General features: G+C 72.1%; 106 protein-coding genes, 1 tRNA gene, 1 other RNA gene and 1 pseudogene (2 of these 109 cut by a window edge). 57 read left to right on the forward strand and 52 right to left on the reverse strand.

All coding sequences use genetic code 11. The features are described from left to right. Positions 1 to 429 carry the end of a phenylacetate--CoA ligase family protein gene (locus BJK06_RS16080; RefSeq protein WP_258027653.1) on the forward strand. The gene continues 1,146 nt to the left of window position 1, outside the view, so the window shows 429 of its 1,575 coding nt (coding positions 1,147-1,575); the start codon falls outside the window, past its left edge; it ends in the stop codon at positions 427 to 429. 6 nt (positions 430 to 435) lie between these two features. Here BJK06_RS16080 and BJK06_RS16085 read toward each other — a convergent pair whose 3' ends face one another. The 5 genes from BJK06_RS16085 to BJK06_RS16105 all read right to left on the reverse strand — a co-directional run bounded on the left by BJK06_RS16085 (position 436) and on the right by BJK06_RS16105 (position 4,242). Next, positions 436 to 996 carry a hypothetical protein gene (locus BJK06_RS16085; protein ID WP_156794894.1) on the reverse strand — a complete coding sequence of 187 codons (561 nt, stop codon included), beginning with the start codon at positions 994 to 996 and terminating at the stop codon, positions 436 to 438. Then, on the reverse strand, positions 993 to 1,973 hold the full coding sequence (locus BJK06_RS16090; RefSeq protein WP_070418729.1) for an aldo/keto reductase: 981 nt from the start codon (positions 1,971 to 1,973) through the stop codon (positions 993 to 995). The genes BJK06_RS16085 and BJK06_RS16090 overlap by 4 nt, the downstream gene beginning before the upstream one ends. Before the next feature lie 35 nt (positions 1,974 to 2,008). After that, positions 2,009 to 2,536 (reverse strand): hypothetical protein, encoded by a 528-nt coding sequence (locus BJK06_RS16095; protein WP_070418730.1) that lies wholly within the window; start codon positions 2,534 to 2,536, stop codon positions 2,009 to 2,011. Positions 2,537 to 2,740: 204 nt separating this feature from the next. After that, entirely contained in the window at positions 2,741 to 3,598 is an 858-nt protein-coding gene (locus BJK06_RS16100; protein ID WP_070418731.1) for a hypothetical protein, read from the reverse strand. Then, on the reverse strand, positions 3,598 to 4,242 hold the full coding sequence (locus BJK06_RS16105; protein WP_070418732.1) for a SatD family protein: 645 nt from the start codon (positions 4,240 to 4,242) through the stop codon (positions 3,598 to 3,600). The genes BJK06_RS16100 and BJK06_RS16105 overlap by 1 nt, the downstream gene beginning before the upstream one ends. A gap of 86 nt (positions 4,243 to 4,328) precedes the next feature. Here BJK06_RS16105 and BJK06_RS16110 point away from each other — a divergent pair. Beyond that, positions 4,329 to 4,401, forward strand: a tRNA-Val gene (locus tag BJK06_RS16110). Here the strand turns inward: BJK06_RS16110 and BJK06_RS19190 are convergent. The 8 genes and pseudogenes from BJK06_RS19190 to BJK06_RS16145 form a co-directional block, all read right to left on the reverse strand. Continuing rightward, a complete protein-coding gene (locus BJK06_RS19190) occupies positions 4,361 to 4,780 on the reverse strand; it encodes a HipA domain-containing protein (protein WP_083295465.1) in 420 nt (139 codons plus the stop codon). The two genes, BJK06_RS16110 and BJK06_RS19190, sit on opposite strands and share 41 nt — an antisense overlap. A gap of 107 nt (positions 4,781 to 4,887) precedes the next feature. Further along, positions 4,888 to 5,634: pseudogene (locus BJK06_RS16115) on the reverse strand (HipA domain-containing protein); the annotation flags it as partial. Then, positions 5,631 to 6,275: a helix-turn-helix transcriptional regulator gene (locus BJK06_RS16120; protein WP_070418734.1), complete on the reverse strand. Its 645-nt coding sequence runs from the start codon at positions 6,273 to 6,275 to the stop codon at positions 5,631 to 5,633. The pseudogene BJK06_RS16115 and the gene BJK06_RS16120, both read right to left, overlap by 4 nt. Before the next feature lie 111 nt (positions 6,276 to 6,386). Then, positions 6,387 to 6,851 carry a hypothetical protein gene (locus BJK06_RS16125; protein WP_070418735.1) on the reverse strand — a complete coding sequence of 155 codons (465 nt, stop codon included), beginning with the start codon at positions 6,849 to 6,851 and terminating at the stop codon, positions 6,387 to 6,389. Positions 6,852 to 6,954: 103 nt separating this feature from the next. Next, positions 6,955 to 7,317, reverse strand: coding sequence for a hypothetical protein (locus tag BJK06_RS16130; protein WP_156794896.1), 363 nt, complete (start codon positions 7,315 to 7,317; stop codon positions 6,955 to 6,957). 131 nt (positions 7,318 to 7,448) lie between these two features. Continuing rightward, positions 7,449 to 8,492, reverse strand: a complete 1,044-nt coding sequence (gene mgrA / locus BJK06_RS16135; RefSeq protein ID WP_070419558.1) for an L-glyceraldehyde 3-phosphate reductase — start codon at positions 8,490 to 8,492, stop codon at positions 7,449 to 7,451. 35 nt (positions 8,493 to 8,527) lie between these two features. Next, positions 8,528 to 9,835: a glutathionylspermidine synthase family protein gene (locus BJK06_RS16140; RefSeq protein ID WP_070418737.1), complete on the reverse strand. Its 1,308-nt coding sequence runs from the start codon at positions 9,833 to 9,835 to the stop codon at positions 8,528 to 8,530. Then, a complete protein-coding gene (locus tag BJK06_RS16145) occupies positions 9,835 to 10,206 on the reverse strand; it encodes a tRNA-dihydrouridine synthase (protein WP_254789616.1) in 372 nt (123 codons plus the stop codon). Before BJK06_RS16145 ends, BJK06_RS16140 begins: the two co-directional genes overlap by 1 nt. Before the next feature lie 305 nt (positions 10,207 to 10,511). Between BJK06_RS16145 and BJK06_RS19195 the strand changes: the two genes are divergently transcribed. Continuing rightward, positions 10,512 to 10,736, forward strand: a complete 225-nt coding sequence (locus BJK06_RS19195) for a DUF1232 domain-containing protein (RefSeq protein WP_156794897.1) — start codon at positions 10,512 to 10,514, stop codon at positions 10,734 to 10,736. A gap of 25 nt (positions 10,737 to 10,761) precedes the next feature. On the opposite strand, the gene BJK06_RS16155 is transcribed toward BJK06_RS19195, so the two are convergent. From BJK06_RS16155 to BJK06_RS16165, 3 genes are all read right to left on the reverse strand, one after another. Beyond that, the gene (locus BJK06_RS16155; RefSeq protein WP_070419560.1) at positions 10,762 to 11,205 is read right to left on the reverse strand and encodes a VOC family protein; all 444 of its coding nucleotides are present in this window, start codon (positions 11,203 to 11,205) and stop codon (positions 10,762 to 10,764) included. Positions 11,206 to 11,449: 244 nt separating this feature from the next. Continuing rightward, on the reverse strand, positions 11,450 to 13,846 hold the full coding sequence (locus BJK06_RS16160) for an excinuclease ABC subunit UvrA (RefSeq protein WP_070418738.1): 2,397 nt from the start codon (positions 13,844 to 13,846) through the stop codon (positions 11,450 to 11,452). Positions 13,847 to 13,948: 102 nt separating this feature from the next. Then, positions 13,949 to 14,611 (reverse strand): hypothetical protein, encoded by a 663-nt coding sequence (locus tag BJK06_RS16165; protein ID WP_070418739.1) that lies wholly within the window; start codon positions 14,609 to 14,611, stop codon positions 13,949 to 13,951. A gap of 109 nt (positions 14,612 to 14,720) precedes the next feature. Here BJK06_RS16165 and BJK06_RS16170 point away from each other — a divergent pair, with 109 nt between their 5' ends. After that, positions 14,721 to 15,140, forward strand: coding sequence for a VOC family protein (locus BJK06_RS16170; protein WP_070418740.1), 420 nt, complete (start codon positions 14,721 to 14,723; stop codon positions 15,138 to 15,140). On the opposite strand, the gene BJK06_RS16175 is transcribed toward BJK06_RS16170, so the two are convergent. Beyond that, a complete protein-coding gene (locus BJK06_RS16175) occupies positions 15,121 to 16,068 on the reverse strand; it encodes an isoprenylcysteine carboxylmethyltransferase family protein (RefSeq protein WP_070418741.1) in 948 nt (315 codons plus the stop codon). The genes BJK06_RS16170 and BJK06_RS16175 overlap by 20 nt on opposite strands. A gap of 152 nt (positions 16,069 to 16,220) precedes the next feature. Here BJK06_RS16175 and BJK06_RS16180 point away from each other — a divergent pair, with 152 nt between their 5' ends. After that, positions 16,221 to 16,859: a DapH/DapD/GlmU-related protein gene (locus tag BJK06_RS16180; RefSeq protein ID WP_070418742.1), complete on the forward strand. Its 639-nt coding sequence runs from the start codon at positions 16,221 to 16,223 to the stop codon at positions 16,857 to 16,859. On the opposite strand, the gene BJK06_RS18735 is transcribed toward BJK06_RS16180, so the two are convergent. The 3 genes from BJK06_RS18735 to BJK06_RS16190 form a co-directional block, all read right to left on the reverse strand. Beyond that, positions 16,843 to 16,980 (reverse strand): hypothetical protein, encoded by a 138-nt coding sequence (locus BJK06_RS18735; RefSeq protein WP_156794898.1) that lies wholly within the window; start codon positions 16,978 to 16,980, stop codon positions 16,843 to 16,845. The two genes, BJK06_RS16180 and BJK06_RS18735, sit on opposite strands and share 17 nt — an antisense overlap. Before the next feature lie 88 nt (positions 16,981 to 17,068). Beyond that, entirely contained in the window at positions 17,069 to 17,968 is a 900-nt protein-coding gene (locus BJK06_RS16185) for an SDR family oxidoreductase (protein ID WP_070418743.1), read from the reverse strand. Positions 17,969 to 18,045: 77 nt separating this feature from the next. After that, positions 18,046 to 18,780: an alpha/beta fold hydrolase gene (locus BJK06_RS16190; RefSeq protein WP_070418744.1), complete on the reverse strand. Its 735-nt coding sequence runs from the start codon at positions 18,778 to 18,780 to the stop codon at positions 18,046 to 18,048. A 44-nt stretch (positions 18,781 to 18,824) separates the two neighbouring features. Here BJK06_RS16190 and BJK06_RS16195 point away from each other — a divergent pair, with 44 nt between their 5' ends. Beyond that, complete coding sequence (locus BJK06_RS16195; RefSeq protein ID WP_070418745.1) at positions 18,825 to 19,079, forward strand: Rho termination factor N-terminal domain-containing protein; 255 nt, start codon at positions 18,825 to 18,827, stop codon at positions 19,077 to 19,079. 40 nt (positions 19,080 to 19,119) lie between these two features. Then, complete coding sequence (locus tag BJK06_RS16200; RefSeq protein WP_070418746.1) at positions 19,120 to 19,338, forward strand: hypothetical protein; 219 nt, start codon at positions 19,120 to 19,122, stop codon at positions 19,336 to 19,338. A 3-nt stretch (positions 19,339 to 19,341) separates the two neighbouring features. Here the strand turns inward: BJK06_RS16200 and BJK06_RS16205 are convergent, their stop codons facing one another. From BJK06_RS16205 to BJK06_RS16220, 4 genes are read right to left on the reverse strand one after another with little or no spacing between them, the layout of a single operon-like run. Further along, positions 19,342 to 20,175 (reverse strand): family 16 glycosylhydrolase, encoded by an 834-nt coding sequence (locus BJK06_RS16205; RefSeq protein WP_217642531.1) that lies wholly within the window; start codon positions 20,173 to 20,175, stop codon positions 19,342 to 19,344. Positions 20,176 to 20,205: 30 nt separating this feature from the next. Further along, on the reverse strand, positions 20,206 to 21,516 hold the full coding sequence (locus BJK06_RS16210; protein ID WP_070418747.1) for a PP2C family protein-serine/threonine phosphatase: 1,311 nt from the start codon (positions 21,514 to 21,516) through the stop codon (positions 20,206 to 20,208). A 49-nt stretch (positions 21,517 to 21,565) separates the two neighbouring features. Then, positions 21,566 to 21,826, reverse strand: a complete 261-nt coding sequence (locus BJK06_RS16215) for a hypothetical protein (RefSeq protein WP_070418748.1) — start codon at positions 21,824 to 21,826, stop codon at positions 21,566 to 21,568. Between the two features lie 26 nt (positions 21,827 to 21,852). After that, complete coding sequence (locus BJK06_RS16220) at positions 21,853 to 22,833, reverse strand: HD domain-containing protein (protein ID WP_070418749.1); 981 nt, start codon at positions 22,831 to 22,833, stop codon at positions 21,853 to 21,855. A gap of 96 nt (positions 22,834 to 22,929) precedes the next feature. On the opposite strand from BJK06_RS16220, the gene BJK06_RS16225 reads away from it, so the two are divergent. Beyond that, complete coding sequence (locus BJK06_RS16225) at positions 22,930 to 23,889, forward strand: SDR family oxidoreductase (RefSeq protein ID WP_070418750.1); 960 nt, start codon at positions 22,930 to 22,932, stop codon at positions 23,887 to 23,889. A gap of 119 nt (positions 23,890 to 24,008) precedes the next feature. Here the strand turns inward: BJK06_RS16225 and BJK06_RS16230 are convergent, their stop codons facing one another. Then, entirely contained in the window at positions 24,009 to 25,235 is a 1,227-nt protein-coding gene (locus BJK06_RS16230) for a cobalamin-independent methionine synthase II family protein (protein ID WP_070418751.1), read from the reverse strand. Positions 25,236 to 25,293: 58 nt separating this feature from the next. On the opposite strand from BJK06_RS16230, the gene BJK06_RS16235 reads away from it, so the two are divergent. Together BJK06_RS16235 and BJK06_RS16240 are read left to right on the forward strand one after the other, a co-directional pair. Then, complete coding sequence (locus tag BJK06_RS16235) at positions 25,294 to 26,322, forward strand: transporter (RefSeq protein ID WP_070419562.1); 1,029 nt, start codon at positions 25,294 to 25,296, stop codon at positions 26,320 to 26,322. A gap of 133 nt (positions 26,323 to 26,455) precedes the next feature. Further along, positions 26,456 to 27,265: a DUF1684 domain-containing protein gene (locus BJK06_RS16240; protein WP_070418752.1), complete on the forward strand. Its 810-nt coding sequence runs from the start codon at positions 26,456 to 26,458 to the stop codon at positions 27,263 to 27,265. Between the two features lie 206 nt (positions 27,266 to 27,471). Here the strand turns inward: BJK06_RS16240 and BJK06_RS16245 are convergent, their stop codons facing one another. Together BJK06_RS16245 and BJK06_RS16250 are read right to left on the reverse strand one after the other, a co-directional pair. Then, positions 27,472 to 28,032 (reverse strand): histidine phosphatase family protein, encoded by a 561-nt coding sequence (locus BJK06_RS16245; protein WP_070419563.1) that lies wholly within the window; start codon positions 28,030 to 28,032, stop codon positions 27,472 to 27,474. 4 nt (positions 28,033 to 28,036) lie between these two features. After that, on the reverse strand, positions 28,037 to 28,753 hold the full coding sequence (locus tag BJK06_RS16250; RefSeq protein ID WP_083295328.1) for an MgtC/SapB family protein: 717 nt from the start codon (positions 28,751 to 28,753) through the stop codon (positions 28,037 to 28,039). Positions 28,754 to 28,850: 97 nt separating this feature from the next. On the opposite strand from BJK06_RS16250, the gene BJK06_RS16255 reads away from it, so the two are divergent. The 13 genes from BJK06_RS16255 (at position 28,851) to BJK06_RS16315 (ending at position 44,242) form a co-directional block, all read left to right on the forward strand. Next, positions 28,851 to 30,335, forward strand: a complete 1,485-nt coding sequence (locus tag BJK06_RS16255) for a reverse transcriptase family protein (RefSeq protein ID WP_083295329.1) — start codon at positions 28,851 to 28,853, stop codon at positions 30,333 to 30,335. A gap of 81 nt (positions 30,336 to 30,416) precedes the next feature. Next, positions 30,417 to 31,640, forward strand: a complete 1,224-nt coding sequence (locus BJK06_RS16260) for an acyl-CoA dehydrogenase family protein (protein WP_070418753.1) — start codon at positions 30,417 to 30,419, stop codon at positions 31,638 to 31,640. A gap of 141 nt (positions 31,641 to 31,781) precedes the next feature. After that, positions 31,782 to 32,549 (forward strand): LLM class flavin-dependent oxidoreductase, encoded by a 768-nt coding sequence (locus tag BJK06_RS16265; RefSeq protein ID WP_070418754.1) that lies wholly within the window; start codon positions 31,782 to 31,784, stop codon positions 32,547 to 32,549. Next, entirely contained in the window at positions 32,546 to 33,820 is a 1,275-nt protein-coding gene (locus BJK06_RS16270; protein ID WP_070418755.1) for an LLM class flavin-dependent oxidoreductase, read from the forward strand. The genes BJK06_RS16265 and BJK06_RS16270 overlap by 4 nt, the downstream gene beginning before the upstream one ends. Positions 33,821 to 33,943: 123 nt before the next feature. Continuing rightward, positions 33,944 to 34,321, forward strand: coding sequence for a carboxymuconolactone decarboxylase family protein (locus tag BJK06_RS16275; protein WP_070418756.1), 378 nt, complete (start codon positions 33,944 to 33,946; stop codon positions 34,319 to 34,321). Positions 34,322 to 34,352: 31 nt separating this feature from the next. Next, positions 34,353 to 35,543, forward strand: a complete 1,191-nt coding sequence (locus BJK06_RS16280) for an LLM class flavin-dependent oxidoreductase (protein ID WP_070418757.1) — start codon at positions 34,353 to 34,355, stop codon at positions 35,541 to 35,543. After that, positions 35,540 to 36,895, forward strand: coding sequence for an NtaA/DmoA family FMN-dependent monooxygenase (locus BJK06_RS16285; RefSeq protein ID WP_070418758.1), 1,356 nt, complete (start codon positions 35,540 to 35,542; stop codon positions 36,893 to 36,895). The genes BJK06_RS16280 and BJK06_RS16285 overlap by 4 nt, the downstream gene beginning before the upstream one ends. Then, a complete protein-coding gene (locus BJK06_RS16290; RefSeq protein WP_070418759.1) occupies positions 36,892 to 37,914 on the forward strand; it encodes an LLM class flavin-dependent oxidoreductase in 1,023 nt (340 codons plus the stop codon). Before BJK06_RS16285 ends, BJK06_RS16290 begins: the two co-directional genes overlap by 4 nt. Then, positions 37,911 to 38,960: an ABC transporter permease gene (locus BJK06_RS16295; RefSeq protein WP_070419566.1), complete on the forward strand. Its 1,050-nt coding sequence runs from the start codon at positions 37,911 to 37,913 to the stop codon at positions 38,958 to 38,960. Before BJK06_RS16290 ends, BJK06_RS16295 begins: the two co-directional genes overlap by 4 nt. Then, complete coding sequence (locus tag BJK06_RS16300; RefSeq protein WP_070418760.1) at positions 38,957 to 39,847, forward strand: ABC transporter permease; 891 nt, start codon at positions 38,957 to 38,959, stop codon at positions 39,845 to 39,847. Before BJK06_RS16295 ends, BJK06_RS16300 begins: the two co-directional genes overlap by 4 nt. Then, the gene (locus BJK06_RS16305; protein WP_070418761.1) at positions 39,844 to 41,490 is read left to right on the forward strand and encodes an ABC transporter ATP-binding protein; all 1,647 of its coding nucleotides are present in this window, start codon (positions 39,844 to 39,846) and stop codon (positions 41,488 to 41,490) included. The genes BJK06_RS16300 and BJK06_RS16305 overlap by 4 nt, the downstream gene beginning before the upstream one ends. Beyond that, positions 41,487 to 43,109 carry an ABC transporter substrate-binding protein gene (locus BJK06_RS16310; RefSeq protein WP_070418762.1) on the forward strand — a complete coding sequence of 541 codons (1,623 nt, stop codon included), beginning with the start codon at positions 41,487 to 41,489 and terminating at the stop codon, positions 43,107 to 43,109. Before BJK06_RS16305 ends, BJK06_RS16310 begins: the two co-directional genes overlap by 4 nt. After that, positions 43,106 to 44,242: an LLM class flavin-dependent oxidoreductase gene (locus tag BJK06_RS16315; protein WP_070418763.1), complete on the forward strand. Its 1,137-nt coding sequence runs from the start codon at positions 43,106 to 43,108 to the stop codon at positions 44,240 to 44,242. The genes BJK06_RS16310 and BJK06_RS16315 overlap by 4 nt, the downstream gene beginning before the upstream one ends. An 87-nt stretch (positions 44,243 to 44,329) precedes the next feature. Here BJK06_RS16315 and BJK06_RS16320 read toward each other — a convergent pair whose 3' ends face one another. From BJK06_RS16320 to BJK06_RS16330, 3 genes are read right to left on the reverse strand one after another with little or no spacing between them, the layout of a single operon-like run. After that, positions 44,330 to 45,343: a transporter substrate-binding domain-containing protein gene (locus BJK06_RS16320; protein WP_070418764.1), complete on the reverse strand. Its 1,014-nt coding sequence runs from the start codon at positions 45,341 to 45,343 to the stop codon at positions 44,330 to 44,332. 36 nt (positions 45,344 to 45,379) lie between these two features. Then, positions 45,380 to 46,153 carry an amino acid ABC transporter ATP-binding protein gene (locus tag BJK06_RS16325; protein WP_070418765.1) on the reverse strand — a complete coding sequence of 258 codons (774 nt, stop codon included), beginning with the start codon at positions 46,151 to 46,153 and terminating at the stop codon, positions 45,380 to 45,382. After that, positions 46,153 to 47,175 (reverse strand): amino acid ABC transporter permease, encoded by a 1,023-nt coding sequence (locus BJK06_RS16330; protein WP_070418766.1) that lies wholly within the window; start codon positions 47,173 to 47,175, stop codon positions 46,153 to 46,155. Before BJK06_RS16330 ends, BJK06_RS16325 begins: the two co-directional genes overlap by 1 nt. A 132-nt stretch (positions 47,176 to 47,307) precedes the next feature. On the opposite strand from BJK06_RS16330, the gene BJK06_RS16335 reads away from it, so the two are divergent. Both BJK06_RS16335 and BJK06_RS16340 read left to right on the forward strand, forming a co-directional pair. After that, entirely contained in the window at positions 47,308 to 47,559 is a 252-nt protein-coding gene (locus BJK06_RS16335; RefSeq protein WP_070418767.1) for a DUF4287 domain-containing protein, read from the forward strand. A gap of 46 nt (positions 47,560 to 47,605) precedes the next feature. After that, positions 47,606 to 48,577 carry a hypothetical protein gene (locus tag BJK06_RS16340; RefSeq protein ID WP_070418768.1) on the forward strand — a complete coding sequence of 324 codons (972 nt, stop codon included), beginning with the start codon at positions 47,606 to 47,608 and terminating at the stop codon, positions 48,575 to 48,577. Positions 48,578 to 48,825: 248 nt separating this feature from the next. On the opposite strand, the gene BJK06_RS16345 is transcribed toward BJK06_RS16340, so the two are convergent. After that, complete coding sequence (locus BJK06_RS16345; protein ID WP_070418769.1) at positions 48,826 to 49,398, reverse strand: GIY-YIG nuclease family protein; 573 nt, start codon at positions 49,396 to 49,398, stop codon at positions 48,826 to 48,828. A 54-nt stretch (positions 49,399 to 49,452) separates the two neighbouring features. Next, entirely contained in the window at positions 49,453 to 50,298 is an 846-nt protein-coding gene (locus BJK06_RS16350) for a siderophore-interacting protein (protein ID WP_070418770.1), read from the reverse strand. A 75-nt stretch (positions 50,299 to 50,373) separates the two neighbouring features. On the opposite strand from BJK06_RS16350, the gene BJK06_RS16355 reads away from it, so the two are divergent. Next, positions 50,374 to 51,093, forward strand: coding sequence for a heme oxygenase (biliverdin-producing) (locus BJK06_RS16355; protein WP_083295330.1), 720 nt, complete (start codon positions 50,374 to 50,376; stop codon positions 51,091 to 51,093). A 268-nt stretch (positions 51,094 to 51,361) separates the two neighbouring features. Here BJK06_RS16355 and BJK06_RS16360 read toward each other — a convergent pair whose 3' ends face one another. After that, positions 51,362 to 53,128: a BCCT family transporter gene (locus tag BJK06_RS16360; protein WP_258027654.1), complete on the reverse strand. Its 1,767-nt coding sequence runs from the start codon at positions 53,126 to 53,128 to the stop codon at positions 51,362 to 51,364. 177 nt (positions 53,129 to 53,305) lie between these two features. Here BJK06_RS16360 and BJK06_RS16365 point away from each other — a divergent pair, with 177 nt between their 5' ends. The 9 genes from BJK06_RS16365 (at position 53,306) to BJK06_RS16405 (ending at position 62,678) form a co-directional block, all read left to right on the forward strand. Further along, the gene (locus BJK06_RS16365) at positions 53,306 to 55,960 is read left to right on the forward strand and encodes a phosphoenolpyruvate carboxylase (RefSeq protein ID WP_070418771.1); all 2,655 of its coding nucleotides are present in this window, start codon (positions 53,306 to 53,308) and stop codon (positions 55,958 to 55,960) included. Between the two features lie 144 nt (positions 55,961 to 56,104). Beyond that, positions 56,105 to 57,325, forward strand: a complete 1,221-nt coding sequence (locus BJK06_RS16370; RefSeq protein ID WP_258027655.1) for a multidrug effflux MFS transporter — start codon at positions 56,105 to 56,107, stop codon at positions 57,323 to 57,325. 55 nt (positions 57,326 to 57,380) lie between these two features. Then, positions 57,381 to 57,719 carry an STAS domain-containing protein gene (locus tag BJK06_RS16375; protein ID WP_070418772.1) on the forward strand — a complete coding sequence of 113 codons (339 nt, stop codon included), beginning with the start codon at positions 57,381 to 57,383 and terminating at the stop codon, positions 57,717 to 57,719. Further along, a complete protein-coding gene (locus tag BJK06_RS16380; RefSeq protein ID WP_070418773.1) occupies positions 57,716 to 58,129 on the forward strand; it encodes an ATP-binding protein in 414 nt (137 codons plus the stop codon). The genes BJK06_RS16375 and BJK06_RS16380 overlap by 4 nt, the downstream gene beginning before the upstream one ends. Positions 58,130 to 58,245: 116 nt before the next feature. After that, a complete protein-coding gene (locus BJK06_RS16385; RefSeq protein WP_070418774.1) occupies positions 58,246 to 59,205 on the forward strand; it encodes a helix-turn-helix domain-containing protein in 960 nt (319 codons plus the stop codon). A 24-nt stretch (positions 59,206 to 59,229) separates the two neighbouring features. Then, complete coding sequence (locus tag BJK06_RS16390; protein ID WP_070418775.1) at positions 59,230 to 59,793, forward strand: alpha/beta hydrolase; 564 nt, start codon at positions 59,230 to 59,232, stop codon at positions 59,791 to 59,793. 106 nt (positions 59,794 to 59,899) lie between these two features. Continuing rightward, positions 59,900 to 60,991, forward strand: a complete 1,092-nt coding sequence (locus tag BJK06_RS16395; protein ID WP_070418776.1) for a hypothetical protein — start codon at positions 59,900 to 59,902, stop codon at positions 60,989 to 60,991. A gap of 104 nt (positions 60,992 to 61,095) precedes the next feature. Then, a complete protein-coding gene (locus BJK06_RS16400) occupies positions 61,096 to 61,941 on the forward strand; it encodes a Nif3-like dinuclear metal center hexameric protein (protein WP_070418777.1) in 846 nt (281 codons plus the stop codon). Positions 61,942 to 61,943: 2 nt separating this feature from the next. Further along, on the forward strand, positions 61,944 to 62,678 hold the full coding sequence (locus tag BJK06_RS16405; RefSeq protein ID WP_070418778.1) for a zinc ribbon domain-containing protein: 735 nt from the start codon (positions 61,944 to 61,946) through the stop codon (positions 62,676 to 62,678). 283 nt (positions 62,679 to 62,961) lie between these two features. On the opposite strand, the gene rnpB is transcribed toward BJK06_RS16405, so the two are convergent. The 3 genes from rnpB to map form a co-directional block, all read right to left on the reverse strand. Beyond that, positions 62,962 to 63,322: RNase P RNA component class A (rnpB, locus tag BJK06_RS16410), an RNA gene on the reverse strand. Between the two features lie 135 nt (positions 63,323 to 63,457). After that, a complete protein-coding gene (gene ppgK / locus BJK06_RS16415) occupies positions 63,458 to 64,207 on the reverse strand; it encodes a polyphosphate--glucose phosphotransferase (RefSeq protein ID WP_070418779.1) in 750 nt (249 codons plus the stop codon). Positions 64,208 to 64,229: 22 nt separating this feature from the next. Then, on the reverse strand, positions 64,230 to 65,093 hold the full coding sequence (gene map, locus BJK06_RS16420) for a type I methionyl aminopeptidase (RefSeq protein ID WP_070418780.1): 864 nt from the start codon (positions 65,091 to 65,093) through the stop codon (positions 64,230 to 64,232). Between the two features lie 158 nt (positions 65,094 to 65,251). Between map and BJK06_RS16425 the strand changes: the two genes are divergently transcribed. From BJK06_RS16425 to BJK06_RS16450, 6 genes are all read left to right on the forward strand, one after another. Continuing rightward, positions 65,252 to 65,431, forward strand: coding sequence for an SPOR domain-containing protein (locus BJK06_RS16425; RefSeq protein WP_070418781.1), 180 nt, complete (start codon positions 65,252 to 65,254; stop codon positions 65,429 to 65,431). A gap of 45 nt (positions 65,432 to 65,476) precedes the next feature. Beyond that, positions 65,477 to 66,814 (forward strand): type I glutamate--ammonia ligase, encoded by a 1,338-nt coding sequence (gene glnA / locus BJK06_RS16430; protein WP_070418782.1) that lies wholly within the window; start codon positions 65,477 to 65,479, stop codon positions 66,812 to 66,814. A gap of 22 nt (positions 66,815 to 66,836) precedes the next feature. Then, positions 66,837 to 69,809: a bifunctional [glutamine synthetase] adenylyltransferase/[glutamine synthetase]-adenylyl-L-tyrosine phosphorylase gene (locus BJK06_RS16435; protein WP_070418783.1), complete on the forward strand. Its 2,973-nt coding sequence runs from the start codon at positions 66,837 to 66,839 to the stop codon at positions 69,807 to 69,809. A 505-nt stretch (positions 69,810 to 70,314) separates the two neighbouring features. Then, entirely contained in the window at positions 70,315 to 71,913 is a 1,599-nt protein-coding gene (locus BJK06_RS16440) for a glycosyltransferase family 2 protein (RefSeq protein ID WP_070418784.1), read from the forward strand. Continuing rightward, a complete protein-coding gene (locus BJK06_RS16445) occupies positions 71,906 to 73,477 on the forward strand; it encodes a glycoside hydrolase family 26 protein (protein ID WP_070418785.1) in 1,572 nt (523 codons plus the stop codon). Before BJK06_RS16440 ends, BJK06_RS16445 begins: the two co-directional genes overlap by 8 nt. Further along, positions 73,474 to 74,892, forward strand: a complete 1,419-nt coding sequence (locus BJK06_RS16450; protein ID WP_070418786.1) for a UDP-glucose/GDP-mannose dehydrogenase family protein — start codon at positions 73,474 to 73,476, stop codon at positions 74,890 to 74,892. Before BJK06_RS16445 ends, BJK06_RS16450 begins: the two co-directional genes overlap by 4 nt. A 328-nt stretch (positions 74,893 to 75,220) precedes the next feature. On the opposite strand, the gene glnA (BJK06_RS16455) is transcribed toward BJK06_RS16450, so the two are convergent. Next, positions 75,221 to 76,645 carry a type I glutamate--ammonia ligase gene (gene glnA, locus BJK06_RS16455; RefSeq protein WP_070418787.1) on the reverse strand — a complete coding sequence of 475 codons (1,425 nt, stop codon included), beginning with the start codon at positions 76,643 to 76,645 and terminating at the stop codon, positions 75,221 to 75,223. A 141-nt stretch (positions 76,646 to 76,786) separates the two neighbouring features. Here glnA (BJK06_RS16455) and BJK06_RS16460 point away from each other — a divergent pair, with 141 nt between their 5' ends. Continuing rightward, the gene (locus BJK06_RS16460) at positions 76,787 to 77,254 is read left to right on the forward strand and encodes an RDD family protein (protein ID WP_070418788.1); all 468 of its coding nucleotides are present in this window, start codon (positions 76,787 to 76,789) and stop codon (positions 77,252 to 77,254) included. Between the two features lie 251 nt (positions 77,255 to 77,505). On the opposite strand, the gene BJK06_RS16465 is transcribed toward BJK06_RS16460, so the two are convergent. After that, positions 77,506 to 78,234 carry a DUF4191 family protein gene (locus BJK06_RS16465; RefSeq protein ID WP_070418789.1) on the reverse strand — a complete coding sequence of 243 codons (729 nt, stop codon included), beginning with the start codon at positions 78,232 to 78,234 and terminating at the stop codon, positions 77,506 to 77,508. A 126-nt stretch (positions 78,235 to 78,360) separates the two neighbouring features. Here BJK06_RS16465 and BJK06_RS16470 point away from each other — a divergent pair, with 126 nt between their 5' ends. Continuing rightward, a complete protein-coding gene (locus tag BJK06_RS16470; RefSeq protein ID WP_070418790.1) occupies positions 78,361 to 79,149 on the forward strand; it encodes a hypothetical protein in 789 nt (262 codons plus the stop codon). Positions 79,150 to 79,222: 73 nt separating this feature from the next. On the opposite strand, the gene sucB is transcribed toward BJK06_RS16470, so the two are convergent. The 3 genes from sucB to BJK06_RS16485 form a co-directional block, all read right to left on the reverse strand. Then, entirely contained in the window at positions 79,223 to 80,737 is a 1,515-nt protein-coding gene (sucB, locus tag BJK06_RS16475) for a 2-oxoglutarate dehydrogenase, E2 component, dihydrolipoamide succinyltransferase (RefSeq protein ID WP_070418791.1), read from the reverse strand. Between the two features lie 49 nt (positions 80,738 to 80,786). Beyond that, complete coding sequence (gene lpdA, locus BJK06_RS16480; protein WP_070418792.1) at positions 80,787 to 82,160, reverse strand: dihydrolipoyl dehydrogenase; 1,374 nt, start codon at positions 82,158 to 82,160, stop codon at positions 80,787 to 80,789. Between the two features lie 154 nt (positions 82,161 to 82,314). Beyond that, a complete protein-coding gene (locus BJK06_RS16485) occupies positions 82,315 to 83,793 on the reverse strand; it encodes a leucyl aminopeptidase (RefSeq protein WP_070418793.1) in 1,479 nt (492 codons plus the stop codon). 76 nt (positions 83,794 to 83,869) lie between these two features. On the opposite strand from BJK06_RS16485, the gene BJK06_RS16490 reads away from it, so the two are divergent. The 5 genes from BJK06_RS16490 to BJK06_RS16510 all read left to right on the forward strand — a co-directional run bounded on the left by BJK06_RS16490 (position 83,870) and on the right by BJK06_RS16510 (position 89,762). Further along, positions 83,870 to 84,802: a proteasome assembly chaperone family protein gene (locus BJK06_RS16490; RefSeq protein ID WP_070418794.1), complete on the forward strand. Its 933-nt coding sequence runs from the start codon at positions 83,870 to 83,872 to the stop codon at positions 84,800 to 84,802. Positions 84,803 to 84,947: 145 nt separating this feature from the next. Continuing rightward, entirely contained in the window at positions 84,948 to 86,267 is a 1,320-nt protein-coding gene (locus tag BJK06_RS16495; RefSeq protein WP_070418795.1) for a nitrate/nitrite transporter, read from the forward strand. Between the two features lie 192 nt (positions 86,268 to 86,459). Continuing rightward, a complete protein-coding gene (locus BJK06_RS16500; protein ID WP_070418796.1) occupies positions 86,460 to 87,728 on the forward strand; it encodes an RNA polymerase sigma factor in 1,269 nt (422 codons plus the stop codon). Between the two features lie 4 nt (positions 87,729 to 87,732). Continuing rightward, a complete protein-coding gene (locus BJK06_RS16505; protein WP_070418797.1) occupies positions 87,733 to 88,992 on the forward strand; it encodes a MurT ligase domain-containing protein in 1,260 nt (419 codons plus the stop codon). Continuing rightward, on the forward strand, positions 88,989 to 89,762 hold the full coding sequence (locus tag BJK06_RS16510; protein ID WP_070418798.1) for a type 1 glutamine amidotransferase: 774 nt from the start codon (positions 88,989 to 88,991) through the stop codon (positions 89,760 to 89,762). The genes BJK06_RS16505 and BJK06_RS16510 overlap by 4 nt, the downstream gene beginning before the upstream one ends. A 79-nt stretch (positions 89,763 to 89,841) precedes the next feature. Here the strand turns inward: BJK06_RS16510 and BJK06_RS16515 are convergent, their stop codons facing one another. Continuing rightward, entirely contained in the window at positions 89,842 to 90,066 is a 225-nt protein-coding gene (locus tag BJK06_RS16515; protein WP_070418799.1) for a hypothetical protein, read from the reverse strand. A gap of 167 nt (positions 90,067 to 90,233) precedes the next feature. Here BJK06_RS16515 and BJK06_RS16520 point away from each other — a divergent pair, with 167 nt between their 5' ends. After that, positions 90,234 to 92,351, forward strand: coding sequence for a type IIA DNA topoisomerase subunit B (locus BJK06_RS16520; RefSeq protein ID WP_070418800.1), 2,118 nt, complete (start codon positions 90,234 to 90,236; stop codon positions 92,349 to 92,351). 524 nt (positions 92,352 to 92,875) lie between these two features. On the opposite strand, the gene BJK06_RS16525 is transcribed toward BJK06_RS16520, so the two are convergent. Continuing rightward, positions 92,876 to 95,362, reverse strand: a complete 2,487-nt coding sequence (locus tag BJK06_RS16525; RefSeq protein WP_070418801.1) for a DNA topoisomerase (ATP-hydrolyzing) subunit A — start codon at positions 95,360 to 95,362, stop codon at positions 92,876 to 92,878. A 26-nt stretch (positions 95,363 to 95,388) separates the two neighbouring features. Here BJK06_RS16525 and BJK06_RS16530 point away from each other — a divergent pair, with 26 nt between their 5' ends. Continuing rightward, positions 95,389 to 96,540, forward strand: coding sequence for an alkaline phosphatase family protein (locus BJK06_RS16530; protein ID WP_070418802.1), 1,152 nt, complete (start codon positions 95,389 to 95,391; stop codon positions 96,538 to 96,540). A 24-nt stretch (positions 96,541 to 96,564) separates the two neighbouring features. Here BJK06_RS16530 and sepH read toward each other — a convergent pair whose 3' ends face one another. Continuing rightward, a complete protein-coding gene (gene sepH, locus BJK06_RS16535; RefSeq protein ID WP_070418803.1) occupies positions 96,565 to 97,590 on the reverse strand; it encodes a septation protein SepH in 1,026 nt (341 codons plus the stop codon). Between the two features lie 265 nt (positions 97,591 to 97,855). Here sepH and BJK06_RS16540 point away from each other — a divergent pair, with 265 nt between their 5' ends. After that, entirely contained in the window at positions 97,856 to 98,155 is a 300-nt protein-coding gene (locus BJK06_RS16540; RefSeq protein WP_031263038.1) for a DUF4193 domain-containing protein, read from the forward strand. A 139-nt stretch (positions 98,156 to 98,294) separates the two neighbouring features. On the opposite strand, the gene BJK06_RS16545 is transcribed toward BJK06_RS16540, so the two are convergent. Then, positions 98,295 to 98,726, reverse strand: a complete 432-nt coding sequence (locus tag BJK06_RS16545; protein WP_070418804.1) for a DUF3093 domain-containing protein — start codon at positions 98,724 to 98,726, stop codon at positions 98,295 to 98,297. A gap of 65 nt (positions 98,727 to 98,791) precedes the next feature. Between BJK06_RS16545 and dut the strand changes: the two genes are divergently transcribed. The 5 genes from dut to dxs all read left to right on the forward strand — a co-directional run bounded on the left by dut (position 98,792) and on the right by dxs (position 105,782). Continuing rightward, positions 98,792 to 99,283, forward strand: coding sequence for a dUTP diphosphatase (dut, locus tag BJK06_RS16550; protein ID WP_070418805.1), 492 nt, complete (start codon positions 98,792 to 98,794; stop codon positions 99,281 to 99,283). Beyond that, positions 99,280 to 100,002 carry a DUF3710 domain-containing protein gene (locus tag BJK06_RS16555; RefSeq protein WP_258027656.1) on the forward strand — a complete coding sequence of 241 codons (723 nt, stop codon included), beginning with the start codon at positions 99,280 to 99,282 and terminating at the stop codon, positions 100,000 to 100,002. The genes dut and BJK06_RS16555 overlap by 4 nt, the downstream gene beginning before the upstream one ends. Positions 100,003 to 100,027: 25 nt before the next feature. After that, entirely contained in the window at positions 100,028 to 100,780 is a 753-nt protein-coding gene (locus BJK06_RS16560) for a DUF3159 domain-containing protein (RefSeq protein ID WP_070418806.1), read from the forward strand. 129 nt (positions 100,781 to 100,909) lie between these two features. After that, entirely contained in the window at positions 100,910 to 103,726 is a 2,817-nt protein-coding gene (gene acnA / locus BJK06_RS16565; RefSeq protein WP_070418807.1) for an aconitate hydratase AcnA, read from the forward strand. 109 nt (positions 103,727 to 103,835) lie between these two features. Then, complete coding sequence (gene dxs / locus BJK06_RS16570) at positions 103,836 to 105,782, forward strand: 1-deoxy-D-xylulose-5-phosphate synthase (protein WP_070418808.1); 1,947 nt, start codon at positions 103,836 to 103,838, stop codon at positions 105,780 to 105,782. A gap of 143 nt (positions 105,783 to 105,925) precedes the next feature. On the opposite strand, the gene BJK06_RS16575 is transcribed toward dxs, so the two are convergent. From BJK06_RS16575 to BJK06_RS16595, 5 genes are all read right to left on the reverse strand, one after another. Next, positions 105,926 to 106,282 carry a hypothetical protein gene (locus BJK06_RS16575; RefSeq protein ID WP_070418809.1) on the reverse strand — a complete coding sequence of 119 codons (357 nt, stop codon included), beginning with the start codon at positions 106,280 to 106,282 and terminating at the stop codon, positions 105,926 to 105,928. 92 nt (positions 106,283 to 106,374) lie between these two features. Next, positions 106,375 to 108,513 (reverse strand): 3-hydroxyacyl-CoA dehydrogenase NAD-binding domain-containing protein, encoded by a 2,139-nt coding sequence (locus BJK06_RS16580; protein WP_070418810.1) that lies wholly within the window; start codon positions 108,511 to 108,513, stop codon positions 106,375 to 106,377. A gap of 2 nt (positions 108,514 to 108,515) precedes the next feature. After that, positions 108,516 to 109,727 carry a thiolase family protein gene (locus tag BJK06_RS16585; protein ID WP_070418811.1) on the reverse strand — a complete coding sequence of 404 codons (1,212 nt, stop codon included), beginning with the start codon at positions 109,725 to 109,727 and terminating at the stop codon, positions 108,516 to 108,518. Positions 109,728 to 109,853: 126 nt separating this feature from the next. Continuing rightward, positions 109,854 to 111,164, reverse strand: a complete 1,311-nt coding sequence (locus BJK06_RS16590; RefSeq protein ID WP_083295335.1) for an HRDC domain-containing protein — start codon at positions 111,162 to 111,164, stop codon at positions 109,854 to 109,856. Then, positions 111,157 to 111,741, reverse strand: coding sequence for a DUF3000 domain-containing protein (locus tag BJK06_RS16595; RefSeq protein ID WP_070418813.1), 585 nt, complete (start codon positions 111,739 to 111,741; stop codon positions 111,157 to 111,159). The genes BJK06_RS16590 and BJK06_RS16595 overlap by 8 nt, the downstream gene beginning before the upstream one ends. 23 nt (positions 111,742 to 111,764) lie before the next feature. Here BJK06_RS16595 and BJK06_RS16600 point away from each other — a divergent pair, with 23 nt between their 5' ends. Beyond that, a complete protein-coding gene (locus BJK06_RS16600; RefSeq protein WP_070418814.1) occupies positions 111,765 to 112,988 on the forward strand; it encodes an alpha/beta fold hydrolase in 1,224 nt (407 codons plus the stop codon). A 70-nt stretch (positions 112,989 to 113,058) separates the two neighbouring features. Here the strand turns inward: BJK06_RS16600 and BJK06_RS16605 are convergent, their stop codons facing one another. Together BJK06_RS16605 and BJK06_RS16610 are read right to left on the reverse strand one after the other, a co-directional pair. Then, positions 113,059 to 113,511 (reverse strand): SufE family protein, encoded by a 453-nt coding sequence (locus tag BJK06_RS16605; RefSeq protein ID WP_070418815.1) that lies wholly within the window; start codon positions 113,509 to 113,511, stop codon positions 113,059 to 113,061. Further along, positions 113,508 to 113,569, reverse strand: partial view of a sulfurtransferase gene (locus tag BJK06_RS16610; protein WP_070418816.1) — the 3' portion only. It continues 844 nt past the right edge of the window; 62 of the gene's 906 nt are visible here — the last part of the coding sequence; its start codon lies off the right edge, out of view — the gene reads right to left on this strand; its stop codon occupies positions 113,508 to 113,510. Before BJK06_RS16610 ends, BJK06_RS16605 begins: the two co-directional genes overlap by 4 nt.

Raw genomic sequence — 113,569 nt, forward strand, 5'->3', positions numbered from 1 at the left:
CGGTCCGACCTGTCCGTCGACTACAACGGGGCGGTCGTCGCGCCGGACGTCGTGCGCGACGTGGTCTACGGCGACCCGGCGCTGCTCGAGGCCGTCGAGAACCACCGGCTGATCAGCTACGAGGACGACCGAGGTGACCGGCAGCTGCACATCGCGTTCCAGCTCGCGTCCGGCGCATCGGGGTTCGACGCCGACGGTGCTCGAGGCGCGGTGGTCGCCGAGCTGCGGCGGTTGAACAAAGACTTCTCGAACGCGATCCGGACGGCGCCGCCGGGCACGCTGCCGACCGTGGCGTTCTACCCGTACCGCACCGGACCCTTCCGCGAGGACGGCCGCAAGCTCAAGAACGAGTACGTGTGGCAGCTGCCGGCCGGTTCGGTGGACGAGTGGGACCTCGACCTGGCGTGGACCGCCCCGACGGAGGCCTGACCCGGGTCAGCGGTACTGCGGCGGCCAGTCGAAGGGCGGCGGCAGGTGCGGGACCTCGCCGATCGTCGTGACGTCGAGCACGACCTCGCGGCGGTTCGTCAGCGCGATGGAGCGCGGGTCGCCGATGAACCTGCGGCCGTCGACCCACACCGTCAGCTCCCCTCGGAGCCCACCGACGTGCGCGGGGCCGAGCGAGACGCCCCACTCGTCGAAGAACTGCCCGAGCGTGAAGGTCTGCCGGGTGGGGGACTCGACGTGCAGGATGCCCGAGGTGTCGTGCGTGTGCAGCTGCGCGGCGAACCGTCGGGTGTCCGAGTGTCCGACGTTCGCCGGCACCGTCACGGGGACGTCGCCGTCGAGGATCGTCAGGTGGGTGTGGACGTGCTCGGCGAGTCGCTCGCCCCAGACGTTGCGCAGTCCGGCGTCGGCCGCGTGCTCGGCGAGGGCCGTCGGCGCGGGCCACGGGGGAGCGGACCGCGCAGTGCTGTCCGCCGGTGCCGTCCCGCCCGCGATGAGCGCCAGGACCGTGAGGGCCGCGAGCGCTGCGCCGACGGCCGCCGGCTTCACCACCGGTCGTGCACGGCGGCGCGGAACCACTCGTCGTACAGCTCGCGGACGGTCTCGTCGAGGCCCGGGACCTCGGGCAGCGAGCCCGCGCCGGCGTTCGACCGGGCCTGCTCCGGGTTGCGTGCGCCGGGGATCGCCGCGGTCACGCCGTCCTGGGCGATGATCCACGCGAGCGCCGCCTGCGGGACCGAGACACCATCGGGCAGCGATGCCGCGAAGGCCTGGGCAGCGCGCACCCCGTCCTCGAAGTCGACGCCGCTGAAGGTCTCGCCCTGGTCGAACGCCTCGCCGTGGCGGTTGTAGTTGCGGTGGTCGCCCTCAGCGAAGGACGTGTCCGCCGTGTACTTGCCGGACAGCAACCCCGATGCCAGCGGGACGCGCGCGAGGATGCCGACCCGCGCCTCCTGGGCCGCCGGCAGCACGCGGTCGAGCGGCTTGAGACGGAACGCGTTGAGGATGATCTGGACGGTGGCGACGCCGGGGCGGGCGATCGCGGTGAGCGCCTGGTCGGCGGTCTCGACGCTGACGCCGTAGGCAGCGACCGAGCCGTCGGCGACGAGCGCGTCGAGGGCGTCGTACACGGCGTCGTCGGCGACGACCTCGGTCGGCGGGCAGTGCAGCTGGACGAGGTCGAGGGTGTCCTGCCGCAGGTTCCGGCGCGAGCGGTCGACCCACTCGCGGAAGTTCGCGGCGACGTAGTTGGACGGGACCTGGTCGGCGCGACGGCCCATCTTCGTCGTGACAGTGAGCGGGACGTCGGGGTTGGCCGCCCGCCACGCGCCGATCAGTTGTTCGCTCCGGCCGTCGCCGTACACGTCGGCGGTGTCGAACAGCGTGACACCGGACTCGACGGATGCGTCCATGACGGCGTTCGCGTCGGCGTCGGAGACCGGGCCCCAGTCACCGCCGAACTGCCAGGTGCCGAGGCCGACGACGGACACGGGGCGGCCGGTACGGCCGAGGGTGCGACTCTGCATGACGGCGAGCGTACCCAGGACGGTGCCGGGCGGGATCAGGTGGGGGTGGCGACGCCGCGGCCGAGCAGTCGTTTGGCGGCCCGGGCGCGGGGGATCACCCAGAGTGCGCTCCACAGGCCGAGGCCGATCCAGAGCAGGATCAGCATCGTCGTGATGACCGGCCCGTGCTGGTCCCGCATCGACCACGTCATCAGGATCCAGATCGTCGAGAGCACGATCTTGCCCCAGCCGGCGACCTCTCGCTCGGCCTGGGCCTGCACGAGGGGGATCCACTCGGCGGCCGGCACGGTCGGGGGCACCTCGCCGTCGAGCACCCAGTTGCGGACGACGACGCTCCGGTCGTACCCGCCCTCGGCGCGCCAGGAGCGGAGCTGCAGGACGACGGCGATCGCGATGCCCACCGCTGCCGCCGGGACGCCGAGGCCGACGAGGAGCGCCGGGGTCGGTTCCGTCCACGACGACGCCACGAGGACGACGAGCACGACGGCGAAGGCGGCACCGGTCCCACCGGCACCGAGCAGCCGCAGGCGGCCGGCCTCGTCGAGGACTCCGACTCCGTTCACGCAGATGACGCTACCCGGCGAGGACCGGGATCTCCCGGGGCGGCCGCTGTGCATCCGGCCGGTGGCGTCGGCGGGGCGCTGGCGGCGTCGAACCACGGATCCGACATCGAACCGGGACCCGGCGGTTGTTCGGTGTCGGATTCGTGGTTCGACGGGGGAGCGCGGTGCCCGGGGACGCGGGTCGCGCGGGATGCGGCGCGAGCCTCAGCCCTGTGCGAGCAACCAGCACATGCCGGCCGCGGCGAACGCCATCGCCCAGCTCACCAGGCTTCCGATGAGGAAGTACTCGGCCTGGTACCCGGTCGTCTCGCGGCGGATCTCCGGGAAGCGGACGATGCCCTTGGCCGCGATCAGTGCCGCGACCACGGGGAAGGCCCCGACCAGCGAGAACCCGGCGAGCAGCAGGCGCTCGATCGGGCCGATCATGCGGCCGCCCTGCAGCAGGACCGTGCCCTCGCTGCCGTCGCCGTCCGCAGCGGTACGGGCGTCGCCACGGGGTCGTCGGGCGAACAGCCGCCACGCCGGCCCGCCCTCGACTGACTGGCTGACGGTGTCGGGGGAGAGCCCCGGCGGGAGGGCCTGGGCGACGACGACGTTGGCCGAGTCGACCAGGAACAGCGCCGCTCCGACGCCGCCGACGATCGCGGCGAGCGGGACGGCGGCGACGAACGCCGGCGCGGAACCGCGCTGCCACTCGACGACGAACCCCGAGGGATCGACGGACGGGACCGTCAGCAGCAGCACGGCGAGCGCGACCGCGAGCAGGACCGACGGCCACGAGCCCGAACGGCGCCACCAGACCCGTGGCGGCGTGGTCGACGGCCGGGCGTCGGTCGGCCGCACCGGCGTCGTCGTGGCGATCCACAGGGCGGCGAGCATGATCGCGGTGGCCACCGCCCCGACGGGGAGGCCGAGGCCCGGCACGGCGACGACGGCCATCCCGATCCACAGCAGCAGGACCACGATCACGGTCAGGACGCGGCGTGGTGCGGCGTCGGTGCCGGTCCGGGTGCGCACGACGTCGGCCGTCCCGATCAGGGCGAGGAGGACCCCGGCGAGCATCAGCGGCCCCCGTCCCCGAGGACCCGCAGGCCCTCGACCAGTGCGGCGACGCCCGACTTCTGCACGGACTGGGACACCGCCGACGGGGTGATGCCCTCGTCAGCAGCGATCTGCGCCTGGGTCCGGCCCTGGACCAGCCCGAGGGCGATCCGCCGTGCACGCGGGGTCAGGCGCGCGACGATGTGGTCGCGGCTCAGGAAGTAGGCGTTCACCAGTCGCTCCGTCGGTCCGTGGCGGTCCTCGGCGTCGTGGTACCAGGCCCGGAGGAACGCGGTCCGGCCGTCCTCGCGCCGGTGTGTCTCGTTGATGGCGTCGCGTGCGGACCACCACCCGGGGCCGTCCTGCAGGGGACCGACCGCACCCGTGCCGATCGTCTGCACCGTGCCGCGCCCGATCCCGAACCGGATCTGCACGGTCGGCGGCAGTGCGAGGATCGCGGTCGTGGTCGCGACGAGTGCGTCGGTCAGCGTGGCGTAGATCACCTGGAACTCGTCGCCGACGGTGGCGCGCAGCGGATCGACCGCCTCGACCGCTGGGGTACCGTCGAAGGCGCGCTCGACGTCGCGCTGGGCCGCTGCGCGGTCGTCGAGGGTGCGGGAGTCGACGAGGTCGACGATCACCGCGATCACGGGGTCGGAGTGCACGTGTTAAGGATACGACTTCACATCGCCGAAAGTAAGCCTGTGGCTGAACATCGGGCGGGGTGTCCGACGCCGTAGACTCGACGTGAGGGCCTTTAGCTCAGCTGGTAGAGCGCCACGTTTACACCGTGGATGTCGTCGGTTCGATCCCGGCAGGGCCCACCGTTCCCGACGTGGTGCGCGTCGCACGCGGACCCGCGATCTTCGCCGTCTGCTCGGCGACGAGTCCGCGCATCCGAGTGGCCTGGTCGTCGTCGAGGTCGTTCCAGGCGGTGTCGATCCGGTCGGCGACGTCGTCGTACACCCGTTGCACCTCGACGCGGGCGCGGTCGACGTCCAGGCCGGACTGATCGGCGAGCTTCGACCAGTGGTCGAGTGTCAGCTCCTGCGTGTACTGCGCGCCACCGATGCGCATCGCGAGCTGCTCGTCGTACCCGGGCCAGAGGCGCGTGGGCAGGGCGTCGTAGAGCGGCGCGAGTTCCACCCCCGCCGGTCGGAGCAGGACCGAGTAGTTCTTCGCGTGCGCGTCAGCGTTGCCGATCGCGGCGTTGAACGCGGCCTGCCGAGGAAGTCGTGCGCGGCCGTGCCCGACGCATCGTGCTGCAGCAGGAGCTGGAGGATCGGCTTCGCTCCGATGCGGTACTTGTCGGCACCGGACCTGGCGAGTGCCTGTGCGAGGTCCTCCATGTGGAGTCGCGCGGCGAAGCCGGACGGTTGCAGTGCCCGGTCGAAGCGCTCAACGAGGTACGCCTGCTCGCCGACCACGTCGAGCACGTCGGCTCGCGGGGCGACGATGCCGATGTCCGCTGCCAGGCGCTCGGCCGCGACCTCTGCCTGCTCGGCTCCCCGGTTGGCGGAGAACGCCGGCTTGATGATGTGCGTCGACGGGACCGACGCGTTCGGCCAGAACCAGGTACCGGCGACGTTCGCGAGCGCGAACTTCGGCTGCGTACCGGCGAGAGAGAACCGGGCCGGGTCGCTCCGCTCCCACCAGCGATCCGGATCGTCGTGCAGGCTGCTGATCCGGAACGCGATCGCGTCGTCGTCGGCCAGCAGCAGCGCGGTGGCCGTCGGCTGCGGCAACTCCGGTGCGGGGAGGAGCACCAGCCCGCCGGCGACGTCGCCGCCGACCTCTTCGAGGAGGTCGAACGTGCTCGTCGAGCGGGCTCCAGTGACGCGGCGCATCCAGTCGCGGGCTTCGGGCCGATCGGGCAGGAGGTTGTCGAGGAACCGGCCCGGTGCCCGGTCGGAGATCCTGCCGTCCCGGGGCAGGGACAGCGACACGGGTGTGTCCGGGGCGGCATCGTCGTAGCGGAGCGTGATCCGGCCGCTCCCGTCGACGGCGAACTCGCCGACGTACTGCCCTTCGAGCCAGGCGTGGAGCACCCGGTTCACGCGGAGTCCCGGACGGCTCCGGTGGGCAACGCCAGGGGGCGCACGTCGAGCGCGTTCACGACCCGGAGGACGGTGAGCATGGTGTCGACCGGTCGTCCGGCCTCGACGGCGGCGACGTCACCGGGTGTCGTGCCGGCACGGTCGGCCAGTTGTGCGCGGCTGAGGCCGTGGATCGCCCGTTCGTCGGCGACGACCCGCGCCAGGCGCTCGGGCGAGTTGAGGTACCGCCGCTGTGGTCGAGCGAGACGCTCGGCGACGACGTCGTCCTGGTGTTCCAGTGCCGCCCGGACCAGGAGTTCTCCGAGCGTGAAGCCCGTCGGGAGGTCCGCTCCGCGGAACCACGCACGGATGAGCGCTGCCGGTCGGTCGGAGGCGCGGAGTCGGCCGAGGTACGCGGCTATGCGTCGGCGGTCGGACCCGGTCACCTCACGGACGGTCTGGTCGCTCAGTGCACGGAGGAACAGGCGCCGCGTGCGCTCGCTCATCGGTCGGGTGCTGACGGCCGGCGTCGTGGCGACGCCCTCGTCGAGGACCCACGCGCGTCCGACCCGTCGAGCCGGGAGGCGGCCCTGCTGCGCGAGCGCGCGAGCGCGGCGCGGCGAGATGCCGTGCTGCGCCGCGTACTCGGAGATGGTGGTCACGGGTGCGAATCTACGCCGTGCGGAACAGGAAGTGCAATCGATGACGCTCGTCGATCGAAGCGGGTCCTTACGTGACCGCAAGCCCGGTGCGAGTCCGCTCGTGCCGCTCGTTCAGTCGAGGAGGCTCCACCAGTACCGGATCTTCCGGACGAGCCACACTATTGATGTGATCAACCCCGTGAGGATGAGTCCGGCCCATCCGATGGCAACAGCGCCGCCGATCGCGTTCACCACGACGTCCGGGGCATTGACCAGTCCTGCGATGATCAAGAGCACGAACAGGGTCGCGGTGATCACCGAGAACACGTTGAACAACGCCCACAGATCGATCCGCCGCACGTAGCGACGCGTCACTCGCTCGACCAGTCGAGCGCGCATGATGCGCATCATCGCCACGTGCTGCGGAAGCGCGTCACTGCCACGGATGACGCGGTCGATCCGCTCCAACTGGGTCAAGCGTGAACGCTCCTGGAACCCGAACAGAGTGGGCATCGCGGCGAGGAAGGCGACGAGCACACTGAGCAGTGTGATGACGTTCCCGGCGCTCTTCCCAGTGAGCCAAGCCAGCAGATCCATTGCGCCTCCCGAGCACAGCATCGTGGTCAGAGACGGGATCGACCATCTGACTGATCACACTTGGCGGTGATCCGCACGAGGCGGTGCGCCCGAGAGCCTCCCGTCAGCGCCCGTCCGCCGAGCGAGCCCGCTCATCGTCCTGACGCATGTGCTCGATCAAGGTCGCCGTTGCATCGCGCAGGTCGCGGAGCATCCGCCGGAGCCCGAGGATCACGAACACCGCGACGATCGACAGCACCCAGAACATGGTTCCCGGGATCCACGGCGCATCCTCCGGGTGTCCGTCCAGCAGCGCGGCGAGCGTGAGCCACGCCATGACCGCTCCGATCAGCCAGCACATGCCCGCACCGAACCAAACCCCGGCCCAGCCGACCCGGACCCCACGACGGTCGTCACGGATCCGCTCTTCGGGCGTCAACTGGCTGCGGAGGATCTTCACGCATCGAGACTGCCCGACGGCAGCCACGGGCTGCAACCGGGACCCGGGTGACGTGAGCAGCCAGCCTTCCGGAATGCAGACGCGACCGCCTGCGGGACGGGAGGCGCGGCGCGGCCCCGCACCGCGCCTCCCGTCCGCCACCTGGTGACGGTTCCCGCTCAGGAGACCTGACCGGCGCGCGCGCCGGCCCACAGGTCGACGTCCGCGATCCCGACGGAGTGCTCGTCGATGGTGCGGAGCTCCTCGTCGGTGAAGGACGTGTTCGCCAGGGCGGCGACGTTGTCCTCGACCTGGGACACGCGCGAGGCGCCGATGACGAGCGACGTGACCCGCTCGTCGCGGAGCGCCCAGGCCAGCGCGAGCTGCGCGAGGGACTGGCCGCGTGCGGCGGCGACGTCGTTCAGGGCACGGAGGTGGGCGACCACCTCCGGTGTGATGCTCGACGCGTCGAGGGACTTGCCGGCGGCGGCGCGGGAGTCCTCCGGGACGCCGTCGAGGTACTTGCCGGTCAGGAGCCCCTGCGCGAGCGCGGTGAAGCCGATGACGCCGAAGCCGAGTTCGCTCGCGGCGTCGAGCAGCCCCTCGGTCTCGATCCAGCGGTTCAGCATCGAGTACGAGGGCTGGTGGATGAGCAGGGGCGTGCCGAGGTCGCGCAGGATCGCGGCGGCCTGGCGGCTGCGCTCCGCGTCGTACGACGAGATGCCGACGTAGAGCGCCTTGCCCTGCTGGACCGCGGTGTGCAGGGCGCCCATCGTCTCCTCGAGCGGGGTGGACGCGTCGAGGCGGTGCGAGTAGAAGACATCCACGTAGTCGAGGCCCGTGCGCTGCAGCGACTGGTCGAGGGAGGCGAGGACGTACTTGCGGGAGCCGCCGCCCTGGCCGTAGGGACCGGGCCACATGTCCCAGCCGGCCTTCGTCGACACGATCATCTCGTCGCGGTACGGCCGGAAGTCCTCACGCATGAGGCGCCCGAAGTTGATCTCGGCGGCACCGTAGGGCGGCCCGTAGTTGTTCGCGAGGTCGTGGTGGGTGATGCCGAGGTCGAAGGCACGGCGACTCACGGCACGCTGCGTCTCGAAGGCGACGTCGTCGCCGAAGTTGTGCCAGTAGCCGAGCGAGAGCAGCGGCAGGTCGAGGCCGGAGTTCCCGGTACGGCGGTAGGGCATCGTGTCGTAGCGGTCGCTGCTGGCGGTATAGGTCATGCCGTCCATCGTGGCAGGACGCGCGGCCCCGTCGTTCAGGACGCGGTGATCACGTTCGGCGCGAAGCGGCACCAGTAGTCGGTGATGGGGCCGTCGGACTCGCGGATGCCGACGCCGTACGACTCGCCGTCCACCACCCAGGAGCCGAGGACCGGGTGGTTGTGGCCGCGTGACCCGGGGAAGTCCGGCAGCTCGTGGTACTGCTGCCACACCCGTTCGCCGCCGGTGCCGGCGCGGCGGTACTCCGAGCCGTTCGTCGTCACCGAGCCGTCCGCGCGGTGCACGGCGATGCCGTCGCCCTCGCGCCCGAACACCGGCTTCACGACGAAGTCCGTCATGCCGTTCGGGCCGTCGGCGAACGCCGGCAGCAGGTTCTCGTGGCCCGGGAACAGCCGCCAGAGCGCGACCAGCAGCAGCTTGTTCGACAGGAACATCTTCCACGCGGGCTCGTACCACCGGCCGAGGCGGCCGCGGTCGCTGACGAGGAACGCGCCGAACTCCTGGTCGCCCTCGGCGCGGTCGTCCCCGGAGACGAGGTCCTCCCACGGGTAGAGCTTGAACAGGTTCCGGATGACCGGGTACTGCGTGCCGTCCTCGTCGCCGGGCAGCGTGAAGACGCTCCGCGACGAGCCGACGGGCTCGGCGCTGCCCACGAACTGCCGGGCGACCGCGTGCCACCCGATGTCCTTCATCTCGATGCCGGTGTGCTCCCACCCGGCCTCGCCGGCGAGGTCCCGCATGTACGCGACGGTGTTCCAGTCCTCGCCGGCGGTATCGAGGTCGGAGTGGGCGACGAAGAGCCGACCGCCCTCCTCGGCGCGGAGCGATGCGTGGAGCAAGGTGCGCCAGCGGGCGACCATCGCCTCGTGGATGCCGTTCCACTGATCGGTGTCGGCGGGCAACGTCCCGTCGGCGATGCGGTCCTGCAGCCAGTGCCACTGCGTCACCGAGGCCTCGATGAGCCCCGTGGGGGTGTCGCCGTTGTACTCGAGCATCTTCGCGGGGGAGCCGTCGCCCGCGTACGCCAGGTCGAAGCGGGCGTACACGTCCGGTTCGCCCTGCTCGAGCGACCACGCGGCGAGGTCGAAGCCCTCGCGGGTGAGCCCGAGGGTGCCGAGTTCGCCGGAGGCGAGGTACCGGGCGGCCTCGAGGCACATGCGGTGCAGCTCCTCGGTCTGCCGTTCGAGCGCCTCGATCTCGGGCAGCGTGAACACGTACGCCGCGCCGTCGTTCCAGTACTCGACCGCGGTGCCGTCCTCGCGCACCGACCGTGAGTAGATGAGGCCGGTCTGCTGGATCCGTCGCTGCCAGTCCGGGCGCTCGGTGAACTCGACGCGCTCCATCAGCCGCCGAACCCGCCGTGCTCGCCGGACCCGCCGAAGCCGCCCTTCGTCACCGAGCTGCCGCGGGACGAGATGCCCGACTCCGCGGTCTTGCCCGACGGGAGGCTGGCGGTGCCGCCCGACACAGCGTCGCCGACGGCCGGGACCTTCGTCGCGCGGCTGCCGCTGAGCGGGAGGTAGTACCAGCCGGCGTGCCCGCCGTGGTTGTTGCAGTCGTCGTCCGGCAGGCGCTTCTGCGTCGAGTTGTCGCGGCAGATCTTCGCGTAGTCGCTGTCGACCCCGGACCCCTCCCCGCAGCCGGTCAACGACGCGGCGAGGGCTGCGACGACCCCGATCGAGACGACACGGGACGCGCGACGACGAACACTCACGAACGGGAACAGTACCGGGGCGGGCGGCACCGTTTCGGCTCGACACCGCCTTCGCAGCGCGACCTGTCCGTTCACTCAGCTCCCGCGACACCGCGTCCGCCATGCTCGGGACATGGAGTGGTGGTCGGTCGTCGTCGCGATCGTGGGCGGGTTCGTCATCGTGTGGGGCGTCGTGGTGATCGCCCTGGTGGTCGCCGCACGTCGATCGGGCGACGGCCTCCGGCTGGTCGAGGCGCTCCGGCTCGTGCCCGACGTCGTCCGGCTGGTCCGGCGGCTCGTCGCCGACCCGACGGTGCCGCGGGGGGGTGCGCATCGCCCTGGTCGCACTCCTCGGGTACCTGCTGCTGCCGATCGACCTCGTGCCTGACTTCGTGCCGGTGATCGGGTACCTCGACGACGCGATCGTCGTCGCACTCGTGTTCCGGTTCGTCACGCGGCGGGCCGGTGCGGCGGCATTGGACCGGCACTGGCCGGGTACGCCGGAGGGGTTGCGTGCCGTGCGCGTCGCGGTGGGGCTGTCGGGGTCGTGACCGGCGCCCGGCTGCACCTCCCGGGTCAGCCCGCCGTCACCCGCAGGTCCTGCGCGAGCATCACGATGATCCCGCTCGGCCCGCGCACGTACGCCAGTCGGTACACGCCCTGGTAGTCCGCAACCCCGCGCAGGGGTCCGTACCCGTGTCGCGCGACCACCGCGAGGGCTGCGTCGATGTCCTCGACGGCGAACGCGACGCGGTGCATCCCGATCTCGTTCGGCAGCGTCGGCTCGGTCTCGATCGCCGTCGGGTGCAGGTACTCGAAGAACTCGAGCCGGCCGTGCCCGTCGGGCGTCTGCAGCATCGCGATCCGCGCGTGGTTGCCGTCGAGTCCCACCGCGGTGTCGGCCCAGTCTCCGCGCACCTCGTCGCGACCGACGACCTCGAGCCCGAGGTCCGTGAAGAAGACGATCGCCTCGTCGAGGTCGCGGACGGCGATGCCGACGTTCTCCAGCGAGATGCTCACACCGCGCACACTACCGAGCAACGGTCCGGCGCGTCGCGACCGCGGCCCCCACGACCGCGGTCGCGGACGACCGGACTCCCCACACACCGCTCAGCATGCTCCGGTCGCCCAGTGGGTGCATCCTCCGGAGGGATGAAAAGCTGATGGCCACTCAGCGAGCGCTGCGGCTCTCGGCCCACACCGGGTCGGACTGGAGGCACGGTTCGGGCCCGCACCGCGCCTCCAGGCCGTCACCCGGTCGCGTTCACCGCCCCAGCTGCGCGCGCAGGTAGGGAGCGGTCCGACTCGTGGCGGACGCCGCGACCGCGGCCGGCGTGCCGGCGGCGACCACCTGCCCGCCCGCGTCCCCGCCGGCGGGACCCATGTCGATGACGTGGTCGGCCGCCGCGACGACGTCCATGCTGTGCTCGACGACCACGACCGTGTTGCCGGCGTCCGTGAGCCGCGACAGCTGCTCGGACAGCAGCTCGACGTCGGCCGGGTGGAGGCCGGTGGTCGGCTCGTCGAGCAGGTAGAGCGTGTGGCCGGACCGGGCGCGCTGCAGTTCGGTGGCGAGCTTGATGCGCTGCGCTTCGCCGCCGGACAGCTCCGGGGCGGGCTGGCCGAGTCGGAGGTAGCCGAGACCGACCTGGCGCAGCGTCTCGAGCCCGCGCGCCGCGGCCGGGAGGCCGGCGAGGAACGGTGCCGCCTCGTCGACGGTCATGCCGAGCACGTCGGCGATGCTCGCGCCGTCCCACCGGACCTCGAGCGTCTCGGCGTTGTACCGGGCACCGTGGCACTCCGGGCACGGCGCCCAGCTGCCGGGCAGGAAGAGCAGCTCGACGGAGACGGACCCCTCGCCCTGGCACACCTCGCACCGGCCGCCCGCGACGTTGAACGAGAACCGTCCGGCGCCCCAGCCGCGCTCCCGTGCGGCATCGGTGGCGGCGAAGGCCTGGCGGACGGCGTCGAACAGGCCCGTGTAGGTGGCGAGGTTCGACCGGGGCGTGCGGCCGATCGGCTTCTGGTCGACCTGGACGACCCGGGTCACGAGCGGGTGCGAGGCGCCCTCGGTGGCCAGGACGCCACCGACGAGCGAGGACTTCCCGGAGCCGCTCACCCCCGTGACCGCGGTGAGGACCCCGAGCGGGACGTCGACGTCGAGACCGTGCAGGTTGTGCAGCGTCACGTCGTGGAGCGCCAGGGTGGCGACCGGCTCCCGCGGTGTGCGCACGGCAGGTGGGCCGGCCGGGTGGAGGAACCGCCGCGTCACCGACCCCTCGACGTGCTGGAGGCCGTCGACGGGACCGCTGTACAGGACGGTGCCGCCACCGGAGCCCGCGCCCGGCCCGACGTCGACGATCCAGTCGGCGCGGCGGACGATGCTCATGTCGTGCTCGACCACGAAGACGCTGTTGCCGCCGGCGCGCAGGTCGTCGAGCACCTGCACGAGGGACTCGGCGTCGGCGGGGTGCAGGCCGGCGCTCGGCTCGTCGAGGACGTACACGACACCGAACAACCCGGAGCGGAGCTGCGTCGCGATCCGGAGCCGCTGCGTCTCACCGGGGGAGAGCGTCGGCGTCGACCGGTCGAGCGCGAGGTACCCGAGCCCGAGGCCGAGGAGGACGTCGAGGCGCGTGACGAGGTCGCCCGCGATCGCGACGGCCACCTCGGTGTGCTCGCCCGAGGACGCACGGGAGGTCGCCGCCGAGGCGTCCGTGATCGCGGCGATCGGCCGGAGCGCGTCGGCGAGCGCCGTGATCGGCAGCGCGTTGAGGTCGGCGATGCTGTGCCCGCCGACCGTCACGGCGAGGGCCGCCCGGGTGAGCCCGGTGCCGCCGCACAGGCCGCACGGTCCGGACTCGACGTACTGCAGGGCCTTGGTGCGCTGGGTCTCGCTCTGGGAGTCCGCGAGGGTGTGCAGCACGAACTGCCGGGCGCTCCAGAACCGACCGCGGTAGGGCTTGGCGACCCGGTCGCGCTTCGGGTGCACCTCGACCACCGGCTGCTCCTCGGTGAAGAGCAGCCAGTCGCGGTCGGCGCGGGGGAGGTCCCGCCACGGCCGGTCGATGTCGTAGCCGAGCACCGCCGTCACGTCGCGGAGGTTCTTGCCCTGCCAGGCACCGGGCCACGCGGTGATCGCGCCGTCGCGGATGCTGAGCGAGTCGTCGTGGACCGCGGACGCCTCGGTGACCTCGTGCGCGGTGCCGAGTCCGTGGCAGCGGGGACAGGCCCCGGCGGCGGTGTTCGGCGAGAACGAGTCGGACTCGAGCCGGTCGGCTCCCGGCGGGTAGGTGCCGGCGCGGGAGAAGAGCATGCGCATCGAGTTCGACAGGGTCGTCAGCGTGCCCACGGTGGAGCGGGCACTCGGGGCACCGCGGCGCTGCTGCAGGGCGACGGCCGGGGGGAGTCCCGAGATCGACTCCACGTGCGGGGTGGACCCCTGCGCGATGAGCCGCCGGGCGTACGGGGCGACGGACTCGAGGAACCGGCGCTGCGCCTCGGCGAACACGGTGCCGAACGCGAGGCTCGACTTGCCGGAGCCGGAGACGCCGGTGAAGGCGATGATGCGGTCGCGGGGGATGTCGACGTCCACGTCCTGCAGGTTGTGCTCGCGGGCGCCGCGGACGCGGATGAACTCGTCGGGGCGGGGGTCGGGCATCCTCACGATGCTAGGCCGAGGCGGCTGGGTGCTCGGGTGCTCGGGTGCTGGTGGTGCGCGGGGACCGACCGGTGCGGGTGGTGTGAGGGGACCGTCCGGAGGTCATCCCGACCGTCGTCGATCCGCCGCCGCCAGTGCCCGGCGCATCCGCTCCGCGTCGCCGGCCGCCCACCCGCCGGAACTCGCCAGCGGCAACTCCGTCATGTGCCGACGCAGGTGCTCCGGGTAGTCCCGCACGACCCGGTCGGGGTCGTCCCGCACCGTGGCGTACAGCGCGAACAGGTCGGCGACGACCAGCCGGCCGTCCGAGCCGCGCATCACGTTCGCCGGGTTGTCGTCGAGCGGACCCCACCACGGCTGCTCCCGGGCGCCACGCGCGTGCACGGCGTCGATGTGCTCGGCGAGCGCCGCCACGTCCGGCTCACGGGCACCGATCGACCGGTGGAAGGCCGCCCCCTCGGCCGCGGACACCGGCGCGAGGTACTCCATCACCGTGAGGTCGGACCCGCCCTCGAGCACGCGGTGGTCGACCAGCACGGGGACCTGACGGGTGTGCGCCGCCACACGGTAGAGCATCGCCGAGTACGGCCCGGCGGGGTCGAACGGGCTGACCCGCGCCGCGAGCCGACCGGAGGGGGAACGGAACGCGCACGCCCAGTCCCCGGTGCCGCACGGCGTCCACCCGAGGCCCTCGAGTGTCCGGACCACCTCGGTCCACGGCATCTCGGCGGTGAGGTGCTCGTCGTACGCGTCGTCGCTGTCCACCGCCCCATCCTGCACGACCCGCCCACGGGCTTCCGCACGCGCCGACGGTCTGGGACGATCGACGCGACACGGACGACGGCGCCCGTGCACCATCCGCGAGGAGTCCACCATGACCGTCCGACTCAACCCGTACATCGGCCTCCGCGACCAGGCCCGTGACGCGCTCGACTTCTACCACGGCGTCTTCGGCGGCGAACTCACCGTCAACACCTTCGGCGAGGCCGGGATGGCACAGGACCCCGCCGACGCCGACAAGGTCATGCACGGCCAGCTCGAGGGCGAGAACGGTCTGCTGCTCATGGCCTCCGACGCACCGACCGGCATGGAGGGCCCCGACGTCAGCAACATCTCGGTGTCCCTGAGCGGTGACGACGAAGCAGCCCTCACGCGCTACTGGAACGGGCTCGCCGACGGGGCGAAGACGATCATCGAACCCCTCACGAAGGCCCCGTGGGGCGACACGTTCGGCATGGTCACCGACCGCTTCGGCGTGACCTGGCTCGTCAACATCAGCGGCGCGGCGGGCTGATCGCGTCCGCCGGGGCGCTCGCCGGGACCGGCCACCGGGGGACCCAGCACCGGACGCGTGCGGCGTAGCGCCGGAAGTCGTCGCCGAACCGGTGGTCGAGGTCGGCCTCTTCGAGCGGGCGGACGACGCAGTTCCAGACGATCGACCCGGCGAGCGCGTACACGACGACCATCCACGAGGTGAGCAGGAGCCCGACGGCGACGCCCTGGGCGATCCCGGCGAGCGCCATCGGGTTGCGCACCGATCGGTACGGACCGGCGATCACGAGCCGGTTCGGCATCGCGGACGGCAGCGGGGTCCCGGCGCCCTGCGTCGACATCGCCGCTGCGGACGCGATGCCGAGCGCACTTGCGGCGACGAGTGCGACGGCTCCGGTGACGACAGCGGTGGTCACGACGCCGTCGGGCAGCGTCGGGTGGAGCCGCCAGCGGTGCTCGGCGGCGGCGATGACGAGCGGCAGGACCCCGAGGAAGAGCCCCCAGAAGACGGTGATCTGCAGGACGGTGCCGAGGACGTGGCGGCGGCGACCCGCGTCGGGGTCGGCGGTGCGGAACCGCAGCGGGCCGGTCGTCAGCCACTCGGTCGGGACCCGGCCGAGCACGACGAGCGCCAGGGCGAGGGCGGACCCGACGGTCGCGCCGATCATCACGAGCACACCGGCACCGGCCTCGGTCGTCGCGGTGGCCCAGACGGCCAGGGCGGCCATGACCAGCGCGGTCCACCCGGTCGTGACCACCGCGGCGGCGCGACTGCCGGCCGCCGCGAGCGCCGATGCCACGACGAAGAGCGGGACGTCGAACACCGCGACGACGACGGGGTCGAGCGAGCCGAGGGTCGCCGACCGGACCCCGGGGAGGGTGCACACCGCGATCCACCAGAGGGCCCCCGCGACCGACTGGACCGCGAAGTACCGTCGGCCCCAGGACATGCGAGCACGGTAGCAGTGCGGGATCCCGGCAACGGACACCGCAAGAATCGCGCAACGCCCCGGTCCCCGCGTTGTCGACCGTGCTCGAGCCGACCTACCGTTCCGGCTGTGTGCGAGGACGCACACGTCCCCCTGCGAGACCTGGAGGCGGCATGTCCGCACGCACCGCATCTCCGTCCACGTTCGGCTCACGGCTGCGCGACGACGTCGTCCACGCCCGCGAGTACACGCTGTTCACGCTGCTGCTCGGGTCGCCGTTCCTGCCGCGTGCGGTACGCCGGTTGATCGCGTCCGCCGCGGGCGCCGACCTCGCGTCGAGCCCCGGTCCGCTGTTCTCACTGACGGGGGACCCGAAGAACCTCGTGGTCGGCCGGGGCGTGTACTTCAACCGGAACGTCACGGTCGAGGCCGTCGCGCCGGTCCGGATCGGCGACCACACCGCGATCGGGATGCAGGTGCTCGTGATGACGAGCCACCACGAGATCGGCGACGACGGGGCGTGGAGCGAGACCGCCTCGGGCCGGTCGGTCGACATCGGCGAGCGGGTCTGGATCGGTGGGCGTGCCGTCGTGCTGCCCGGGACGGTCATCGAGGACGACGTGGTGATCGCGGCCGGGGCGGTCGTCCGGGGGCGGCTCACCTCCCACGGGGTCTACGCGGGGGTGCCGGCGCGGCGAATCCGCGAACTCGGCCTCCCGGGCGCCGCCCCCGCCCCCGCACCTGCGGCCGCAGCGGCGACGCCCGCGGTCCCGGCCGCAGGCGTCGCTCCGGCGGTCAGTCCTGCCGGTTGATCTGGCCCAGCCAGCGCCCGAACGACGGCTTGCGCTCGTCGTGCAGGACGGAGACCGTCGTCGCCGGCGTGCAGCTCCGCTGGACGTCGACGGCCGTGCTCTCGTGGAGGTCGTGGCTCATGGTGTGCTCCTTCGCGTTCGGTGGTGGATGAGACACCCGGGACGCGCGTTCCATTCCCGGGTGCGTGCAGCCCGTGGGCCGTGCCCGGTCAGGGCGTCACCATGCCGCCGTTCACGTTGAGGGTCTCGCCGGCGACGTAGCTCGACTCGTGCGAGGCGAGGAACACGTAGGCGGGCGCGAGCTCGGCCGGCTGCGCGGCGCGGCCCATCGGCGACTCGCTCGACCCGAACTCGGGCAGCGACTCCGGATCGACGCCGCCGCTCGGCTGCAGGACGGTCCAGGTGGGTCCGGGAGCCACGATGTTCACCCGGATCCCACGCTCGACGAGTGCCTGCGACAGCCCCTTCGAGAGGTTGTTGATCGCGCCCTTCGACGCCGCGTAGTCGAGCCGGTCCGGAGCGGGCGCGTACGCCTCCATCGACGCCGTCGTGGTGATCGTCGACCCCGGCTGCAGGTGGGGGAGTGCAGCGCGGACCAGGCGGAACAGCCCGAACACGTTGACGTCGAACGTCGCCTCGAACTGCTCGTCGGTGAGGTCCTCGACCTCGGGCTGCCAGCGCTGCTTGCCGGCCACGCTCACGAGCGCGTCGAGGCCGCCGAGTCCCGCGACGGCCTGCTCCACCAGCGTGGTCGCGTACGACCGGTCGCGCAGGTCACCTGGTACCGCGACGGCGGTCCGGCCCGCGGCGCGGATCTGCTCGATGACGTGGTCCGCGTCGGACTGCTCCTCCGGGAGGTACGCGAGCGCGACGTCGGCACCCTCGCGTGCGAACGCGATGGCGACGGCGCCACCGATACCGGAGTCCGCGCCGGTGATCAGCGCCTTCCGACCGGCGAGCCGGCCGGTTCCCCGGTAGGTCTCCTCACCGAGGTCCGGTACCGGCCGCATGCGGCTCTGGAGGCCCGGCTCGGCTTGCGTCTGCGGCTCCGGCTGGACGTCGGGGTAGCGGGTGCGCGGGTCGGCTGGCTCGTACTGGTCGCGGGGCATGGTGCGGGTCCTCTCATCGGTTCCCTCCCACAGAACCGGACGGCATCTGGACCGCCGCCCAGGAGTGCGGTGTCCGGTCAGTGCCGCGCGCGACGGCGGGGTGCGACACCGTCGCTCTTGTCGGCCGCGTGGAACGCCTCGACGAGCTGCGCGACGAGGTCCGGCTGCTCGACGACGAGGCCGTGCGTCGCCCTCGGGACCACCGCGAGTTCGCCGTCCGGCAGTGCCTCGAGCATCTGGGCGAGGTGGTCGAGCCGCACCTCGTCGTCGTCCCCGCACAGGATGAGGACCGGGACGTCGAGGCCGCGGAGCTGCGCCACCGTCACCGCGGGTTCCGCCGTGTGCAGCACCCGCGACTTGACGGTGACGACCTCCCAGTGCTCCGGAGGGTCGGGGGACACCTCGGCGTAGGCGTCCGCCATGAACCGGGGCGGGTCACCGTCGAGGACGCCCTCGTGCCAGCCGTCGACGGAGAAGGGTGCACCGCCGAACACGAGCGACCGCACCAGGTCCGGGTGGGCGAGCGCGAGGTGCAGCCCGACGATCGCGCCGTCGCTCCACCCGACGAGGTGCACGGGACCGGCGCCGAGGGACCGCACGGTGCCGGCGAGTTCCTCGGCCATGTCCGCGAAGTGCCACGGGCCGTCGACGTCGGGAGAGCGACCGTGCCCGGCTCGGTCGACGAGCACGACACGGGCGCCACCGAACGCCTCGGCCAGCGCCGACATCGACCGGGAATCGGTGCCACCGGGGTGGAGCAGCACGATCGGGGTGCCCGGACCACCCGGGTCGGAGGTCCAGGGTTCGGTCATGCCGGAGTCTCCCACGTCGAGGACCCGGGCGTACGGTGTGCGCCATGCCGAACCAACTCAAGAAGCCGGACATGTACGAGGAGCTCCGCAAGGAGGGCAACTCGAAGGAGAAGGCCGCCCGCATCAGCAACGCCGCCGCGGCGCGGGGCGAGCACGCCGTGGCGAAGAGGGGCGGCGAGTCCGGGTCCTACGACGACTGGACCGTGGCGGACCTCAAGCGACGCGCGAAGGAGCTCGGCATCACCGGGTACTCGTCGAAGCGGAAGGCCGAGCTCGTCGAGGCGCTCCGGGAGCACTGACGGTACCGGGAGCACTGACGGCATCTGGCACCATGGAGTCGTGAACGAGACGGGCATGCCGCGCTTCCGACGGATCTGGTCGACGGTGCAGGTGGGCGTGCTCGCCGTGGCCATCGTGTTCTGCGTCGTGATGCTCGTGATCGGACAGGGCAAGCTCGATCGCGTGTACGCCGTGGCCGCGGTGTTCTTCGGTCTCGCCCTCATCGGGCACAGCACGTACCTGTGGCTGGTCGCGCGGAACGGCCGCGGCCGCCCCTGAGCCTCAGGCGTTCGCGAAGACGCGCACCCAGTCCACCGTCATCTGCTGCGGGAAGCGCGTCGACGCGTCGGGTGACCCGGGCCACGAGCCGCCGACGGCCACGTTGAGGACGACGAAGAACGGCTTGTCGAACACCCACGGGTCCGCCCCGACGTCGGCACGGGTCAGCGTCCGGTACGCCGTGCCGTCGACCGACCACGTGATCGAGTCCGGACGCCAGTCGACGCCGAACACGTGGAAGTCGTCGGCGAACGGAGCCCCCGTGGGGTTCGTGGACGCCGCCGAGATGCCCTGCGCGCCGGAGTACCCCGGACCGTGCACCGTGCCGTGGACCACGGTCGGTTCGTACCCGACGTTCTCCATCACGTCGATCTCGCCGCAGGCCGGCCACCCGACCGACCCGATGTCCGCGCCGAGCATCCAGAACGCGGGCCAGATCCCCTGCCCCCGGGGGATCCGGATGCGCGCCTCGATCCGGCCGTACTGCGCCGTCGAGGTGCCCTCGGTCTTCAGTCGTGCCGAGGTGAACGAACCGTCGGCCTCACGCCGAGCGGTGATCACGAGGTTGCCGGCACCGTCGAGCGCCGCGTTCCGCCGGGAGTCCGTGTAGGTCTGCAGTTCCCCGTTGCCCCACCCGCCCGCGCCGAGGTCGTACCGCCAGACGGCGCTGTTCGGCGCACTGCCTGCTGGCCCGTCGAACTCGTCCGCGGCGAGCAGGGTGCCCGCTGCCGCCACGGCCGGTGTGGAGCGGCTCGCGATGCTCGTGCCGACGATCGCGGCGGTGGTCCCGGCGATGCCGGCGGTCATGAACCGGCGACGGTCGATGCGGTCGTCCACGTCGTCCTCCTCAGGTGTGCGCGTGGGTGGTCAGGGTCGGTAGGCGATGCAGAGCACCGTGACGTCGTCGGGGTGCTCGCCGCGGTGGGCGAGCTCGGTGATCCCGTCGACGAGCTGCTGGGGGTGCGAGCGTTCGGCGACCCAGGCCTCGAAGCGGTCGAGCGCGTCGAGGTCCCCGCCGAAGAGGTCGAGCACCCCGTCGCTGACGCTCACGACGACGTCGCCGGGCTCGAGGTCGGTCGTCTCGCTCGACCACGAGGTCCCGACGCCGATCGGCAGGTGCCCGGACCGCAGCGACCGGACCGTGCCGTCGGCACGCCGGAGCAGGCTCAACCCGTGGCCGGCGTCGACCCAGCGGGCGTGGCCGTCGCGGTCGATCCGCACGTGGAAGCACGTCGTGAACTGTGCGCTCTCGACGTCGGACGTCCCGGTCGCCAGGCCGGCGGCCGCTCGACGGACCGCCGTGGCCGCGTCCGGTTCGTCGACGGTGCTGCGCACGAGGGACCGGACCGCGGCGGCGATCATGCCGGCGCCGACGCCCTTGCCCATCACGTCGCCGAGCGTGAAGGCCGCGCCGTCCGGTGTCGGGAACCAGTCGTAGAAGTCGCCGCCGACGGTCCGTGCCGGGATGCACACCCCGAGTGCGTGGAGTTCCGGTGGGAGTCCCTCCGTGGACGCGGGCAGCAGGGACTGCTGGACGAGGGCGGCCCGGTCGATCTCACCCTCGGCCACGCGACGACGACGCTGTGCGGTGCTGAGCCGGACGTCCGCCTGCCGGGCGAGCTCGTTGGTCACGGCCGCCGTCGCGCCGTACACGACGACCGCGAAGGCGAGCCGGACGAGTTCGCTCGGACGCGGTTCGGTGGGTTCCAGCACGTACGGCAGCAGCAGCGTGGCGCAGGTCCCGAGCAGCGGGTACAGCACGTGGCGCCGACCTGGGCTCGCCGCCATCCAGATCACCGGCAGGACGACGACGGCGAGGAACACCGAACGGGTGTCGCCCGTGCCGTACCGGAGCAGCCCGATCGCGATGAAGTCGATCGCCGGGACGACCAGCTCGGCGCGGGCGGCGCCCGGCCAGCGCGCCATGACAGCTGCCGCCAGCAGTCCGCCGAGGGCGAGTGCCACGCCGGTCCACATCCGCGGCGCGTCGGTGACCGGGAGCCAGGGCGTGAGTGTGCTGGTCACCGCGGCGGCCACCACGAGGGCGGCGACGACGGACTGCTTCGCCAGGGGCGCCCACGAGGCGCGGAGCCCGACGAGCGCGATGGGCCCGGTGTCCTCCCGTGCGGTCACGGTCCAGGTCCTGGGGGTCGCGGTCGAGCCGGCCGTGCTGGTCATCGGGTCGAGTCAAGCCCCTCCGGCCCGGCGGGGCAAGCCCGTGCCCGGGTCACCCGAAGTGGAAGGCGAACGGCGCGAGCAACCCCGCGACCCAGACGAGCACCATCACGAGGGCGCCGATCGCGATGAACCGTCGGCGGCGTCGGAGCCTCGGACTCGGTTCGTCGCCCCACATCTGTGCGCGGACGAGGACCCGGTTCGCCTGCTCGACGACCTTGCGCACCTCGGGGTCGTCGAGTTCCAGCACGCCGTCGCGGGCGTGCTGGGTGATGACGGTCGCCTCGTCGACGGTGAGGTCGTCCTTGCGCATGCGCCCATCGTGGCAGGCGGCCCGCGTCAGCGCACCCCGTCGCGCGTCACGGCCACCCGGAGCGGCAGGCCCGCGGCGAGCGCCGCGACACGCGGATCGCGCAGGGGACGCCCTCCGACCGTCGGCAGGTCGAGGTAGCCACGGCTGACCGTGTGCCGGAGCGCACCGGTGGGCACGGGTCCGTCGCCGGTGCGCATGCGCCACGCCTGCGGTCGGCGACGGAGGAGGTCTGCGTCGGAGGCGGTGTCGGGGTCGGCGACGAGGCGCGCCCAGACCTCGTCCTCGGTGCTCCGGGCGAGCTCGGTCGGAGACAGCGCACCGCGGTCGAGCAGCCGCCCGACGAGGTCGCGGAGCACGGTCACGGGCACGAGGTTCGCCGCGGAGCGCTGCGCGAGTGCCTCGCGGATGGCCAGGTCGGCCAGCTCGAGGGCGTCGTCCGGATCCGCGTCGACCGTCCCGCCGACGAGCCGCAGGCGACCGAGCAGCACGTGCGGCGGCGTCTGCGTCCGTCCGTGCGCCTGGCCGCTCCGGAGGAACGAGTCCAGGTGGTCGAGCTTCAGTCCGCCCGGGACCGACGTCAGCACCGACGGCACGCGGCCCTCGTCGACCGCGATGACCTGGTCGGCGTCGATACCCGGGACCTCGTCCGCGAGGCGCCGGATCGCGGTTCGTCCGAGGGAGTGGTGCTCGAGGCCGCCCAGACCCTCCAACGTGTGGCTGAACGGCAGGTGCCCGACGTCGTGCAGGAGTGCGGTCGTGCGGGCGAGGTGGTCGTCCGGGGCGAAGGCGGTGACGAGCGCGAGCACCCCGAGGGAGTGTTCGAGCCGCGAGTACGACTGGGTCGTCGTGAGCGCGGCACCGCCGGCGTGGGCGATGAACGCGAGCCGTCGCACCGTCCAGGTCTCGAGCAGTCGTCGTTCGAGCGGGGTGAGCCGCACCTCCACCCGCCAGAGCGGATCGAACCAGACCCCGTCGATCCCGAGCGTGTCCACCGCGTCCCCGTGCACCGTTCCCCCTCGTCGCCTGCCCCTCGACGCTACCGGACCCGCCGTGCAGCACGCGCCCTGTGCGGGGACGGAGCCGCCACCGCGTAGCAAGGACCCATGGCACATCGGTTCCGCGGGAAGATCGTCGTCGTCACCGGAGCATCGAGCGGGATCGGCAGGGCCGCCGCGCACGAGTTCGCACGGCAGGGCGCGACGCTCGTGCTGGCCGCCCGCAGCCACGACTCGCTCGAGGCCGCCGCCGCCGAGTGCCGGGCGCTCGGGGCCGAGGCAGTCGCGATCCCCACAGACGTCGCCGACGAGCACGCCGTCCGCGACCTCGTCGCGACCACCACGACCCGCTTCGGACGGATCGACGTCTTCGTGGGGAACGCCGCCCTGTTCGTCTACGGCCTCTTCGAGCAGACACCGACCGAGGCCTTCAAGCGCGTCGTCGACACGAACCTGTACGGCCACCTGCACGCGATCACCGCCCTGCTCCCGCACTGGAAGCAGCGGGGCGAGGGCACCTACGTCCTCGTCGGCTCGATCCAGTCGCTGCTGTCCGCGCCGTACCAGTCCGCCTACGTGACGAGCAAACACGCGGCCCTCGGCCTGGTCGACGTCCTCGGCGACGAGTTCGCCGGCACGGGCATCCGCTTCGCCGCGCTCCTGCCGTCGACCATCGACACGCCGATCTACCAGAACGGCGCCAACTACACCGGCAAGATCTCGCACCCGTTGCCGCCGACGGTGTCCGTCGAGCGTGCCGGCCGCGCGGTCGTCCGGACGGCACTGCACCCCAAGCGCTACCGGTTCGTCGGCCGGATCCAGGCGTCGCTCGTGCCGCTGCAGTACGTGTTCCCCGGGCTGTTCCACAAGATCACCAAGCCGATGGTGCATACGTTCGCGCTCCGCGGCAGGGGAGCGCCGACCGACGGCAACCTCTGGACCCCGGCCGACGCCGGCAACGCGACGAACGGCGGCTGGGTCGCGAAGCGCCGCCGCGTCACGCGCCCGCTCCTCGTCCTCGGGGCAGTCGCGACGGTCGCGGGGCTCGCCCTGGGCCGACGCCGCTGACGGACGGGAGGCGCGGGGCGGGCCCGCACCGCGCCTCCAGGCCGTCCCGTGCGAGCGTCCGCACACCGTGACGGGCCGTGCGGGCCGCACCGAGCGCGGAACCTCGCACGCTGCGACGGCTAGAAGAGCGTCGCGCTCGCCCGGCGCGCGCCCTCGCCGAGGGACTCGAGCTTCGCGGCGGCGATCTGCGGGTGGATGCGGCCGCCGAGGCCGCAGTCGGTGCCGGCGATGACGCGCTCCCGGCCGACGACCGAGGCGAACCGCTCGATGCGCTGCGCGACGAGGTCCGGGTGCTCGACGACGTTCGTGGCGTGGCCGACCACGCCGGGCACGATGACCTTGCCGTCCGGCAGCGCGACGCCCTGCCAGACCGTCCACTCGTGCTCGTGGCGAGCGTTGGCGGCCTCGAACGAGTACGCGCCGGCATCGATGTCGAGCATGAGGTCGACGATGTGCCGGAGCTCGATGTCGGTGGTGTGCGGGCCGTGCCACGAGCCCCAGCAGAGGTGGAAGCGCACCCGCGAGGTGTCGAGGCCGCGCAGCGCGTGGTTGAGCGCCTCGACGCGGATGCGGGTGAAGGCGCGGTAGTCCTCGATGCTCGGCTCCGGGTTGATCTGGTCCCAGTTCTCGGCGATCGAGGGGTCGTCGATCTGCAGGACGAGGCCGGCGTCGAGGATGATCCGGTACTCCTCGCGCAGGGCGTCGGCCCAGGCCCAGATGTGCTCCTCGTCGGTGGCGTAGTACTCGTTCGCGACCCGGGCGGCGGACCCGGGGGAGAGCGCCGTGATGAAACCGTTCGCGGCGCCGGCCGCCTCGACGGCGTGCCGGAGGTTGGCGGCGTCCGTCCGGGCTGCCTCGTGCCCGGTGTACGCGATCGGGCCGGTCGTCGTCGGGAACGCGGTGGCGTTCTTGCCCGTGCCGATGCCCGAGCCCGGGTCGGTGTAGGCCTCGCGGAAGATCGTCCAGTCGCGGCGGTCGGGGAAGCTCGTGAGCCGGACGTGTCCGGGCTCGGAGCGGACCGGCTCCTGCGTGAAGATGTCCTCCTCGGTCAGGCTGAGGCCGCTGACGCGCTGGAACGAGTACCCCCACCAGGCGCCGTAGTCGACGCTGTTCGACATCGCCTTGCCGAACTCGCCGTCGCCGGGCTGCGTGATGCCGAGCGCGGTCTGGCGGGCGACGACGTCGTCGACCGCGGCGCTCGTGAGCGCACGGACCTCGTCGGTGGTCTCCAGCGTGAAGCCGTCGGCGGCGAGGGGCCGGGCGGCGTTCGCGGCGATGAGCTCCGGCGTGCGGGGCAACGAGCCGGCGGTGGTGGCCTGGACGTGGTCGGTGTTCTCGAAGGACATGCTGCCCAATCTGGCACGGGGGCCCCGGGAGCGGTCCGACTCGGGAGAATGGGACACCGTGCCCCGTCCCACCACCCGCATCCCGCTCAACACCCTCGCCGTCCCGTTCGGCCTCGCCGGCTTCGCCGAGACCTGGTCGTACGCCACCCCCGTCCTCGACCTGCCGGCCGTCCTCCCGCAGGTCTTCTGGGGCATCGCCGCCGTCGCCTGGACCTGGCTGCTCGCCGCGCACGCCGTCCGCGGGGTCCGGGTGCGCGCGCACGACCGGCTCGTCGATCAACTGCGGCACCCCGCGCAGGGTCCCCTCGCGGCACTGGTCCCGGCGACCGCGATGCTGCTCGGGGTCGACCTCGCGCACGGCTGGCCGGTCGGCGGGAGGGTGCTCGTCCTCGTCGCCGTGGCGGTCGCCGCCGGGTTCGCCGCCTGGCTCCTCGCGACCTGGTTCGAGGGCCGGCTCGCCCTCGAGTCGGTGCACGGCGGCTACCTCCTGCCGACCGTCGCAGCGGCGCTCGTCGGCTCGGTCGCCACGCACGAGGTCGGGCTCACCTGGCTCTCCTGGGCCTGCTTCGGCGTCGGCGTGTTCTTCTGGGTCGTGATGACCGGGCTGCTGCTCATCCGGCTGTCCTTCCGCCCCGCGCTGCCCGCACCGCTCGTGCCGACGATGGCGATCCTCGTGGCACCGCCGTCGGTCGCCACGGTCGCGGTGTTCGCGCTGACGGACGACGTGCTCACGGTCCCGGTGCAGGCGATCACCGGGCTCGGCGTGCTGCTCGTCGCGGTGCAGGTCGCCCTGCTGCCGCGGTACGTGCGGCTGCCCTTCTCGCTCGGGTTCTGGTCGTTCGTGTTCCCGGCGGCGGCGGTCGCGACGGCCGCGATCGAGTGGCTGCGGGTGCTCGACGTGCGGTGGGCGTGGATCCCCACCGCGGGGGTGCTCGCCCTGCTCTCGGTGCTGGTCGCGGTCGTCGGGTCGCGGTCGATCGCGCTGGCCGTGCGGCACCTGCTGCCCCAGGCGGAGGGCGTCCTGCAGGCCGCCGACGACGAGGACGCCGAGCCGGGCCCGGTGACGGGCGCGAGCCGGACGGTCTGAACGCGACCACGGTTCGGGAGGCGCGGTGCGCGTCCGACGCGCACCGCGCCTCCCGAGCCGGTCGCGCGCACCGCGTGACGTCCGGAGACGACGTGCGTCGCCACCCGGCCGTGACACGACGTACCGTCGTGGCATGACCACGACGACGCCGACCGCAGCCGACTTCCGCTCCATGTGGGCCGCGTGGCACGACGCCCACGAGGCGGCCCGGGCGAGTGCGCACGGCTTCCTCGCGATCACGAGCATCCGGTGGCTGACGGGCACGCCGGAGCGCTTCGACGACGCGCCCGGGGAGTGGTCGACCTCGGAGGCGGGACCGGTCGTCACCCTCGACGACGGCGAGTCGATCGAGGTCGACGGCGTCGCGGTGACGGGCACGCACCGGTTCGGTCCGCTGCCCGAGCGGTCGAGCACGACCATCGCGTGGCAGGACGGCGACGAGCGGGTCGTCATCGAGGTCGCCCGGCGTGGCGGCAGTGACGTCCTCCGACCGCGGCACCCCTCGAACCCGACGCGGACCGGGTACACCGGGACGCCGTCGTACTCGCCGGACCCGTCGTTCGCGGTCGCGGCGCACTTCGAGCCGTTCGACACGCCGCGCTCGGTGACCGTCGGGTCGGTCGTCGACGGGCTGCAGCACGTGTACGAGGCGCCGGGCGTGCTGACGTTCGACCTCGACGGGCCGCGGTCGCTCCTGGCGTTCAACGGGTACGGCGACGGGCTCCTGGTGCTGTTCACCGACCGGACGAGCGGCGTGACCACGTACGCGGCCAACCGGAGCCTGGACGTCCCGGCGCCGGACGCGTCGGGCGCGACGACGATCGACTTCAACCGGGCGACGAACCTGCCGTGCGCCTACACGCCGCACGCGACGTGCCCGTTGCCGCCGGCGGAGAACCGGCTCGACGTCGCGGTGGAGGCGGGGGAGCAGCTGCCGGCGTGAGGCGCGCGGGGCGGCGCGGCGGCGCGGCGGGCGCGGCGGGCGCGGGGTGAAAGGCGCGCGGTGTTCGACACCGCACCACCGGATCGACGCGCGGAACGTCGCACCATGCACGTGCATCGGATGCGCGGGCATCGTCCGACACTCCACCAGGTGATCGACGGGTGCGATGTCGCAGCATGCACACGCACCCGCGGGCGACGCCCGGCTCAGGGCACCCCGACGCGAGCCCAACCACTCGTCGCCCGCCACGCGCCCGGGTCGAACGAGAACACGCTGCCCATCCCCGGCTGGTCGAGCGCCCGGGTGACCGGCACGCCCCGCAGGTCGGCGAGCAGCAGCGCCCCGACCGCACCGTGCGAAACGATCGTGACGTCGCCGGCGTCGGTCAGCGCCCGCACGGCACGGACGATGCGGTCCTGGGCGTCGACGGCGCGCTCCCACCCGCGCACCGAGTCCTCCGGCGTGGCGAATAACGCGTCGACGACCCCGTCGAACTCCGCGGGCGGCAGGTAGCCCGTCGCGCTCCGGTCGATCTCGCCGAGCGCGGGGTCCGTCGAGTGCACGAGCCCCACCGCCTCCGCGAGGATCGCCGCCGTGTCGACCGCCTTCTGCTCGGTGCTCGACACGATCCGCTGGACCCCGGGTCGCCAGGCGACGGCCGCGGCTCCGGCAGCGCGGGCACGCCCGTCGGGGGAGAGCCCCCACGACTCGATCGGCCTCGCGGGGTCGACGACCACCTCGGCGTGGGTCAGGAAGAACGAGGGCACGGCGTCACTCCAGGTCGTCGGCGGCCGACGGGTCGACGACCCGGACACCGTCGACCTCGCCGATCCGGGCGATGAGCAGGGACCCCTCGGCCCGGCCGGCGACGTCGATCCGGACCGCGGTGGCGTCGACCCGGTCGGTGTCCTGCCGCACGAGCCGGGCGACCCGCCACCCGCCGGCCGTCGCGAGGGCGAGCACGTCCGGCAGCACCCCGCGGCCGGCGTCGTAGACCACGTCGAGCGTCATCGACTGCTCGGCGGAGCGGGACAGCGCGCGGACGATCGCGGTGTAGCCGAACACGACGACGAAGTGCAGGGCGGTGACGACGAGTGCGAGCAGCCAGAGGCCGGCGCCCGCGGCCATGCCGATCGCCGCGGTCTCCCACACCGCGGCGGCCGTGGTGAGGCCCCGGACGGCTCCGCGTCGGGTGAGGATCAGCCCGGCGCCGAGGAACCCGACACCGGAGACGATCTGCGCCGCGACGCGCGAGGGGTCGAGCACGACGTGGTCCGGCACGAGGACGTCGCTGAACCCGTACTTGCTCACGAGCAGCATGAGGGCCGACGCGGTCCCGACGATCGCCTGCGTGCGGATGCCGGCGCTCTTCGACCGGAGCTGCCGCTCGAGGCCGATGAGCGACGCGAGGGCGAACGCGAGCAGGACCTCGCCGATCTGGACCCACCCCTGTCCGGCGAGGGGCTCCGTGAGCTGTTGGATCGTCACGCCGACCGACGATACGCCGGCACCCGGCGGACGGGAGGCGCGGTGCGGGCCCGACCCGCGCCTCCCGTCCGTCAGGGGGTCGCCGTAGGGTGAGCGCGTGGAGTTCCCGGGGGAGGCGGCCGACGCGCGTGACGCGTCGACCTCTCCGGGGTCACCCCGGGGCACGCAGGACCAGCAGGACGACACGCCCCGAGCGGGACGGCGCGCTCCGCGCGCGACGCCGCACGGAGGCACCGACGGGTCCCCCGGGAACCCCACGCCACTGACCGTCGTCGCCGGTGCCCTCGCCGACGCGTTCCTGACCGCGGAGCACTGGGGACCGGACGACCTGACCGCCGCCGGCTGGGCGGTGGTCGGCGTCGAGCGCGCCTACGTCGGGCTCGCGGTCGCAGCGGCCCTCGCCGCACACCCGCGACCACCGGTCGACGCACCGCGACAGCTCGCGGCGGTGCTCGAGGCGTCGCCGCGCCTCGCCGAGCTGCACCGCGCACGCGAGGCGCGCCGACCGGTCCGGGTCGTCGCGCGCCGGGCGACCGCGGTCCGGGCGCGTCCGGAGACCGCGAGCCGACTGCTGGTCGACACGCTGCCCGAGCTCGCGCGCGAGCTCGACCTCACCGTCGGGCGGCTGCTCTGGCTCGCGGACACCCGCTCGTGGAACCGGCGACCGGGGCCGTCGAGCCCGCTCCACCACCACCGCTGCGAGTGGATCCGTCGACCCGGACGCACGCCGCGGCTGCTCGAGAAGCCGATGGACATGCTCCGCCGGACGCAGCGGACGATCCTCGACGAGCTCCTCACCGCGCTGCCGGTGCACGACGCGGCGCACGGCTTCGTCGGCGGTCGGAGCGTCGTGACCGGAGCCGCGGCGCACACCGGGCGGCAGATCGTCGTCACGGCAGACCTGACGTCCTTCTTCGCGAGCGTCACCGCGCCCACCGTGTACGGGGTCTTCCGCGCGGCGGGCTTCGCGGAGCCGCTCGCACACGTCCTCACCGGGGTGTGCACGCACCGGGTGCCGGTGCACGTCCTCAGCGCGATGCCGGACGGCGGCAGCCCCGAGGAACGGCAGGCGCTGCGCGCGATGCTCCGCGAAGCCCACCTGCCGCAGGGCGCGCCGACCTCACCGGCGCTGGCGAACACCGCGCTCCGGCACCTGGACGCACGGCTCGCGGGGTGGGCGGCCTCGGTCGGCGCGGTCTACACCCGGTACGCCGACGACCTGACGTTCAGCGGCGACGAGCGGCTCGCGGCACGACCGGACGCGTTCCTCCGCGGGGTCGACCGGATCGTCACGGAGCAGGGACTCCGGCTGAACCCGTCGAAGACCCGGGCGCGGCGACGGGGCACACGGCAGTCGGTCACCGGGGTCGTCGTCAACGACCGGACGTCACCGGGTCGGCGGGAGGTCGACCGCCTGCACGCGATCCTGCACAACGCCGCCGAGCACGGTCCGGAGTCGCAGAACCGTGCTGGACACCCCGACTTCCGGGCGCACCTGCTCGGGCGGATCGGGTGGGTCGAGCAGGTCCACCCCGGACGCGCACGGCGCCTGCACGAGGAGTTCGCCCGCATCACGTGGTGATCCCGGGCCGTCTCCGTGCGGGTGTGACGCCGGGTTGCAGCGGGCACGGGCACGACGCCCGACCGCCGGTAGCGTGCCGCCATGTGCCCGAGTGAGATCCCGGCCGACGCCCGCTACGAGGAACTGATCGCGCCGCTGCGACCGGTGATCGAGCGGATCGCCCTCGACGCCCGGCAGCGGGAACGCGAGGAACGGCTCGCCACCGACCAGCTCGGGTGGCTCGTCGACGCCGGGTTCGCGCGCTGGCGCACCCCCGTCGCGTGGAGCGGGGTCGGGGCCCGGCTGTCGGACGTGTTCCGGGCGGTCGCCGAGATCGCCGAGGTCGACCCGAACCTCGCGCACGTGTGGCGGAACCACTTCTCGTTCATCGAGGACCGGGTGCACGCCGAGGGGAGTGCCTCCGACCGGGCGATCGTCGAACGACTCGGTGGCAGGGAGTTCGTCGGCGGTGGGTGGAGCGAGACGCCGAACCCGGCCGGAGCGGACATCAGCACGCGGCTCACCCCGGACCCGGACGGCGGCTGGCGCGTCACCGGCCGGAAGTTCTACTCGACGGGGAGCATCTACGCCCGGTGGATCACGGTGCTGGCGCTCGACGACGCCGGAGCACGGTTCGTCGCGCTCGTGGACGCCCGCGACCCGGGCGTGCGGATCGGCGACGACTGGGACGGGTTCGGCCAGCGGATCACCGGCAGCGGGAGCGTGACGTACACCGACGTGCGCGTGCCCGACGAGCGGGTCCTGCCGTACGCGACGCGCTACCCGTACCAGGAGCAGTACTACCAGACGGTGATGCACGCGATCCTCGTCGGCATCGGGCGTGCGGCCCTCCGCGAGGGGATCGAGGCGCTGCGCTCCCGGCAGCGCGGGCACCACAACGGCACGACCACGGACCCGACCGCCGACCCCGAGCTGCTCAGCACGATCGGCACCGTCGCGGCCCGGGTGTACGCCGCCGACGCCGCGTTCACCGCGAGCCTCGGACCTGTGGACGCCGCCGTCGACCGCCACACCGGACTCCGGGCCGCCGGGGCGGACCCCTCGACGGACCCGGTGCTGCGCGACGCGCTCGAGCGGAGCTGGATGGCGGTCGCCCAGGCGCAGACGGTGGTCACCGACGCCGTGCTCGACGCGACGACGCTCGTGTTCGACGCCCTCGGGTCGAGCGGCACGTTCCGCTCCCTGGGGCTCGACCGGCACTGGCGGAACGCCCGGACCCTGGCGTCGCACAACCCGCGCGTGCACAAGCGGCGCATCGTCGGGGACCTGCTCGTGAACGGCGCCAGCCCGCTCGACCGCGTGTAACCCGCCGTCACGAGGCGCAACCGGACGACACCTGCACCCGCCGGGTCCGCGCTGCCCCGTACGGTCGTCGGCAACGGCCCGCCACGGACGCTGGGGAGGCGACGGTGGCGGGCCGCTCTGCACGCGTACGGAGGGACCACCGTGACCGAGACACCCGCACCGACCATCGTCGCCGTACCGGACGCCGACCTCGCCGCCGCCGTCGCCCGACCCGGTGGGATCGCCCGGCTCGCCGACCGGATCCGGGCCTCGGGCGCCGCGGTCGTCGCGATCGGCACCGACCGGTTCGACGCCGAACGCGGTCGTGGCCACCGGCTCGACCCGACCACCGCGGCGCTCGCCCTCGGCCGTGCACTGCCCACGCACGGGCTGCTCGTCGCCGCGGCCCCGACCCGGGAGCACCCGTACAACGTCGCCCGCCGGGTGCTCTCCCTCGACCACGTCCTGGACGCCCGGGTCGGACTCGTCGTCGGAGCGCGGGACCACGGCCTGCCGGCGACGGGGGAGCAGCACGACCCGGCCGAGTTTGCCGAGGTGGTGCGCGGCCTCTGGCGGACGTGGCCGCTCGACAGCATCGTCGGCGACCGCGAGGCCGGCCGGTTCGCCGACACGACCCGGATCCTCCCGCTCGACCACGACGGCGGGCCGGACGGGTACCGGGTCCGGGGGCCGTTGACGACGCCGTCGAGCCGGCAGGGCGAACCCGTCCTCGCGGTCTGGCACGACGTCGCACACGAGGGTGCCGACCTGGTGCTCGGCGGGGCCGCGCGCCCGCTCGTCCCGTTGCCGGGCGGGGCCGGTGCGTCCGAGCCGAGCCGCGCCTCCCGGACCCCGACCGGCCCCGGTGCCGACCGGCGGACGCTGCGTGACCTGCTCGGTCTGCCGGTCCCCGCGCCGGTCGGCGCATGAGCGCCGACGCCGACGCCGGGCTCGTCCTCGGCGTCAACCTGCAGGGCTTCGGCCAGCGACCGGCGGCCTGGCGGACCCAGGACGTCGAGCCGACCGACCTGCTCACCGCCGGGTTCTGGGAGGACCTCGGCCGGACCGCCGAACGCGGGCTGCTGGACATGGTGTTCTTCGCGGACCACCCCGCGCTCGGCGACCCCAACGTCCGCGCGTACGGGCTGCTCGAGCCGTTCGTGGCGCTCGGGGCGATCGCCGACGCGACCACGCACCTCGGACTCGTCGGGACGGCGTCGACGACCTACAACGACCCGGTCGACCTCGCCGAGCGGCTCCTGTCCCTCGACACGGTCTCCGGCGGCCGCGTGGCGTGGAACGCCGTGACGACCTACGACCGGTCGGTGTCGGCGAACTTCGGCGTCGCGACGAACCCGGAGCGACCCGAGCGGTACGCCCGTGCCGGCGAGGTCGTCGACCTCGTGCAGGCGCTCTGGCGGTCCGCCGCCACCGGGGTGCCCGTCGACCACCACGGCGAGTTCACCGAGTTCGCGGGAGCGATCACCGTCCCGCCGTCGGCGCAGGGACACCCAGTGGTGTTCCAGGCCGGGGGATCGCCGCACGGACGAGACCTCGCCGCGCGCGTCGCCGAGGGCGTGTTCGCCGTCGAGCTGACGCCCGAGCCCGCCCGGGAGCACTACCGCGCCGTCAAGCAGGCGGCCCGGACGTACGGCCGGCGGGCGGCGGACGTGGCGATCGTCCCGGGGCTGTCGCTCGTGCTCGGCAGCACCGAGGCCGAGGCGCAGCGGCGGTTCGACGAGCTCGAGGCCCTCGCCCCGGACGGCTACTCCCTGCGGGCGCTCGGGACGCACCTCGACGCCGACCTCACCGACCTCGACCCGGACGCGCCGGTCCCCGCGGCGATCCTCGACCGCGAGGTGGACCCCGTCACCTACGGCCCCTCGCTCGGGTACCACGAGACCGTCGTGCGCTGGGTCCGCGCGCACAACACGTCCCTGCGGGAGGTCCTGCGCGGCTTCGGCGGGTACGGCGCCCGGATCGTCGTCGGCACCCCGGAGCAGGCCGCCGACACCATCGAGGAGTGGTACCGGACCGGGGCCGCCGACGGCTTCAACCTGATGATCGACGAGTACCCGCGCGGCCTCGAGACCGTGGTCGACGAGCTCGTGCCGATCCTGCAGCGGCGCGGTGTGTTTCACCGCGAGTACGAGGACGTCACGTTGCGCGGGCGGCTCGGTGCGCGGGCGCGCGGGCTGTAGGGCGCCCGTCGCGTGACGCCGTGTGACGTGGCGACCGGGCTCGCCGCGTCACACGGGGCAACGCCCGGTCACGCTCCGCAACACCCGTCGTGCCCGGGCCCGGTCGGTCATAGCGTCGCCACCATGACCGACTACCTCGACCGCGAGCACGACAAGACCTTCACGAAGGTCTACAAGCAGCAGACCCCGGACATCCTCTCGGCCTTCGTGCAGTTCGACGAGTCGGTGTTCCGGGCCGAGGGTCGCGAGATCCCGCTGAAGTACCGGGAGCTCATCGCACTGGCGGTCGGCATCACCACGCAGTGCGTCTACTGCATCGACGGCCACAGCCAGCGCGCGGTCACGGCCGGCGCGAACGAGGCCGAGCTCGCCGAGGCCGCCTGGGTCGCCACGGCCATCCGCGCCGGCGGCGGGTTCGCCCACGGCCGCCTCGGCTTCAAGTTCGGCGCCGACGCCGCGGCTCCCTCCGACTCCGCGACCTCCGCGTCGCACCAGCACTGACCACCGACCACAACCGACGGAAGCGCACCCCATGCCCGACCGCATCACCCTCGTCACCGCCCTGCAGGGCGCCGGCTGGCACCCCGCCGCCTGGCGTACCGCCGGCCCCGCGGCGCAGCGCCTCACCAGCCTCCGGCACTGGCGCGACGTCGTCGTGGAGCAGGACCGCCTCGGCGTCGACGCCGTCACGATCGAGGACTCCTTCACCGCCGGTCCGGTGGACGCGGCGGGCGACCTCGACACGAGCACGGTCGTCGGCCGCCTCGACGCCCTCCTCGTCGCGAACGCGGTCGCCCCCGCGACCCGCGCGCTCGGTCTGGTACCGACCGTCTCGGTGACGCACACCGAACCGTTCCACGTCGCCACGGGCCTCCAGACCCTCGACCACGTCTCGCAGGGGCGAGCCGGGTGGCGGATCCAGGTGAGTCCGACGCCCCGCGAAGCAGCGCTCTTCGGGCGCCGTCCCGGCGGCGACGAGGCGGCGACCCTCTTCGACGAGGCGCGCGAGGTCGCCGAGGTCGTCTCGCGACTCTGGGACAGCTGGGACGACGACGCGATCATCCGTGACGTGGCCACCGGCCGGTTCATCGACCGCGACCGCATCCACAACGCCGCGTTCGCGGGGGCCTTCGTCTCGGTCCACGGCGCGTCGATCGTGCCGCGGTCGCCGCAGGGCCGTCCGCCGGTCTTCTCGCTGGCGCACCGCGCCGACGCGGCCGCGTTCGCGGTGGACGCTGCGGACGTCGTGCTGGTGACGCCCGGCTACGAGGGACGGGAGGCGCGGGACCTGTTGGACGAGGTCCGTCACCTCGAGCAGGCGGCCGGCTCGGACGTCCGTCGTCCGGTCCTCGCCGACCTCGCGGTGCTCATCGGGTCGTCGTCGGCCGCCGCCGCCGACGCGCTGGCCTCGCTCGACACGGCTGCCGGTGCCCCGTACGCGTCGACGTCCGACACGTCCGTGCTGGCGACGACCGTGCCCGAGCTCGTGACGCTCATCGGGGACCTGCGGGACCTCGGGTTCGCCGGTGTCCGACTCCGCCCGCTGCGCATCCCGCTCGACTCCACGGCGATCGCCCGCGAGCTCGTCCCCGCGCTCGTCACGGCCGGCCTCCGAGCCGACGTGGCCTCGCGTCCCACCGCCGACCTGCGCACGCGGCTCGGCATCGCCCCGGCGGTCAGCCGGTACGCGTCCGCATCCGCCCCCGTGGAGGTCTCAGCATGAGCGCCAAGCGTCAGGTCCACCTCGCCGCCCACTTCCCGGGCGTCAACAACACCACGATCTGGAGCGACGACCGGGCCGAGAGCCAGATCGCGTTCTCGTCGTTCGAGCACTTCGCCCGGAACGCCGAGCGCGGGCTGTTCGACTACCTGTTCCTCGCCGAGGGCCTGCGGCTCCGCGAGCAGAAGGGCCGCATCCACGACCTCGACGTCGTCGGGCGCCCGAACACGCTCGCGGTCCTCGCCGCCCTCGCCGGGGTCACCGACCACATCGGGCTCGTCGGCACGCTGCAGACCACGTTCAACGAGCCGCTCGAGCTCGCGAAGCAGCTCGCGACGCTCGACCACCTCACCGACGGACGCGCCGGCTGGAACGTCGTGACCAGCTCGGACGCGTTCCACGGCGCGAACTTCCGTCGTGGCGGGTTCCTGGACCACGCCGACCGGTACACGCGGGCGGCGGAGTTCATCGAGCTGTCCCGCGAGCTCTGGGACTCGTGGGAGTCCGACGCCGTCGTGGCCTCGGCCGTGTTCGCCGACCGCTCCCGGATCCGCGACGTCGACCACCACGGGCCGCAGTTCGACGTGACCGGGACGTTCCCGGTGCCCCGGAGCCCGCAGGGGCACCCGGTGGTCGTGCAGGCCGGCGACTCCGACGAGGGGCGCGACCTCGCCGCGGCGCACGCCGAGGTGATCTTCTCGCTGCACACCGAGTTCGACGACGCGAAGTCCTACTACGACGACATCACGGCGCGCCTCGAGCGCGTCGGCCGCTCGAAGGACGAGCTGCACATCCTGCCCGCGTCGACCTTCGTCCTCGGAGACACCGCCGCGGACGCCGCCGAGCGGGCCCGGGCGATCCAGCGTGCCCAGGTCAGCCCGGCAACGGCGATCGCGTTCCTCGAGCAGGTGTGGAACCGCGACCTGTCCGGGTACGACGTGGACGGCCCGCTGCCCGACGTCGAGCCGGACCTCGAGGGCGCCGCGATCACCCGCGGCCGCGCACGGCACACCCGCGACGTGCCGGCACTCGTGCGGTCGTGGCGCGACCGCGCCGAGGCCGAGCACCTGTCCATCCGTGAGCTCGTCATCGCGGTGTCGACGCGCGGCGGGTTCGTCGGGACGCCCTCGCACATCGCGGCCGAGATCGACCGCTACGTCCAGGAACGTGCGACGGACGGCTTCGTCGTGGTCCCGCACACCAACCCGTACGGCCTCGACGAGTTCGTCGACACGGTCGTCCCGCTGCTGCAGGAGCGCGGCGTCTACCGGGAGTCCTACACCGAGGGCGCGACGCTCCGCGAGACGCTCGGTCTGCCCGGGACCATCCGGGACCGCCGGGGGGTGCTCGCGTGACGGTGCGCAGCCTGTCGATCCTCGTGCCGGGGAACTTCGCGGACGACGCACCCGTCGACGGCCTCGAGGCAACGCTCGACCTCTTCGCCACGGCGGAGCGGCTCGGCGTCGACGGCGCCTGGGTCCGGCACCGTCACCTCGAGCACGGCATCGGGTCGGCGGCGGTGTTCCTCGCCGCGGCCTCGCAGCGCACGAGCGCGATCGAGCTCGGGGTCGCCGTCGTGCCGATCGGGTGGGAGAGCCCGTTCCGCCTGGCCGAGGACTTCTCGCTCGCCGACGTCCTGTCGCACGGGCGGGTCCAGGTCGGGCTGTCGACGAGCGCCCCGCACGAGGACATCCTCGGCGACCTGGTGTTCGACGGCGACTGGCGCTCCTTCGACCGCGGCTACGGACGGGTCACCCGCTTCGTCGACAACCTGCGCGGGGACTTCCTCGGCGGGGACGACACCGTCATCCAGAGCCCCGGCAACGTCCAGCGCCCGCGGCTGCAGCCGTACGCACCGGGGCTCGTCGACCGGGTCTGGTACGGCGGGGGATCGCTCCGGTCGGCCGCCTTCGCGGGCAGCGCCGGGCTCAACCTGCTCATCGGGAACCTCACCTCGGGCGAGGGCACGGACGACTACGGCACCGCCCAGCGGAACCAGCTCGCCGCCTACCGCGCCGCGCTCCCGTCCGGCCGGACACCCCGCGTCGCCTGGGGACGATGCGTCGTCCCGACGGACTCGGCCGACCGCGTCTCGCGCGAGCGCTACCGGACCTGGTACGAGTCGCGCCTCGACCGGCAGAGGGCACCGCAGGGTCCCCGGCGCACGCTGTTCTCGGCGGACCTGGTGGGACCGGCCGAGCAGATCGTCGAGCAGCTCGTCCGGGACGCCACGCTCGCCGAGGTCGACGAGTTCCGCGTCGAGCTGCCGTACGAGTTCGCCGGCGACGAGTACGAGCAGATCGTGTCGGACGTCGTGTCGAGGGTCGCGCCGGCCCTCGGTTGGGCACCAGCGCGGACGGTGGTGGCGGCGTGACCCGGTACGTGCTCTCGCGCATCGGGCAGGCGGTGCTCGTGCTCTGGGCGGCGTGGACGATCTCCTTCTTCGTCCTCTACGTCCTGCCGAGCGACCCCGCCCGGATCATGCTCGGTCCGGACGCCACCGACGTGACGCAGGCGCAGCTCGACGCGCTCCGCCACCAGTACGGACTCGACCAGCCCGTGCTCGTGCAGTACTTCCAGCACCTCGGTTCGCTGCTCACGGGCGACCTCGGCCGCTCGATCGGCGTCGGACGACCCGTCACCGAGGTCATCGGCGAGGCCGTCGGTCCCACCGCGCAGATCGCCGTCGTCGGCCTGCTGCTCGCGATCGTGTTCGGCGGCGGGCTCGCAGTCCTCGCCACGTGGACCCGCAACCGCGCCCTCGGGCAGTTCCTGCTGCAGCTGCCGCCGGTCGGTGTCGCCGTCCCGGGCTTCTGGTTCGCCCTGCTGCTCGTGCAGTGGTTCTCGTTCGGCCTGCACGTGTTCCCGGCGTTCGGCGGCGAGGGACCGTCGTCGGTCGTCCTCCCCGCGATCACCCTGGCGCTGCCGACCGGCGCGACGATCGCCCAGCTGCTGTCGAAGTCCCTGGTCGCGACGCTCCGTGAGCCGTACGTCGACACCGCGTACGCCAAGGGCGCCGGACGCTGGCGGGCGCAGCTCCGGCACGCGCTGAAGAACGCCGCGCTGCCGGCCCTCACCGTGACCGGCCTCATCGTCGGACAGTTGTTCTCCGGCACCGTCGTCACCGAGACGGTGTTCTCCCGCCCGGGCCTCGGCCGCGTCACCGCGACCGCCGTGCAGGGGCAGGACATCCCCGTCGTCCAGGGCATCGTGCTCGTCGCCGCGGCGATCTTCGTCGTCGCGAACCTCGTCGTCGACCTCGTGTACCCGCTCCTCGACCCGCGTGTCGTCCTGGCCGGGAGCCGCCGGAAGCTCCGGGGGCAGGACGGCCCGACACCGGGCGGCGGCACGGGCTACGCGGCGGGTCCCGGCGCCACCACGGCCCCCACCGCCCCGACACCCCAGGGAGTCCCCGCATGACCGAGACCACGCAGCTCGCGATCGGCCGTCCCGCGTCGCTCGTCTCCGACCGCGTCCCCGGCGGCGCGACCGCACTCCGAGGCGTCGTCGCCCGGCCGACCCTCACGCTCGCCGTGCTCTGGCTCGCCCTGGTCGTCCTCGCCGCGCTGCTCCCCGGCGCCCTGACCCACCTCGACCCGCTCGCCGCGGAACCCGCCGTGAAGCTCACCGCGCCCGACGCCGCACACTGGTTCGGCACCGACCAGCTCGGCCGCGACTTCTACGCCCGCGTCGTGCACGGCACGGCGCTCACCCTGCAGGCGGCGATCCTCGCGATCCTCATCGGGCTCGTCGGCGGCTCGGTGGTCGGGCTCCTCGCCGGGTTCGTCGGCGGGGTGGTCGACACCGTGCTCATGCGCGTCGCGGACGTCCTGCTCGCCATCCCGAGCCTGCTGCTGTCGCTGACGATCGTGACCGTCCTGGGCTTCGGCACCGTGAACGTCGCGGTGGCGGTCGGCGTCGCGAGCATCGCCACCATCGCCCGGATCATGCGCTCCGAGGTCGTCCGGGTCCGCACCGCCCCGTACGTCGAGGCGGCCACGGCGAACGGGAACCGCTGGTGGCGGGTGCTGCTCGTGCACGTGCTGCCGAACGCGGCCGGCCCCGTACTCGTCCTCGCTGCGCTCGAGTTCGGCACCGCGATCCTCGCCGTCTCCAGCCTGAGCTTCCTCGGCTACGGCGCCCAGCCGCCGGCACCGGAGTGGGGCTCGCTCGTCTCGACCGGCCGCGACTTCATCGCCACCTCGTGGTGGCTGACGACCATCCCCGGTCTCGTCATCGCGGTCACGGTCCTCGCCGGCAACCGCGTCGCCCGGGCACTCGACACCGAACGGCGGGCCGTCCGATGAGCCTCCTCAGCATCCGCGACCTCACGGTCGCGTACGGCCACGGCCGGCACGCGCGGACGGCGCTGCACGGCGTCTCCCTCGACGTCGGTCGCGGCGAGCGCGTCGCCATCGTCGGCGAGTCCGGTTCGGGCAAGTCGACGACGGCGCACGCGGTCCTGCGGCTCCTGCCCGCAGCGGCCGAGCTGACGGGAGGCACGGTGCGGCTCTCCGGGACCGCCGCCGGTTCCGCGGACCTCGACCTGGTCACCGCGTCCGACGCCGAGGTCCGTCGTGTCCGCGGCGTCCGGATCGGCTTCGTGCCGCAGGACCCGACCGTCTCGCTCAATCCCGTCACGCGCATCGGTCGGCAGGTCGCCGAGGTGCTCGAGATCCACGGGATCGCGACCGGGGCCGACGCCCGCCAGCGCGCCGTGGAGGAGCTCCGTCGCGCCGGGATCGACCGTCCGGAACTGCGCGCGGAGCAGTACCCGCACGAACTCTCCGGCGGCATGCGGCAGCGGGTGCTCATCGCCATCGCACTGATCGGCGACCCGGAGCTCCTCGTCGCCGACGAGCCCACGAGCGCCCTCGACGTCACCGTGCAGCGGACGATCCTCGACCACCTCGACCGACTCGTCGCCGAGCGGGGGACGAGCGTCCTCTTCATCACGCACGACCTCGGGGTCGCCGCGGACCGGGCGGACCGGATCGTCGTGATGTCCGAGGGGCGGATCGTCGAGCAGGGCACCCCCGCCGAGGTGCTCGGCGCTCCCCGCGAGGCGTACACCCGCGCGCTCATCGCCGCGGCGCCCAGTCTCGACGACGTGACCGTGTCCGTGGGGGCCGACCCGCGCCTCCCGTCCGGCAGTGACGACCCGCTCGTCGTCGCGACGGGCCTGCGGAAGTCCTTCGCCCGCGTGGCCGCCGTCGACGGCGTCGACGTGACCGTCCCGCGCGGCCGCACCCTCGCGCTGGTGGGGGAGTCCGGGTCCGGGAAGTCGACCACGGCGCGCCTCGTGCTCGGTCTCGAGCGCGCCGACGCGGGCACCGTCCGGTTCGACGGCGACGACGTGACCGCTGCCCGCGGTGCGGCGCTGCGGGCGTACCGGCGCCGCGCGCAGATCGTGCAGCAGAACCCGTACGCGGCCCTGCACCCGCGGCTGTCGGTCGGGTCGATCATCGCCGACCCGCTCGCGGCGTTCGGGATCGGCACCCGGCGGTCGCGTTCGGCCCGTGCGGCGGAGCTGCTCGACCTCGTGGCACTGCCGGCATCGACGGCGGGGCGACGGCCGTCGGAGCTGTCGGGCGGCCAGCGGCAGCGCGTCGCCATCGCCCGGGCGCTCGCGCTCGACCCGTCGTTCGTCGTCCTGGACGAACCGGTCTCGGCGCTCGACGTGTCCGTCCAGACGCAGATCCTCGACTTGCTCGCGTCGCTGCAGGAGACGCTCGGCGTCTCGTACCTGTTCATCTCGCACGACCTCGCCGTCGTCCGCCGCATCGCCCACGAGGTGTCCGTCCTCCGGGGCGGGCGCGTGGTCGAGCACGGCGCTGTCGCCGAGGTCCTCCACCACCCGCAGCACGAGTACACCCGTGCCCTGCTCGACGCGATCCCCGGACGATCCCGGCGCGTCGCACCCCTCACCCCTTCCGAAGGAGTCTCATGACCATCCACCGCACCCCGATCCGTCTGGTGGTCGCGATCGCGGCCGGCACCGCGGCGGCCCTGGTGATGGCCGGCTGCTCGTCGGGCGGCACCGCGTCGTCGTCCTCGTCGAAGCCCGTCGACGGCGGCTCGCTGACCTACGCGATCGCCAACGACCCGATCACGCTCAACCCGACCGGGACCGGCGCCGGTAACGACACCCTCGCCATCACCCGGCAGCTCGTCGACTCGCTGCTCTGGCAGGACCCGTCGGACGGCTCGCTGAAGCCCTGGCTGGCGACGAAGTACTCGGCGAACGCCGACGCGACCGCGTTCACGTTCGACCTGCGCTCCGGTGTGACGTTCTCCGACGGGTCGGCCTTCGACGCCACCGCCGTGAAGGACACCTTCGACGACATCGCGAAGGCCGGGGCGTCCAGCACCGCCGCCGCGTACTTCTCGGGGTACCGGGAGACGAAGGTCGTCGACGACGACACCGTCGAGGTCGACTTCACGACGCCGAACGCCGCGTTCCCGAACGCCACCGCGTCGGTCGCGCTCGGCATCGTCGCGCCGAAGACCACCGAGACGCCGTTCGACGACCGGGCCGACGGCACGGCCGTCATCGGGACGGGGCCGTTCACGCTGTCGTCGTACACGAAGAACACCTCCACCGTCCTGACGAAGCGCAAGGACTACGACTGGGGCCCGGCCGCGCGGTCGAACACCGGCGCGGCGCACCTGTCGAAGGTGACGTTCCAGGTCGTCCCGGAGGCGAGCGTCCGCACCGGCAGCCTGCAGTCCGGCCAGCTCGACGCGATCAGCAGCGTGCAGCCGAGCGACGTCGACACGCTCAAGTCGCAGTACGAGCTCGTGACCCGCGCCAACCCCGGGCAGGTGTTCGGGCTCACGTTCAACCAGAAGCGCCCGCTCGTGTCCGACCTCGTCGTCCGCAGGGCGATCGCGCAGGCCGTCGACCCGAAGACCGTCCGGGACACGTCCCTGAACGACCTGTTCGAGGTCGCGACGTCGGTGCTCGGCTCGACCACCCCCGGGTACACCGACACCTCCTCGGCGATCTCGTACGACCCGGCCGCGGCCGAGCAGGCGCTCGACGAGGCCGGGTGGAAGACCGGCTCCGACGGCATCCGCGCGAAGGACGGCCAGGAGCTGCGGCTCAAGCTCATCTGGATCACGAACTTCGGACCGAACCAGACCTCGCTCGAACTCATCCAGCAGGAGCTGCGGAAGGTCGGCGTCGGCCTGACCCTCGAGAGCGGCACAGTCCCGCAGTACCTCGCCAACACCACGAGCGGGGACTGGGACCTGGCGTGGGACAACAGCTCCCGCGCCGACGGCGACGTCCTCCGCTCGAAGTTCTCGAGCGACGGCGCCCAGTCGATCGGCGCCGCCGACGGCACGCTCGACGCCCTGTTCACGAAGGAGCTCTCGCAGTCGTCCGCCACCGAGCGTGCGGCCACGTTCGCGGCGATCCAGGAACGGATCGCGTCGCAGGTGGACTTCGTCCCCGTGCACGAGCTCACCAGCATCATCGCCACCACGAAGGACGTGCACGGCATCGCGTTCGGCGCGGACACCCGCCTCGACCAGCTCACCGGCGCCTGGACGGACGCAGCATGACCGCCGTCCCCTTGTCCGTCCTCGACCTCGTCCCGGTCAGCGCCGGGTCCACCGCCGCGCAGGCGCTGCACCGCACGATCGACCTCGCGCAGCACGCCGAGCGTGCCGGGTACGCCCGGTACTGGCTCGCCGAGCACCACCTCAACCCGGGTGTCGCCGGCAGCGCACCGAACATCGTGATCGGGGCCGTGGCCGCCGCGACCTCGACGATCCGCGTCGGCAGCGCGGCGACGCTGGTCGGCAACGTCCGCGGACTGCAGATCGCCGAGACCTTCGGCACGCTCGCCGCGTTGTACGGGCCGCGGATCGACCTCGGTCTCGGCCGGTCCGGTGCCCCCGCACCCGGTGCCCCGAAGCCGCCGTCGCTCGCCCCGCACGAGGACGAGGTCGTCGACGGGCTGCTCATCCCGGCACCGTTCGACTTCCGGATCGCCCCGCGCAGCCGGTTCGCGCTGCAGGGCGAGCTGCTCGGTCGCGTGCCGGGCGACGTCGACCGGTTCGAGGGCGAACTCGAGCTGATCCGGGCGCTGTTCGACGGGACCTGGTCGCACGACGGCGCGGTCGTCGAGGCGCCACCCGCCGCCGGCACCCCCGTCGAGCTCTGGATCCACGGCTCCACCGGGGGTGCGAGCGCACGGGCCGCCGGCGCGCTCGGCCTGCCCTACGGCGCGAACTACCACACGTCGCCGGGCACGGTCCTGGCGTCGGTCGAGGCGTACCGCGACGCGTTCCGCCCCGGCGTGCTCGACGCGCCGCACGTCATCGTGTCGGCGGACGTCGTCGTCGGCCGGGACACCGACGAGGCGTCCGGACTCGCCCTCGGCTACGGCCAGTGGGTGCACTCCATCCGCTCCGGTGTCGGGGCGATCGAGTACCCGACGCCCGAGTGGGCCCGGGAGCACCCGTTGGACGACGCTGCGGCGGCATCGGTCGCGGACCGCATCGCCACGCGGTTCGTCGGCGATGCCGGCACGGTCGCGGACCAGCTCGAGACGCTGCGCCGCGCCACCGGGGCGGACGAGCTCCTCGTCACGACGATCACGCACGACCACGACGCACGGGTGCGCTCCTACGAGCTGCTCGCGGCCGAGTGGGCGCGGCGTGCCGAGCAGGCGGTGCCGGCCGCGGTCTGAGACGTGGCCGGACGACGGACGGGAGGCGCGGTGCCAGCTGGCACCGCGCCTCCCGTCCGTCGTGTGCGCGCGTCCCGCGCGTGAGGGTCAGCTGGCGTCGAGCGGCAGGCCCTCCGGGTTGAGCTCGGACCGCTTCACGGCCTCGTTCGACAGGTTGTAGGCCGTGAGCCACTTGGCGTACGTGCCGTCGTCGATGAGCTCGTTGATGGCCTCCTGGACCGGCTTCGCGAGCCCGTCGCCCTTCTTCGTCGTCGCCGCGATGAGCCCCTGCAGGTCGGCGCCGGCACCCGAGTACGTGCCCGCGGTCGTCGTCGCCTTCGCCGTCCCCGCGTTCTGCTTCTTCTGGTAGGCGATCGTCGGGTTCGGGCCGAGGTAGCCGTCGACCTTGCCGGACTGCACGGCGAGGAGCTTCGCGTTCGCGTCCGGGTAGTACTTCACCGTGATGGTCTTGCCCTGCTTCGCGAGGTCGGCCTTCCACCCGAGCAGGATCTTCTCCTGGTTCGTGCCGGAGTCGGTGGCGATCGTCTTGCCGGCGAGCACGGACGGATCACCGTCGAACCGCAGGGAGCTGCCCTCCTTCACCTGCAGCGCGAGGTTGTCCTGGCGGTACGAGGCGAAGTCGTACTTCTCCTTGCGCTGCTCCGTCACGGTGATGTTCGACAGGCCGACGTCGACCGACCCGCCGTCGATGCCGACGAACAGGTTGTCCCACGTGGCGTTCTTCACCTGGGGCTCGAGGCCGAGCTTCGCCGCGACGAGACGGCCGAGGTCGGGCTCGGAGCCGGTCAGCGTCTTCTGGTCGTCGCCGGTGAAGGCGAGGGGCGGGTACCCGGAAGGCAGGGCCCCGATGCCGATGACGAGCTTGCCGGACTGCTTGACGTCGGCGGGGAGCTCGTCGTGGAGCTTCGAGTCCTCCTGCACGGAGACCTTCGTCTCGGTCGCGGCGCCGTTCGACGCGGCGCCGATCGTGACGGTGCCGTCGTCCGAGCCGGTGCCGGCGCTGGCGTTCGCGGCGCAGCCGGCGAGGGCGACGACGACGCCGGTGGCGAGGACGAGGGCGCCGGCGCGGTGCCGCCAGCGGGAGGGGGTGATCGGGGACATGGTTCTCCAGGGGTCGGGTCGGAACGGGTGGGGAGTTCAGCGGACGCGGGACAGGAAGTCGCGCGTGCGGGGGTGCTGCGGGTCGTCGATGAGCTGCGCGGGCGGGCCCTGCTCGACGATGCGGCCGTGGTCGAGGAAGACGACGTGGTCGGCGACCTCGCGGGCGAAGGCGACCTCGTGCGTGACGATGACGAGCGTCGTGCCGGACTCGGCGAGGTCCGTGATCACGCCGAGCACCTCGCCGACCAGTTCGGGGTCGAGGGCCGAGGTCGGTTCGTCCAGCAGGACCACCGAGGGCTCGAGCGCCAGCGCCCGGGCGATCGCCACGCGCTGCTGCTGCCCGCCGGAGAGCTGGCGCGGGCGGGTGGCACCGCGGTCGCCCAGGCCGACGCGTTCGAGCAGCGTCTGGGCCCGGGCCCTCGCGGTGGCGGCGGGGACCCCGGAGGCGATCGGTCCCTCGGCCACGTTCTCGAGCGCGGTGAGGTGCGGGAACAGGTTGAAGTGCTGGAACACGAACCCGATCCGCGAGCGCTGCCGCAGGATCAGGCGCTCGGGCAGCTCCTTGTAGCGCGGGACCCCGTCGCGGCCGGTCCGCACCCGGACGCCGATGGTCTCGCCGCCGACGGTGACGACACCGCGGTCGAGGGGTTCGAGGTGGTTGATCGCCCGCAGCAGCGTGGACTTGCCGGACCCGGACGGGCCGAGGATCACGGTGACGCTCCCGGACGGCAGCGACAGGTCGACGCCGTCGATGACCACGTTCTCGCCGAAGGCCTTCACGGCGCCGTGGATGCCGATGGTGGCGCTCATCAGATGGCCTTCCCGTCGTTCTGGCCGCGCCAGGAACCGCGGCGCACCGCGGACCGGAGCCGCTGGAACGGCGTCGGCGGGAGCGCGCGGACGGAGCCGCGGGCCGTCCAGCGCTCGACGTAGTACTGGACGATCGACACCGCACTCGTGAGCGCGAGGTACCAGATCGTCGCCACGACGAGCAGCGGGATGATGTCCGTCGGGTACGTGCTCGACAGGTTCTGGACCACGCCGAACAGGTCGAGGAGCGAGACGTAGAACAGCAGCGAGGACGCCTTGAGCAGACCGACGATCTGGTTCACGAAGGCCGGCACGATCGAGCGGAGCGCCTGCGGCAGGATCACCCGCACGAACTGGCGGCGGCGGGGGAGCCCGAGGGCCTGCGCGGCCTCGTGCTGGCCGTGGTCGACGGCGAGCACACCGGCGCGGACGATCTCCGACGCGTAGGCGATCTCGCTGAGGCTCAGCCCGATGACGCCGATCGCCAGGTCGCCGAGGACGTTCGCGGTCGGGACCTCGAACTGCGGTCCGAACGGGACGCCGATGCCGATGGTCGGGTACAGCGACCCGAGGTTGTAGAGGAAGACGAGCACCAGGATGAGCGGCACCGAACGGAACAGCCACACGTAGCCCCACGCGAGCCCGGACAGCACCGGGTTGCGCGAGAGCCGGCCGATCGCCACGACGATGCCGCCGGCGAAGCTGATCACCGCGCTCAGTGCCGTCGCGACGAGGGTGAGCTGCAGGCCGGTCAGGATCGCCGGGCTGAACAGCCACCTGCTGACCGCCGGCCAGCCCCACTGCTCGTTGGTGAAGAGCGTCTCGACGAAGTTCAGGAGGACCACGAGGACGACCGCCGCGGCGATCCACCGCAGCGGGTGGCGCAGCGGGACGACGGGGCGGTCGAGCGCTGCGCGGCCGGCGGCGTCGATGGTCGCGTCGGTCGGGCTTCCGGCCGTGCTTCCGGTCGGAGTTCCGGCGGGGCTTCCGGTCGGGCGCTCCGTGTCGGTGGTCTGGGTCATGTCGCGACCGTAGGAGGTGCGCCGAGGCGCGACAACGCCGCGCGAAACACATCGGCACGGGAGGGAACCCGGCGTCACACGCGGGGATCGGATGACGCTCTGTGACGCGGGACGGCGGCTATCGTGACCCCCATGACCGCACACCGCGTGACCGCACCGGAGCCCCTGGCCGACGGCAGCAAGCCGAAGGGGCCGGCGTCGTACTTCCCGAGCATCGAGAAGACCTACGGGCGTCCGGTGCAGGAGTGGCTGGACCTCGTCGCGGACCGGCTCGACGGCCAGAAGCACATGGAGGTCGTCGCCTGGCTCAAGACCGAGCACGGCATCGGACACGGGCACGCGAACGCCCTCGTCGGCTACGTGCGGAACGCCCTCGCCGACTGATCCCCTCGCCGTGGCGGTTGTCGGTGGTGCTGCCTAGCGTGACAGCGTGGCCGAACCCGTCGACGCGTGGTGGCGCCGCCGACAGTGGTCGCGCGGCGTGGCGGTTCCGTACGCCGTGGGGGAGTTCCGTGCCGAGTGGTCCTCCCACCCGGTGCTCGTCCGGCAGTACCACCCGGAGTGGAACCACGGCGTCGTCCTCAGCCAGGTGCCACCAGCTGCCGAGGTCCTGCTGACGTGGGAGTGCGACGTCGGGCACGTCTTCGTCGCGACCCCGGGTGAGCAGCGCTCCCGTCCGGGGCGGGAACGACGCCGGTCGGTCTGGTGCCCCGAGTGCGCCGTCCAGGCCCAGCCCCAGCGCTGGCCCGTGCTGCCCTCCGACTGGCCGTCCGCGGTGCCGGTCCCGCAGCGGGTCGTCCGCGTCACCGGTCGGCAGACGCTGCCCGCAGCCCCGGCTCGAGGGACCCCGGCCGGTGCTGTGGCGTCGACGCGGTCCCGTGCTCGTCGCCCGGAACCCGGTGCACCCCGCCGACCCCGGCCCCCGGCCGCCCCGCGGTCGATCTGCCCGAAGACGCCGCGGCTGCCCTCGGGGGAGTCGTTCACGAGCGTGTGCGCCCCGGCGACGGCCTCCGCGGTCGAGGCCGAACTCCGGGCCGCCCTCGCCGAGCGGTTCGCCTTCACGTTCGACCACTCCGCGATCCGCCTCGACCGACCGTTCTTCGACCACGTCGAGGTCTGGCCGGACATCATCCTGCCGGAGCTCCGCGTCGCGATCGAGTACGACTCCACCGGACGCCACGGCCTCGAGCACGTCGGACCCCGGCAGGAGACGGACCGCCGGAAGGACCGTGCCGTGCGCGGTGTCGGGTGGGAGGTCGTCCGCATCCGGACCGGGCGGTTGCAGGCGCTGGGGCCGTACGACCTCGAGGTCTCCGGGATCTCCGGCCGGACGATCGCCCGCCTGGCCGACACGCTGCGCGAGGTCCGCGGCGCCCTCTTCGTCGACGCGTACGCGCGCTGACGCGCTGGCGACCGGGCGTCGGCGCCGCACAACCGAAGTGCGCCGGAACCGCGGTTCCCCGCGGTTCGGCGTGCCTTGTGTTGTGCGCAGCACCCGCCCGCCGCCGGCCGCGCCGCGTCGAACCACGGAAACGACGTCGAACCGCGTGCGACGGCTGGTGCGACGTCGCTTTCGTGGTTCGACGCGCGCGGGCGCCCGCTGGCGGCGTGCGCTCGCCCGCCGCGCCTCACCCGCGCAGCGCCAGCGCCTCACCCGCGCAGCGCCAGCGCCTCGCTCCGCCACCGGGCGTGCAGCTCCCACGGGTCGCTCACGCCCGCGGCCACGACCGCGACGTGCTCGAGCAACTCCGGCGTCACCCGGAACCATTCCGTGCCGGGGTACCGCGACCCGGCGAACTGCGCGTGCCGCCGCCGCTCGAGCGTCCGGTCGCCGCGCTCGAACCCGAGGAGGTCCTGGTGCGGGATCGCCGCGAGCCGCTGCCGCGGGTTCGCCGTCGTCCCGATCTTGATCCGGTCGCCGAAGTCGTCCCGCATCCGCAGGTAGTACACGACGTCGACCCGCGGGGGAGCGAGGTCCCCGTCCGGCACGTCGCCCCAGCGCCACTCGCACGTCGCACACACCGCACCCGACGGAAAGCGCACGCCGACCCGCGACCCGCACACCGGGCACGGGCCGGGCAGCACGTCCTCGACGCCGACGTGCTCGGCGGCGGCGTCGACCACGAGGGCGACGTGTCCGGCGCACAGCGGCACCGCGGGCACCGCCGACCCGGCGACCGCACCGGCGTCGCAACCGGGCGCGCAGCACGAGAGGGCGACCATGTCGGGAACGCTAGCCCGACCCACCGACGCCAGCCGCGCCTCCAGGCCGGAGCGCTACTCGGTGAAGATGACGCCGATCGGTTCGCGCTTCTCCTCCTGGAACCGGTCCTCGGCGCGCCCGAGCGCCCAGTACGCGGACAGCGACATCTCGGACTTCTCGAGTCCCCAGTCGTCCTGCAGCAGTCGACGGATCGCCTTCATCGCTGTCCGCTCGCCGTGCGCGAACACCTGCACCGGCCTGGAGGCGCGCTCCAGCGAGCGAGCCGCCTCCAGCAGCAGCGTGCCCGGCTCGGCGCCGGTGGCGTCGCGGTGCAGCCACCGCAGGTCGACCCCGGCCGGGTGCGCGACGTCCTGCTCGTCGGCCGGACCCGCCACCTCGACGAGGGCGACGCCCGTGGCGGTGTCAGCCATGCCCTCGAGGGCGGCGGAGATCGCGGGGAGCGCACTGTCGTCGCCGAGCAGCACGTGGGTGACGGCGGGGTCGGTGGACGGGGTGTACCCGCCGCCGGGACCGGAGAGCGCGAGGAGGTCGCCGGGCTGCGCCGAGGCGGCCCAGGGACCCGCGAGGCCCTCGTCGCCGTGCACGACGAAGTCGACGGCGATGGTCTTCGCCTCGTGGTCGACGGCGCGCACGGTGTAGGTGCGGCGCGCCGGCCGGTCGTGCTTCGGGAGCGACTCGCGCAGCGACTCGAGGTCGTACGGCGGCGTGAGCCCGAGCGACGGCTTCGCGAGCAGGAGCTTGACGTACTTGTCCGTGGTGGCGAGCCGCTCCGGGTCCGCTGCCGCGACGAACTCGTCGAAGGCGGGACCGCCGAGGTGGACGCGGACCATGTGCGGCGAGAGACGCTCCGTGCGGTCGACGACGAAGACGTGCTGGGGGCGTTTGGGTTTCGAGCTCATCGGTGCGAGCTTCCTCTCTCGACTTCTGGGTGCGCTGTGCTTGACGTACCGCTCAGTAAGGTTAGCCTTACCTCCATGGACACCGTCATCCCGTTCTCCGAGCTGCTGCGTCGGCGCACGCGTCGCTCGCAGGGGTCGTCGGGTGGCGACGGGTTCATGCAGGACCTGCTCGCCGGGCGGTGCGACGTCGGCGAGTACGCGGCCCTGCTCGGACAGTACGCGTTCGTGTACGACGCCCTCGAGCGCGCGGCCGAGCGGATGGCGGACCACCCCGTGGCTGCCCCCTTCGTCACGTCGCAGTTGACGCGGATGCCGGCGATCCGGGCGGACCTCGAGTACCTCATCGGTCCGGACTGGTCCGAGCTCGTGTGCCCGCTGCCCGAGACCACCGCGTACGTCCGACGACTGAACGAGGTCGCGGCGACGTGGCCCGGCGGGTTGGTCGCCCACCACTACACGCGGTCCCTCGGCGACCTGTCCGGCGGGCGACTCATCGGGCGGCTGCTCGCGGAGCAGTTCGGCTTCGAGACGAACGGCGTCCTGTTCTACATCTTCGACCAGGTCGCCGACCCGAGCGCGTTCGAGCAGACCTACCGGGCGCAGCTCGACGCGGCTCCGTGGTCGGCCGAGGAACGCGAACGCGTGATCGCCGAGGTCGAGCTGGCGCACCGGCTCGACAGCGGGCTGCTCGCGGGACTCGACGCGACGCGGGGGCCGGTGCTCGGCCGTCCCGCGGCGTGGTCCGACGACGACGGGCCGCACGGCGCGGGCGACGACGTGGCCGTGATCGCGTGACCGAGCCGAGTTGACCCGAGCGGCCACGTGCCGCCCACCAGACCCGCCGGGATCGCGGAGCGCGTCGCTTCGCAGGGGTGCTTCCGCCACGCGCCGCGATCCCGGCGTTCCCTTCGTTCGTGCCGCGTGGCGCGGCCCGCACGCCGTCCGCGTCGCGCCGCGCCGCGGGCGTTTGGTGAGCAGAAACTGTCGGGTGCGGGCAGCCCAGGCGACCATTTCTGCTCACGAAGCGCCGCCCGCGCCGCCGCCCGCCGCCCGCGCCCCCGCCTCAGTGCCGCATGCGGCGCGCGAGCTTCTGGATCGGGCCGGTCTTCGGCGCGCGCTCCGCGGGCTCGACGACTTCCTGCTGGTAGAAGTCCGCGAGGTCCGCCATCAGCGCCCGACGCTCCGCCCGCGCGTACGCCCGACGCTCCCGCGTGAAGGCGATCACCGTCGACCAGCACATCAGCACCATCACGACGCTGAACGGGAGCGCCGTCGTGATCGCCGCGGTCTTCAGCGCGTCCAGCCCGCCCGCGAGCAGGAGCGCCACCGCGACGAGGGCCGTGACCCCGGCGAAGAACACCCGGATCCAGTTCTTCGGCTCGATCTGCCCGCCGGTCGCGATCATGCCCATCACGAGCGCACCCGAGTCCGCCGAGGTCACGAAGAACACCCCGATCAGGATGATCGCCCCGATCACGAGCACCGATCCGGCGGGCATCCCACCGAGCAGCTGGAACAGGACCTGCTCGACGGACACGCTGCCGTCCGCCCCGACGAGGTCGCCGGTGCCGTGCAGCTGGTCGTACAGCGCGGTCCCGCCCATGATCGCGAACCAGAGGAAGGTCAGCAGCGTCGGGACGAACAGCACGCCGAGCACGAACTGCCGGACGGTCCGTCCGCGGGAGATCCGCGCGATGAAGATGCCGACGAACGGCGCCCACGACATCCACCAGCCCCAGTAGAACGTCGTCCACGCGCCCTGCCACTCCTGCCCTGCCTGACCCGCGAAGGCACTCGTGTCGAACGCCAGCCCGACGAACCCCTGCACGTACTGCCCGATCGACTGCACGAACTCGCCGAGCAGGAACTGCGTCGGCCCGACGAACAGGACGAAGACGAGCAGCACGGCCGCCAGCACGAGGTTGATGTTCGACAGGATCTTCATGCCCTTGCCGACACCGCTCAGCAGCGACCCGACGGCGATCAGCGTGACGACGACGATCAACCCGATCTGCAGGCCCCGGGTGTTCTCCGCCGCGCCGGTGTACTCGAGCCCCGACCCGATCTGGAGCACGCCGAGCCCGAGCGACGTCGCGACGCCGAACAGCGTGCCGATCAGCGCGAGGACGTCGATGAGGTTGCCCCACCCGCCCACCACGCGCTTGCCGAGCAGCGGCTCGAGCGCCCAGCGGATCGACACCGGTCGCGACCGCCGGTGGATCGCGTACGCCAGGGCGAGCCCGACCACGACGTAGATCGCCCACGCGTGCAGGCCCCAGTGCAGGAACGTCTGCGTGAGCGCCTGCTGCGCGAGGGCGTCGTCGTCGCCCGTCACCCCCGGCCGTGGTGAGGCGAAGTGACTGAGCGGCTCGGCGACGCCGTAGAACACGAGCCCGATGCCCATGCCCGCGGCGAACAGCAGCGACAGCCACGAGAGCGTCGAGAACTCCGGCGCCTCGTCGTCCTGGCCGAGCACGATGTCGCCGAACCGGCTGAACCCGATCCAGATCGCGAAGACGACGAAGGCGGCCGCGGCGATCACGTAGTACCAGCCGAAGTCCCGCACGATCCACCCCTGGACGGCCGAGAAGACGTCCTCGGTGGCACGCGGCGCGGCGAGCGCGACGGCGACGAACGCGAGCACGATTCCCGCGGCCGGCCAGAAGACCCAGCGCTCGACGGGCGGCTTCCGGACCGCCGTGTCGGTCGGTGGGCCAGGAGGCGCGACTCCCGTCCCCACGTCGTCCTGCGTCCGCCCCGTGGCGGGTTCGCGGTCTGCCGGCTCGGCCGTCTCGTCCATGGCGTCCCTCCACCCACGGATGCTGAGCATCCCTGGCCCGATTCTACGAACGCTCGCCGTGGTCCGTCCGGGTGCGATGGGAACGGGCGAGGCCGCGCACCCGCCCGCCGCGGTCCGTCCGGACGGTTGTCGTCACCGGTCCCGACGGGCCGATACGCTGCTGGGATACCGGGACGACCTTCCCGGCCGAGACCCGGAGAGGACCACATGACGATCGACGGTCAGACGCGCCACGGACGCGCGCGGGACGACGTCAGTGGCGCGGTCGACAGCGACCTGCGCTCCGACGTGCGGTACCTCGGCAAGCTGCTCGGACGCGTCCTGCGGGAGACCGGCGGCGAGGACCTCCTGCACGACGTTGAGAGCCTCCGCGCCGCGGTCATCGACGCGTACGAGGGCGGCGAGGCCGAGGGCGCCGCGCGTGCCGAGGCCATCGTCGCGGACCTGTCCGCCGAGCGGGCCGAGGCCGTGGCCCAGGCGTTCACCACGTACTTCCACCTCACGAACCTCGCCGAGGAGCACCACCGCGTCCGCGTGCTCCGGCACCGCGGCGACGACGGCGGACTCGCGGGGGACTCCTTCCCGGCGACGTACGCCTCGCTCGTCGAGCAGGTCGGTGACGAGGCCGCTGCGGCCCGGCTGCGCGAACTCCGGTTCCACCCGGTCCTCACGGCGCACCCGACCGAGGCCCGCCGACGCGCGGTGACCACGGCCGTGCGGCGCATCACCGACCTCATCGACGAGCGCGACCGGACGACGAACGCCACGGCCCTCGCCGAGAACGAGCGCCGGCTGCTCGAGGAGATCACGACCCTCCTGCGCACCTCGCCGCTCCGCACGACCCGCCCGACCCCGCTCGACGAGGTCCGTACGGCGATGAGCGTGTTCGACCAGACGCTGTTCGAGATCGTCCCGCAGGTCTACCGCCTGCTCGACGACCGGCTGCTCGGTGACGACGCCGGCCGCGTGCCGGTCACCGCACCGGCCTTCGTGCGCTTCGGTACCTGGATCGGCGGCGACCGCGACGGCAACCCGCACGTCACCGCGGTTGTCACCCGCCAGGCGGCGGAGATCGCGGCCGAGCACATCCTGCTCGGGCTCTCCCGTGCCGCCACCCGCATCGGCAGCACCCTGACCCTCGACGCGAGCGAGACCCCGGCGGACGCCGGTCTCACCGCGCTCGTCGCCGCGCAGGAGTCCCTCGACCCCGGGATCGCCGAGCGCATCGGGGTCCGTGCGCCGAACGAGACGCACCGTCGGGCGCTGCTGTTCGTCGCCGCCCGCATCGACGCCACGCGCCGGGGCGAGGCCGAGCTCGCCTACCCCGGGCCGGACGCGCTCCTGGCCGACCTCCGCACCATCCAGACCTCGCTCGTCGCGGCCGGGGCCACCCGTCCCGCGAACGGCGAGCTGCAGAACCTCGTCTGGCAGGTCGAGACCTTCGGGTTCCACCTCGCCGAGCTCGAGGTCCGGCAGCACTCGCAGGTGCACCGGAACGCCCTCGCAGAGATCCGCGCCGGTGGGGAGCTGAGCGAGACCACGGAAGAGGTCCTCGCCGTGTTCCGCACGATCGCCGCGCTGCAGGCCCGCTACGGCGTCCGCGCCGCCAGCCGCTACATCGTGTCGTTCACGCAGTCGGCAGCCGACCTTGCGAACGTCCACGAGCTCGCGGTCGCCGCACTCGGGTCGCCCGAGGCCGCCCCGGTGCTCGACGTCATCCCGCTGTTCGAGACCTTCGCGGACCTGCACGCCAGTGTCGACATCCTCGACGAGGCCGTCCGCACCGAGCCGTTCCAGCGTCGCCTCGCAGCGACCGGTCGCCGCCTCGAGGTCATGCTCGGCTACTCCGACTCCTCCAAGGACGTCGGTCCGGTGTCGGCGAACCTCGCGCTCTACGACGCACAGGCCCGGATCGCCGACTGGGCGAAGCACAACGACGTCGAGCTCACGCTGTTCCACGGCCGCGGCGGCTCGCTCGGCCGCGGTGGTGGCCCGGCGAACGAGGCCGTCCTGGCGCAGCCCCGCGGTTCCATCGACGGACGCCTCAAGCTCACCGAGCAGGGCGAGGTCATCTTCGCCCAGTACGGCGACAAGGACATCGCCGCGCGGCACCTCGAGCAGATGGCCTCGGCAACGCTGTTCGCGTCCTCGCCGTCGAACGAGGACCGCACGGCCGTCGCCGCCATGCGCTTCGCCGACCTCGCGCAGCAGCTCGACGACGTCTCGCGCGAGGCGTTCTACGGCCTCGTGAAGGCGGACGGCTTCGCGCCGTGGTTCGCGCGCGTGACCCCGATGGAGGAGATCGGTCTGCTCCCGCTCGGCTCCCGTCCGGCCCGCCGCGGTCTGAGCGTCGAGTCGCTCGAGGACCTCCGGGCGATCCCGTGGGTGTTCTCGTGGACGCAGGCGCGCATCAACCTCGCCGGGTGGTACGGCCTCGGTTCCGCGCTCGAGGCCGTCGGCGACGTGGAGCTCCTCCGCACCGCGTACGCCGAGTGGCCCCTCTTCGGCGCGATGATCAAGAACGTCGAGATGTCGCTCGCGAAGACCGACGAGCACATCGCCCGCCGGTACCTCGAGCTCGCGGACCGCGACGACCTCGCCGCGAAGGTCCTCGACGAGATGCTCCGCACGCGCGAGTGGGTGCTGCGCGTCTCGGGCGGGAGCGACGTCCTCGAGGACCGTCCCGTCCTCGCACGCGCCGTCCGGCTCCGCAGCCCGTACGTCGACGCGCTCTCGCACCTGCAGCTCCGGGCGCTCCGCGCGATCCGCACCTCGGGCAGCACGGACCCGACGGACGGTGACCACCGGCTGCTCCTCCTCACCGTGAACGGCATCGCGGCCGGCCTGCAGAACACGGGCTGATCCGCGCGGACCGGCCGTCGGTCGTCGACGCGACCGTCTCGGGCCCAGGAGGCGCGGTGCCAGCTGGCACCGTCCCTCCAGGCCGTCCCGGTGCAGGTTCGCACCCCTTGTCGAATCGATTCGGGGGCGCGTAGCGTGGCCGACGTGACGACGGAGCGCGCAGGAACGACCAGCCGGACGACCGCCCTCCCACCGATCCTGCCGCTCGCCCTGATCGTCGGCGTCTCGCCGTTCGCGACCGACATGTACATCCCGGCCCTGCCGGCGATCGCACGCGACCTCGGTACGACGCCCGGTGCCGTGCAGCTGTCCCTGACGGCGTTCCTCGTCGCGTTCGCCGTCGGGCAGCTGCTCGCCGGACCGGTGAGCGACGGCATCGGGCGGCGTCCGCTGATGCTCGTCGGCACGGCGGTCTTCGCCGTCGCCTCCGTCGGGTGCGCGATCGCGCCGGACGTCGTGACGCTCGTCGTGGCGCGGGTGTTCCAGGGGCTGGCGGGTGCGGCCGGGGCGGTCGCCGGGCGGGCGATGGTCTCGGACGTGGTCGACGGGCCGCGGATGGCGAAGGTGTTCGGGACCCTCGCGGCCATCAACGCGATCGGCCCCGTCGTCGCCCCGCTGGCCGGGGGAGCGGTGCTGACGATCGGCACCTGGCGACTCATGTTCGTCGTCCTCGCGGTGCTCGGTGCCGCGTTCTTCGTCGCCGTGGTCGTCCGGTTCCTCGAGACCCTGCCGCGGGCGTTCCGCGGAGGGGTGGGCCTCGGTGCGAACTGGGGACGCATCCGCGAGCTCATGGGCATCCCGCGGTTCCGTGCGTACGTGCTGACCGGGGTGCTCTCGACCATCGGGTTCTTCGCGTACATCGCCACGAGCTCGTTCGTGTTCCAGACCGGCTTCGGGTTCTCCGAGGGGATGTACACCCTCGTGTTCGCCACGAACGCCTCGATGATGATCGTCACGACGCTCGTGTTCCGCCGCGTGGTGGGTCGGTTCTCGGAGGACGCGCTGCTGTCGTTCGGCCTGGCGCTCGGGACCCTCGGCGCGACGGGCGTCCTCGTGTCCGCGCTGCTCGGGGCCGGCGCGGTGCCGGTCTGGGTCTCGCTCGCCGTCGTGACCGCGGCGTGGGGGTTCGTCCTGCCGGCGGCGATGACCCGCACGCAGCACGTCGGTGCTGCGCACCCGGGGACCGCAGCGGCACTGCAGGGCGGGCTGACGTTCGGGCTCGGCGGCCTCGGCACGCCGCTCGCGGGAGCGCTCGGCGGGACGGCCGTCGCGATGGGGTCGGTGATGGCGGTGCTCATGGCGGCCGCCGTGGTCGTGCAGCTGCTGGCGACGCGACGGACCGGACGCGCCTCGAGGGGTTCGTGACCCGGACCCGGTAGGTTGCAGGGTGCACCCCGCACCGATCCCAGGAGGCACCGACATGGACATCGTCGTACACGAAGCGGACGCCGGCGCCGCCGTGCTCGAGTGCAGCGGCCGACTCAACATGGTGTCGGCCCCGACGTTCCGCGAGACCGTCGCGAAGGTCGTCGGCGACGGACGGCCCCGCGTGGTCGTCGAGCTGTCCGGGGTGGAGTTCATGGACTCCTCCGGTCTCGGCGCGCTCGTCGGGTCGCTCAAGGCCGCGCGACAGGCCGGCGGGGACCTCCGCATCGCGGCGCCGTCCGACCAGGTCGAGATGGTGCTGAAGCTCTCCAACATGGACAAGATCCTCCGCACGTACCCGGACGGGGACGCCGCGGTGACCGACTGGGCATGAACGCCGCGGTGGGTGGGCACAGCCTCGACCTGGCGTGCCCGCCGGACGACGTCACGGCGGTGCACGCGTTCCTCGCGACGGTGTGGGACACCGAGCCCACCGTCTCGGCCGAGGACCGGATGGCCCTCGAGCTCGCGCTGGTCGAACTCACCTCGAACGTGATCGAGCACGGGGCGGCCGGTCGCGGCGTCTCGTGCTCGCTCCACCTCGACGTCGGTTCGGACGCGGTCGAGGCGCAGCTGACCGACGACGGTGTGCCGGTGCCGGTCGACCCGTCCGCCGCGCAGCTGCCCGACGCGCTGGCCGAGAGCGGGCGGGGCCTGGCGCTCGTGCAGATGGTGGTCGACGACCTGCGCTACGAACGGGTCGCGGACCGGAACCTGTGGACGGTCCGGCGCGGGCGCCACTGAGTGCCGCTCGTGTCTGACGGACCGGTTCGTCCGCTTCGCGCAGCCCGTGGGCCGGTATCCGCAATGCGTGCGCATACATCCCGTGGGCTCCGCGCCGCCGTGTCACGATCCAGTCGATGAACGTCGAGCCCGACCCCAGGATCAGCTTCGAGACGTCCGGGGCCGACCTCGAGGCGGCGATCCAGATGTACGAGGACGCGTACGAGAGCGTGGGCTTCCAGGCGGAGCGCACGGAACGCCCGTTCAGCTACCGCTTCCGGGTCACGGGCGACGAGACGATGTCCTTCCGCTCCACGCGGTTCGACGCCCGGATGCAGGGCGAGCTCGAGTCCGGCGACGAGTACGTCGTGATGTGGCTCGCCGACGGTGGGGGCACCGTCGACGTCGGGCGGCAAGAGGTCGCCTTCACGCCCGGCACGCCGATGATGTTCCCGACCGGTCGACCGTTCGCCTTCGACCTGCAGGACCTCCGGCAGAGCCTGGTCCAGTTCGATCGCACGTTCCTCGAGGGCGTGGCGGCCGAGGAGCACGGCACGCAGCCGGCCCCGCTCGTGTTCGACCACACCCAGCCGCCGCGGCGCGAGGACCTCCGCGGGTGGAACGCCCAGGTCCGCCGGGCCGCCGAGACCGTGCTCGGCGAGGCGCCGGTGTCGCAGCTGGTCCTCGCGGAGACCGCCCGGGACACCGCCCTCGCGCTCCTCCGCACCTTCCCGCACACCGTGCTCGCGCCGGACATCACCCTGCCGCAGGGCGCCACGGGCCGGGTCCGCGAGGCCGTCGAGTACATGCACGCGTTCGCCCACACCCCGATCAGCACGACCGACGTCGCCGAGCACGTCGGGCTCAGTGTGCGCGGGCTCCAGCAGGCGTTCCAGCGGCAGGTCGGTACGGCGCCCAACGCGATGCTGCGCGGCATCCGGCTCGACCGCGTCCGCGAGGAACTCCGCCGCTCGTCGCCCGGTGACGTCACGGTCGCCGCGATCGCCGTGCGGTGGGGTTTCGCCCACCTCGGCCGGTTCTCCGGGGCGTACGCCTCGCGCTTCGGCGAGTACCCGCGCGACACGCTGCACGCCTGATCCGCCCCCCACTACGCTTCGAGGGTGCGCAGACCTCGACCGTGGGTGATCGTCCCCGGGATCTGGAACTCCGACCCCGACCACTGGCAGTCGCTGTGGCAGGACGACCGGTCGGCCGACGACCCCGGCGCGGTCGTCCGGATCGCACCGGCGTCGTGGAGCGAGCCCGACCCGGACGACTGGTCCCGCGCGATCACCAGCGCCGTGGCCGCCGTCGACGAACCGCCGGTGCTCATCGCGCACAGCCTGGGCGTCCTCGCCGTCGCCGCGTGGCTCGGGCAGCGGGGACACGCCGCGGTCGCGGGTGCCTTCCTCGTGGCGCCGCCGGACCCGCTCGCGCCGGGGTTCCCCGCCGCAGCGGCCGGGTTCGTCGAGCCGGTGGCCCAGGCAGCCCCTGCGGTCCCGACGCGTCTGGTGGTCAGCGACGACGACCCGTACTGCACGCTCGACCGGGCCCTGGGGTTCGCGGACGTCCTCGGTGCCGGAGTCGTCCGGGTCGGCGCGCTCGGCCACGTGAACGTCGCCAGCGGTGTCGGTGCCTGGCCGGCCGGCCGTGCACTCGTGGACGACCTCGAGCGCACGTTCTGACACCGTCCGCGACACGCCGTTCACCTTCGAGGCGATATGGCAGGGACTCCGGCGACACACCGGGGATGTCCGCCGAGATGAGCGTTGCGATATTTATCCTTCGATCATGGAAACGCAGTCCGGTGCACGCACCCCCCTCGTCGACCCGTTCGGTCGCGAGCTCGAGGAGTGGCTCCGTGACGCCCCGGCGACGCGCGCCCCGTACCTGTCGGACCTCGTGGTCCCGCCGGTCACCGGGCCCGTGCAGCGTCCGGACGCAGCGTCGGACGCCCCCGTCGAGCCCGCCACGACCAGCGGCGCCGCGGCCGTCGTCGACGCCGCTGTGCCGGCCGACGACTCCGCCTTCCGTCGCCCCCGCGACCGTGCTCGGCACGCCGCGGTCTGCGCGCCGTCCTTCCCCGAACCGCCGGAGCGCCTCGCCCTCCGCATCGAGGACCTCGCCGTCGAGGTGTCCTCGGCCAGCGGGCGCACCACGATCGAGCGCATCGTGATCCTCGAGGACGAGGTCCGTCGTCGTGACGAGGACCTCGCTCGCCTCGCCGCGTGGGAGGCCACCGTCGCCGGACAGCGTGACCCCGAGGTCGAGGCCGCTCGGGCGTTCGCCCACTCCGTCTTCGCGGACCTGCTGGCCGATGCCGCGCTCGAGGCCGATCGTCGTGACCGTGCCGCGGCGCGGCGTGCGGCGACGGGCAGCGTGCCGGTCGCCGGCGTGCCCGCGTCGGCCGCCGTCCCGGCACCCGCCGTCGTCACCGCGGTCGTCACCCCGATGGGCTCCGCACCCGCTCCCGCACTCGTGGACGCGACCGAGGTCGTGGACGCGATCGACGCCCCCGAGGCGACCACGCCGGGACGCGACGAGCCCGCTCGACCGGTGCTGTCCCTCCCGGTCGTCTCACCGGTGTCCGCGAACACGCGACCCACGCCGCTGGTCCAGCCCGCGACCGGGCCGACCGTGATCGACCGTGCCGCGTTCGCCGCCGCGCTGACGGCGCACTCCGGCGCGACGGCGAGCACGCCCGTCGTGCTCCCGGAGGCCGTCGTCCCGACGACCGCCGAGACCGCCGACCACGCGCCCGCCGCGCACACGCCCGCTGGGCACCCCGCCCACGCAGCCGACGTCGCGTCCGAGGACCGTGCCTCCGCCGGGTGGTGGACGCGTTTCGTCGCCGTCATCATGCGCGCGTTCGGTCGCCGCTGATCCACCGGGCAGCCGCGCGTCGCCCGTCGTCCACAGTGCTGCTCGGTCCCGTCGTCGTCCACAGGGCGCCCGGACCGACCCGGGCGGCTCGGTAGACTGACGGGATGCCGACGCTCCGCGAACTCCAGGCCGTGATCGAAGACCTGTGGCCCGCCACCGGCGCCGAGTCCTGGGACTCCGTCGGGCTCGTGGCGGGGGACCCCGACCAGACGGTCGAGCACGTGCACCTCGCAGTCGACGCCGTCCCGGCCACCGCCCGCGAGACGGTCGAGCTCGGCGCTGACCTGCTGCTCACCCACCACCCGCTGCTGCTCCGAGGCGTCACCACGATCGCCGAGTCGACCTACAAGGGCAGCGTGCTCGCCACCCTCGTGCGCGGCGGGGCAGCCCTCGTCGCCGCGCACACCAACGCCGACGTCGTGACGACGGGTACCTCGGCCGTGCTCGCCGACCGGCTCGGCCTGACCGACCAGCGCCCGCTCGAGCCCGGTGCGGACCCGTCGACGGGGATCGGCCGCGTCGGGGTGCTCGCCGAACCGACCACGCTCGGCGCGCTCGCCCGGGCGCTGGTGGACCTCCTGCCCGGCACCGCGACCGGCGTCCGGGTCTCGGGGGAGTTCGACCGGCCCGTCCGTTCCGTCGCGCTCTGCGCCGGCGCCGGTGACGCGTACCTCGGCCACCCCGACGTGCTCGGTGCCGACGTCTACGTCACGAGCGACCTCCGGCACCACCCGGCGTCCGAGTTCCGCGAGCAGGCGATGCTCGTCGGCGGACCCGCCCTCATCGACACCTCGCACTGGGCCACCGAGTGGCTCTGGCTCGACGTCGCCGCCGAGCAACTCCGCCGCACCGCGGGCGTCCGCGTCACCGTGAGCGACCTCCGCACCGACCCGTGGGACTTCGCCGTCCTGCCGGCCGCCGAACCCACCACCGACACACAAGGAGTCTGACCATGAAGGCAGCACCCGAGGACCAGGTCATCCTCCTCGACGTCCAGCGTCTCGACAACGACGTCACCCGGATCGCGCACCGCATCACGTCGCTGCAGAAGGGCGATCGGCTCACCGAGCTCGGCACCACGGCGGCGGGGCTGCGCGCCCAGCTCGCGGCGGCCACCGGCGAGGTCGAGGACGCCGAGCGCGAACTCGCCCGCCTCGAGTCCGACACCGCCACGGCGCAGGCCCGCGTGGAGCGTGACACCACGATGCTCCAGAACGTCTCCAGCGCGAAGGACGCCGCTGGTCTCCAGAGCGAGCTCGAGTCGCTGCAGCGCCGCATCGGGGACCTCGAGACGGCCGAACTCGAGGTCATGGAGAACCTCGACGGCTTCCGTGCCCGCGTGGGCGACATCGAGGCGCAGCTCGCCGACGTCGAGGCCGCACGTGCCGGGCTGGTGGCCGAGCGCGACGCCGAGATCGCCCGGCTCGAGTCCGACCGCGAATCGGCCACGCAGAGCCGTGCCGCCGTCGCCGCGAAGGTGCCAGCGGACCTCCTCGCGCTGTACGACCGGCAGCGGGCACGGTACGGCTTCGGCGCCTCGCTGCTGCAGGGCGGGGTGTCCACGGCGTCCGGCGTGACGCTCACGAACTCCGACCTGCAGACCATCCGGCGGGCAGCGCCCGACGAGGTCGTGCTCTGCCCCGACAGCGACGCGATCCTGGTGCGGACGGCGGAGTCCGGGCTCTAGGCGCGACCAGACGACGGACGGGAGGCGCGGTGCCGGCTGGCACCGCGCCTCCCGTCCGTCGCGTGCGTGCGTGCGCTGGCGGGGGCGGGCCGGCCGCACCGCGCGACCCGGTGCGGGCCGGGCGCACGGTGCGGCGCACACGACCTGGTGCGGTGTTGGCCACGCCGTGGCGCGCTGCAGCGGCGCACCGAGTGTGCAACCCGGCACGGGTTCGCGCTCCGCGCACCGTGCGCCCGCTCACGGTGCCGCGGTCGGCGCCCGCGGCGCCCAGGGGCGTGGGGTGCGAATGGGCCGGCCGTACGCCGGGTTCTGTCCCGCCGCTCGCGCGGCGGTGACGGCCATCTCTCTCGGACCGACGTTGCCGTCGGCCTCCAGCGGTCTACCCGAGGACTCGGCGAGCAGCCTCAGCGTCCTCTGTCTGACCTTGCTCCGGGCGAGGTTTACCGAGCGGATCCGGTCACCCGGACCCCTGGTGGTCTCTTACACCACCGTTTCACCCTTACCGACGTCGCCGCCGGCGGTCTGCTTTCTGTGGCACTGTCTCGCGGATTGCTCCGGGTGGGTGTTACCCACCGCCCTGCTCTGTGGAGCCCGGACGTTCCTCGGCACTCCCGGGGGAGTGACGCGACCGTCTCACCGACCCATTCGCGAGCACGAGTCTACCGGGCACGGGCCACGTCGAACCACGGAACCGACATCGAACCAGCGGCGAGGGCCGGTTCGATGTCGGATTCGTGGTTCGATCCGCGGCGAGGCCGCGGCGCCGGCGCGACGGCGCGTCAGGCGCTCCGCGCGGCCAGGGTCGCGGCGCCGATGATGCCCGCGTTGTTCCGGAGCGTCGCCGGGATGATGTCCGCCTGCAGGTCGAGCAGCGGCAGGAACTCCTCGTACTGCTTCGACACCCCGCCGCCGACGACGAAGAGCTCCGGGGAGAGCAGGGCCTCGAGCGTGGAGTAGTACTTCTGCAGCCGCTTCGCCCAGTGCTTCCACGACAGGTCGTCGCGCTCCTTCGCGGCGAACGAGGCGCGGGACTCGGCGTCGTGCCCGTCGATCTCGAGGTGCCCGAGCTCCGAGTTCACGATGAGCACGCCGTCGTTGATGAGCGCCGTGCCGATGCCGGTGCCGAGCGTCGTGACGACGACCAGGCCGTCCTTGCCCTTCGCCGCACCGAACTGCTGCTCGGCGAACCCGGCGGCGTCGGCGTCGTTGACGAAGTGGATGGAGCGGCCGAGCTCCTTCTCGAAGAGCGCCTCGGCCTCGAATCCGATCCACTTCTTCGACACGTTCGCCGCGGACATGGTCTTGCCGTCGCGGACGATCGCCGGGAAGCAGACCCCGACGGGCACGTCCGACGCCGGAGCGAGCTCGTCGAGGATGGATGCGGCCACGGCGACGATGTCGTGCGGCTTCCCGCCCTCCGGCGTGGCCTTCTTGATCCGGTCGGTGGTGAGTTCGCCGGTGGAGACGTCGACGATCGCGCCCTTGATGCCCGTACCGCCGATGTCGACGCCGACTGCGAGGGAGGTCATGAGGAGCCTTTCGGTGTGGAGGTCAGGAGACCGTGAGGAGTTCCGCGCCGCGCTCGGTGACGACGAGGGTGTGTTCGAACTGTGCGGTCCACGACTTGTCCCGGGTGGAGACGGTCCAGTCGTCGGCCCAGATGTCGGCGTCGATGCCGCCGAGCGTGAGCATCGGCTCGATCGTGAAGACCATGCCGGGCACCATGACGTCGTCGAAGCGCGGAGCGTCGTAGTGGGGGATGATCAGCCCGGAGTGGAACGCCCGCCCGACGCCGTGGCCGGTGTAGTCGCGGACGACGCCGTAGCCGAAGCGCTTCGCGTACGCCTCGATGGCACGGCCGATGACGTTCACCTGCCGACCCGGGGCGACGGCCTTGATCCCACGCTCGAGGGCGAGTCGCGTGCGGGTCACGAGGTCCTCGACCTCTTGCGACGCCTGCCCGACGATGAAGGTGCGGTTCGTGTCGCCGTGCATCCCGTCCTTGTAGGCGGTGATGTCGATGTTGACGAGGTCGCCCTCCTGCAGGACGGTGTCGTCGGGGATGCCGTGGCAGATGACCTCGTTGAGGCTCGAGCAGAGGGACTTCGGGTAGCCGCGGTAGCCGAGCGTCGAGGGGTAGGCGCCGTGCGCGACGACGAACTCGTGGCCGATCCGGTCGAGCCCGTCCGTCGTGACACCGGGGCGGATCGCCGCGCCGACGGCGTCGATGGCCTGGGAGGCGATGCGCCCGGCGGTCCGGATCCGCTCGACCTCGTCCGGGGTGTACGTGTCGCCGAGTCCGTGCTCGTGCGGCTCGGCCTTGCCGACGTACTCCGGACGCTCGATCTCCTTCGGGACGGACCGCAACGGGGAGATGCGGCCGGCGGTCAGGTGTCCGTGTTCGTCCCGGGGCATGCGGACCACTCTAGCCGGGGCCGCGTGTCGCGCGGACGCGGCCGCCTGGAGGCGCGGTGCCGGCCCGACGGACGCCAGCCGCGCCTCCAGGCGGTCACCCAGCGCGCGGGGCGCGGCGCGCCCGCACCGCCGCCGCCCCACCTGGGTACGGTGGCGGCATGAGTGACGAACGCATCGAGTCCCAGTGGTGGTTCAACGAGAAGACGCACGCCGTCGAGCAGGGCCCGCAGTCGCCGCAGCGCGACCGGATCGGCCCGTTCGCCTCGCGTGAGGAAGCGCAACACGCCCTGGACCGGATCAAGGCGAACAACGAGCGTTGGGACGACGAAGACCAATAGGCTGAGACTCCCAGCTGGACCAGCTGCACCACGGAAAGGGCGTCAATGGACAAGCAGACGGACTTCGTGCTCCGCACCATCGAGGAGCGGGGCATCAAGTTCATCCGACTCTGGTTCACGGACGTCATCGGGACCCTGAAGTCCGTGGCGATCGCCCCGGCCGAGGTCGAGGGCGCGTTCGCCGAGGGCATCGGGTTCGACGGCTCCGCGATCGAGGGCCTCACGCGCTCGTACGAGGCGGACGTCCTGGCCCACCCGGACCCGTCGACGTTCCAGATCCTCCCGTGGCGCGGCGAGATCGACCCGACCGCGCGGATGTTCTGCGACATCACGACGCCGGACGGTCAGCCCGCCGTCGCCGACCCGCGCAACGTGCTCAAGCGCACGCTGGCGAAGGCGAGCGAGCGCGGCTTCACGTTCTACACGCACCCCGAGATCGAGTTCTACCTGCTGAAGAGCCGCGACTGGAAGGACGGCGGCCCGCAGCCCGTCGACCGTGCCGGCTACTTCGACAACGTCCCCGGCGGCAGCGCGCACGACTTCCGTCGCCGGTCCGTCCGGATGCTCGAGGACCTCGGCATCTCGGTGGAGTTCTCCCACCACGAGGCCGGCCCCGGCCAGAACGAGATCGACCTCCGCTACGCCGATGCACTGACGATGGCGGACAACATCATGACGTTCCGCACCGTCGTGAAAGAGGTCGCGATCGAGCAGGGCGTCTACGCGACGTTCATGCCGAAGCCGATCTCCGGCCAGCCGGGCTCGGGCATGCACACGCACGTGTCGCTGTTCGAGGGCGACCAGAACGCCTTCTACGAGGCGGGTGGCCAGTACCAGCTGTCCGACACGGCGAAGCACTTCATCGCCGGTGTCCTCAAGCACGCGCCGGAGATCACCGCGGTCACGAACCAGTTCGTGAACTCGTACAAGCGCCTCTGGGGCGGTGACGAGGCCCCGTCGTTCGTGACCTGGGGCCACAACAACCGCTCGGCCCTCGTGCGCGTCCCGCTGTACAAGCCGAACAAGGGCCAGTCCGCCCGCATCGAGTACCGCGGCATCGACTCGGCGGCGAACCCGTACCTCGCGTACTCGCTGCTGCTGGCCGCGGGGCTCAAGGGCATCGACGAGGGCTACGAGCTGCCGCCGGAGGCCGAGGACAACGTCTGGAGCCTGTCCGACTCCGAGCGCCGTGCCCTCGGGTACAGCCAGCTGCCGGCGAGCCTCGACCACGCGCTGAGCCTCATGGAGGACTCGGAGCTCGTGGCGGAGACGCTCGGCGAGCAGGTCTTCAACTTCGTGCTGCTGAACAAGCGCCAGGAGTGGAAGGCCTACCGCGACCAGGTCACGCCGTTCGAGCTCGACACGAACCTCGGCGCGCTCTGACGGCACCGGGGACACGCACCACATGACCGGTCGGACGACGACGTCGCGTTCCGAGTTGGCCCGCCTGGGCTTCGCGGAGCTGTCGGAGAGCCTGGAACGCATCGCCGACCTGGAGGCGCGGTCCGGCCCCGACCTGCAGGTTCCGGTGAGCGGGTCCCCGGCACTGTGGGAGTCCACCGCCGATCCCGACGGCGCACTCCGCGCGCTCGAGCGGCTGCTCGAGCGCGCGCCGGACGAACTGCGTCCGGTCCTCGCGGACGACGCCGCCACCGAACGGCTCGTGCGGCTCCTCGGGGCGTCGGTCGGGCTCGGTGAGTTCCTGCACCGCCGTCCGGCGGAGATCGACCTGCTCCTGGCGCCCGTGACGGCGCCGTGGTCGCAGCAGGAGTACACCGACTCGTTGCTCGCCGCGATCGACGGTGCCACGGGCGAGGACGCCCGGCTCCGGCTCCGGGTGCGCTACCGCCGGCACCTGGCCCAGATCGCGCTGTTCGACGTCCTGAACGCCGCGCCGACCGAGGCCTTCCCCGCCGTCGCGGCCGGTCTGGCCGACCTCGCCGGTGCCGCGCTCGAGGCCGCGGTGGACGTCGCCCGGCGCGAGGTCCCGTTCCCCGCGGCCGACGTCGAGGCGACGCCGCTCGCCGTCATCGCGATGGGCAAGGCCGGCGCCCGCGAACTCAACTACGTCAGCGACGTCGACGTCATCTTCGTGACCGAGCCGACCCGCGACGACGAGGCCGGTACGGGCGTGGGGACCGACCGTGCCGTGCTCATCGCCACGCGGCTGGCGATCGCGGCCACGCACGCCATCACCGACCTCGCGGCCGAACCGGCGCTGTGGGAGGTCGACGCGAACCTCCGGCCGGAGGGCAAGGACGGCGCACTCGTCCGGACGCTCGACTCCCACGTGGCGTACTACGAGCGCTGGGCGAAGGAGTGGGAGTTCCAGGCCCTGCTCAAGGCGCGGCCGATCGCCGGGTCGGCCGACCTGGGGGAGCGCTACGCCACCGCGGTCGCCGGCTTCGTGTGGACGTCCGCGCAACGACCGGGGTTCGTCGAGTCCGTGCAGCGCATGCGGCAGCGGGTCACCGACAACATCCCCGACGACGAGGTCGACCGGCAGCTCAAGCTCGGGCCGGGCGGTCTGCGCGACGTCGAGTTCACCGTGCAGCTGCTGCAGCTCGTGCACGGCCGCGACGACGAGACCGTGCGGGTCCGGTCCACGCTCGAGGCGATGGACGCGCTCACCGACGCCGGCTACGTCGGCCGTGCCGAGGCCGCCCGCTTCGGGCCGGACTACGCCCTGCTCCGCCTGCTCGAACACCGCATCCAGCTCCGCCGCCTGCAGCGCACCCACCTCATGCCCTCCGACGAGGACGAGCTCCGGGTCCTCGCACGGTCGAGCGGTCTCGCACGGTCCGCTGCCGCGCTCGAGACACGGTGGCGTGCCGTGAAGCTCGAGGTCCGCGGCCTGCACGAGCGCCTGTTCTACCGACCGCTCCTCTCCGCGGTGGCCGCGAGCGACGGCGACATCGTGCTCACCAGCGACCAGGCGGTCGACCGGCTCGGTGCCATCGGCTTCGCGGACCCCGCCGGGGCACTCGGCCACATCCGGGCCCTGACGCAGGGCACGAGCCGCCGGGCGGCGATCCAGCGGAACCTCCTGCCGGTGCTCCTGCGCTGGATGGCCGAGGGACCGGCACCGGACCGAGCGCTCCTGGCCTTCCGCCGGCTGAGCGACACCCTGGGGGAGTCGAGCTGGTTCCTCCGCATGCTCCGGGACTCCTCCGGCGCGGCGCACTCGCTCACCACCGTGCTCTCGGAGTCGGCGTTCCTGTCCGGGCTGCTCGAACGCTTCCCCGAGGCGGTGGCCTGGCTCGACGAACCGGAGGCGCTGCTGCGCCCCCGGCCGATCGAGTCGCTGCTCGCCGAGGTCACGGCGACGACGGCACGGCACGGGGACGACGTGGACGGCGCGGCCGCCCTGGTCCGGTCCGCCCGCCGGCGTGAGACGCTCCGGCTCGGCATGGCCGCCGTCCTCGGACACCTCGACGTCGATGCCCTCGGCCCGGCGTTGAGCGACGTCACGGAATCGACCCTGGCCGGTGCCCTCACGCTCGCGCGACGGGACGCCCCGGCAGGCCTGGAGTTCGGCGTCATCGCGATGGGGCGGTACGGCGGCCGTGAGCTCGGCTTCGGTTCGGACGCCGACGTCCTCTACGTGTACCGGGCGACCGAGGACGTCCCGTCCGAGCAGGCCTCGCGAGCGGCGCAGACCATCGTGCGGGAGCTCGCCCGCTTGACCGACGACGCGATCCACCCTCTCGACCTCGACATCGACCTCCGCCCCGAGGGCAAGAACGGCCCCGTGGTGCGCACGCTCGACTCCTACGGCGCGTACTACGCCCGCTGGTCGCTCACGTGGGAGGCCCAGGCGTTGCTCCGGGCCCGCGGGGCGGTCGGGGACGCGCAGCTCCTGCGTGACTTCGAGCACCTCGCCGACCGCACGCGCTACCCGGAGCACATCGACGACCAGCAGGTGCGCGAGGTCCGGCGCATCAAGGCCCGCGTCGAGTCCGAACGCCTCCCGCGCGGTGCGGATCCCGCCCGGCACCTCAAGCTCGGCCGCGGTTCCCTGAGCGACGTGGAGTGGTTCGTCCAGCTCCTCCAGCTGCAGCACGCGCTGACGATCCCCGGCCTCCGGACGACGTCCACGCTCGAGGCGCTCGACGCCGCCCGCGACGCCGGACTCGTCGCCCCCGACGACGCCGAGCGTCTCGGTGCCGCCTGGCGCTTCGCCTCGCGGACGCGGAGCGCGCTCGTGCTCTGGTCGGGCAAGACCACCGACGTGCTGCCCGTCGACCGGGTGCAGCTCGAGGGCATCGCACGCCTGATGGAGTACCCGCCGGGGTCCGCCTCGGAACTCGAGGAGGACTACCTCGGGGTCACCCGCCGGGCACGTCAGGTCTTCGAGCGCGAGTTCTACGGCGCCTGATGCCCGTCGCGACACGCCCGGACCGACGTGTTTCGCAGCGAGTTGACACGTCCTCGGAAGTGAATTCCCCGTAACGTGCAGCGTCCCCCGTTCGACATCTGCCTGTACCCCGGCTGGTCGAGGTCAGGCGTCCGTTACCGGGATGTGATCCTGCTGGGCACGTCGACGCGAGGCGACGGCCGGAGCTGCTCGCGGCGCGCCCGGCGACCATGACCTGAACAGGGCTTTCACTGGGGGTCGAGCCGCGCCTCCTGGGCCGTCCACCACCCGTACAGGGTGAGTGGCAGGGTGAACGCGGTCCACCGGAGTGCTGTCAGCACCAGTGCGGACACGATGACCACACGCGGAGGGGGACCGTGGTGTACCCCGTAACGTGCCCGTAACGCCCCCGGTCGGGGGTCGCGTTGCGCACCGGGTCACGGTTCTGCATCAATGGGGTCACCCGAACCGGCCCTGATTCCCCAACGACGCGGAATCTCCACCTCGAACGTTGAAGCAGGGATCGATGTTCACCTTCATTCTGCAGATCAGGCAGATGGTCGAAGGGCACCCCGAGTTCTACCTGTTCGCCGTGTACTCCGCGGTGATCTGGTTGCTCTGGCTGCTCAAGGTCATCCTGTCCGCCCGCTACCGCCCCTACACCGGCACCTACACCGGCACCACGAGCGTCGTCGTCCCCGTCGTGGACGAACCGCTCGACCTCTTCCGCGACGTGATCGGCCGCATGGTCGAGCAGCGTCCCGGCGAGATCATCGTCGTCATCAACGGCGCCCGCAACGAGGCCCTCGAAGCGGTCTGTGACGAGTTCGCCCCACTCGTCCGCTGGACGCACACGCCCATCCCGGGCAAGCGCAACGCCGTCAAGGTCGGCACCGAGATGTCCAACGGCGACATCACCGTGCTCGTCGACTCGGACACGGTGTGGACGCCCGGCACCCTCGACGAGCTGCTCAAGCCGTTCGCGGACGCCTCGGTCGGTGGCGTGACGACGCGCCAGCGCATCCTCGAGCCGACGCGCAGCTGGATCACCCGCTGGGCGGACTGGCTGGAGAACTCCCGCGCGCTGTACTCGATGCCCGCGCAGAGCGTCCTCGGCCAGATCGGCTGCCTGCCCGGGCGCACGATCGCCTTCCGCCGCGACATCCTCGTGCGCGTCATGGACCGCTTCATGCACGAGAAGTTCATGGGCGTGTTCCTCGAGGTGTCCGACGACCGGACGCTGACGAACCTCACGCTCAAGGAGGGGTACCGGACCGTCTACCAGTACACCTCGCTGGTCTACACGGACGCTCCGCTGCAGGTGAAGAAGCTGTTCAAGCAGCAGCTCCGCTGGGCCCGTGGTTCGCAGTACAACACGCTCCGGATGCTCCCGTGGATGCTCGGCCACGCGCCGATCCTCGCGGTGTTCTTCCTCACCGACATCATCCTGCCGTTCATGCTGTTCGGCGTGATCGCCGGCTGGATCTACCGCGCCTTCACCGGCCAGGGCGAGAACCTCTACCAGGGGATCCTGCAGCAGTACGGCTTCTCCACCGGCTTCGTGTACGTCGCGGCCCTCATGGTCGTCTCGTCGGTGCTCAGCATGGCGATCCGGCAGATGCGGCACCTCGCCGAGAAGCCGAGCGACTTCTTCCGCCTGCCGATGTTCATCATCGTGTCGACGTTCTTCCTCATGCCGATCCGGCTCATCGGCTTCTTCCGCCTGGCGCACGCGTCCGGCTGGGGGACCCGTGCCGGTGCCTACGCCGGTGGACCGATGGAGGAGGACCCCGCGGACGCGGTGCAGCCCTCGGCCGTCGCCACCCAGACCCCGGTGAGCCCGATCGACGCGGCTGCCCCGGCCCCGGCCGGCGGAGCCGGCTACGGCGACGACCAGCGCGCCGTGGACCGGGCGTTCGACGACCTGTTCGGCCCGGACGCCACCACCAACTCCACCGCGACGGTGCTCGCGACCCGCCGCTCGGCAGCCACTGCAGCGCAGTCGCAGTCGGCGACCGCGGCGGCCCCCGCCCCGGCACGCGTCCGTCGGTACAACCCGTACGCCGCGATCCCGTACTGCATCGGCTTCGCGATCTTCGCCCTGGAGGCCTTCCTCATTGTCTGACCTCATCCGCTCCTCAGGTGCCTGGTGGGCCCAGTCCAGCAAGCACGCACGACTCACCGCGGTCGGGACCACCGCCATCGTCCTCGTCCTCGGACTCATCACCTGGAACGTCTGGGTGTCCCCGGCGGGCTCGGTGTCCACCGCGGTCCACCAGGCGCTCGGTGTGACGCCGCCGAAGAAGAAGATCTCGGCGGCCGAGCTCCAGACGAAGCTCACGGCCGCCCAGGAGAAGATCTGGGCGCTCGAGGGCAAGCTCGACTCCTCGACCGCGCAGTCCGGCTCGCGTGCCGACCAGATCGCCGAGCTCAAGGCGCAGATCGCGTCGCTGCAGTCGGACCTCGGGGCCGCCAAGGCCGCCGGGGCACGGTCCGGTGACGGCGCGTCGGGTTCGGGAGGGTCGGGCGACGGTTCCGGCAGCGGTTCCAGCGGCTCCGGCGGCTCCGGTTCCGGCAGTGGCTCCGGTGGCTCCGGTTCGGGCAGCGGCTCCGGTGGCTCCGGCAACGGTTCCGGCTCCGGCAACCACGGCGTCACGAACCCGAACGGCGGCCCCTCGAAGGACCCCGGCACGACCCCGATCTCCGTCCCCACCAAGGCGCAGATCATGGCGCAGCCGGCTCGCTGGTACGGCCTCTACACCGCGCAGTCGCCCTTCAACTGGGCGGAGTACGACGAGGTCTCGCAGCAGGTCGGCAAGGCCACGAACATGGTCGGCTTCTTCCAGGGCTTCGACCAGGACTTCAACGCCACCGCCGTCCAGCGCGCGTGGGCGAACGGCCGCCTGCCGCTCATGACCTGGGAGTCCGCACCCGCCAAGACGGGCAACGACGCGAAGTACGTCCCCGGGTACACGAACGAGGACATCGTCTCGGGCAAGTTCGACGCCTACCTCACGAAGTACGCGAAGGCCCTCGCGGCGAACGGGCAGCCGATGGTCATCCGGCTCGACCACGAGATGAACGGCTCCTGGTACAACTGGTCCGAGGGGACGGCACAGCAGAACGCGGCCGGGTCCTACGTGGCGATGTGGCAGCACGTGCACGACGTCTTCCAGGCCAGCGGCGCGAACAAGTACGTCATCTGGAACTGGGCGCCGAGCCGCATCGACAAGCTCGGCAACGACAAGTACATGCAGCTCGACTACCTGCGTGAGTACTACCCGGAGTCGAAGTACGTCGACTGGGTCGGGATGAGCGGGTACTACCGCACCGCCTCGGAGTCGCCGACCTTCGACAACACGTTCGGCAAGACCCTCGCCCAGCTCCGCCAGATCGCGCCGGACAAGAAGATCCTCCTCAGCGAGATCGGTGCGACCGAGACCGGGACGAGCGTGACCAACGGGCAGAAGGCGAAGTGGATCACCTCGCTCTTCGACGGCCTCGCGGAACCGGCCAACGACGACGTCATCGGCTTCTCGTACTTCAGCGAGACCGCGACCACGGTCGTGGACGGCGTCCGCACCACGAACGACTGGCGACTCAACTCCCGCGCCGACAGCCTCCAGGCCTTCGTGGCCGGCATCTCGCGCACCGACACCGACTACGACCTGCAGGAGGTCAAGCAGTGACCGCTCAGAAGAAGACCGCAGACTCCCGTCCGGCACCCGTCATCAGCGTCATCGGCACCGGCTACCTCGGTGCCACCCACGCGGCCGCCATGGCCGAGATGGGCTTCGAGACCATCGGTGTGGACGTCGATCCCGCCAAGCTCGCGGCCCTGTCAGCCGGCGAGGTCCCGTTCTACGAGCCCGGCCTGCCGGAGCTCATCACGAAGCACGTCGCCAGCGGCAAGCTCCGCTTCACGGCGTCGCTGCCCGAGGCCGTGGCCGCGGCCGACGTCCACTTCGTCTGCGTCGGGACGCCGCAGCGCGCCGGGTCGCACGCCGCCAACCTCACCTACGTCGAGAACGCCACCCGCGGTGTCGCCGAGAACCTGACGCACCCCGGCCTCATCGTCGGCAAATCGACGGTCCCGGTGGGCACGGCCGAGCGGCTCCGCGGCATCGTCCGCGAGTTCACCCCGTCGGGCATCGACGCCGAGCTCATCTGGAACCCCGAGTTCCTGCGCGAGGGCAAGGCCGTCGACGACACGCTGCACCCGGACCGGCTCGTCTGGGGCGGTGCCTCCGCGTCGGCCGACGCCGTGATCCGCGAGGTCTACGCCGCACCCATCGCCGAGGGCACCCCGGTCATCACGACCGACCTCGCCACGGCGGAGCTCGTCAAGGTCAGCGCGAACGCGTTCCTCGCCACGAAGATCTCGTTCATCAACGCGATCTCCGAGATGTGCGCGATCACCGGTGCGGACGTGTCCACCCTGGCCGACGCCCTCGGGCACGACGCCCGCATCGGCCGCAAGTTCCTGAACGCCGGCCTCGGCTTCGGCGGTGGCTGCCTGCCGAAGGACATCCGGGCGCTCATGCACCGCGCGAACGAGCTCGGTGCCGGTCGTGTCGTCGGCCTCATGCAGCAGGTCGACGAGATCAACATGGGGCAGCGCGAGCGCGTCATCGACATGACGATCGACGCGCTCGGCGGCTCCGTGCTGAACCGTCGCGTGGCCGTGGTCGGGGCGGCGTTCAAGCCCCTCACCGACGACGTCCGCGACTCGCCGGCGCTCAACGTCGCCGCTGCGCTGCACCTCCGCGGCGCCCAGGTCACCCTGTGGGACCCGGAGGCGATGGAGACCGCCCGCCGCTCCTTCCCGACGCTCACCTACTCGTCGTCGATGGAGGGTGCGATCGAGGACGCCGACGTCGTGCTCGTCCTCACCGAGTGGGACGAGGTCATCGCCGCCGATCCCGCGGCGCTCGCCTCGATCGTGGGGCGTCGCACGGTGATCGACGCCCGCAACTGCCTCCCGGTCGCCGACTGGGTCAAGGCGGGTTGGACCGTCCGTTCCCTGGGACGGCCCACTCCGGTCACGGGTGCACCCGTGAGCGTCGCTGCGGGGACGAACGACGCGGTGGCCACCGCGCGGTAGTCACCCGGACGCGAAGCGGGGTCTGTGCCGGGGCGGCACGGGCCCCGTTCTCGTGTGCCCGGCGCGTTCGGGCGCACCTGGTCGAAACGGGCGTACCTGGTCGGAACTTCCGACCAGGTACGCCCGATTCGTCATGGCAGCGCGCGTGTCGTGGGAAGGAACGTGCGAGGCGACCGCCTGGAGGCGCGGTGCCGGCCCGCCGGGCGTGTGCCGCGCCTCCAGGCAGGCACGTTCCCACCCGGTGGCCGGGCTCGCAGGCGAGGGTCGGCACAGCGGAACGCCCCCGCACCGGAGGACCGGTGCGGGGGCGTTCGTGGTGCGGTGCGTGTCAGACGCCGAAGTAGAGCTCGTACTCGAACGGGTGCGGGCGCTGCGCGAGCGGGAGGATCTCGTTCTCGCGCTTGTAGTCGATCCAGGTCTGGATGAGGTCCTCGGTGAAGACGTTGCCCTTCGTGAGGAACTCGTGGTCCGCCTCGAGCGCCTCGAGCGCCTCGTCGAGGGAGCCGGGGACCTGGGGGATGCCCTTCGCCTCTTCCGGCGGGAGCTCGTAGAGGTCCTTGTCGACCGGCTCGTGCGGCTCGATGCGGTTCTGGATGCCGTCGAGGCCCGCCATCAGCTGCGCGGCGAACGCGAGGTACGGGTTGCCCGAGGCGTCCGGCGCGCGGAACTCGATGCGCTTGGCCTTGGGGTTCGTACCCGTGATCGGGATGCGGATCGCGGCGGAGCGGTTGCCGGCCGAGTAGACCAGGTTGACCGGGGCCTCGAAGCCCTTCACCAGACGGTGGTACGAGTTGATCGACGGGTTCGTGAAGGCGAGCAGCGCCGGGGCGTGCTTGAGGATGCCACCGATGTACCAGCGGGCGAGGTCGGACAGGCCGCCGTAGCCGTTCTCGTCGTAGAACAGCGGCTTGCCGTCGCTCCAGAGGGACTGGTGGGTGTGCATGCCCGAACCGTTGTCACCGAAGAGCGGCTTCGGCATGAACGTGGCGACCTTGCCCCACTGGTCGGCGGTGTTCTTGACGATGTACTTGAACTTCAGGATGTCGTCCGCGGCGTGGACCATCGTGTCGAACTTGTAGTTGATCTCCTGCTGGCCGCCGGTGCCCACCTCGTGGTGCGAGCGCTCGAGCTCGAAGCCCGCCTCGATCAGCTTGAGGGTGATGTCGTCGCGGAGGTCGGCCGTCTTGTCGACCGGCGACACGGGGAAGTAGCCGCCCTTGTAGGGGGTCTTGTTGGCGAGGTTGCCGCCCTCTTCCTCGCGACCGGTGTTCCAGGCGCCCTCTTCGGAGTCGACCGAGTAGAACGACTTGTTCTGGGTGACCGAGTAGCGGACGTCGTCGAAGATGTAGAACTCGGCCTCGGGGGCGAAGAACGCGGTGTCCGCGATGCCCGTCGACGCGAGGTACTTCTCCGCCTTCTTGGCGACCTGACGCGGGTCACGGCCGTAGATCTCGCCGTTCCGCGGGTTGTAGATGTCGAAGATCATGATCAGCGTGCGCTCGGCGCGGAACTGGTCGATGTACGCCGTCGTCACGTCGGGGATGAGCTGCATGTCGGACTCGTGGATCGACGCGAAGCCGCGGATCGAGGAGCCGTCGAAGAGCTGGCCGACCGAGAAGAAGTCCTCGTCGACGGTGGAGGCCGGGATGTTGAAGTGCTGCTGCACACCCGGCAGGTCCGTGAACCGGATGTCGAGGAACTTGACGTCGGTGTCCTTGATGAAGGCCAGGACCTCGGAGGAATCGCTGAACATGTGGGCCGATCTCCAATGGGTTGGGTGATGTCGGAGGGTCCATCTCGGCACCCTCCGACGAGGCTATTGACACCGAGTTTCCCGGACATGACTGGATTGTTTCGTGCGTGTTACGTCGACCCGTTCGCCTACGCTGGGACCATGGCCCGCAGCACCAGTTCGTCGTCCGCGTCGTCCTCCGGGGGATCGGGGCATCCCGACGGCTGGCCGGGCAAAGACCTCGGTCTGCCAGAAGAGGGGCCCCGCAGCGTCGGGCGGATCGGCCGCCGGATCGTGGCCCTGCTGATCGACGGTGCGCTGGCCGACCTCGTGGCGTACGTCACCGGGGTGTGGTCGCCCGTGAACGGCTCGGGGGACATCGCACACTCGTGGATCCAGATCGCGATCTTCGCCGTGCTGCAGATCCTGTTCATCTGCCTGCTGTCGGGGTCGTTCGGGCACGTGTGCGTCGGGCTCCGGGTGGTGCCGATGCGCGGCGGGTACGTCGGGGTCTGGCGGCCGGTGGTGCGGACGGTGCTGCTGTGCCTGGTCGTACCGGCGCTGATCATCGACCGCGACAGTCGTGGGGCGCACGACCGGATCGCGGGGACGGTGTTGGTGCGGCGCTGAGGGGGCTGCGGCCGGGGCCGCTCGGTGCCGCTCCCGGCTGCGCGGTGCAGCTCGGTGTCGCTCGGTGCGAGGCTCCGTTCTCGGTGGCAGCCACCGGCCGTCCCACGGTGCGCGGAACCTCGCACGCTGCAGCGCGGACCTCGCACGGTGCGACGCGCACCCCGCACCTGCGCCCCCGCCCCGCGCCCGCCGACGCAGAACGCCCCCGACCTGGCACGGTCGGGGGCGTTCGTCGTCTGTGGGGGAGTCCGTCAGCGCGGACGTCCCGCGCGGGCCCGCATCGGGTCCATCCCCTTCGGGATCGCCGCGGCCGGGCTCTGCGTGAGGGAGTCGAGCCGGTTCGCGACCGCCAGGACCTCGTTCCGGTTGAGCGCCTTCTTGAACTTGTTCATGGCACGGGGGAGCTTGTGCAGCGTCACGGAGTCGTCACCGTCGCCGTCCTTGCCACTGGCCACGTGCACGACGTGCACCGGGACGTTCGGGACGATGCGCTGGACCTTGCGGCGCTCCTCGTCGACCTGGCGGTTGAGGTTGCCGCGCTGACCCTCGGTGATGAGCACGACACCCGGGGTGCCGACGGCCCGGTAGACAGCGGCCTGCGAACGACCGTGCACCGCGACCGGCATCTCGCTCGAGCGCCACTGACGGCGGAGCGAGTTCGACAGCACGGCACCGACGGCACCGGGCTGCCCCTCGATCTGCGAGTAGGCGGCACGTTCGGCCAGCCGACCGAGGACGATCAGGAAGAGCAGCACACCCAGCAGCACGCCGGCCACGATCCAGAGGATGATCGCGAGCCAGTTCTGCCCGGGCAGCAGCAGGGCGAGCAGGACGCCCAGCACCACCGGGACGACGAACGCCAGGGCGAACCACCAGACGGAGCTTGGGTCCGCCCGACGGGTCATCGTGAAGACCTGGTACATCTGCTTGAGACGACCCGGCTCCTTCGCCGTCGTACCTTGAGAACTGCTGTGTGCCATGCGACCAGGATACGGCCTGTCCCGACTTCCGAGGACCGTCGATGCTCTGGCTGTGGGCGAACAGCGTTCTCCACAGGACGGCGTCCCGTCCGCCGGAGGCCGGTCGGGCCTGGCCAGGCTGTCCGCATGCAGACGCTCTCCGATCACGTCCGGTGGCACGCGGTGGACGACGAGCAGCCGTTGCTCGCCTGGGTCGCCGACCGCGCCGCCGTCGCCCCGGATCCCTCGGCACGGCACCTCGTGCCGGTCGTCGACGTCGGCCGACTGGCGGACGGACGGCTCGCCGTCGACGTCCTCCGTCCCGCGGGGACGGTGCTGTCCGCGGCACTCGACACCCTCGGCACGCCGACCACCGGTGTCGCCGTGACGCTCACCGTGCCGTTGCTCGAGCTCGCGGTGACCGAACGGTCGGGCGCGGTGCAGATCGGTTCCGCGGGGCTCGACGACGTCCTGGTGGACGATGCCGGTGCGGTCGTGCTGTGCGACCGGCCACCCGGGTCGGACGGCGTCCGTCGGTCCGACCAGAGCGGCGCGAGGGTCCTGGTCCTCGCGGCCCGGCTGGTGTGGGAGCGCACCGACGCACGCGCGCCGGACCGTCCGGCCGTCGATGGTGCCCTCGCCGAGGCCCTCGACGGCGACACGACGGCGGTGCGTGCGGCGTTGGCGGTGGTCCGCGCGGCCGCGGCGCCGCGCCCGATCCGCTGGGAACGGCCGTCGGACGACCTGCTCGTCGGGCTGCCCGAGCGCACGGCGATGCCACCGCGGCCGGCTGGTTCCCTCGAGACGGCGCTGCGCGGGGTCGTCGAGCACGGCCTCCCCATCGGCGGTGGGAGACGGCTGCCGCTCCGACGCGCGCTGGTGGGGGTCGTGGTGGCGGCGGGGCTGACCGCGGCGGTGGTCTTCACGATCGGCTGAACACGCCGGCAACCGGGAACGGCCCCGATCCACGGTGGGATCGGGGCCGTCCGGAGTACGACGAGCGCTGGGCTCAGTACCCGAGGTTCGGGCCGAAGTTGCCCTCCTCGAGGCGGTTCTTCACCGCGACGAGGTAGCGCGACGCGTCGGCGCCGTCGATGATCCGGTGGTCGTACGACAGCGCGAGGTAGACGAACGAACGGATCGCGATGGCCTCTTGCCCGTCGACCTTCACGACCGCCGGACGCTTCGTCACGATGCCCGTGCCGAGGATCGCCGACTGCGGCAGGAACACCACGGGGGTGTCGAACAGCGCGCCACGCGAACCGGTGTTCGTCAGCGTGAACGTGCCTCCCGCGAGCTCGTCCGGCTTGAGCTGGTTGTTGCGGGTGCGCTCGGCGAGGTCCGCGATCGACTGCGAGAACTGCGCCAGGTTGAGCGACGCCGCGTCCTTGATCACCGGGGTGAGCAGGCCGCGCTCGGTGTCCACCGCGATGGAGACGTTCTCGGTCTCCGGGTAGACGATCTCCTCGCCCTCGACGGTCGAGTTGATCTTCGGGTGCGCCTTGAGCGCCTCGGACGCCGCGAGGGCGAAGAACGGCATGAAGGAGAGCTTCGAACCGGTCTTCTCGAGGAACTCGGCCTTGTGCGCGTCACGGAACTGCGCGACCTTCGTCACGTCCACCTCGACGACGCTGGTGAGCTGCGCGGTCGAGGTCATCGACTGCACGGCGCGCTCGGCGACGACCTTGCGGAGGCGGGTCATCTTCTCGCGGGTGCCACGCAGCGGCGACACCTCGGCAACGAACGGACCGGCCGGGGCCGCAGCGGCGGAGCCACCGGCAGCCGGGGCCTTCGCAGCGGCTTCGGCAGCGGCGAGGACGTCTTCCTTGCGGATGCGTCCGCCGACGCCGGAGCCGGTGACGGTCGAGAGGTCGACACCCTGCTCGTTCGCGAGCTTGCGCACGAGCGGGGTGACGTAGCCGGAGGCCGAGGCGTCCTGCGTCGGGTTCGGCACCGAGGCGCTGGCGGCCGAGCCACCCGAGGCGGCAGCCGGAGCCGGAGCGGCGGCCGGAGCCGGGACCGCTGCCGGCGGGGCAGCGGCGGGCGGCGGGACCGGAGCGGCCTGCGGCACCGGAGCAGCGGCGGGCGGTGCCGCCGGGGCCTGCGGCGCGGCGGGCTGCGTCTGACCTGCGGGGGCCGGCTCGGGCTCGGTCGGCTCCGGGGCAGGGGTCTCGGACTCTTGCTCGGTGCTCGGAGCGGCCTCGGGCTCCTCGGCGTCGGCGGCGGCCTCGTTCGAGGGCTCGTCCGACTCGGTGGAGCCACCGTCGGAGGAACCACCGTCGGACGACCCGTCGCCGATCTTCACCAGCGCGGTGCCGACCTCGACGGTTTCGTCCTCCTGCACGAGGATCTCCTCCACGACGCCGGCGATCGGCGACGGGATCTCGGTGTCGACCTTGTCGGTCGAGACCTCGAGCAGCGGCTCGTCGACCTCGACCCGGTCACCGACGTTCTTCAGCCATCGGGTCACCGTGCCCTCGGTGACGCTCTCGCCGAGCGCCGGGAGGTTGACGGATTCGCTCATCGGGTGGACTCCTCTTCGCAGGGGTGGTTCGTGGTGGTGGTCATGGTGTTCACAGTGCGTGCAGCGGCTTCCCCGCGAGGTGCAGGAACGCCTCGCCGAGTGCCTCGTTCTGCGTCGGGTGCGCGTGGACGAGCGGCGCGACGTCCTCGGGGTAGGCCTCCCAGTTCACGGCGAGCTGTGCCTCGCCGATGAGCTCGCCGACCCGGGCGCCGATCATGCTGACGCCGACGACGGGGCCGTCGACCACACGGACGACCTTGACCGAACCGGACGTGCCGATGATGTGGCTCTTGCCGTTGCCGGCGAGGTTGTACTCGTACGAGTCCACCTTGTCGGCGCCGTACTGCTCTTCGGCCTTGGCCTGCGAGAGACCGACCGATGCGACCTCGGGGTCGGAGTACGTGATCTTCGGGATGTTCTTGTCCTCGATGATGACCGGGTTGAGCCCGGCGATCTCCTCGGCGACGAAGATGCCCTGCTGGAAGCCGCGGTGCGCGAGCTGCAGGCCCGGAACGATGTCGCCGACGGCGTACACGTTCGGGATGTTCGTGGCGAGGCGCTCGTTCGTCGTGACGAACCCGCGGTCCATCGCGACGCCGACCTCGTCGTAGCCGACGTTCTGCGTCACGGGGCCACGGCCGACCGCGACGAGCAGGATGTCGCCGTCGAAGGTCTTGCCGTCCTCGAGCGTGACGACCACGCCGTTCTCGTGCTGCTCGACGCCCTGGAACCGGACACCGAGCGAGAACTCGATGCCGCGCTTGCGGAACGCGCGCTCGAGCTGCTTCGACATCGACTCGTCCTCGGCCGGGACGAGGTGGGGGAGCGCCTCGACGATCGTCACCTCGGCACCGAAGGACTTCCAGACGCTGGCGAACTCGACGCCGATGACGCCACCACCGAGGATGACGACCTTGTTCGGCACGTAGTCCATGCGCAGGGCGGTCTCGGAGGTGATCACGCGACCACCGATCTCGAGGCCGGGGAGCGACTTCGAGTAGGAGCCGGTCGCGAGCACGATGTTCTTGCCGGTCACGGTCTGGTCGCCGACCTGCACGGTGTTCTGCGAGGTGAGGCGGCCCCAGCCCTCGACGACGGTGATCCCGCGTGCCTTGATGAGCCCCTGGAGGCCCTTGTACTTCGACGAGATGACGCCCTGCTGGTACTCGATGACCTTCGGGACCTCGACACCGGCGAACTCGGCGATGACGCCGTACTTCTCGGCGTCGCGCGTCGCGTCGGCGACCTCGGCTGCGTGCAGCAGCGCCTTCGTCGGGATGCAGCCGCGGTGCAGACACGTCCCCCCGAGCTTGTCTCCCTCGATGAGCGCGACGCTCATGCCGAGCTCGGCGGCCCGGAGCGCAGCGGCGTAGCCACCACTGCCGCCACCGAGGACCACGACGTCGTAAGTCTGTTCCGTCACCTGGTGCAACTCCCTCGTGCGTGTCGGGACCGATCGGGCCCCACTGGACACCGCGGCGGCGGCGTCCGACGGTCGGACCGCATGGTTCCGGTCCCGTCCCGTTGGTTTCCGGCGGGGGCGCGTCGAGCGCGCCGTCCCGCCGGAGTCAAACCTACTACTTGGCCTGGAGCTCTTCTGCGAGCGAGATGAGCGTCCGGACCATGGCGCCGGTCGCGCCCTTGCCGAGCCACCCGTAGCCGCCGCCCTTGTTCTCCGACGGACCGGCGATGTCGAGGTGCGCCCACGGGATGCCCTCGCCGACGAAGCGCTCGAGGAACTTGCCCGCGAGGAGCATGCCGCCCGCCGGGTTGCCGACGGTGGCGTTGACCATGTCGGCGACCTCGCTCGCGAGTCGGGCGTCGAGCTCCTCGGGGAGCGGCATCGGCCAGATCGGCTCCGCCACGGCCCCGGCGACCGCGCGGACCTGCGCGACGAGGTCGTCGCTGCCCATGAGTCCGGTGGTGCGGTCGCCGAGCGCGACGACCTGCGCCCCGGTCAGCGTCGCGACGTCGACGATGGCGTCGGGCTGCTCGAGCGACGCGGCGGCCATGCCGTCACCCAGGACGAGTCGGCCCTCGGCGTCGGTGTTCGTGACCTCGACGGTCTTGCCGTTCTTCAGCGTGAGGACGTCGCCGGGGCGCGTCGCCGAGCCGGAGGGCATGTTCTCCGCCAGGCACAGCCACGCCGTGACGCGGACGTCGAGTCCGAGACGCGCGGCGGCGACGGTCGCGGCGAGGACGGTGGCGGCACCCGTCATGTCGGTCTTCATGCCGAGCATGGAGGCAGCCGGCTTGAGCGAGAGACCACCCGAGTCGAACGTGATGCCCTTGCCGACGAGTGCGAGGTGCTTCGTCGCGGACTCCGGCGCGTACCGGACGACGACGAGCCGCGGCGGGCGCTCTGAGCCGCGACCGACACCGAGGATGCCGCCGAATCCCTGCTCCTCGAGCGCGGTCTCGTCGAGGACCTCGACGGTGAGGGGGAGCCCCTCGGCCTGCGCACGGGCGACGTCGGCGACGTCCGCCGGGCCGAGGTCACCGGCAGCGGTGTTGACGAGGTCGCGCACGAGCGTGGCGGCGTCGGCGACGATCGCCGGGCGGACGGTGGCGTCGGCCGCGGCGGAGGGTGCCAGCACGGTCACCTGCTGGTCCCCGCGGGCGGGACCGGTCGTGCCGGCGCCCTTGTGCCGGGTGAACGAGTAGGCGCCGAGCGCGGCACCCTCGAGCGCGGCGTCGACGAGCTCGGTCGTGTCGGTCGGTAGCGCGAGGACGATCGACGACGCGAGGGGGAGCTGGCGGACCGCGCTGCCGGCGGCCGAGCGGAGTGCCGCTGCATCGGTGCCGGAGCCGAGCCCGATGAGCGCGATGCCCTGCGCGTCGACACCGACGGCGGGGATGCGCACGAGCTGGTCCTTCGCACCGGTCGCACCGATGGCGGCGAGGTCGATGCCGTCGAGCGCGGAGAACGGCGTCGTGGCGGGCGTCGCGATGGTCGCGGGAGCGCCGTCGGAACCGGGCCGGACACCGAGCACGAGGACGTCGGCGGAGATCGAGGCGGGAGCGGAGGAGTCAGTGGAGAGCGTCGGTCGGACCATGCCCCAACCCTATCCAGCAGGTGTTCGCTGTCGGCGTGGTCGCCCGGCACCGGGGGACACCGGCTCCCCGCCTAGCATGGGGACGGTGAACCACCCCGAGGAGCTCTACACCTTCGCCGAGGACGCGCCGTCCGTCCCCGAGGGGCTGCACCTGGTCGCCGGACTCACCGGGTTCGCCGACGCCGGCTCGGCCGTGGCGCAGGTGACGACCGCCGTCCTGGACGACCTCGAGACGGAGCTCGTCGCCGAGTTCGACCCGGACGTCCTGCTCGACTGGCGTGCACGCCGCCCGGTGATCACCTTCGAGCACGACCACATCGCCGCCGTCGAGCCCCCGCGGCTCCGGCTGCACCTCGTGCGCGACGAGATCGGCCAGCCGTTCCTCTTCCTCTCCGGGTACGAGCCGGACTTCCAGTGGAACCGGTTCGTCCGCGCGGTCACCGACCTCGCCGCCCAGCTCCGGGTCGCCGACACCACCTGGGTCCAGTCGATCCCGATGCCCGTCCCGCACACGCGCCCGATCAGCCTCACCGTCTCCGGCACGCGCGCCGACCTCGTCGAGCAGATGAGCGTCTGGAAGCCCGAGACCCAGGCGCCCGCGAACGTCCTGCACCTCGTCGAGCACCGGCTGTCCGAGCTCGGCGAACAGGTCACCGGACTCGTCCTGCTCGTCCCGCACTACCTGTCCGACACCGAGTTCCCCGACGCTGCCGTCGCCGCGCTCTCCGGCATCTCCGCCGCCACCGGCCTCATCTTCCCCTCCGACGAGCTGCGCGAAGAGGGACGCGAGTTCCGCACCCGCGTCGACGAGCAGGTCGCCGGCAACGAGGAGCTGCAGCGTCTGGTCGGGGTGCTCGAGGAACGGCACGACACCTACATGGAGGGCAACCCGATCGCGTCGCCGCTCACCGGCGTCGACGGGCAGGTCCCCACTGCGGACGCGATCGCCGCGGAGCTGGAACGCTTCCTGGCGGACCGCCGCACCGACGGCGACGCGAGCGGCGACTAGCCGTACCGACCAGCCGCACCGACGTGGCGGAGGCGGGTCGCGCCTCCTGGACCGTCGGACGGGAGGCGCGACACCCGTCCGCCGCGCTCGTCACGTTCTCCACAGCCCGTCCTGGCGGCGGTGCCGCCCCCGCTAGCCTGGTCACGTGAACTCCCGCCGCGCCTTCCTCGTGTGGGGCGTCGCGGTGCTGGCGTACGTCCTCGCGGTCGTGCAGCGGTCCTCGCTCGGGGTCTCCGGCGTCGACGCGCAGGACCGCTTCGCGGTGTCGGCGGCGGTGCTGTCGACGCTCGCGGTGGTGCAGATCGCCGTCTACGCCGGACTCCAGATCCCGGTGGGGATCGCCCTCGACCGCGTCGGGCCGCGCCGACTCGTGCTGCTGGGGGCCGCGCTGCTCGTCGCCGGCCAGGCCGTGGTGGCGGTGTCGCCCACCATCGGGCCGGCGATCGCGGGGCGTGTCCTCGTCGGCGCCGGGGACGCGATGACCTTCATCTCCGTGATCCGCCTCGTGCCGATGTGGTTCAGCGGGCCGATCCTGCCGCAGATCTCGCAGTGGACCGGCAACCTCGGCCAGGTCGGGCAGATCCTGTCGGCGTTCCCCTTCGCCGTGCTGCTGCACACCGCCGGGTGGTCGCCGGCGTTCGGCGTCGCCGCGGCTGCGAGCGCCGTCGGGCTCGTGCTGGCGTTCGTCTTCGTCCGGAACGGCCCCGTGCCGGTGCGCACCGACACGATCCCGCTGCCGCACACCTGGCGGGGCGCGTTCCACACCTTCGGGCACGCACTGCGGCGTCCCGGTACCCAGCTCGGCTTCTGGTCCCACTACGTCACGCAGTCCTCCGGAACGGTCTTCTCGCTGCTCTGGGGCGTCCCGATGCTGCGCGGGCTGGGGTACTCCCCGTCCGAGGCGGCCGGCTTCCTCACCGTGATCGTCGTCACCGGGTTCGTCGTCGGGCCGGTGCTCGGCGTGCTCTGCGCCCGGTTCCCGCTGCGGCGGTCGAACCTGGTGCTCGGGATCGTCGTCGCCCTCGCGGTGGTGTGGACCGCCGTGCTCGTGTGGCCCGGACAGCCGCCCACCTGGTTGCTCGTCGTGCTCGTCGTCGTGATGGGGATCGGCGGTCCGGGCTCGCTCATCGGGTTCGACTTCGCGCGGTCCTTCAACCCGGTCGGCTCCCTCGGGTCGGCGAACGGCGTGGTCAACGTCGGCGGGTTCCTCGCCGCGTTCGTGATGATGTTCCTGATCGGCACGATCCTCGACCTCGCGTCGTCGGCGTCGGGGCAGACCGTGTTCGCGTGGACGAACTTCCGGCTGGCCCTCACCGTGCAGTACGTCGTGGTCGGGATCGGCGTCGTGATGCTGCTGCATGCCCGTCGTCGCACGCGCCGGGTGCTGCACGCCCAGGACGGAATACGGGTGGGGCCGCTCTGGGTTGCACTCGTTGCGCGCCTGCGGAAGCGGAGCGTGCAATAATGAACGCGGACCCGTTCGGGCCTCCTGTGTCTCGGAGCACTCCAGTGCGCCGCAGAAACCGGGGGACTTGACATGGGTCCTAGTGCTGCCCGGAACGGTAGGACCTGATGACGCGGGAGACCGCGGCGCAGGCCCTGGGCGGCGAGGGAGGCCACGACCCCACGAACGTGGCACGACGAGAGAGGTGATCGCATGGCTGCCCGGAGCACGACGATCGATCCCACGAAGGACACCGAGCCCGAGGGCACCGCAGCAGAGAGCGCTGCTGAAGCCGAGGGGACGGCCGCGCCGAAGAAGCGCGCCACCAAGACCACCGCCAAGAAGGCCGCCCCGAAGAAGGCCGCCCCGAAGGCGAAGAAGAAGGCCGACGACGACGAGGACATCGACGAGGAGACCCCGGTCGCCGAGGCCGACGCGACCGACGACGCCGACACCGAGACCGACGAGAAGGACACCAAGCCGGACGCCGCAGCAGCGGTCGCCGCGGGTGCGCTCGTCATCTCGCAGTCCGACGACGACGAGGCGCCGGTCTACTCCACGACGATCACCGGTGCCACCGCCGACCCGGTGAAGGACTACCTCAAGCAGATCGGCAAGGTCGCCCTCCTCAACGCCGAGCAGGAGGTCGAGCTCGCGATGCGCATCGAGGCCGGCCTGTTCGCCGAGGACAAGCTGCAGCACTCGACCGGGCTCTCGAAGCCGGAAGAGCGCGAGCTGCGCTGGGTCGCCCGTGACGGTCAGCGCGCGAAGTCGCACCTGCTCGGCGCGAACCTCCGCCTGGTCGTGTCGCTCGCCAAGCGCTACACCGGCCGCGGCATGCAGTTCCTCGACCTCATCCAGGAAGGCAACCTGGGCCTGATCCGTGCGGTCGAGAAGTTCGACTACACCAAGGGCTTCAAGTTCTCGACCTACGCCACCTGGTGGATCCGTCAGGCGATCACCCGTGCCATGGCCGACCAGGCCCGCACGATCCGCATCCCGGTCCACATGGTCGAGGTCATCAACAAGCTGGCCCGCGTCCAGCGCCAGATGCTGCAGGACCTCGGTCGCGAACCCACTCCGGAAGAGCTCGCCCGCGAGCTCGACATGACCCCGGAGAAGGTCGTCGAGGTGCAGAAGTACGGCCGCGAGCCCATCTCGCTCCACACCCCGCTGGGTGAGGACGGCGACTCGGAGTTCGGCGACCTGATCGAGGACACCGAGGCGGTCGTCCCGGCCGACGCGGTCGGGTTCACGATGCTGCAGAAGCAGCTCGAGAGCCTGCTCGACTCCCTCTCCGAGCGTGAGGCGGGCGTCATCCGCATGCGCTTCGGTCTCGGGGACGGCCAGCCGAAGACCCTCGACCAGATCGGTGACACGTTCGGCGTGACGCGTGAGCGCATCCGTCAGATCGAGTCCAAGACGATGGCGAAGCTCCGCCACCCGTCGCGGTCGCAGTCGCTGCGCGACTACCTCGAGTAGGCCGATGCGCTTCGTCATCCCGATCCTCGTCGGGCGGATCCTCCGCGCCCTCGCACGTGCGCGGGGCGGGGGGTCCGCCTACCCCGGGTACATCGTGCTCAAGCTGGTGCCGAACTTCCTCCAGCACGTCACCGCGCAGTTCCCGAACGGCGTCGTCTTCGTGCTCGGTTCGAACGGCAAGTCGACGACGACCCACATGATCTCCGACATCGTGCGGGCGCACGGGCTGCGGGTCTTCACGAACCCGTCCGGGGCGAACCTGCCGCAGGGCATCGCCTCGGCGCTGCTGTCCGAGGTGTCGCTGACCGGCAAGCTCAAGGCGGACATCGGCATCCTCGAGGTGGACGAGGCCTTCGCGGTCGAGCTCGCCGGGATCCTGTCGCCGTCCACCGTGACGATGCTCAACGTCCAGGTCGACCAGCTCTACCGGTTCTTCGAGACCGAACGCGTCGCGACGATGATGCTCGACACCGCGGCCCTGTCGACCGCGAACGTCATCACCAACCGTGACGACCAGTTCCTCGACGCGTACGTCGGCACCGACGGCCAGCGCGTGCTGCGCTTCGGTGCCAGCGCCGAGGTCGTCGCCGCCGCACCGAACGGCCTGCAGAACGCCGACGACTTCGACCGGCAGGACGCCGTGCCGAACGTCGCCGACGCCGAGGTCGTGGTGAACACCGGCGACGGTGCGACCATCCGCTTCGACGGTGCCGAGATCCCCGTCCGCCTGCCGGCTCGCGGGCTGCACTACGCCGTCGACGCGGCAGCGGCCACCGCCACGGCGAGTGCCGCACTCGGTGCGCAGTTCCGCGCCGACGCCGTGACGACGGCCTTCGGCACGATGAAGCCGGCGTACGGACGCGGTGAGCGACTCCCCATCGCGGGCGAGTCCGCCGAGTTCACGATGTTCAAGAACGCCGCGAGCCTCCAGCTCAACCTCGACGCCCTGCCGGACCACCCGGAACAGGTGCTCATGGCGATCGACGAGGGCACGCCGGACATCTCCTGGATCTACGACATCGACTTCTCGAAGCTCGACCACGTCGACGTCGTCTCCGGCGACAAGGCCTGGCAGATCGCGATCGCCCTCGAGCACGCCGGCGTCCGCATCGGCCGGGTCGAGCCCGACGTCGAGGCCGCGATCAAGCAGATGGAGCAGCTCGGTTCGACGACCTCCGGGACGAAGAACTTCATCGTCAACTACGAGATCATGATGATCGCCCGCAAGGCCCTCGGCCACCCGGACATGGAGAAGACCGCATGACGGCCGACCGGCTGACCATCCTGCACGTCTACCCCCGCCAGATGGGCGTCTCGGGCGACCGCGGCAACGTGGCGGCCCTGGTCCGTCGTGCCGCAGCCGCGGAAATCGCCACCGAGGTGCTCGAGTACGCGCCGGGTGACGAGCTCCCCGCCTCGGCGGACGTCGTCGTGATCGGCAACGGACCGCTCAGCGCGATGCGGTCGCTCGGTGACGACATCGCACGCATCGGTGCGCCGCTCCGCGAGTTCGCCGCTGCCGGGGTGCCGGCCGTTGCCGTCGGCGGCGGGTTCGACCTCGCCACGACCGAGGTCGTGCCGACGGACGGTGCTCCCGTCACCGGCTTCGGGGTCTTCGACGCGCGTGCCGTCCGCGGTGCCGAGCGTCGGGTGAACTACTTCGTGCTCGAGACCGCGTACCCGCTGCTCCCCGGAGCCCCGACGCGCCTCGCCGGCTTCGAGGACCACGCGACGCGCATCGAGCTCGGTGCCGGTGTCCGGCCGTTCGCCGACGTCGTCTCCGGCGGCGGCAACCAGGCGGGCGCCCCGGTCGAGGGCGCGATCGTCGGCAACTCCTTCGGCACGCACACGCAGGGGCCGATCCTGCCGCTCAACCCGCAGCTGACCGACGGCGTCCTCGCCGCGGCCACCGCTCGGCTCGGCCGCGAGTACGCACCGGACCCGGAGCGCACCGCGTCGATCGACCGCTACGCGCGCGAAGCTCGGGCGACCGTCGACCGCTACGTCGACAAGGCGTTCAAGCGGATCGCTTGACGCGACCGCAGACAGACAGGAGGCGCGGTGCCAGCTGGCACCGCGCCTCCTGTCTGTTCAGCGCTCGCGTCTGTGCGCGCTACTTCGACTCGTAGAGTCGGCTGCTCTCGTCGTGCCACTCGATGGCGGTCGCCGCGAGCTTGTCCTTGAACTCGGCGCCGTGGTGCGCACAGAAGTACAGCTCACCGCTGGCCATGGTGGCCCGGATGTACGCCTGCGCGCCGCAGCTGTCGCAACGGTCGGCAGCGGTGAGCTGGTGGCTGCTGACTTCGTCGATGGAGAGGTCCTGCACGGTCTGGGTCATTGCTGTGCTCCTCACGGATCGCAGGTGGTGCGGCTTGGTCCACCTATTTCAACACGTGATGCCTGAGAGTGGCGCATTGTGATCGCCCGTTTCGCTCAGCGCGGATCGGCTGTCCCCAGTCCGAGTGTCCGCGCGGTGGTGTCGGTGCGGATCGCTAGCATCGGAAGGTGAGCTCCGACTACTCTGCACGCCATCTCTCCGTCCTCGAAGGGCTCGAGGCGGTCCGCAAGCGTCCGGGCATGTACATCGGGTCGACGGACTCCCGCGGGCTCATGCACTGCCTGTGGGAGATCATCGACAACTCCGTCGACGAAGCCCTCGCCGGGCACGGTGACGAGATCGGCGTGCTGCTGCACCCCGACGGTTCGGTCGAGGTCCGCGACACCGCTCGTGGCATCCCCGTCGACGTCGAGCCGAAGACCGGTCTGACCGGGGTCGAGGTGGTGTTCACGAAGCTCCACGCCGGTGGCAAGTTCGGCTCCGGGTCGTACGCCGCGTCCGGTGGGCTGCACGGTGTCGGTGCCTCGGTCGTGAACGCGCTGTCGGAGCGCCTCGACGTCGAGGTCGACCGCGGCGGCAAGACCTACGCGATGTCGTTCCACCGCGGTGAGCCGGGCACGTTCGCCGGCGACGGGCCGGACGCGCCGTTCACCCCCTTCACCTCCGGCAGCGAGTTGCGCGTCGCCGGCAAGGTGAAGAAGGGCGTGACCGGGTCCCGCGTGCGGTACTGGGCGGACCGGCAGATCTTCACCTCCGACGCGAAGTTCAGCACCAGCGACCTCGTCAGCCGGGCGCGCCAGACGGCCTTCCTCGTGCCAGGGCTCGGCATCACCATCACGGATGCGCGGCCCGCCTCGATCGAGGCAGCGGCCGCGCGGGCGGAGGCCACGGGCACTCCTGTCGAGCCCGGTCCGGTCGTCGAGCGCTTCCGGTACGAGGGCGGGATCGGTGAGTTCGTCGAGCACCTCGCCCTCGACTCCGCCGTCACCGACGTCTGGCGCATCCGGGGGACCGGCACCTTCACCGAGACCGTGCCGATGCTCGACGACAAGGGCCACATGGTGTCGACCTCGGTGTCGCGTGAATGCGAGGTCGACCTCGCGCTGCGATGGGGCAGCGGCTACGAGACGGTGTTCCGCAGCTTCGTCAACATCATCGCGACTCCGAAGGGCGGCACGCACCAGGCCGGCTTCGAGTCCGGCGTGGTCAAGGCCGTGCGCGCCCAGGTCGAGGCGAACGCCCGCAAGCTCAAGGTCGGGCAGGACAAGCTCGAGAAGGACGACGTGCTCGCCGGTATGACCGCGGTGCTCACCGTCCGCCTGCCCGAGCCGCAGTTCGAAGGTCAGACGAAGGAGGTCCTCGGCACCCCGGCGGTCCGGAAGATCGTCGACCAGGTCGTGTCGAAGCGCCTCACCGAGATCCTCACGTCGACGCAGCGCACCGAGAAGGCCCAGGCGGCGACCCTGCTCGAGAAGGTCGTCGCCGAGATGAAGACGCGCATCTCGGCCCGGGCGCACAAGGAGACCCAGCGCCGGAAGAACGCGCTCGAGAACTCCTCGCTGCCGACGAAGCTCGCCGACTGCCGCAAGCAGGACGCCGAGGGGACCGAACTCTTCATCGTCGAGGGCGACTCCGCGCTCGGCACCGCCAAGCTCGCGCGCAACAGCGAGTACCAGGCGCTGCTGCCGATCCGCGGCAAGATCCTCAACGTGCAGAAGGCGTCCGTGTCGGACATGCTCTCGAACGCCGAGTGCGCCTCGATCATCCAGGTCATCGGCGCCGGCTCCGGCCGGACGTTCGAGATCGACCAGGCCCGCTACGGCAAGGTCATCATCATGTCCGACGCCGACGTCGACGGCGCCCACATCCGGACGCTCCTGCTCACGCTGTTCTTCCGGTACATGCGGCCGATGATCGAGCAGGGTCGGGTGTTCGCCGCCGTGCCGCCGCTGCACCGGGTCGTCGTGGTGAACCGTGGCAAGGCGAACGACACGCTGTACACGTACTCCGAGGCCGAGCTGCAGGCCGTGCTGAAGAAGCTCGAGAAGCAGGGCAAGAAGTACCAGGAGCCGATCCAGCGGTACAAGGGTCTCGGCGAGATGGACGCCGACCAGCTGGCGGAGACCACGATGGACCGCACGCACCGGACGCTGCGCCGGGTGAACATCACCGATGCCGAGGGTGCTGCGAAGGTCTTCGAGCTGCTCATGGGCAACGACGTGGCGCCGCGCAAGGAGTTCATCCTCGCCGGCGAGGGCCTCGACCGCGACCGTATCGACGCGTAGGCCGCGCGCGGCGCCGCCGAGTCTCGCCTCAGCGGACAGTTTCGCGCCGCGGCTGCGCGAGTTCTGTCCGCGAGGCCGAGTCTCGGCGCCGCCGTGCGGCGCGACCTCACGCGCCTGGCGACACGTCGCGCGGCGCTGGCGCCGTGACGTGTCGCCAGCCGCGTGAGGTCGCAGCGCGGTCGGGTGGTCGGGGGCGGTGCTCGTCCCGATGGGTGGACGGGAGGCGCGGTGCGGGGCCGGCGCGCGCCTCCCGTCCGCGTGCTCACGCGCTGGGCGACAGTTCACGCGGCGAGGGCCCCGTGAACTGTCGCCTGGCGGGAAAAGCCGGGTGACCGGGCCGCGCGCGAGGGCGAGTCTCGGCTGGGCGGACGGTTTCGCGCCGCGGCGGCGCGAGAACTGTCCGCGGGGCCGAGTCTCGGCGTCCGCCGCGGCGCGGCCGCGTGCTCACGCGGTGGGCGACAGTTCACGCGGCGAGAGCCCCGTGAACTGTCGCCCAGCTCGAAAAGCCGCGCCGCGCCGCGCGCCTACGCCTCGCCGGCGGTGCCGTCGAGCGCCGCCGCACTCCCACCGATCGAGTCGATCACGGCGTCGAGCGGCGCCCCCGACCCGTCGCGCTTCGACAGCCAGTCCGGCAGCGTCCGGGCAGCGCCGTCCGACCCGACCGCGTGCGGGGGAGCGATGCCCGCCCACGCCACCGTCAGGCCGTCCTCGCCCTTGAGGAACGCGTGCGCCCGGACACCCTGGGTCGCACGGCCCTTCGCCGGGAACTCCGACAGGGCCGAGACCTTGGCGCGGCCGGTGTCGGTGCCGGGCAGGGCCGAGGACGACGCCGAGACGGTCGCGACCACGGCGTCGTCGGAGCGGGCGACAGACCCGAACCAGATCGCCGAGGCACCCGCTGCGAGGGCCACGCCGGCGACCCCACCGGCGGGGAGGCCCTGCGCACGGACGCCGGACGCCGGGAACCGCAGCAGCTGCGCGTTCGAGGTGATGAACACCAGGTCGTCCGACTCGGGCGCCTGGGCGGCACCGACGACCGCGTCGCCGGGCTTCAGCCCGATGGCGGGGAACTCGGGCTTGTCCGGCCAGGCTCCGGGCACGACGCGCTTCACGACGCCCTGCACGGTGCCGATGGCGAGCGAGTCCGACGAGGCGCCGGAGAGGTCGACGAGGGCGACCACGGTCTCGCCGCGGGCGATGCCGAGGAAGTCCGTCACGCGGACGCCGGCGTCGAGCCGGACCGCGGCTGGCGGCACGGCGGGGACGTCGACGGGGGAGAGCCGGATCACGCGCCCGGTCGAGGTGAGCGCCCCGACCTGCCCACGCACCGAACTGACGACCGACGAACGGACGGCGTCGTGCTTGGACCGCTTCGGCACCCGGACGATGCCGAGCTCGGACGTCGGGATGTCGACGCGGATGAGCCGCCCGGTGGTCGAGAGCAGCACGCGGCACGGGGAGTCGGCGATCTGCAGGGACTCCGGGTCGACCGCGGCCTTGCGACCACCCTTGACCGGGGCGTCGGCCTCGGTGAGCAGGGTCCGGCGCGGCGTCGCGAACCGGTCGGACACCTCGGTGAGCTCGAGCGCGACCTGGGCACGGAGCCGCTCGTCGGACGCGAGCAGTTCCTCGAGCGCGGCGATGTCGGCGAGCAGCTGGTCGCGCTCGCCCTCGAGCTCGAGGCGTGAGAACTTCGTCAGGCGCCGGAGCCGCAGTTCGAGGATGTACTCGGCCTGCACCTCGGACAGGTCGAACACCGTCTGCAGGCGGGAGCGCGCGGCCTCGGAGTCGTCCGAGGAGCGGATGACCTCGATGACCTCGTCGATGTCGAGGATCGCGATCAGCAACCCCTCGACCAGGTGCAGTCGCTCCTTCTTGCGTGCGAGACGGTACTGCGACCGACGTGTGACGACCGAGAGCCGGTGCTGCACGTAGACGTCGAGCAGCTCGCGCAGCCCGAGGGTCTTGGGCGATCCGCCGACCAGCGCGACGTTGTTGATGCCGAAGCCGTCCTCGAGCGGGGTGTGCTTGTACAGCTGTTCGAGCACGGCGGTCGGGTTGAAGCCGCTCTTGATGCCGATGACGAGCCGGAGCCCGTGGTTGCGGTCGGTCAGGTCGTTCACGTCGGAGATGCCGACGAGCTTCTTCGACTGGACGCCGTCCTTGATCTTCTCGATCACGCGTTCCGGGCCGACCAGGTACGGCAGCTCGGTGACCACGAGGCCGACCTTGCGCGGGGTGAGGTTCTCGACGCTCACCTTCGCGCGCGTCCGGAACGAGCCGCGACCGCTGGCGTAGGCGTCGCGCACGCCGGAGAGCCCGACGATGGTGCCGCCGGAGGGCAGGTCGGGGCCCGGCACGAACTCCATCAGCTCGTCGAGCGTCGCCTGCGGGTTCATGAGCAGGTGCTTCGCCGCCTCGACCACCTCGCCGAGGTTGTGCGGCGCCATGTTCGTCGCCATGCCGACCGCGATGCCCGACGCGCCGTTGACGAGCAGGTTCGGGAAGGCCGCGGGCAGCACGCCCGGCTGCATGATCTGGTTGTCGTAGTTCGGGACGAAGTCGACGACGTCCTCGCCCAGGCCCTCGGTCATGGCCATCGACGGCTCGGCGAGGCGGGCCTCGGTGTATCGGGCGGCCGCGGGACCGTCGTCGAGCGAGCCGAAGTTGCCGTGTCCGTCGACGAGCGGCACGCGCATCGTGAACGGCTGCGCCATGCGCACGAGGGCGTCGTAGATCGCGCCGTCGCCGTGCGGGTGCAGCTTGCCCATCACCTCGCCGGTGACGCGGGCGCTCTTCACGTGGCCGCGGTCGGGCCGGAGCCCCATCTCTGCCATCTGGTAGAGGATGCGCCGCTGCACGGGCTTCAGGCCGTCGCGTGCGTCGGGGAGTGCCCGTGAGTAGATGACGGAGTACGCGTACTCGAGGAAGGAGCCCTGCATCTCCTCGGAGACGTCGACGTCCTCGATGCGTTCACCGTCGGGCAGGCCGACTGCTTCCGTGCGTGCCATGGCACCCTTCTGCGAGACTGGGGGAGATGGGAACAAGCGTACCGACGGCCCCCGACGCCACCGCGAACCTCGCCGACGTCTTCCCGAGTTGCCTCGTCGCGCTCGGCGCTGCGGACGACGCCTGGTTGCGTTCCACCGGACTGGAGGCGCGGATCACCCTCCGCCCCGCCCGTTCCGCGATCGTCGTGCTGGTCGACGGCCTCGGTGCCGGCGCGCTGGCAGCGCGCGCCGGACACGCCCGCTGGCTCGCCGCGGGCAAGAAGCGACTGCGCAGCGGCTTCCCGACGACGACGGCGGCCGCACTGAGCACGCTGACGACCGGTCGGTCGCCCGGCACCCACGGCGTGGTCGGGTACAGCGGCTGGAACCCCGACACCGGCCGGGTGATGAACCTGCTGAGCGGCTGGGACGACGAGGTCCCGAAAGACTGGTTCCTCGCCCGCACGCTGTTCACCGAGGCGCCGGCACTCGGCGTCGACCCGGTGGTGGTCGGGCCCGCCCGGTACCGCTCCTCAGGGATGACCGCGAACGTCCTCGGCGGGGCGCGCTACGTCCCGGCCGACTCGATCCCGCAGCGCGTCGACGCCGCCCTCGCCGAGACCGCGACGGGTCGCTCGCTCGTGTACCTCTACGTCCCGGAGCTCGACTCGATCGGGCACAAGCACGGCTGGCAGTCCGACCGGTGGACCGCGGCGCTCGAACTCCTCGACGGCGAACTCGCTCGGCTCGAGGGCCGTGCCGCCGCCGACGTCGGGATCGTCGTGACGGCCGACCACGGCGTGCTCGACGTCCCCGATCACGCGAACATCGCGCTCGACCCGCTCCTGCTGACCGACGTCGTGGGGGTCGCCGGCGACCCGCGCTGCCGGCAGTTCACGGTCGCACCGGGCACCGACGTCCGCTCCCTCGTCGGGCAGTTCCGGGCGCGCTACGGCAAGAAGACGTACGTCGCGAGCCGTGACGAGGCGATCGCCGCCGGCTGGTTCGGCGCCGTCTCTGACGAGGTCGTCCCGCGCATCGGGGACGTCGTGCTCGTGGCACGGGGGTCCTGGGCGTTCAACGACGACCGGGCCCTGCGCGACGGCGAGTCACCGAAGCGCATGGTCGGCCAGCACGGTGCGATGACCGACGAGGAGACCATGGTGCCGCTGCGCCTCGCCGGGGCGTTCGCGCAGTAGCACGAGCCCGATGGCGCCCGGGGATCAGGCCGGGTCGTCGTCCGGCCGGGTCCCGAAGACGATCTCGTCCCAGCTCGGCATCGACCGTCGGTTCCGCTTCTTGCGGTCCTGTCGCCCGGCCTCGGCCTCGGGGGCGGAGGTGGGTCGGGCGTCCGGCTGCGGCGCGGTGTCCGACGAGTCCTCGAACCCCTGCAGCGGGATGTCGACGACGCTGATCGAGGTCCGTCGTCCGTCGTCCTGCGGCTGTTCGCCGAAGGCCGCGGCCTCGCGCTCGCCACGGCGGCGGCGGAGCGCCTCGAGCAGGTCGGCGGTCTCGTTGCCGGGGGCGCGTTCCTCGACGGCGGCTCCGATGCGGGGGAGCGGCGCGCGGAGCGGACGCTCCTGCACCTCGGGGTTCGTGACGTCCTCGTCGGGCTCGTCGACCCGGAACGCGCCGGAGTCGAACCGCGTCCCGTCGGTGTCCTGGTGGTCGTTCTCGACCGCACGGAGGCGCGGCGCGATGCCCTCGTCCTCGGTGTGCGAGAGCCGGTGCGCGTCGCCGTTGTCGGGCGTCAGCGTCGACGTCTTCGGGTCGAAGCGCCACTGTGCGTCGTGCTCGACCTCGGCGGCCGTGTAGTGCACGCGGACCTGCCAGCCGCTCTCGACGTGCTTCCACGACGCCCAGGCGATCCCGCTGGCCTCGCCCGCCTCGAGCTTGGCGGTGATCGCCTCGCCGAAGGTGTCGGGCGACTCGTCGTCGACCGGGGTGACCGGCACGCGGTGCGCGGCGTCGAGGATGAAGGCACGCTCGGCGAGGACGGGGCCCTCGAAGCGCCGCACGTACTCGACGTCGACGTCGAGCGCCAGGGCGACCTCGGCGGCGTCGGCACCGCCGCGGATCCGCGCCTGCACGTCCTTCGGGGACACGCGCTTGTGCGGACCGGACTCGGGGTTCGCCTGCCGGACCTGACCGGGCAGCGACGAGGTGACGGGCAGTCGGAACTCGGTCCCGCCGTCGGTCGCGAGCAGGAGTGCCCCGGACTCCACCCCGATGACTCTCACGTCTTGCATGGTTCCGCCTTCCGAGCGTCGCGTACGGTCGTGCCTCGTACCCCGTGAGTATGCAGCCGTCCGGACCCGATCCCGCGGAGGCGCACGGGCGTGCCGTGGACTCCCGTGCGAGCGTTTCCGGACAGCGGGAATGGACGGGCGGGCACACGGGTTGCAGCGCCAGAACGACCCGCCGGAGACTTCGGTTTGCGCTCTGGCGAGACGTGGTGCAAACTGTCGCCGCCGATCACCGGCGACGACCTCTCGATACGAGAAATGGATGGGCATGGCCACCGATTACGACGCCCCCCGGAAGACCGACGACAACTCCGACTCGGAGTCGATCGAGGCCCTCAAGGAGCGCGTTCCCGACAAGATGTCGGGGGTCGTCGACGATGATTCCGACAACCCCGGCAGCTTCGAGCTCGCCGGACAGGACCTCAGCGACGTCGACCTCGACGTCGTCGTGCTCCCGCCCCAGGTCGACGAGTTCACCTGCGTCGAGTGCTTCCTCGTGAAGCACCGCTCGCAGCTCGACCACGAGTCGAAGCTCGGCCCGGTCTGCGCGGAGTGCGCGGCGCTCTAGGGAACGCACGAAACCAGAACGGCCCGTCACCGCGAGGTGACGGGCCGTTCTGCGTGCGCTGGGCGGGCAGACGTGCGCCGTGCCGGACAGGAGGCGCGGGTCGGGCCCGCACCGCGCCTCCTGGATCGCAGGTGGGGACTCAGGACCGCAGGGCGGCGACGACGGCCGACGGGTTGCGGACGCTGACCAGCCAGTAGGGCGTCGGGTCCGCGGGGTCCTGCACCTCGACCTTGACGACCCCGCGCACGTAGCCGCGGAAGAGCGTCCAGGCGCGGGCGTCGAGCTTCGGCCCGCGCTGCGTGGTGGCCTCGGCGCCCTCGTAGCCCTCGACCTCGCCGACGAGCGTCCGCGGGAGGTGCGCCCGACCGGCGCGGAACTCGGTCTCCGTGACCTCGATGGTCGGAGCCAGCGCCCAGAGCAGCACGAGCACGCCGAGGTACATGCCGACCGCCACGAGGACGCCGGCGAGCACGCTGATCGGCAGGAACACGAGGAGGCTGGCGGGGATGACGAGCGCCGTCGCCAGGTAGAGGACGGGCGGAGCCCACAGTCGTTCGCGGTACAGGGTCACGACACCATTCGACCACGACTCCGGGCAGGTCACGGAACGGTCACGGTCTGCACTACCCTCGACACGTGACCGAACCAGTCGACGTGCTCTGGACCGGGGAGAACGCTCCCGGATACGCCCACCCCGGTGACGCCGGTGCGGACCTCGTCTCGACCGAGGCGTTCGTCCTGCAGCCCGGCGAGCGTCGGCTCGTGGGCACGGGCCTGAAGATCGCGCTGCCGGACGGGTACGCCGCGTTCGTGGTCCCGCGCAGCGGTCTCGCCGCCAAGCACGGCATCACGATCGTGAACGCCCCCGGCACCGTCGACGCCGGCTACCGCGGCGAGATCAAGGTCGCGCTGCTCAACACCGACCAGGCCGCCGCGCACGAGGTGCACGTCGGCGACCGCATCGCCCAGATGATCGTCATGCCGGTCCCGCGCGTGTCGTTCACCCGCGTCGACGAGCTGCCCGACAGCGTCCGCGGCCAGGGCGGGTTCGGCTCGTCGGGCTACGGTGACCGGAGCGGTGCCGTCAGCGGCGCCGCGGACAACGCTCAGGAAGGAACGCGCGCATGAAGTTCGGCCGACGCAAGCGTGACGAGGTCGAGGTGGCGGACGCCGTCGCCGACGAGGTCGAGGTGGCCGAGACGACGCCGGAGGTCGACATCGCGATCGACGCCGACGCCGACCTCGACGAGGTGGACGCCGTCGCGCCGACCGACAAGTCCGCGCCCGAGGACCGTGCCGAGAGCGGCCCGCACGACGAGACCGAGGCGAACCTGGTCCGTCCGTACGTCGACCTCGGCGGCGTGAAGGTCCTCCCGCGCGAGGGGCTCCACCTGCGGCTCGAGGTGGAGGAGGGCTCGCAGCGCGTCGTCGCGGTCGGGCTCGACTACGACGAGTCCACGCTGCAGGTGCAGCCGTTCGCCGCACCGCGCTCCACCGGGCTCTGGCACGAGATCCGCTCCCAGATCGCCGAGCAGATCGAGCGCCAGGGCGGCATCGTGTCCGAGGTCGACGGTCCGTTCGGCCCCGAGCTCCGCGCCCAGGTCCCGGTCGTCTCCGACGGCACGGGCGTCACCGACGGGGCCCGCCCCGCGCGGTTCATCGGCGTCGACGGCCCGCGCTGGTTCCTGCGCGGCGTGATCGCCGGCAAGGCCGCCGAGCAGCCCGACGACGCGGCCGAGATCGAGGACCTGTTCCGCAGCGTCGTCGTGGTCCGCGGGACCACCCCGATGCCGCCGCGCGACCTCATCCCGCTCCACATGCCGAAGTCGACGCAGTCGGCCATCTGACCGGCGACCCGAACCAGGAGGCACGGTGCCGGACCACGACGACACCACCCGTCCCGAGGCGGACGCGCCCGACGCGCTGCCCTCGTTCAGCGACCAGATGCGTGCCGCCGTCGCCAACACCGGGCTCGGCAAGGTCGCGCCGGGCGAGGCGCCGTCGGGGCACGCCCTCGTCGCGGCCATCGGCGGCGTGCGCGGCCTGGTCGAGTCCGTCCTGCCCGGGCTAGCGTTCCTCGTGGTCTACGCGATCACGAAGGAGGTCGTCCCGAGCGTCCTGATCCCGGTCGCGATCGGTGTCGTGTTCGTGGTGCTCCGCCTGCTGCAGCGCCAGTCGCTCGTGATGAGCCTCGCGGGGATCCTCGGCGTGGCGATCTCCGCCGGCCTCGCGCTCATCACCGGGCGGGCCGAGAGCAACTTCATCCCCGGGATCGTCATCAACGCCGTGTGGCTCGTCGGGCTGCTCGTGACGCTGGCGATCCGGCAGCCGCTCATCGGCCTGGTCGTCGGGTTCCTGCTCCCGCCGAACGAGGACGGCACCCCGCAGGACTGGCGTCGCGACCCGGCGAAGCGCCGTGTTCTGACCGTTGCCACCTGGCTCTGGGTCGGACTCTTCGCGATCCGGCTCCTCATCGAGGTGCCGCTGTACCTGACCGCCCAGGTCGAACTGCTCGCCGGCATCAAGCTCATCACGGGCGTCCCGCTCTACGCCGCCCTGCTCTGGGTGACCTGGCTGCTCGTCCGGACGGTGTTCAAGCGCGAGGGTGACGCCACCCGGGTGTAGAGTTGTCTCGACATCGAGATAATTCCCCGCAGCCCTTCCCGGGCTGGCGGGTTTAGGTTTGCCTTGCTGGTGGGACGCCTCGCGCCCCGCTTGGATGGGGGCACACCGATCAACCAGGGAGGCGGCACAGTGGCTGCAGTCAACAGCTTCGGCTCGAAGGACACGCTGTCGGTTGGGGGTGTCGACTACGCGATCCACCGGATCGACACGGTGCCCGGGCACGAGAAGCTCCCGTACAGCCTGAAGGTGCTGCTCGAGAACCTCCTCCGCACCGAGGACGGCAAGAACGTCACCGAGGACCAGATCCGCGCCCTCGGGTCGTGGCAGTCCGACGCCGAGCCGGACACGGAGATCCAGTTCTCGCCGGCCCGCGTGGTCATGCAGGACTTCACCGGCGTCCCGTGCATCGTCGACCTCGCCACCATGCGCGAGGCGATGGCCGAGATCGGCGGCGACCCGAACAAGATCAACCCGCTGTCGCCGGCCGAGATGGTCATCGACCACTCCGTCATCGCCGACCTCTTCGGTCGCGAGGACGCACTCCAGCGCAACACCGACCTCGAGTACGAGCGGAACGGTGAGCGCTACCAGTTCCTCCGCTGGGGCCAGACCGCGTTCGAGGACTTCAAGGTCGTCCCGCCCGGCACCGGCATCGTGCACCAGGTCAACATCGAGTACCTGGCGAAGGTCACCTACACGCGTGACTTCGACGGCGAGACCTACGCCTACCCGGACACCCTCGTCGGCACCGACTCGCACACCACGATGGTGAACGGGCTCGGCGTGCTCGGCTGGGGCGTCGGCGGCATCGAGGCCGAGGCGGCCATGCTCGGGCAGCCGGTGTCGATGCTCATCCCGAAGGTCGTCGGCTTCAAGCTGTCCGGGTCGATCCCGGCCGGCGTGACCGCGACCGACGTGGTGCTCACCATCACGCAGGAGCTCCGCAAGCACGGCGTCGTCGGCAAGTTCGTCGAGTTCTACGGCGAGGGCGTCGGCGAGGTCCCGCTCGCGAACCGCGCCACCATCGGCAACATGTCGCCGGAGTTCGGCTCCACGGCGGCGATGTTCCCGGTCGACGACGTGACGCTCGACTACCTCCGCCTCACCGGCCGCTCCGAGGACCAGATCGCGCTCGTCGAGGCCTACGCCAAGACCCAGGGCCTCTGGCACGACGCGGCGGTCGAGCCGAACTACTCCGAGTACATGGAGCTCGACCTCTCGACGGTCGTCCCCTCGATCTCGGGCCCGAAGCGCCCCCAGGACCGCATCGAGCTCTCGAAGGCGAAGACCCAGTTCGAGGCCGACCTCGGCAACTACACGACGCCGAGCGAGCAGACCGACCTCGACGACGCGGTGGAGGAGACCTTCCCGGCCTCCGACCCGATCGCCGCCGGTTCCACGAACGAGGACACCGCGCTGCACGAGCACGTCTACGTCTCGAGCGCCCCGTCGACGGCCTCGCAGCCGACGAAGGTCGCGATGGACGGGGCCGACCCGTTCACGATCGACCACGGTGCCGTCGCGATCGCCGCCATCACGTCGTGCACGAACACGTCGAACCCGTCGGTCATGATGGCCGCCGGCATCCTCGCCCGGAACGCCGCGCAGAAGGGCCTCACCGCGAAGCCGTGGGTCAAGACCACGCTGGCGCCGGGGTCGAAGGTGGTCACGGACTACTACGAGAAGGCCGGTCTCACGACCTACCTCGAGCAGCTCGGCTTCTACACGGTCGGCTACGGCTGCACCACCTGCATCGGCAACTCGGGCCCGCTGCCGGAGGAGATCTCGCAGGCCGTGCAGGACAACGACCTCGCCGTCACCGCGGTGCTCTCGGGCAACCGCAACTTCGAGGGGCGCATCAACCCCGACGTGAAGATGAACTACCTGGCCTCCCCGCCGCTGGTCATCGCGTACGCCCTCGCCGGGTCGATGCACTTCGACTTCGACAAGGATGCCCTCGGGCAGGACCAGGACGGCAAGGACGTCTTCCTGCAGGACATCTGGCCCGACGCGGTCGAGGTCCAGCAGGTCATCGACGCGTCGATCGACACCGAGATGTTCACCCACGAGTACGGCTCCGTGTTCGAGGGCGACGACCGCTGGAAGAACCTGCCGACCCCGACGGGCGACACGTTCGAGTGGGACACCGAGTCGACCTACGTGCGGAAGCCCCCGTACTTCGAGGGCATGACCATGCAGCCCGACGCGGTGTCGGACATCTCCGGCGCCCGCGTGCTCGCGAAGCTCGGCGACTCGGTCACGACCGACCACATCTCGCCGGCCGGGTCGATCAAGGCCGACAGCCCGGCGGGCAAGTACCTCGCCGAGCACGGCGTCGACCGCAAGGACTTCAACTCCTACGGCTCGCGTCGCGGCAACCACGAGGTCATGATCCGCGGCACGTTCGCGAACATCCGCCTCCGCAACCAGCTCCTCGACGGCGTGGAGGGCGGCTACACCCGCGACTTCACGACGCCGGACGGTGCGCAGTCGTTCATCTACGACGCCTCGCAGCACTACCAGGAGCAGGGCATCCCGCTCGTCATCTTCGGTGGCAAGGAGTACGGCTCCGGTTCGTCCCGCGACTGGGCGGCGAAGGGCACGAACCTGCTCGGCGTCCGCGCGGTCATCACCGAGAGCTTCGAGCGCATCCACCGCTCGAACCTCATCGGCATGGGCGTCGTGCCGCTGCAGTTCCCCGCCGGCGAGTCGGTCGAGTCCCTCGGGCTCGACGGCACCGAGGTCGTCTCGATCTCCGGCCTGACCGAGCTGAACGAGGGCCGTACGCCCAAGACGGTGCACGTCACGGCTGCGCCGAGCGAGCACTCGCCCGCCGGCAAGGAGACGATCGAGTTCGACGCGGTCGTCCGCATCGACACCCCGGGTGAGGCGGACTACTACCGCAACGGCGGCATCCTGCAGTACGTGCTGCGGTCGCTCGTCTGACGCACCCGTCCGACGGACAGGAGGCGCGGTGCCAGCTGGCACCGCGCCTCCCGTCCGTTGTCGGGTCACGCGCATAGAGTGGGCCGACAGCCCCACGAAAGGAGCGCCCGTGAGTCTGCTCTCGAGCATCACGTCGCCGCGCGACCTGAAGCGTCTCTCCGACGCGCAGATGACGGACCTCGCCGCCGAGATCCGACGCTTCCTCGTCGCCGAGGTCGCGAAGACCGGCGGCCACCTCGGCCCGAACCTCGGCGTCGTCGAGCTCACGCTGGCCATGCACCGGGTGTTCGACTCGCCGCACGACCCGTTCGTCTTCGACACCGGGCACCAGTCGTACGTGCACAAGCTCGTCACCGGGCGGCAGGACTTCTCGCGGCTGCGCGAGCGTGGCGGCCTCGCCGGGTACCCGCAGCGAAGCGAGTCGGAGCACGACATCGTGGAGTCCTCGCACGCGTCCTCGTCGCTGTCCTGGGCGGACGGCATCTCGCGCGCCTTCGTGCAGACCGGCCAGGCCGACCGGACCGTGGTCGCGGTCGTCGGCGACGGCTCGCTCACCGGCGGGATGACGTGGGAGGCCCTCAACAACATCTCCGACGGCAACGACCGTCGACTCGTCATCGTCGTCAACGACAACGGGCGCTCCTACGCACCGACCATCGGTGGCATGGCGCGGTTCCTCAGCTCGGTGCGCACGCGCCGCGAGTACCGGGCGCTGTTCGAGAAGTCCCAGGCCGCGGCGGCGCGGTTCGGTGCACCAGGGCGGGCGCTCTACCGCGGGATGCGCGGCGGGCTGCACGGGTTCCTCTCGCGGTTCACGAACAACGAGGCGCTCTACTCGAACCTCGACATCAAGTACATCGGGCCGGTGAACGGGCACGACCAGCGGGCGATGGAGGCCGCACTCCGCCAGGCGAAGGCCTACGGCGCGCCGACGATCGTGCACGCCATCACCGAGAAGGGGCACGGGTTCGAGCCCGCGCTGCGCGACCAGGCCGACCAGTTCCACGCGGTCGGGCACATCGACCCGGAGACCGGGGAGTCGCTCGACGTGTCGTCGGGGCCGTCGTGGACCTCGGTGTTCGCCTCGACGCTGGCGGAGGTCGGTGCGTCGGACGAGAAGATCGTGGCGATCACCGCGGCGATGCTCCGCCCGACCGGGCTGCACCTCTTCCAGGAACAGCACCCCTCGCGCGTGATCGACGTCGGGATCGCCGAGCAGCACGCCGTGACGACCGCGGCCGGACTCGCGTTCGGCGGCCTGCACCCCGTCGTGGCGCTGTACGCGACGTTCCTGAACCGGGCGTTCGACCAGGTGCTCATGGACGTGGCCCTGCACAAGGCCGGCGTCACCTTCGTCCTCGACCGCGCGGGCATCACCGGGCCGGACGGGCCGTCGCACCACGGCATGTGGGACCTCGCGTTGCTGCAGGTCGTGCCCGGGATCCGGATCGCCGCACCGCGTGACGCCGCGACCCTGCGCGAGGAGTTCCGCGAGGCCGTCGCCGTCGACGACGCACCCACCGTGCTGCGCTGGTCGAAGGGACAGGTCGGGCCGGACATCGTCGCGGAGCGTCGACTCCCGGACGGGGTGGACGTGCTGCGGTCGCCGTCGTCCGACCAGGAGCCCGACGTCCTGTTCGTCGCCGTGGGGTCGATGGTGCCGGTGGCGCTCGACGCGGCGGCGCTGCTCGAGTCCCAGGGCATCGGCGTCACGGTCGTCGACCCGCGGTGGGTGGTGCCGATCCCAGCGTCGCTCATCGACCTGTCGCGTGACCACAGGCTCGTGATCACGCTCGAGGACGGGGTGCGGGTCGGTGGCGTCGGGACGCGGCTGCGGCAGGACCTGCGCGCTGCGGGTGTCGACACCGGGGTGAACGAGCTCGGGCTGCCGGACGCGTTCATCGACCACGCGTCGCGGTCCCAGATCCTCGAGGACGTGGGGCTGACCGCGCAGGCGATCGCCCGGGACGTCATCGACCAGGTCGTCGGGACGAAGCTGCCGCAGGCGAAGCCGGCGCGGGCGGCGTCGCGCTCCCGGGAGTCCGCCGACCGCTGAGCGGCGCGGGCGCGGGCGCGCCGGTCGTGGCCCGGCCCGGCGGGTCGAACCACGAATGCGACGTCAAACCGGGCGGATCGACGAGTTCGATGTCGGATCCGTGGTTCGGCGTGACGTTCGTTGTGCGAGTGTGTGCGGCGGGGTCAGTGCGGCGCGGGCGGCCCGGCGGCCGCGGACACGAGCTCGCGCAGGATCGCGCGGGCCATCGGCGTCACCCAGAGGACCTGGCCGTACGACAGGCCGTCGCGGCCCTCGCGGATGATCTCCACGCGCGAGGATGTCGGCCCCTCGCGCGAGAACGTCATGACGATGTTCTCGGCGCGGACGGCGAACGAGGTCCGGCGGCCGATGACGGCTCCGTCCGGACGGATCTCCATCGCCGCTGCTCCCGGGACGGCGAGCACGGCGCGGTCGAGCAGCTCCGGGACCTCGTCGAGCGGCACGGGCACGACGACGCTGGGGTGCCCGGTCGTCCTCGGTGCCCACCACTCCTGTGCCATGCCTGCACGCTACGCCGGGTGGAACCACGAAACCGACGTCGAACCGGGCACACGGCCTGGTTCGACGTCGGTTTCGTGGTTCGACGCCGGGGTCAGCGCGAGGCCTGCCCGACGATCAGCGGCTCGTGGAACGCCCCGCCGAAGACCCGCTCGGACGCACCGGAGCGGTCGAGGTACGGGCTGATGCCACCGGCCTGGAACGGGTAGCCCGCGCCGAGGATGAGCCCGAGGTCGATCTCCTCGACGTGCTGGACGACCCCGTCCTCGAGCATGCGGTGCAGCTCGTCGGCGAGGGCGTCCTCGAAGCGGCGCTGCATCTCGGCAGCGTCGACCGGCTTCGCGTCCTTCTTCGACGGTGCGACGAGCTTCACGGCAGCGGGGTCGTACCCGGTCGCGGTGCCCTTCTTGTCGCGGGTCAGGATGTGCCCGAACTCGGCGATCTTCTTCAGGCCGTCACCCGGGTAGAAGCGCTCCGGCCAGGCGGCGTGGTGCGAGTCGAGCACGTGCGCACCGACCGGCAGGCCGACGAGCTCGAGCAGCTCGAACGGGGACATCGGCAGGCCGAGCGGCGCAGCGCCCTGGGCGACGACTTCGAACGACGTGCCCTCCTCGACGCCGCGCATCGCCTCGCCGAGGACCCGGGCGAGCACCCGGTTCACGACGAAGCCCGGCTGGTCGGCCGTGATGATCGCGGTCTTCTTGAGCGTCTTCGCGACGGCGAGGGCCGTGGCGAGGGTCTCGTCGGAGGTCGAGGCGGTGCGCACGACCTCGAGCAGCGGCATCACGGCGACGGGGTTGAAGAAGTGGAACCCGACGAGTCGCGACGGATCGGACAGCACGGAGCCCATCTCGGACACCGACAGCGACGAGGTGTTCGTGGCGAGGATCGCGTCCGGAGCGATGACCTGCTCGATCTTCCGGAAGACCTCCTGCTTGACGCTCATCTCCTCGAAGACGGCCTCGATGACCCAGTCGGCGTCCGCGAACGCGTCGTAGGACACTGACCCGGACACGAGCGCCTTGATGCGGTTCGCGTCGTCGGGGGAGACCCGGCCCTTGTCGAGGAGCTTGTCCACCTCGCCGCGGATGCGCTCCACGCCGGCGTCGACGCGCGACTGGTCGACGTCGGTGATGACGACCGGGACGCCGAGGCGTCGGGCGAAGAGCAGCGCGAACTGGGATGCCATCAGGCCGGCGCCCAGGACGCCGACCTTCGTGACGGGGCGCGGCGAGACGTCCGCGGGGGCGCCCACCGGCTTCTTCGCGCGCTTCTGCACGAGGTCGAACGCGTACATCGACGCGGCGAACTGGTCGCCCGAGATGAGGTCGGCCAGGGCGTCGTCCTCGTCGGCGAACCGCTCGTCGAGCGAGCCGGACTTCGCCGCGGCGACGAGGTCGAGCGCCCGGAACGGCGACTTCGGGACCGTGCCGATCTTCGACGCGACCTGGCTGCGGGCGACCTTCACGACGGTGCCCCACGCGGCCTTCTCGATCATGCCGGGCTCGTTCTTCCGCACGACCTTGGTGCGACCCGACACGACGCCGTCGATCCACGCCACCGCGGACGGCAGGAAGGTGACCGAGGGGATCAGCGCGTCGCCGATACCGAGCTCGACCGCGGCCGGACCGTCCATCAGGCGGTTGTTCTTGAGCGGGTTCTCGACGATGACGCGGAGCGCCTTCTCGGGGCCGATCAGGCGGGGGAGCAGCGTCGCGCCGCCCCACCCGGGGATGATGCCGAGGAAGACCTCGGGGAGCCCGATGCCCTGCGCGGCCGACGAGAACGCCCGGTACGTGCAGTGCAGCCCGATCTCGAGGCCACCGCCGAGCGCGATCCCGTTGATGAGCGCGAAGGAGGGGACCCCGAGGTCGGAGAGCTTCCGGAGCGTCGCGTGTCCGAGGGCGGCCAGGTCGTGGGCGACGTCCCGCGACGGCACCGAGGCGGCCTGGGAGAGGTCGGCACCGGCGGCGAAGCAGTACTCCTTGCCGGTGATCGCCACGGCCTGGATCGTCCCGGCGGACGCTTCGGTCCGCAGGGTGTCGAGGACCCCGGAGAGCTCGTGCAGCGTGCGCGGCCCGAGGGTCGACGGTCGCTTGTAGTCCTTGCCGTTGTCGAGCGTGATGAGCGCGAGCGTGCCACCGGACGGCAGCGCGACGTGCTTCAGGTACGAGTGCGTGACCACCTCGTCCTCGCTGAGGGCGAGGAGCTGGTCGTTGTCGACGATGGTCATGGTCACGCCGCCTTCCGTGCCGCGGACTTGCTGAAGTTCGGGTTCTCCCAGATGACGGTGCCGCCCTGGCCGAGCCCGATGCACATCGTCGTGATGCCGTACCGGACGTCCGGGCGCTCGGCGAACTGGGCTGCGAGCTGGGTCATCAGGCGGACGCCACTCGAGGCGAGCGGGTGCCCGACGGCGATCGCGCCGCCCCAGGCGTTCACGTTCGTCGAGTCCTGGGCGATCCCGTAGTTGTCGAGGAAGGCGAGCACCTGGACGGCGAACGCCTCGTTGATCTCGAACAGCCCGATGTCGTCGATCGACAGCCCGGCCTTCGCCAGCGCCTTGTCGGTCGCGGGCACCGGCCCGATGCCCATCACCTCGGGGTCGACGCCCGCGAACGCGAACGAGACCATGCGCATCTTCGTCGGCAGTCCGTGCTGCTTCGCCGCGTCGGCCGAGGCGAGCAGGCTCATGGTGGCGCCGTCGTTCAGGCCTGCCGCGTTGCCGGCGGTGATGCGTCCGTGCGAGCGGAACGGCGTCTTCAGCGCTGCCAGGGCCTCGAGCGTGGTGCCGGGGCGGGGCGGCTCGTCACTGGAGACGATGTCCCAGCCCTCTCCGGTGTTCACCTCGACCGGCACCAGGTCCGGCTGGAGCTTGCCCGCGGCCCACGCGGCGGCGTAGCGCTGCTGGGACTGGACGGCGTAGGCGTCCGTGCGGTCCTTGGTGATCGCGGGGAAGCGGTCGTGCAGGCGCTCGGCGGTCTTGCCCATCACGAGCGCGTCGCCGTTGACCATGCGCTCGGCGATGAAGCGCGGGTTCGGGTCGGAGTTGAAGCCCATCGGGTGGCGCCCCATGTGCTCGACACCGCCGGCGATGGCGACGTCGGCCGCGCCGAACGCGATGGCGCCGGCGAGGGTGGTCACGCTCGTCATGGCACCGGCGCACATGCGGTCGATCGCGTACCCGGGGACGGTCTTCGGGAGTCCGGCGAGCATCCCGACCGTCCGGCCGAGGGTGAGCCCCTGGTCGCCCTGCTGCGTGGTGGCCGCCACGGCGACGTCGTCCACCGCAGCCCCGTCCAACGAGGCGTTCCGGTCGAGGAGTCCGCGCATCGCGTGCACCGCGAGGTCATCCGCGCGGGTCTTCCAGAACACCCCCTTCTCCCCGGCTCGTCCGAACGGTGTCCGAACTCCGTCGACGAAGACGACGTCTGCTGCCTTTGGCAATCTGGGCCTCCAGATCCTCGTTGATCAGGCTGGGCGCGTCCCGCCCCGCCCGGCCGGGTCCGACCCGGCGTGCACGAGCGACGCTATGCCCCGAGCCTGTGCGGACGCATGCCCGTTGGGGCGTTCCTACGACTCGGTGTTGCTCTCGGCAGCAGGCTCCTGTGCAGCAGCGACAAAGGCGTGCGCGATGATCGACGCCGTCTCCTCGACCTGCCAGGGGCGGGCGTCGTGCGCGGCGAGCACGGCACCGACGGTCTCGGTGGCGATCGGCGTCGGCGGCTCCCACGACACCGTGCGGAGGGTGTCCGGCGTGAGCAGGTTCTCGACGGGCAGGTCGAGCTCCTCGGCGCGCTGCACCACGGCGGCCCGTGCGGCCTTGTACCGGCGGTCGGCTGCCGGGTTGCGGTCGGCCCAGGCCCGGGGCGGCGGCAGCGTGGCCTCGCCGGTGCCGCGGAGCCGCGGGAGGTCCTCGGTCGTGCGGCCCTCGTCGACGGCGGCCCACCAGCGGTCGAGCTCGGACCGGCTGGCACGACCCGTGAAGGCCTTCACCCCGCTCAGCTCGCCCTTCGAGGCCGGGTTCGCCGCCGCGGCCGCGACGATCGCCGAGTCCGGGATGGTGCGACCCGGTGCGATGTCGGCTTCGCGGGCGTAGGCGTCGCGTGCCGTCCAGAGCGACCGGGCGATCGCGAGTGCCCTGGAGCCACGGAGGGCGTGCATGCCGGACAGGCGGCGCCACGGCTCGGCCTTCGGCGGCTTCGGTGCCCGTGTCAGGACGGCCGCGAACTCCTCTTCGGCGATGCGGGTCTTGCCCGCCTCGTCGAGCTTCGCCGCGAGCGCGTCACGGAGGTCGGGGAGCAGTTCGACGTCGAGTGCCGCGTACACCAACCACGACTGCGGGAGCGGCCGGGTCGACCAGTCCGCGGCGGAGTGGGCCTTCGCGAGCGTGATCCCGAGCAGCTGCTCCACGACGGCACCGAGGCCGACCCGGGGGAACCCGGCGATGCGGGCACCGAGCTCGGTGTCGAAGATGCGGGTCGGGACGAGGCCGACCTCCTGCAGGCAGGGGAGGTCCTGCGACGCGGCGTGGAAGAGCCACTCCTCGTCGACGATCGCTTCCTGGAGCTCGGAGAAGTCGCCGATCGGGATCGGGTCGAAGAGGAACGCGCCGGCACCGCGGCGGAACACCTGGATGAGGTACGCCCGCTGCGAGTACCGGTAGCCGCTCGCGCGCTCGGCGTCGACGGCGACCGAGCCGTGGCCCGCCGCGATGGCGGCGACGGCGTCGAGGTACTCCTCGCGCGAGGCGATCACGTGGACCGCGTCGTGCGACGCCTCGAACGCCGGCGACGCCGCGGACGGAGCAGCCGACGGCGGAACAGCCGGCGACGCCGACGGGACAGCGGGCGACGCCCCGGCCGGAGATGCGGGGTCAGTCACGTGCGAGCCTCCTCGGGGCCAACAGGGTCACGCCGTCCGACGCGGGCGGCAGACCGGCGAGCATCGCCACGATCTCCTCCCACGCCTCGACGTGTGCGGTGAGGTCGTCCCCGCGCGGGGTCCACGAGGCGCGCAGTTCGAGCTGCGCCCCGTCGCCCTGCGCCGCGAGGTCGCCGTAGCCGCGGGAGATGATCTTGGTCGCCGTGCCCGAGGCGTGGTCGTAGGTCGCACCGTGCGCGGCGAGGGCGTCGACGAGCCAGCTCCACGTGACGTCGGCGACGAACTCGTCGACACCGATCTCGGGTTCGAGCGGTGCCTGGGCGAAGGTCACGATGCGGAACGACCCGCCCCAGCCCTCGGGTTCGTCCGGGTCGTGCAGGGCGATGAACCGGCCCGTCCCGAGGTCGGAGTCGATGCCGTGCGCCGCACCCGAGACGTCCGCCGCCAGGGCGATCGAGAACGGGGCGATGCGCGACGGCGAGGGGATCTCGGTGACGGTCGTCTCGGCGCGCGCGCCGCCGGACGCCACGAACGCACGGAGCCGCGCGAAGGCGTCGGGCTCTCGGGTTTCGGACACGAATGCAGACTAGGCTCCGGACCATGTCCCGATCCGCGCGACCCGCCGAGGACGTCGTCCAGGAGACCGCACGATCGGCCGGGTTCGTCGCACTGGGAGCGGGCATCGCAGCGGCCGCCGTCACCACCGCGGTGATCGGCGGGTTCGTCGCGGCGGTGGCCCGAGCGGTGGTCACCCCCGACCGCAAGCGCACCGAACGCGTCCCGATCCACGCTGTCGACCCCGTGCGGCGGACGGTGACGCTCGAGCGCACCGCGGACACCGAACTGCAGGGCCGCTACAGCCTCTGGTTCGGCGGCGGGACGGGGCACATGCGTGTCGGCGAGGTCCTCGGCACCACCGACACGACCGTCACCCGCCGCATCATCGCGATCGACGCCGGCGACCCCACGGCGGCCCGCCGGGGTCGGTGGGGCGGCTGGTTCTACCTGACCCCCGGGGAGCTCGACGTCCCGGTCGAGGACATCGACGTCCCCACCCCGAACGGCCCCGCACCCGCCTGGGTGGTCCGCGCCGACGACCCGGACGCGCCGTGGGCCGTCCTCGTGCACGGTCGTGGCGTGACCCGCGCCGAGACGATCCGCGCGGTGCCGGTCTTCCGGGCGGCGGGGTACTCCGTGGTGCTGGCGAGCTGGCGCAACGACGGCGTCGCCCCGCGGAGCGTCGACGGCCGCTACGGCCTCGGCAGCACCGAGTGGGAGGACATCGACGCGGTCCTCCGCTGGCTCGCCGGGCAGGGCGCGTCGAGCGTCGTCCTGATGGGCTGGTCGATGGGCGGCGCGGTCGTGCTGCAGACCCTGGTCCGGTCGGCGTTCGCGGACCTCGTGGACGGTGTCGTGCTCGAGTCGCCGGTGGTCGACTGGCACGCTGTGCTCAAGTCGCAGAGCCAGCTGCTCCGCCTGCCGCGGCCGGTCCGGAAGGTCGCGCAGCGCCTCCTCCGCACCCCGGTCCTGCACCGGGTCACGGGCCTGCGGCAGCCGGTCGACCTGCGGCAGCTCGACATGGTCGCGCGGGCCGACGAGCTGCACGTGCCGATCCTGCTCATGCACAGCGACGACGACGGGTTCGTCCCGTCGTCCGCGTCGCACGCCCTCGCCGAGGCCCGGCCCGACATCGTGCGGCTCGAGGTGCAGACGACCGCCCGGCACACCAAGCTCTGGAACCACGACGCCGACTGGTTCGACGCCCGCATCCTCGCGTGGCTGACCGAGGTGGTCCAGCGAGACGGCGCGGCCAACGCGCGGTAGACGCATCCACAGACGGACGGGAGGCGCGGTGCCAGCTGGCACCGCGCCTCCCGTCAGTGTGTGGTGACGTCTACGAGACCGCGGCCTGCGCCTGCACCTGCCGCTGCACCCGGCCCAGCATCCCGACCATGCCGCGGATCCGCAGCGGGCTGACCGCCTCGCTCAGCCCGATCGTCAGCGGGTAGTCAGCCGGCACGGCGAGCACCTGCTCGGCGGTCAGGCCGGACAGCCCCTGCGCGAGGATCGACGCGAAGCCCCGCGTGGTCGGTGCCTCGCGCGGCGCCGTGGCGTGCATCCGGACGATGCCGGGCGCGTCGCCGTCCGCACCCACGGTGACCGTGATGAAGACGGGGGACTGGCACTCCTCGACGCGCTCGAGCTCGTCCTCGTGCCCCTGCAGGCGCTCGGGAAGCGCCGGGAGCTCGTTCGAGAACTCGAGGAGCAGCTGCAGGCGGTCCTGCTGGGAGACTTCGAGGAAGTCGTCGCGGATCTCGGCGAGGGACTGGGGGAGTGCGTCGGTCATCGGTCGGTGATCGTACCCGGTTCGGTGCCGACGGTGATCGGGACGCGGACCGCGCTGC

The sequence above is a fragment of the Curtobacterium sp. BH-2-1-1 genome (genome assembly GCF_001806325.1).
Taxonomy (GTDB): Bacteria; Actinomycetota; Actinomycetes; order Actinomycetales; family Microbacteriaceae; genus Curtobacterium.

Excerpts from the sequence above, each read along its gene's own strand:
- BJK06_RS16090 (WP_070418729.1), bottom strand. The coding sequence starts at position 1,973 with ATGCAGAGTCGCACCCTCGGCCGTACCGGCCGCCCCGTGTCCGTCGTC.
- BJK06_RS16100 (WP_070418731.1), bottom strand. The coding sequence starts at position 3,598 with ATGCTCGCCGGGGTCCTCCTCGCCCTGATCGGGACGGCCGACGTCGTG.
- BJK06_RS16125 (WP_070418735.1), bottom strand. The coding sequence starts at position 6,851 with ATGGATCTGCTGGCTTGGCTCACTGGGAAGAGCGCCGGGAACGTCATC.
- mgrA (WP_070419558.1), bottom strand. The coding sequence starts at position 8,492 with ATGACCTATACCGCCAGCAGCGACCGCTACGACACGATGCCCTACCGC.
- BJK06_RS16140 (WP_070418737.1), bottom strand. The coding sequence starts at position 9,835 with ATGGAGCGCGTCGAGTTCACCGAGCGCCCGGACTGGCAGCGACGGATC.
- BJK06_RS16160 (WP_070418738.1), bottom strand. The coding sequence starts at position 13,846 with ATGCCCGACCCCCGCCCCGACGAGTTCATCCGCGTCCGCGGCGCCCGC.
- BJK06_RS16170 (WP_070418740.1), top strand. The coding sequence starts at position 14,721 with ATGACCGTCCGACTCAACCCGTACATCGGCCTCCGCGACCAGGCCCGT.
- BJK06_RS16175 (WP_070418741.1), bottom strand. The coding sequence starts at position 16,068 with ATGTCCTGGGGCCGACGGTACTTCGCGGTCCAGTCGGTCGCGGGGGCC.
- BJK06_RS16180 (WP_070418742.1), top strand. The coding sequence starts at position 16,221 with ATGTCCGCACGCACCGCATCTCCGTCCACGTTCGGCTCACGGCTGCGC.
- BJK06_RS18735 (WP_156794898.1), bottom strand. The coding sequence starts at position 16,980 with ATGAGCCACGACCTCCACGAGAGCACGGCCGTCGACGTCCAGCGGAGC.
- BJK06_RS16185 (WP_070418743.1), bottom strand. The coding sequence starts at position 17,968 with ATGCCCCGCGACCAGTACGAGCCAGCCGACCCGCGCACCCGCTACCCC.
- BJK06_RS16190 (WP_070418744.1), bottom strand. The coding sequence starts at position 18,780 with ATGACCGAACCCTGGACCTCCGACCCGGGTGGTCCGGGCACCCCGATC.
- BJK06_RS16195 (WP_070418745.1), top strand. The coding sequence starts at position 18,825 with ATGCCGAACCAACTCAAGAAGCCGGACATGTACGAGGAGCTCCGCAAG.
- BJK06_RS16210 (WP_070418747.1), bottom strand. The coding sequence starts at position 21,516 with ATGACCAGCACGGCCGGCTCGACCGCGACCCCCAGGACCTGGACCGTG.
- BJK06_RS16215 (WP_070418748.1), bottom strand. The coding sequence starts at position 21,826 with ATGCGCAAGGACGACCTCACCGTCGACGAGGCGACCGTCATCACCCAG.
- BJK06_RS16225 (WP_070418750.1), top strand. The coding sequence starts at position 22,930 with ATGGCACATCGGTTCCGCGGGAAGATCGTCGTCGTCACCGGAGCATCG.
- BJK06_RS16230 (WP_070418751.1), bottom strand. The coding sequence starts at position 25,235 with ATGTCCTTCGAGAACACCGACCACGTCCAGGCCACCACCGCCGGCTCG.
- BJK06_RS16240 (WP_070418752.1), top strand. The coding sequence starts at position 26,456 with ATGACCACGACGACGCCGACCGCAGCCGACTTCCGCTCCATGTGGGCC.
- BJK06_RS16260 (WP_070418753.1), top strand. The coding sequence starts at position 30,417 with ATGTGCCCGAGTGAGATCCCGGCCGACGCCCGCTACGAGGAACTGATC.
- BJK06_RS16270 (WP_070418755.1), top strand. The coding sequence starts at position 32,546 with ATGAGCGCCGACGCCGACGCCGGGCTCGTCCTCGGCGTCAACCTGCAG.
- BJK06_RS16275 (WP_070418756.1), top strand. The coding sequence starts at position 33,944 with ATGACCGACTACCTCGACCGCGAGCACGACAAGACCTTCACGAAGGTC.
- BJK06_RS16280 (WP_070418757.1), top strand. The coding sequence starts at position 34,353 with ATGCCCGACCGCATCACCCTCGTCACCGCCCTGCAGGGCGCCGGCTGG.
- BJK06_RS16285 (WP_070418758.1), top strand. The coding sequence starts at position 35,540 with ATGAGCGCCAAGCGTCAGGTCCACCTCGCCGCCCACTTCCCGGGCGTC.
- BJK06_RS16300 (WP_070418760.1), top strand. The coding sequence starts at position 38,957 with ATGACCGAGACCACGCAGCTCGCGATCGGCCGTCCCGCGTCGCTCGTC.
- BJK06_RS16305 (WP_070418761.1), top strand. The coding sequence starts at position 39,844 with ATGAGCCTCCTCAGCATCCGCGACCTCACGGTCGCGTACGGCCACGGC.
- BJK06_RS16310 (WP_070418762.1), top strand. The coding sequence starts at position 41,487 with ATGACCATCCACCGCACCCCGATCCGTCTGGTGGTCGCGATCGCGGCC.
- BJK06_RS16315 (WP_070418763.1), top strand. The coding sequence starts at position 43,106 with ATGACCGCCGTCCCCTTGTCCGTCCTCGACCTCGTCCCGGTCAGCGCC.
- BJK06_RS16320 (WP_070418764.1), bottom strand. The coding sequence starts at position 45,343 with ATGTCCCCGATCACCCCCTCCCGCTGGCGGCACCGCGCCGGCGCCCTC.
- BJK06_RS16325 (WP_070418765.1), bottom strand. The coding sequence starts at position 46,153 with ATGAGCGCCACCATCGGCATCCACGGCGCCGTGAAGGCCTTCGGCGAG.
- BJK06_RS16330 (WP_070418766.1), bottom strand. The coding sequence starts at position 47,175 with ATGACCCAGACCACCGACACGGAGCGCCCGACCGGAAGCCCCGCCGGA.
- BJK06_RS16335 (WP_070418767.1), top strand. The coding sequence starts at position 47,308 with ATGACCGCACACCGCGTGACCGCACCGGAGCCCCTGGCCGACGGCAGC.
- BJK06_RS16345 (WP_070418769.1), bottom strand. The coding sequence starts at position 49,398 with ATGGTCGCCCTCTCGTGCTGCGCGCCCGGTTGCGACGCCGGTGCGGTC.
- BJK06_RS16350 (WP_070418770.1), bottom strand. The coding sequence starts at position 50,298 with ATGAGCTCGAAACCCAAACGCCCCCAGCACGTCTTCGTCGTCGACCGC.
- BJK06_RS16355 (WP_083295330.1), top strand. The coding sequence starts at position 50,374 with ATGGACACCGTCATCCCGTTCTCCGAGCTGCTGCGTCGGCGCACGCGT.
- BJK06_RS16360 (WP_258027654.1), bottom strand. The coding sequence starts at position 53,128 with ATGCTCAGCATCCGTGGGTGGAGGGACGCCATGGACGAGACGGCCGAG.
- BJK06_RS16365 (WP_070418771.1), top strand. The coding sequence starts at position 53,306 with ATGACGATCGACGGTCAGACGCGCCACGGACGCGCGCGGGACGACGTC.
- BJK06_RS16375 (WP_070418772.1), top strand. The coding sequence starts at position 57,381 with ATGGACATCGTCGTACACGAAGCGGACGCCGGCGCCGCCGTGCTCGAG.
- BJK06_RS16380 (WP_070418773.1), top strand. The coding sequence starts at position 57,716 with ATGAACGCCGCGGTGGGTGGGCACAGCCTCGACCTGGCGTGCCCGCCG.
- BJK06_RS16385 (WP_070418774.1), top strand. The coding sequence starts at position 58,246 with ATGAACGTCGAGCCCGACCCCAGGATCAGCTTCGAGACGTCCGGGGCC.
- BJK06_RS16395 (WP_070418776.1), top strand. The coding sequence starts at position 59,900 with ATGGAAACGCAGTCCGGTGCACGCACCCCCCTCGTCGACCCGTTCGGT.
- BJK06_RS16400 (WP_070418777.1), top strand. The coding sequence starts at position 61,096 with ATGCCGACGCTCCGCGAACTCCAGGCCGTGATCGAAGACCTGTGGCCC.
- BJK06_RS16405 (WP_070418778.1), top strand. The coding sequence starts at position 61,944 with ATGAAGGCAGCACCCGAGGACCAGGTCATCCTCCTCGACGTCCAGCGT.
- ppgK (WP_070418779.1), bottom strand. The coding sequence starts at position 64,207 with ATGACCTCCCTCGCAGTCGGCGTCGACATCGGCGGTACGGGCATCAAG.
- map (WP_070418780.1), bottom strand. The coding sequence starts at position 65,093 with ATGCCCCGGGACGAACACGGACACCTGACCGCCGGCCGCATCTCCCCG.
- BJK06_RS16425 (WP_070418781.1), top strand. The coding sequence starts at position 65,252 with ATGAGTGACGAACGCATCGAGTCCCAGTGGTGGTTCAACGAGAAGACG.
- glnA (WP_070418782.1), top strand. The coding sequence starts at position 65,477 with ATGGACAAGCAGACGGACTTCGTGCTCCGCACCATCGAGGAGCGGGGC.
- BJK06_RS16435 (WP_070418783.1), top strand. The coding sequence starts at position 66,837 with ATGACCGGTCGGACGACGACGTCGCGTTCCGAGTTGGCCCGCCTGGGC.
- BJK06_RS16440 (WP_070418784.1), top strand. The coding sequence starts at position 70,315 with ATGTTCACCTTCATTCTGCAGATCAGGCAGATGGTCGAAGGGCACCCC.
- glnA (WP_070418787.1), bottom strand. The coding sequence starts at position 76,645 with ATGTTCAGCGATTCCTCCGAGGTCCTGGCCTTCATCAAGGACACCGAC.
- BJK06_RS16460 (WP_070418788.1), top strand. The coding sequence starts at position 76,787 with ATGGCCCGCAGCACCAGTTCGTCGTCCGCGTCGTCCTCCGGGGGATCG.
- BJK06_RS16465 (WP_070418789.1), bottom strand. The coding sequence starts at position 78,234 with ATGGCACACAGCAGTTCTCAAGGTACGACGGCGAAGGAGCCGGGTCGT.
- BJK06_RS16470 (WP_070418790.1), top strand. The coding sequence starts at position 78,361 with ATGCAGACGCTCTCCGATCACGTCCGGTGGCACGCGGTGGACGACGAG.
- sucB (WP_070418791.1), bottom strand. The coding sequence starts at position 80,737 with ATGAGCGAATCCGTCAACCTCCCGGCGCTCGGCGAGAGCGTCACCGAG.
- BJK06_RS16485 (WP_070418793.1), bottom strand. The coding sequence starts at position 83,793 with ATGGTCCGACCGACGCTCTCCACTGACTCCTCCGCTCCCGCCTCGATC.
- BJK06_RS16490 (WP_070418794.1), top strand. The coding sequence starts at position 83,870 with ATGGGGACGGTGAACCACCCCGAGGAGCTCTACACCTTCGCCGAGGAC.
- BJK06_RS16500 (WP_070418796.1), top strand. The coding sequence starts at position 86,460 with ATGGCTGCCCGGAGCACGACGATCGATCCCACGAAGGACACCGAGCCC.
- BJK06_RS16505 (WP_070418797.1), top strand. The coding sequence starts at position 87,733 with ATGCGCTTCGTCATCCCGATCCTCGTCGGGCGGATCCTCCGCGCCCTC.
- BJK06_RS16510 (WP_070418798.1), top strand. The coding sequence starts at position 88,989 with ATGACGGCCGACCGGCTGACCATCCTGCACGTCTACCCCCGCCAGATG.
- BJK06_RS16515 (WP_070418799.1), bottom strand. The coding sequence starts at position 90,066 with ATGACCCAGACCGTGCAGGACCTCTCCATCGACGAAGTCAGCAGCCAC.
- BJK06_RS16525 (WP_070418801.1), bottom strand. The coding sequence starts at position 95,362 with ATGGCACGCACGGAAGCAGTCGGCCTGCCCGACGGTGAACGCATCGAG.
- BJK06_RS16530 (WP_070418802.1), top strand. The coding sequence starts at position 95,389 with ATGGGAACAAGCGTACCGACGGCCCCCGACGCCACCGCGAACCTCGCC.
- sepH (WP_070418803.1), bottom strand. The coding sequence starts at position 97,590 with ATGCAAGACGTGAGAGTCATCGGGGTGGAGTCCGGGGCACTCCTGCTC.
- BJK06_RS16540 (WP_031263038.1), top strand. The coding sequence starts at position 97,856 with ATGGCCACCGATTACGACGCCCCCCGGAAGACCGACGACAACTCCGAC.
- BJK06_RS16555 (WP_258027656.1), top strand. The coding sequence starts at position 99,280 with ATGAAGTTCGGCCGACGCAAGCGTGACGAGGTCGAGGTGGCGGACGCC.
- BJK06_RS16575 (WP_070418809.1), bottom strand. The coding sequence starts at position 106,282 with ATGGCACAGGAGTGGTGGGCACCGAGGACGACCGGGCACCCCAGCGTC.
- BJK06_RS16580 (WP_070418810.1), bottom strand. The coding sequence starts at position 108,513 with ATGACCATCGTCGACAACGACCAGCTCCTCGCCCTCAGCGAGGACGAG.
- BJK06_RS16600 (WP_070418814.1), top strand. The coding sequence starts at position 111,765 with ATGTCCCGATCCGCGCGACCCGCCGAGGACGTCGTCCAGGAGACCGCA.
- BJK06_RS16605 (WP_070418815.1), bottom strand. The coding sequence starts at position 113,511 with ATGACCGACGCACTCCCCCAGTCCCTCGCCGAGATCCGCGACGACTTC.